Origin of the sequence: Bacillus sp. K2I17 (assembly GCF_002209985.1) — a bacterium.
Lineage (GTDB): Bacteria > Bacillota > Bacilli > Bacillales > Bacillaceae_G > Bacillus_A > Bacillus_A wiedmannii.
In genome coordinates this window covers 1-91,486 of record NZ_NJGF01000020.1, presented here as the reverse complement: position 1 = coordinate 91,486, position 91,486 = coordinate 1, and the positions used below count along the sequence as shown (strand labels likewise).

General features: G+C 35.8%; 89 protein-coding genes, 5 tRNA genes, 2 pseudogenes and 3 riboswitches. Of the genes and pseudogenes, 29 read left to right on the top strand and 67 right to left on the bottom strand.

Going from position 1 to position 91,486, the window contains the following annotated elements; genetic code table 11:
* The 4 genes from CER22_RS33145 to CER22_RS20900 all read right to left on the bottom strand — a co-directional run bounded on the left by CER22_RS33145 (nucleotide 1) and on the right by CER22_RS20900 (nucleotide 815).
* A tRNA-Glu gene (locus CER22_RS33145) sits at nucleotides 1-57 on the bottom strand.
* A 16-nt stretch (nucleotides 58-73) separates the two neighbouring features.
* Nucleotides 74-164 (bottom strand) — tRNA-Ser (locus CER22_RS20910).
* A gap of 3 nt (nucleotides 165-167) precedes the next feature.
* Nucleotides 168-242 (bottom strand) — tRNA-Asn (locus CER22_RS20905).
* Between the two features lie 114 nt (nucleotides 243-356).
* Nucleotides 357-815, bottom strand: coding sequence for a SprT family protein (locus CER22_RS20900; protein WP_000344252.1), 459 nt, complete (start codon nucleotides 813-815; stop codon nucleotides 357-359).
* Between the two features lie 195 nt (nucleotides 816-1,010).
* On the opposite strand from CER22_RS20900, the gene cmpA reads away from it, so the two are divergent.
* Nucleotides 1,011-1,127, top strand: coding sequence for a cortex morphogenetic protein CmpA (gene cmpA, locus CER22_RS20895; protein ID WP_001143642.1), 117 nt, complete (start codon nucleotides 1,011-1,013; stop codon nucleotides 1,125-1,127).
* A 57-nt stretch (nucleotides 1,128-1,184) separates the two neighbouring features.
* Here the strand turns inward: cmpA and CER22_RS20890 are convergent, their stop codons facing one another.
* The 6 genes from CER22_RS20890 to acpS all read right to left on the bottom strand — a co-directional run bounded on the left by CER22_RS20890 (nucleotide 1,185) and on the right by acpS (nucleotide 7,128).
* The gene (locus CER22_RS20890; RefSeq protein WP_141542686.1) at nucleotides 1,185-3,353 is read right to left on the bottom strand and encodes a Tex family protein; all 2,169 of its coding nucleotides are present in this window, start codon (nucleotides 3,351-3,353) and stop codon (nucleotides 1,185-1,187) included.
* A gap of 68 nt (nucleotides 3,354-3,421) precedes the next feature.
* Nucleotides 3,422-3,772: a type II toxin-antitoxin system endoribonuclease NdoA gene (gene ndoA, locus CER22_RS20885; RefSeq protein ID WP_000635963.1), complete on the bottom strand. Its 351-nt coding sequence runs from the start codon at nucleotides 3,770-3,772 to the stop codon at nucleotides 3,422-3,424.
* 4 nt (nucleotides 3,773-3,776) lie between these two features.
* Nucleotides 3,777-4,064, bottom strand: coding sequence for an antitoxin EndoAI (locus CER22_RS20880; RefSeq protein WP_000004570.1), 288 nt, complete (start codon nucleotides 4,062-4,064; stop codon nucleotides 3,777-3,779).
* A gap of 309 nt (nucleotides 4,065-4,373) precedes the next feature.
* The gene (alr, locus tag CER22_RS20875; protein ID WP_088061745.1) at nucleotides 4,374-5,543 is read right to left on the bottom strand and encodes an alanine racemase; all 1,170 of its coding nucleotides are present in this window, start codon (nucleotides 5,541-5,543) and stop codon (nucleotides 4,374-4,376) included.
* Nucleotides 5,544-5,661: 118 nt separating this feature from the next.
* Nucleotides 5,662-6,612 (bottom strand): LolA family protein, encoded by a 951-nt coding sequence (locus CER22_RS20870; protein WP_142293521.1) that lies wholly within the window; start codon nucleotides 6,610-6,612, stop codon nucleotides 5,662-5,664.
* 156 nt (nucleotides 6,613-6,768) lie between these two features.
* Nucleotides 6,769-7,128, bottom strand: a complete 360-nt coding sequence (gene acpS, locus CER22_RS20865; RefSeq protein WP_000635044.1) for a holo-ACP synthase — start codon at nucleotides 7,126-7,128, stop codon at nucleotides 6,769-6,771.
* A 92-nt stretch (nucleotides 7,129-7,220) separates the two neighbouring features.
* On the opposite strand from acpS, the gene CER22_RS20860 reads away from it, so the two are divergent.
* Nucleotides 7,221-7,793 (top strand): rhomboid family intramembrane serine protease, encoded by a 573-nt coding sequence (locus CER22_RS20860; RefSeq protein ID WP_088061743.1) that lies wholly within the window; start codon nucleotides 7,221-7,223, stop codon nucleotides 7,791-7,793.
* Here CER22_RS20860 and uvsE read toward each other — a convergent pair.
* From uvsE to CER22_RS20800, 12 genes are all read right to left on the bottom strand, one after another.
* Nucleotides 7,786-8,748: a UV DNA damage repair endonuclease UvsE gene (gene uvsE, locus CER22_RS20855; RefSeq protein WP_048542883.1), complete on the bottom strand. Its 963-nt coding sequence runs from the start codon at nucleotides 8,746-8,748 to the stop codon at nucleotides 7,786-7,788. The genes CER22_RS20860 and uvsE overlap by 8 nt on opposite strands.
* Before the next feature lie 92 nt (nucleotides 8,749-8,840).
* The gene (locus CER22_RS20850; protein ID WP_000206596.1) at nucleotides 8,841-10,427 is read right to left on the bottom strand and encodes a DEAD/DEAH box helicase; all 1,587 of its coding nucleotides are present in this window, start codon (nucleotides 10,425-10,427) and stop codon (nucleotides 8,841-8,843) included.
* Between the two features lie 305 nt (nucleotides 10,428-10,732).
* A complete protein-coding gene (gene murF / locus CER22_RS20845; RefSeq protein ID WP_088121136.1) occupies nucleotides 10,733-12,109 on the bottom strand; it encodes a UDP-N-acetylmuramoyl-tripeptide--D-alanyl-D-alanine ligase in 1,377 nt (458 codons plus the stop codon).
* A 60-nt stretch (nucleotides 12,110-12,169) separates the two neighbouring features.
* Nucleotides 12,170-13,255 carry a D-alanine--D-alanine ligase gene (locus tag CER22_RS20840; RefSeq protein ID WP_000161438.1) on the bottom strand — a complete coding sequence of 362 codons (1,086 nt, stop codon included), beginning with the start codon at nucleotides 13,253-13,255 and terminating at the stop codon, nucleotides 12,170-12,172.
* Between the two features lie 369 nt (nucleotides 13,256-13,624).
* Entirely contained in the window at nucleotides 13,625-14,896 is a 1,272-nt protein-coding gene (locus CER22_RS20835; protein WP_060486419.1) for an MDR family MFS transporter, read from the bottom strand.
* Between the two features lie 108 nt (nucleotides 14,897-15,004).
* The gene (locus CER22_RS20830) at nucleotides 15,005-16,420 is read right to left on the bottom strand and encodes an amino acid permease (RefSeq protein ID WP_000809356.1); all 1,416 of its coding nucleotides are present in this window, start codon (nucleotides 16,418-16,420) and stop codon (nucleotides 15,005-15,007) included.
* A gap of 230 nt (nucleotides 16,421-16,650) precedes the next feature.
* Complete coding sequence (locus tag CER22_RS20825) at nucleotides 16,651-17,823, bottom strand: homogentisate 1,2-dioxygenase (protein ID WP_048542891.1); 1,173 nt, start codon at nucleotides 17,821-17,823, stop codon at nucleotides 16,651-16,653.
* Nucleotides 17,789-18,745: a fumarylacetoacetate hydrolase family protein gene (locus tag CER22_RS20820; protein ID WP_088609488.1), complete on the bottom strand. Its 957-nt coding sequence runs from the start codon at nucleotides 18,743-18,745 to the stop codon at nucleotides 17,789-17,791. Before CER22_RS20820 ends, CER22_RS20825 begins: the two co-directional genes overlap by 35 nt.
* Before the next feature lie 66 nt (nucleotides 18,746-18,811).
* Nucleotides 18,812-19,930 carry a 4-hydroxyphenylpyruvate dioxygenase gene (gene hppD, locus CER22_RS20815; RefSeq protein WP_088609487.1) on the bottom strand — a complete coding sequence of 373 codons (1,119 nt, stop codon included), beginning with the start codon at nucleotides 19,928-19,930 and terminating at the stop codon, nucleotides 18,812-18,814.
* A gap of 310 nt (nucleotides 19,931-20,240) precedes the next feature.
* Complete coding sequence (locus tag CER22_RS20810; protein WP_001083700.1) at nucleotides 20,241-20,351, bottom strand: DUF3948 family protein; 111 nt, start codon at nucleotides 20,349-20,351, stop codon at nucleotides 20,241-20,243.
* Between the two features lie 42 nt (nucleotides 20,352-20,393).
* The gene (locus CER22_RS20805) at nucleotides 20,394-20,501 is read right to left on the bottom strand and encodes a DUF3948 family protein (protein ID WP_000664237.1); all 108 of its coding nucleotides are present in this window, start codon (nucleotides 20,499-20,501) and stop codon (nucleotides 20,394-20,396) included.
* A gap of 41 nt (nucleotides 20,502-20,542) precedes the next feature.
* Nucleotides 20,543-20,650, bottom strand: coding sequence for a DUF3948 family protein (locus CER22_RS20800; RefSeq protein WP_000664237.1), 108 nt, complete (start codon nucleotides 20,648-20,650; stop codon nucleotides 20,543-20,545).
* A gap of 451 nt (nucleotides 20,651-21,101) precedes the next feature.
* On the opposite strand from CER22_RS20800, the gene CER22_RS20795 reads away from it, so the two are divergent.
* Nucleotides 21,102-21,974, top strand: a complete 873-nt coding sequence (locus tag CER22_RS20795) for a Cof-type HAD-IIB family hydrolase (protein WP_088121132.1) — start codon at nucleotides 21,102-21,104, stop codon at nucleotides 21,972-21,974.
* Between the two features lie 37 nt (nucleotides 21,975-22,011).
* On the opposite strand, the gene CER22_RS20790 is transcribed toward CER22_RS20795, so the two are convergent.
* From CER22_RS20790 to CER22_RS20765, 6 genes are all read right to left on the bottom strand, one after another.
* Nucleotides 22,012-22,977 carry an ABC transporter ATP-binding protein gene (locus tag CER22_RS20790; protein ID WP_001294493.1) on the bottom strand — a complete coding sequence of 322 codons (966 nt, stop codon included), beginning with the start codon at nucleotides 22,975-22,977 and terminating at the stop codon, nucleotides 22,012-22,014.
* Nucleotides 22,974-23,954, bottom strand: coding sequence for an ABC transporter ATP-binding protein (locus CER22_RS20785; protein WP_000030797.1), 981 nt, complete (start codon nucleotides 23,952-23,954; stop codon nucleotides 22,974-22,976). The genes CER22_RS20790 and CER22_RS20785 overlap by 4 nt, the downstream gene beginning before the upstream one ends.
* A 10-nt stretch (nucleotides 23,955-23,964) precedes the next feature.
* A complete protein-coding gene (opp4C, locus tag CER22_RS20780; protein ID WP_000447957.1) occupies nucleotides 23,965-24,888 on the bottom strand; it encodes an oligopeptide ABC transporter permease in 924 nt (307 codons plus the stop codon).
* Between the two features lie 12 nt (nucleotides 24,889-24,900).
* The gene (locus CER22_RS20775; RefSeq protein ID WP_000860732.1) at nucleotides 24,901-25,857 is read right to left on the bottom strand and encodes an ABC transporter permease; all 957 of its coding nucleotides are present in this window, start codon (nucleotides 25,855-25,857) and stop codon (nucleotides 24,901-24,903) included.
* 108 nt (nucleotides 25,858-25,965) lie between these two features.
* Nucleotides 25,966-27,693, bottom strand: a complete 1,728-nt coding sequence (locus CER22_RS20770) for an ABC transporter substrate-binding protein (protein WP_141542687.1) — start codon at nucleotides 27,691-27,693, stop codon at nucleotides 25,966-25,968.
* A 232-nt stretch (nucleotides 27,694-27,925) separates the two neighbouring features.
* Complete coding sequence (locus CER22_RS20765) at nucleotides 27,926-29,626, bottom strand: ABC transporter substrate-binding protein (protein ID WP_088609486.1); 1,701 nt, start codon at nucleotides 29,624-29,626, stop codon at nucleotides 27,926-27,928.
* Between the two features lie 237 nt (nucleotides 29,627-29,863).
* On the opposite strand from CER22_RS20765, the gene CER22_RS20760 reads away from it, so the two are divergent.
* Nucleotides 29,864-30,061, top strand: a complete 198-nt coding sequence (locus CER22_RS20760; protein WP_141542688.1) for a hypothetical protein — start codon at nucleotides 29,864-29,866, stop codon at nucleotides 30,059-30,061.
* Between the two features lie 242 nt (nucleotides 30,062-30,303).
* Here the strand turns inward: CER22_RS20760 and abc-f are convergent, their stop codons facing one another.
* Nucleotides 30,304-32,184, bottom strand: a complete 1,881-nt coding sequence (abc-f, locus tag CER22_RS20755; protein WP_088609484.1) for a ribosomal protection-like ABC-F family protein — start codon at nucleotides 32,182-32,184, stop codon at nucleotides 30,304-30,306.
* 124 nt (nucleotides 32,185-32,308) lie between these two features.
* Nucleotides 32,309-32,443 carry an RAxF-45 family protein gene (locus CER22_RS33140; RefSeq protein WP_046956655.1) on the bottom strand — a complete coding sequence of 45 codons (135 nt, stop codon included), beginning with the start codon at nucleotides 32,441-32,443 and terminating at the stop codon, nucleotides 32,309-32,311.
* Nucleotides 32,444-32,864: 421 nt separating this feature from the next.
* Here CER22_RS33140 and CER22_RS32625 point away from each other — a divergent pair, with 421 nt between their 5' ends.
* Both CER22_RS32625 and CER22_RS20740 read left to right on the top strand, forming a co-directional pair.
* On the top strand, nucleotides 32,865-32,993 hold the full coding sequence (locus CER22_RS32625; protein ID WP_141555521.1) for a spore coat protein B: 129 nt from the start codon (nucleotides 32,865-32,867) through the stop codon (nucleotides 32,991-32,993).
* A gap of 134 nt (nucleotides 32,994-33,127) precedes the next feature.
* Nucleotides 33,128-33,922 carry a DUF4931 domain-containing protein gene (locus CER22_RS20740; protein WP_048542911.1) on the top strand — a complete coding sequence of 265 codons (795 nt, stop codon included), beginning with the start codon at nucleotides 33,128-33,130 and terminating at the stop codon, nucleotides 33,920-33,922.
* Between the two features lie 11 nt (nucleotides 33,923-33,933).
* On the opposite strand, the gene CER22_RS20735 is transcribed toward CER22_RS20740, so the two are convergent.
* The gene (locus tag CER22_RS20735) at nucleotides 33,934-34,467 is read right to left on the bottom strand and encodes a transglycosylase SLT domain-containing protein (RefSeq protein ID WP_088609490.1); all 534 of its coding nucleotides are present in this window, start codon (nucleotides 34,465-34,467) and stop codon (nucleotides 33,934-33,936) included.
* 250 nt (nucleotides 34,468-34,717) lie between these two features.
* Here CER22_RS20735 and CER22_RS20730 point away from each other — a divergent pair, with 250 nt between their 5' ends.
* Nucleotides 34,718-36,367, top strand: a complete 1,650-nt coding sequence (locus CER22_RS20730; RefSeq protein WP_088609483.1) for a DUF2334 domain-containing protein — start codon at nucleotides 34,718-34,720, stop codon at nucleotides 36,365-36,367.
* A 113-nt stretch (nucleotides 36,368-36,480) separates the two neighbouring features.
* Here CER22_RS20730 and CER22_RS20725 read toward each other — a convergent pair whose 3' ends face one another.
* From CER22_RS20725 to CER22_RS20700, 5 genes are all read right to left on the bottom strand, one after another.
* Nucleotides 36,481-37,245 carry a TatD family hydrolase gene (locus CER22_RS20725; RefSeq protein WP_088609482.1) on the bottom strand — a complete coding sequence of 255 codons (765 nt, stop codon included), beginning with the start codon at nucleotides 37,243-37,245 and terminating at the stop codon, nucleotides 36,481-36,483.
* Nucleotides 37,246-37,989: 744 nt separating this feature from the next.
* Entirely contained in the window at nucleotides 37,990-38,346 is a 357-nt protein-coding gene (locus CER22_RS20715; RefSeq protein ID WP_048563001.1) for a YxeA family protein, read from the bottom strand.
* Between the two features lie 138 nt (nucleotides 38,347-38,484).
* Entirely contained in the window at nucleotides 38,485-39,321 is an 837-nt protein-coding gene (locus tag CER22_RS20710; protein WP_000248044.1) for a YitT family protein, read from the bottom strand.
* Nucleotides 39,322-39,438: 117 nt separating this feature from the next.
* A complete protein-coding gene (locus CER22_RS20705; RefSeq protein ID WP_060486406.1) occupies nucleotides 39,439-39,768 on the bottom strand; it encodes a PH domain-containing protein in 330 nt (109 codons plus the stop codon).
* A gap of 147 nt (nucleotides 39,769-39,915) precedes the next feature.
* The gene (locus CER22_RS20700) at nucleotides 39,916-40,893 is read right to left on the bottom strand and encodes a LacI family DNA-binding transcriptional regulator (RefSeq protein ID WP_087984956.1); all 978 of its coding nucleotides are present in this window, start codon (nucleotides 40,891-40,893) and stop codon (nucleotides 39,916-39,918) included.
* Nucleotides 40,894-41,198: 305 nt separating this feature from the next.
* Between CER22_RS20700 and CER22_RS20690 the strand changes: the two genes are divergently transcribed.
* Nucleotides 41,199-41,294 (top strand): DUF3948 family protein, encoded by a 96-nt coding sequence (locus CER22_RS20690; RefSeq protein ID WP_001060007.1) that lies wholly within the window; start codon nucleotides 41,199-41,201, stop codon nucleotides 41,292-41,294.
* Between the two features lie 73 nt (nucleotides 41,295-41,367).
* Here CER22_RS20690 and CER22_RS20685 read toward each other — a convergent pair whose 3' ends face one another.
* The gene (locus CER22_RS20685; RefSeq protein WP_088609481.1) at nucleotides 41,368-41,973 is read right to left on the bottom strand and encodes a lysophospholipid acyltransferase family protein; all 606 of its coding nucleotides are present in this window, start codon (nucleotides 41,971-41,973) and stop codon (nucleotides 41,368-41,370) included.
* Between the two features lie 336 nt (nucleotides 41,974-42,309).
* On the opposite strand from CER22_RS20685, the gene CER22_RS20680 reads away from it, so the two are divergent.
* Nucleotides 42,310-42,405 (top strand): DUF3948 family protein, encoded by a 96-nt coding sequence (locus CER22_RS20680; protein WP_001060007.1) that lies wholly within the window; start codon nucleotides 42,310-42,312, stop codon nucleotides 42,403-42,405.
* A gap of 60 nt (nucleotides 42,406-42,465) precedes the next feature.
* On the opposite strand, the gene CER22_RS20675 is transcribed toward CER22_RS20680, so the two are convergent.
* The gene (locus CER22_RS20675; protein WP_000894064.1) at nucleotides 42,466-42,606 is read right to left on the bottom strand and encodes a YrzO family protein; all 141 of its coding nucleotides are present in this window, start codon (nucleotides 42,604-42,606) and stop codon (nucleotides 42,466-42,468) included.
* Nucleotides 42,607-42,627: 21 nt separating this feature from the next.
* Nucleotides 42,628-43,596, bottom strand: coding sequence for a DMT family transporter (locus CER22_RS20670; RefSeq protein ID WP_048542927.1), 969 nt, complete (start codon nucleotides 43,594-43,596; stop codon nucleotides 42,628-42,630).
* 127 nt (nucleotides 43,597-43,723) lie between these two features.
* Between CER22_RS20670 and CER22_RS20665 the strand changes: the two genes are divergently transcribed.
* Nucleotides 43,724-44,590, top strand: a complete 867-nt coding sequence (locus CER22_RS20665) for a LysR family transcriptional regulator (RefSeq protein WP_048542928.1) — start codon at nucleotides 43,724-43,726, stop codon at nucleotides 44,588-44,590.
* Between the two features lie 255 nt (nucleotides 44,591-44,845).
* Nucleotides 44,846-44,947: a DUF3948 family protein gene (locus tag CER22_RS20655; protein WP_001060018.1), complete on the top strand. Its 102-nt coding sequence runs from the start codon at nucleotides 44,846-44,848 to the stop codon at nucleotides 44,945-44,947.
* A gap of 218 nt (nucleotides 44,948-45,165) precedes the next feature.
* On the opposite strand, the gene CER22_RS20650 is transcribed toward CER22_RS20655, so the two are convergent.
* Entirely contained in the window at nucleotides 45,166-46,113 is a 948-nt protein-coding gene (locus CER22_RS20650) for a helix-turn-helix transcriptional regulator (protein ID WP_088609480.1), read from the bottom strand.
* A gap of 143 nt (nucleotides 46,114-46,256) precedes the next feature.
* Between CER22_RS20650 and modA the strand changes: the two genes are divergently transcribed.
* The 3 genes from modA (at nucleotide 46,257) to CER22_RS20635 (ending at nucleotide 48,895) form a co-directional block, all read left to right on the top strand.
* Nucleotides 46,257-47,063, top strand: a complete 807-nt coding sequence (modA, locus tag CER22_RS20645; RefSeq protein WP_088609479.1) for a molybdate ABC transporter substrate-binding protein — start codon at nucleotides 46,257-46,259, stop codon at nucleotides 47,061-47,063.
* Nucleotides 47,064-47,068: 5 nt separating this feature from the next.
* A complete protein-coding gene (gene modB, locus CER22_RS20640) occupies nucleotides 47,069-47,743 on the top strand; it encodes a molybdate ABC transporter permease subunit (protein WP_088609478.1) in 675 nt (224 codons plus the stop codon).
* 300 nt (nucleotides 47,744-48,043) lie between these two features.
* On the top strand, nucleotides 48,044-48,895 hold the full coding sequence (locus CER22_RS20635; protein ID WP_000353549.1) for a GRP family sugar transporter: 852 nt from the start codon (nucleotides 48,044-48,046) through the stop codon (nucleotides 48,893-48,895).
* Between the two features lie 67 nt (nucleotides 48,896-48,962).
* On the opposite strand, the gene pnuC is transcribed toward CER22_RS20635, so the two are convergent.
* Complete coding sequence (gene pnuC, locus CER22_RS20630) at nucleotides 48,963-49,613, bottom strand: nicotinamide riboside transporter PnuC (RefSeq protein WP_088609477.1); 651 nt, start codon at nucleotides 49,611-49,613, stop codon at nucleotides 48,963-48,965.
* A gap of 187 nt (nucleotides 49,614-49,800) precedes the next feature.
* Here pnuC and proC point away from each other — a divergent pair, with 187 nt between their 5' ends.
* The 4 genes from proC to CER22_RS20610 all read left to right on the top strand — a co-directional run bounded on the left by proC (nucleotide 49,801) and on the right by CER22_RS20610 (nucleotide 55,519).
* On the top strand, nucleotides 49,801-50,604 hold the full coding sequence (gene proC / locus CER22_RS20625) for a pyrroline-5-carboxylate reductase (protein ID WP_088609476.1): 804 nt from the start codon (nucleotides 49,801-49,803) through the stop codon (nucleotides 50,602-50,604).
* Nucleotide 50,605: 1 nt separating this feature from the next.
* Nucleotides 50,606-51,439 (top strand): aldo/keto reductase, encoded by an 834-nt coding sequence (locus CER22_RS20620; protein WP_088609475.1) that lies wholly within the window; start codon nucleotides 50,606-50,608, stop codon nucleotides 51,437-51,439.
* 153 nt (nucleotides 51,440-51,592) lie between these two features.
* Nucleotides 51,593-51,697, top strand: a riboswitch (SAM riboswitch).
* Between the two features lie 132 nt (nucleotides 51,698-51,829).
* On the top strand, nucleotides 51,830-53,470 hold the full coding sequence (locus CER22_RS20615; RefSeq protein WP_088609474.1) for a peptide ABC transporter substrate-binding protein: 1,641 nt from the start codon (nucleotides 51,830-51,832) through the stop codon (nucleotides 53,468-53,470).
* A 408-nt stretch (nucleotides 53,471-53,878) separates the two neighbouring features.
* Nucleotides 53,879-55,519: a peptide ABC transporter substrate-binding protein gene (locus CER22_RS20610; RefSeq protein WP_088609473.1), complete on the top strand. Its 1,641-nt coding sequence runs from the start codon at nucleotides 53,879-53,881 to the stop codon at nucleotides 55,517-55,519.
* A gap of 42 nt (nucleotides 55,520-55,561) precedes the next feature.
* On the opposite strand, the pseudogene CER22_RS20605 reads toward CER22_RS20610, so the two are convergent.
* The 3 genes and pseudogenes from CER22_RS20605 to CER22_RS20595 form a co-directional block, all read right to left on the bottom strand.
* Nucleotides 55,562-55,910, bottom strand: a pseudogene (locus CER22_RS20605) (hypothetical protein).
* Nucleotides 55,907-56,098: a hypothetical protein gene (locus CER22_RS20600; protein WP_088609472.1), complete on the bottom strand. Its 192-nt coding sequence runs from the start codon at nucleotides 56,096-56,098 to the stop codon at nucleotides 55,907-55,909. Before CER22_RS20600 ends, CER22_RS20605 begins: the two are co-directional and overlap by 4 nt.
* Nucleotides 56,099-56,109: 11 nt before the next feature.
* Nucleotides 56,110-57,009 carry a helix-turn-helix transcriptional regulator gene (locus tag CER22_RS20595; protein WP_088609471.1) on the bottom strand — a complete coding sequence of 300 codons (900 nt, stop codon included), beginning with the start codon at nucleotides 57,007-57,009 and terminating at the stop codon, nucleotides 56,110-56,112.
* 172 nt (nucleotides 57,010-57,181) lie between these two features.
* Here CER22_RS20595 and CER22_RS20590 point away from each other — a divergent pair, with 172 nt between their 5' ends.
* Entirely contained in the window at nucleotides 57,182-57,649 is a 468-nt protein-coding gene (locus CER22_RS20590; protein ID WP_088061704.1) for a YusW family protein, read from the top strand.
* 16 nt (nucleotides 57,650-57,665) lie between these two features.
* Here the strand turns inward: CER22_RS20590 and CER22_RS20585 are convergent, their stop codons facing one another.
* From CER22_RS20585 to CER22_RS20565, 5 genes are read right to left on the bottom strand one after another with little or no spacing between them, the layout of a single operon-like run.
* A complete protein-coding gene (locus tag CER22_RS20585; protein ID WP_070169278.1) occupies nucleotides 57,666-59,276 on the bottom strand; it encodes a peptide ABC transporter substrate-binding protein in 1,611 nt (536 codons plus the stop codon).
* Between the two features lie 13 nt (nucleotides 59,277-59,289).
* Nucleotides 59,290-60,063 (bottom strand): ABC transporter ATP-binding protein, encoded by a 774-nt coding sequence (locus CER22_RS20580; RefSeq protein ID WP_060486393.1) that lies wholly within the window; start codon nucleotides 60,061-60,063, stop codon nucleotides 59,290-59,292.
* Entirely contained in the window at nucleotides 60,060-61,070 is a 1,011-nt protein-coding gene (locus CER22_RS20575) for an ABC transporter ATP-binding protein (RefSeq protein WP_088609470.1), read from the bottom strand. Before CER22_RS20575 ends, CER22_RS20580 begins: the two co-directional genes overlap by 4 nt.
* Nucleotides 61,027-62,031 carry an ABC transporter permease gene (locus tag CER22_RS20570; protein ID WP_088061701.1) on the bottom strand — a complete coding sequence of 335 codons (1,005 nt, stop codon included), beginning with the start codon at nucleotides 62,029-62,031 and terminating at the stop codon, nucleotides 61,027-61,029. Before CER22_RS20570 ends, CER22_RS20575 begins: the two co-directional genes overlap by 44 nt.
* Nucleotides 62,032-62,047: 16 nt before the next feature.
* Nucleotides 62,048-62,965, bottom strand: coding sequence for an ABC transporter permease (locus tag CER22_RS20565; RefSeq protein WP_088609469.1), 918 nt, complete (start codon nucleotides 62,963-62,965; stop codon nucleotides 62,048-62,050).
* 134 nt (nucleotides 62,966-63,099) lie between these two features.
* Nucleotides 63,100-63,205: riboswitch (SAM riboswitch) on the bottom strand.
* 397 nt (nucleotides 63,206-63,602) lie between these two features.
* Between CER22_RS20565 and CER22_RS32620 the strand changes: the two are divergent.
* Nucleotides 63,603-63,741: pseudogene (locus CER22_RS32620) on the top strand (DUF3951 domain-containing protein).
* 18 nt (nucleotides 63,742-63,759) lie between these two features.
* Here CER22_RS32620 and CER22_RS20555 read toward each other — a convergent pair.
* Complete coding sequence (locus CER22_RS20555) at nucleotides 63,760-64,263, bottom strand: hypothetical protein (protein WP_088609468.1); 504 nt, start codon at nucleotides 64,261-64,263, stop codon at nucleotides 63,760-63,762.
* 274 nt (nucleotides 64,264-64,537) lie between these two features.
* Between CER22_RS20555 and CER22_RS20550 the strand changes: the two genes are divergently transcribed.
* Entirely contained in the window at nucleotides 64,538-64,984 is a 447-nt protein-coding gene (locus CER22_RS20550; RefSeq protein WP_000282867.1) for a hypothetical protein, read from the top strand.
* A gap of 33 nt (nucleotides 64,985-65,017) precedes the next feature.
* On the opposite strand, the gene CER22_RS20545 is transcribed toward CER22_RS20550, so the two are convergent.
* The 5 genes from CER22_RS20545 to CER22_RS20525 all read right to left on the bottom strand — a co-directional run bounded on the left by CER22_RS20545 (nucleotide 65,018) and on the right by CER22_RS20525 (nucleotide 71,035).
* Nucleotides 65,018-66,268: a multidrug effflux MFS transporter gene (locus CER22_RS20545; RefSeq protein WP_080377454.1), complete on the bottom strand. Its 1,251-nt coding sequence runs from the start codon at nucleotides 66,266-66,268 to the stop codon at nucleotides 65,018-65,020.
* Between the two features lie 126 nt (nucleotides 66,269-66,394).
* Nucleotides 66,395-68,113 (bottom strand): DUF3981 domain-containing protein, encoded by a 1,719-nt coding sequence (locus tag CER22_RS20540; protein WP_070169275.1) that lies wholly within the window; start codon nucleotides 68,111-68,113, stop codon nucleotides 66,395-66,397.
* A gap of 78 nt (nucleotides 68,114-68,191) precedes the next feature.
* Nucleotides 68,192-68,725 carry an MFS transporter gene (locus CER22_RS20535; RefSeq protein WP_048567287.1) on the bottom strand — a complete coding sequence of 178 codons (534 nt, stop codon included), beginning with the start codon at nucleotides 68,723-68,725 and terminating at the stop codon, nucleotides 68,192-68,194.
* The gene (locus CER22_RS20530; RefSeq protein ID WP_097891797.1) at nucleotides 68,722-70,158 is read right to left on the bottom strand and encodes an FAD-binding oxidoreductase; all 1,437 of its coding nucleotides are present in this window, start codon (nucleotides 70,156-70,158) and stop codon (nucleotides 68,722-68,724) included. Before CER22_RS20530 ends, CER22_RS20535 begins: the two co-directional genes overlap by 4 nt.
* Before the next feature lie 112 nt (nucleotides 70,159-70,270).
* Nucleotides 70,271-71,035: a hypothetical protein gene (locus CER22_RS20525; RefSeq protein ID WP_000720089.1), complete on the bottom strand. Its 765-nt coding sequence runs from the start codon at nucleotides 71,033-71,035 to the stop codon at nucleotides 70,271-70,273.
* A gap of 145 nt (nucleotides 71,036-71,180) precedes the next feature.
* Here CER22_RS20525 and CER22_RS20520 point away from each other — a divergent pair, with 145 nt between their 5' ends.
* The 4 genes from CER22_RS20520 (at nucleotide 71,181) to CER22_RS20505 (ending at nucleotide 74,878) form a co-directional block, all read left to right on the top strand.
* Nucleotides 71,181-72,089 (top strand): NAD(P)-dependent alcohol dehydrogenase, encoded by a 909-nt coding sequence (locus CER22_RS20520; protein ID WP_088609467.1) that lies wholly within the window; start codon nucleotides 71,181-71,183, stop codon nucleotides 72,087-72,089.
* Nucleotides 72,090-72,169: 80 nt separating this feature from the next.
* A riboswitch (SAM riboswitch) is annotated at nucleotides 72,170-72,284 on the top strand.
* Between the two features lie 85 nt (nucleotides 72,285-72,369).
* Nucleotides 72,370-73,182 (top strand): MetQ/NlpA family ABC transporter substrate-binding protein, encoded by an 813-nt coding sequence (locus tag CER22_RS20515; protein ID WP_088609466.1) that lies wholly within the window; start codon nucleotides 72,370-72,372, stop codon nucleotides 73,180-73,182.
* A gap of 12 nt (nucleotides 73,183-73,194) precedes the next feature.
* The gene (locus tag CER22_RS20510; protein WP_088121107.1) at nucleotides 73,195-74,235 is read left to right on the top strand and encodes a methionine ABC transporter ATP-binding protein; all 1,041 of its coding nucleotides are present in this window, start codon (nucleotides 73,195-73,197) and stop codon (nucleotides 74,233-74,235) included.
* Nucleotides 74,210-74,878, top strand: a complete 669-nt coding sequence (locus tag CER22_RS20505; RefSeq protein WP_088061690.1) for a methionine ABC transporter permease — start codon at nucleotides 74,210-74,212, stop codon at nucleotides 74,876-74,878. Before CER22_RS20510 ends, CER22_RS20505 begins: the two co-directional genes overlap by 26 nt.
* Before the next feature lie 37 nt (nucleotides 74,879-74,915).
* On the opposite strand, the gene CER22_RS20500 is transcribed toward CER22_RS20505, so the two are convergent.
* Entirely contained in the window at nucleotides 74,916-75,692 is a 777-nt protein-coding gene (locus tag CER22_RS20500; RefSeq protein WP_088609465.1) for an SDR family oxidoreductase, read from the bottom strand.
* A 432-nt stretch (nucleotides 75,693-76,124) separates the two neighbouring features.
* Between CER22_RS20500 and CER22_RS20495 the strand changes: the two genes are divergently transcribed.
* The 4 genes from CER22_RS20495 (at nucleotide 76,125) to CER22_RS20480 (ending at nucleotide 79,721) form a co-directional block, all read left to right on the top strand.
* Nucleotides 76,125-77,426: a DUF5068 domain-containing protein gene (locus CER22_RS20495; protein ID WP_088609464.1), complete on the top strand. Its 1,302-nt coding sequence runs from the start codon at nucleotides 76,125-76,127 to the stop codon at nucleotides 77,424-77,426.
* A gap of 140 nt (nucleotides 77,427-77,566) precedes the next feature.
* A complete protein-coding gene (locus CER22_RS20490; protein WP_088061685.1) occupies nucleotides 77,567-78,058 on the top strand; it encodes an RNA polymerase sigma factor in 492 nt (163 codons plus the stop codon).
* On the top strand, nucleotides 78,058-78,969 hold the full coding sequence (locus CER22_RS20485) for a sigma factor regulator N-terminal domain-containing protein (RefSeq protein ID WP_088061683.1): 912 nt from the start codon (nucleotides 78,058-78,060) through the stop codon (nucleotides 78,967-78,969). The genes CER22_RS20490 and CER22_RS20485 overlap by 1 nt, the downstream gene beginning before the upstream one ends.
* A 245-nt stretch (nucleotides 78,970-79,214) precedes the next feature.
* Entirely contained in the window at nucleotides 79,215-79,721 is a 507-nt protein-coding gene (locus CER22_RS20480; protein ID WP_088609463.1) for a DoxX family membrane protein, read from the top strand.
* A 73-nt stretch (nucleotides 79,722-79,794) separates the two neighbouring features.
* Here CER22_RS20480 and CER22_RS20475 read toward each other — a convergent pair whose 3' ends face one another.
* The 11 genes from CER22_RS20475 to CER22_RS20425 form a co-directional block, all read right to left on the bottom strand.
* Nucleotides 79,795-80,361 carry a DUF4256 domain-containing protein gene (locus tag CER22_RS20475; protein WP_088061681.1) on the bottom strand — a complete coding sequence of 189 codons (567 nt, stop codon included), beginning with the start codon at nucleotides 80,359-80,361 and terminating at the stop codon, nucleotides 79,795-79,797.
* A gap of 117 nt (nucleotides 80,362-80,478) precedes the next feature.
* A complete protein-coding gene (locus CER22_RS20470; RefSeq protein ID WP_088609462.1) occupies nucleotides 80,479-82,443 on the bottom strand; it encodes a S9 family peptidase in 1,965 nt (654 codons plus the stop codon).
* A 269-nt stretch (nucleotides 82,444-82,712) separates the two neighbouring features.
* Nucleotides 82,713-84,515 (bottom strand): glutamine--fructose-6-phosphate transaminase (isomerizing), encoded by a 1,803-nt coding sequence (glmS, locus tag CER22_RS20465; RefSeq protein WP_088061678.1) that lies wholly within the window; start codon nucleotides 84,513-84,515, stop codon nucleotides 82,713-82,715.
* Between the two features lie 12 nt (nucleotides 84,516-84,527).
* Nucleotides 84,528-84,713 carry a hypothetical protein gene (locus CER22_RS20460; RefSeq protein ID WP_033659100.1) on the bottom strand — a complete coding sequence of 62 codons (186 nt, stop codon included), beginning with the start codon at nucleotides 84,711-84,713 and terminating at the stop codon, nucleotides 84,528-84,530.
* A 286-nt stretch (nucleotides 84,714-84,999) separates the two neighbouring features.
* Nucleotides 85,000-86,346, bottom strand: a complete 1,347-nt coding sequence (glmM, locus tag CER22_RS20455; RefSeq protein WP_088609461.1) for a phosphoglucosamine mutase — start codon at nucleotides 86,344-86,346, stop codon at nucleotides 85,000-85,002.
* Entirely contained in the window at nucleotides 86,339-87,838 is a 1,500-nt protein-coding gene (locus CER22_RS20450; RefSeq protein ID WP_088061674.1) for a CdaR family protein, read from the bottom strand. Before CER22_RS20450 ends, glmM begins: the two co-directional genes overlap by 8 nt.
* The gene (gene cdaA, locus CER22_RS20445; RefSeq protein ID WP_088061673.1) at nucleotides 87,831-88,652 is read right to left on the bottom strand and encodes a diadenylate cyclase CdaA; all 822 of its coding nucleotides are present in this window, start codon (nucleotides 88,650-88,652) and stop codon (nucleotides 87,831-87,833) included. Before cdaA ends, CER22_RS20450 begins: the two co-directional genes overlap by 8 nt.
* Nucleotides 88,653-88,901: 249 nt before the next feature.
* Complete coding sequence (rocF, locus tag CER22_RS20440; RefSeq protein WP_088609460.1) at nucleotides 88,902-89,795, bottom strand: arginase; 894 nt, start codon at nucleotides 89,793-89,795, stop codon at nucleotides 88,902-88,904.
* 209 nt (nucleotides 89,796-90,004) lie between these two features.
* Nucleotides 90,005-91,150, bottom strand: a complete 1,146-nt coding sequence (locus tag CER22_RS20435) for a glycerate kinase (RefSeq protein ID WP_142293519.1) — start codon at nucleotides 91,148-91,150, stop codon at nucleotides 90,005-90,007.
* A 114-nt stretch (nucleotides 91,151-91,264) separates the two neighbouring features.
* Nucleotides 91,265-91,337 (bottom strand) — tRNA-Ala (locus tag CER22_RS20430).
* A gap of 10 nt (nucleotides 91,338-91,347) precedes the next feature.
* A tRNA-Gly gene (locus tag CER22_RS20425) sits at nucleotides 91,348-91,419 on the bottom strand.
* Between the last annotated feature and the right edge of the window lie 67 nt (nucleotides 91,420-91,486).

Here is a 91,486-nt window from a genome sequence, read left to right as displayed (position 1 = left end):
TACGGGATTCGAACCCGTGTTACCGCCGTGAAAGGGCGGTGTCTTAACCACTTGACCAACGGGCCAGTATGTATGGCAGAGAAGAAGGGATTCGAACCCTCGCACCGCGTTAGCGATCTACTCCCTTAGCAGGGGAGCCCCTTGAGCCACTTGGGTACTTCTCTGTATGGCTCCGCAGGTAGGACTCGAACCTACGACCGATCGGTTAACAGCCGATAGCTCTACCACTGAGCTACTGCGGAATAATAAAGACAATTTGTATCTTATAAAATTTCTTATCGTAAGTCAAGATGTTTTTTCTCAACATCTTGTACAAACGTGACATGTTTATAATATACTGGATTGCGTTTTCACTGTCAAGATGTTTTCTTTATCAGGTTCAGTTTCCCTTTACACTTTCCGCAGACATATCTTTTTGTATTTATTTGACGTCTTCTTACATATTGAAGCAAACAGCCCATACATTCATACGTATAAACCTTTTTTTCCTTCTCTTCATTAATTATTCGTTTACAGAAGCGTGGCGCATCAACTTCTTTTAACAATTCACGAAAATCTCTATCCCGGTGCTTATAGCCCCTTCCTGTAATATGTAAGTGATAATGACAAAGCTCATGTTTAATGATTCCGACTAACTCTTCTTTCCCATACATTTCGTAATATCGATAATTCAGTTCAATGTTGTGTGTATTCAATAGATAACGTCCACCAGTTGTACGCAACCTACTATTGAACATAGCTCTATGTAAAAATGGCATTCCGAAGTATTGTAGTGATACTTCTTCCACCAGACGCTGTATTTCTTGCTCATCCACTCTCATTCCTCCTAAACTAAAAAATATTTTTACACTTTTCTCCTCCCTTATACATATATTAAATAGTACATATACCCATCCTCATTCAAGAAGCGTGGTTTCTAAAAATATAGCATGAATAGAAATCCACTCACCAACCTCTCATCAATAGTACCTTACATTTTTGAGAGTAGGATTAAACAAGGAGGGATTCCTATGCCTACGTGGCTAAAAAAACAAATGCAACGCGCATATTTTGAAAAAAACCGGTATCAAATTAAATTACTAAATGAATGCTGGTTTTATTATAGCAAAATACATCAAAGCTCATAATCCATTACACGTTTTATCCCATAAAAAAAGAGCAGTTTCATCTGCTCTCTTCTCTTACTATTCAATCGGCAACATGGATAGTGCAACGCGACCTTTTTTCGTATCAATATCATCTACCCATACCTTGACGATTTGTCCGACAGATACAATATCTAACGGATGCTTCACATACTGTTTGCTTAGTTTAGAAATATGTACTAAACCATCTTGTTTTACACCTACATCAACAAAAGCACCAAAATCAACAACGTTACGAACTGTTCCTTCCAGTTCCATACCACGTTTTAAATCTTCTAATTTCAAAATCCCTTTTTTCAGAAGCGGTTTAGGCAACTCATCCCTCATGTCTCGCTCTGGACTAATGAGCGCATCTATAATATCAACTAATGTTGGCTCCCCAACTCCCGTTTCTTGCGATAACTTAGAAATCTCCACTTCTTCTAAGCTCTTTTGTAATTGCAATTGCCCTACGTCATCTTTTGATAACCCTAGACTCTTCAATAACAATTCAACATTTTTATATTGTTCTGGATGAATACCCGTTCGATCTAACGGATTTGCCCCTTCTAATATACGTAAGAAACCTATGCATTGTTCATATGTCTTCGCACCTAGACGCGGTATTTTCTTTAAGTCTGTTCGTTTTGTAAATTTCCCTTCTTCTTCACGCTTTGCCACAATATTTTTCGCAACAGTTTTCGATAAACCCGAAACATATTGCAATAACGCAACTGAAGCTGTATTTACATTCACACCGACTTGGTTAACTGCCGTCTCTACTACAAATGTTAATGATTCATTCAACCTCTTTTGAGATACATCATGTTGGTATTGTCCAACCCCAACTGATTTAGGATCAATCTTCACAAGTTCAGCAAGTGGATCTTGCAGACGTCTCCCAATAGAAACAGCACTTCTTTCTTCAACCTGTAAATTCGGAAATTCCTCACGAGCTAAATCGGAGGCCGAATACACACTCGCACCAGCTTCGTTCACAATAATATAGAAGACTTCTTGTTTCACATTTTGTAATACATCAACTATAAATTCTTCCGATTCTCTAGAAGCTGTACCATTCCCAATCGCAATCATTTCAACTTGATATTTATCTATAATAGAAAGAACTTTCATTTTTGCATCTTCATATTTACGAACAGGTGGATGCGGATAAATAACATCAATATATAGAACCTTCCCAGTATCATCTACAACAGCTAATTTACAACCCGTTCTATATGCAGGATCTAAAGCTAACACAACCTTTCCTTTCATTGGAGGTTGTAATAACAAATTACGTAAGTTCTCAGAAAAAATATGTATCGCTTGTTCCTCAGCTGTTTCTGTTAATTCTTTTCGAATCTCTCTTTCAATGGAGGATTGAATTAATCGTTTATAACCATCCTCAATTGCTAACTTTACATAATGCGCACTTTTAGAATCGTTATCACGAATTACTCTCTTATATAAGAAAGTTACTATCTCATCTACTGGTGGAACAACAGAAACTCTCAATATATCTTCTTTCTCACCGCGATTCATCGCTAATACACGATGCGGTACTACTTTCTGCAACGGTTCTTCATAACTGTAATACATTTCATATATATTCTTTTCATCTTTCTCTTCATCTTTTACGGACGAAGACATAACACCTTTTCTAAAAGTAACATTCCGAATCCAACTACGATAAGCTGCTTCATCTGAAACGATTTCTGCAATAATGTCTTGGGCACCTTGTAATGCTTCTTCTGCAGATTGCACTTCTTTCTCTGCGTTAATAAACTCCACTGCCTTCTGATTTGGATCTTCTTTCTTATATAACAATAACCATTCAGCTAACGGCTCTAGTCCTTTTTCTTTTGCAATCGTTGCTTTCGTTCTTCTTTTCTCTTTATATGGACGATATAAATCTTCTACTTCTTGCAACTTTACAGCTTTAACAATTTGCTGACGTAACTCTCCTGTCAGTTTCCCCTTCTCATCAATAAGACGAAGAACCTCTTCTTTCCTATCTTCAAGCTGCATCATATATTGCCATCTCTCTAAAATTGTACGAATTTGCACTTCATCTAAAGAGCCTGTCCATTCTTTTCGGTAACGAGCAATAAATGGAACTGTGTTACCTTCTTCTGTTAATTGAATAACATGACGAACTTGCTTTTCGGTAAAGCCTAATTCCTTCACTAACATTTTCATTAACGCTTGTCGATTATCTACCATTTCCATATACAACCGTAACCTCCTCTATAATAAAAAAAAGTTGCCCTGTAAAGAGAGCAACTTAAACTGCCGATTTAAAAATCTATTAGTCCTAAACTAATTTGTAGCGCTTCATCTACACGAATCATCATCACTTCATCTAAGTGAGTGATTTTGTCCGTTAAGCGCTGCTTATCGATTGTTCGAATCTGCTCAAGTAAAATAACAGAATCTCTCTCAAAACCGTACTTTTTCGCATCAATTTCCACATGAGTGGGTAATTTAGCTTTTTGAATCTGTGCAGTAATAGCCGCTACAATCACCGTTGGACTAAAACGATTTCCGATGTCATTTTGAATGACAAGAACCGGACGAACGCCTCCTTGCTCAGAACCAACAACTGGGGAAAGGTCTGCAAAATACACGTCGCCGCGTTTTACAATCAAAATATTACCCCCCGCTAACTAAGCGTTCTACTGTATGAGCTGCTTCATACTCTGCTAAGAAAGCTTCCGATGCAATACCAAGATTAATTTTTCCCATTTCAATGTACCCACGTCGCATTGATTCATGTTGGTAGCGTTTCTTCGTCTTATGTTGACGCAATAACAGTTGTGTTGCCTGGCAAATTAGTTCATGGCGATTCTTATTCTCTTGTTTTCCAATTCCGTCCAATTCCGTTACCATTTGCTTTGGCAACCGAACCACGATTTCAGTAGTTACACTTGATTCGGACACAAAAATACACCTCCACCGTCAACTACACACCCAAATATATATATGACACCTATTGTAATAATACCATTGTATGGAGCCTGTTGCAAAGACTTCCTTATTCCTTGCTTATGTTTTCCAATTCACAAACAAAAAATTCATATTCTTTTATTTTTATCTTATTACAAACAAGACACGAAAGAGTTTCCCAGCAAAATTTACGTTAAATTATGTTAAAAGTAATGATAAGTAAAAAGCTTCTCATCAAAAATGAGCTTATTCTTAACCAATGAACAGTCCTCTCAAATGACAAGAAGCAAACCATACTACCTTCTATATATTGTTCAAATAATTGATTACTTCTACAACCTTGCCGTGCCGTATGAATATTCTCGGCACTCGGAAGCTTATCGTTGCAATAATTTCATAATTAATAGTCCCAGAATATTCAGCAACCTCAGTAGCACTAATATACTCATCACCTTGTTTTCCAATGAGTGTAACTTTCGTACCAAGCGGCACTTCACAAGGAAGGTGTATCATGAATTGATCCATTGTTACTCGACCTACAATCGGTACCCTTTTACCATTTATAAGCACTTCGAACCCTTGTAATCTTCTAAGCCATCCATCTGCATATCCAATCGCAACAGTTGCAATCCATTCTTCCGTTTTCGTTCGGTAAGTGACGTTATAACTAATCCCATCCCCTTTAATCACCTGTTTAATATGAGCAACTTTCGTATGCAGTGATAGCGCTGGTTCTAATTTAAACGGTAAAAAAGGGCGTATTTCTACAGACGGAGATAACCCATACATCGCAATGCCAATTCGTACTGCATTAAATGTAATCCCTTGAAAACGTAGCGTTGCAGCACTATTAGCTGTATGGACAAACTTAGGATCCACTCCGAACTCTTTCAACCAACTTAACTGCTGCAAAAATGTGTTATATTGCTTATCAAAGTAAGAAGTCTCCACCTCATCCGCTGTTGCAAAATGTGTATAAACTCCTTCTAATTCTAAAAATGGCGCACCTTCTAAACTCTTTAAAAATGCTTTTAATTCTTTTCGTTCGCGTATTCCAATTCTCCCCATACCACTATCGAAATTAATATGGTATTTCATTGTAGATGAACCATCCCAAAGTTTGATCGCTTCATCCACCCATTCTTTTTGAAAAACAGTTAACGCTACATCATTTTCAGCAGCTACATTGACATCACGAGGCGGGGAAGGACCTAACACTAAAATCGGCACAGTAATACCAGCCCTTCGAAGCACTAGAGCTTCATCTAAAAAGGCAACCGCTAACCTTGTCGCCCCTGCTTCTAATGCCGTTTTAGCTACCGGTACATAATCGTGTCCATATGCATTCGCCTTGACTACAGCAAAAATCTCTACATCACTTGGAATGAAATCTTTAATGTGTGTAATATTGTTATAGATCGCATCTAAATCCACTTCCACCCAAGTGTCACGGTAAAATGGTGCTTCTTCCATAAATACACTTCCTTATACACGATATGCGAAGCTTATTCTTTTATATGCTTCTTTTATGAAATCCACCCTTCAAACTAAGAAAAGACGTGGTGCACATATATCACCACGTCTAAGAAGTTTACTTCACTTGCTTCTCTGTAACTGAACGAGCAACCATTAATAGCTCCTTCGGCTCTAAACCTTTAGACACGAGCATATATTCTACTCCGTTATGCGACCACGTTAAAGAATCTTTCGTCAATGCCCCAATTGTAAAGTCAAGATCAACCAATTCTCCGCTCACACTTATCGCTGACGAAGCCTCTGCAACTTTTGCCTTTTCTTGTATCAAAGTAAAGGATTTCTTACTTCCAGTGTATGTGAGTATCGCACGCTTGCCACTGTCTGTCTTCAACTCTTTTTCATCTTTCAAAACCATACCTTGCGGCGTATCACGCGGATACAAAATAGCAAATGGTTTGTCTTCTTTCGCTGTTGTTTGAACATCTACTTGCGCTCTAGACATATTTTGTTTCGTATCAAATGCACCTTTATCAAATTTCGCATCAAATTTCACTTTTGAGAAATCTACTTTCACAAGAACATTTTGATCATTATCCATTAACTTCACCGAAACTGGTGTTAAATCACTTTTCTTCAATGTAATCTCTTGTTTCGGCAACATGTTTTGATGTTGATAGTTTGTTTTTGTTTTAAAAATATAATACTTATCTGTTTTTTCAAAAGTAAGGTTTTTCTTATCCTGCAAAATATCTCTCACAAGGGATTCATATAAATAAGCCTGGCTACTATTTTGCGGCCAATCACTTTGGAAACGGAAACTCTTATTAAGTGCTGGCGTTAATACAAATACCCCTTCTTCATTTCTTAAAATAATTTGGCTTTGATCTTTTTTCGCATTCTGCAAATTCACACGATAAAAAGAAGGTTCCTTATGCCATATTTCTACCTTGTACTCCTGAGGCTCATTCCCTGTTTTAATAGATAATTTTGCTTCAGCTTGATAACTTTTCATCCCTTTTACTTTCGCCTCTAAATCTCTCACAACATCATCTTGTTTCTTTTCCATACAACCCGCCAACACAAAAACGGTTAATAAACCGACAAGAACTAAAAACAGACGCCTTTTCATCACTTCAGCCCCTTTGCCCCTATAAATGAATGGAAGATGTACCTTCCTTATCGCTACATCAAATATATGAGACAAAGATATAAAATATGCAGACTAGCGTGACGAGCTTTCTAAAACAACTTGAGCAACAGCAAATTCCTTACTATGACTAATTGATAAATGAACAATATGCTCTGTACTTGTAACGAGAATCGGCTTACCTCTATCATCATTCCTTACTTCAATATCTAAAAAACTTACTTCTTTTCCAATACCAGTTCCTACCGCTTTTGAATACGCCTCTTTCGCTGCAAATCTTCCAGCTACAAACTCTGTAAGGCGACTTCCCTTCAGCTCCTTAGCAACATTACGTTCACTTTCAGTTAAAATACGCTCCATAAATTTAAGTTTTCCATCTAGCATTTTTTCTATTCGATTCAATTCAATAATATCGATTCCAATCCCTACAATCATTTCAAAATCCCCTTCTTCTATTTAGCTTTCTTTTTTCATATTGTAAGAATAACAGAGAATCTTTCTGATGCAAAAGGAGTGATACTCACAACATGCTAATACCTTCTGCCCGCATTTCCTTACAACCAATCGTCATCGCTTTACTTCTCATACAATTAGTCATGATTATGTTAGGCGACTTTCTTCTCTTTCCCATGGCATCCTACAATGAATATATCGCTAAAGGAGAATGGTGGCGTCTCATAACTTCCTTACTTGTACATGTAGACTTACAACATTTCCTTTCTAATAGTATTTGTTTATTTGTGCTTGGCTCTTCTATTGAAAAACAACTAGGGCACTTTTCTTTCATCATTATTTTTTTCCTTTCTGGAACTCTTGGAAATATTTCTTCTTATCTCATTATGCCTCTTGAATATATTCATGCCGGGGCATCTGGTGGTATTTTCGGATTGCTAGGTGCACAATTATTTCTATTGTATAGTCGATATCGTTCTTCCAATCCAAGAGACATTGCTATTTTTTCAATCATGATATGTATATTACTACTATTCACTTTCTTCAATCCCTCCGCTAACCCTATAAGCCATTTAACAGGATTGATTATTGGTGGTATTTGCACTCCTTTATTAACAAAAAAATTCGATGGTGCAGAGCTTATTTAATATAAAAGCTCGCACCATCGACAATTTCTACATCTGTTTGTTTACTTAAATCTCTCATTAGTTGAAATAAAGACTCATCCTTCTTCTTCGCTTCAATCATACAATCAATTTGCGGAACACTTCCCTTTATCTTTTTTAAAAAAGATAAAAAAGTATCTACATCAATAAAGTCCGCATGCGCTCTCGGGTCTTTTCCCTCTCTAGGACTAGAAATGTGCATTTTCACTGGTAACAAAGACGATTCCCACGTATGTACAACACGCGCCCAATCTTCATGCCAATCTTCTCGATCATTATTCATCATATGGTGATGCAAATCAAACACGACTGGAATATCTAATTTTTCACCTAAATACAATGTTTCTTCTAAAGAAAAGGTCGTATCATCATTTTCTAATATGACCATCTCTTGGATACTTCTTGGAACACTTGACCAATTTTCTATAAAGCGTTCTAATGCGAGTTCCTTATCTTTATAACCTCCACCCACATGTAATACGCATCGTTGCTTATGTTCAATCCCCATACCTTTTAATAATTTTTTATGCATCTGCAATGTCTTTACAGATTGTTTAAAAATATTCTCTTCAGGTGAATTCAGCACAACGAAATGATCTGGATGAAAATCAATACGCATATTCATTCGAATAGCGTAATCACCTAGTACTTTTAAATTTTCTTTTAAGGGGCGAATATAGTTCCACTCTAACAACTCCTCATGATTCGCTAAAGGAACAAGCTTGGAACTAAGCCGAAAGAAAGATATATCATGCCCTTTATTATGCTTTAATAACCGTAAACAATTTTCTAAATTCGAATTAGCAATTCTTTCGAGTTTACGAATTGCAGCCTCTCGATCACCAATTCGTTGAAACTGCGCATATGTCATCGTTTGAGATGGAGATGCATTCTTTAAATGTACACTCATCGCAACATATCCAAGTCTTACAAGCATGTAGCACCTCTTTTCTACACAAGTTATTATGTAGTATGTACAATTACAGAAATAAAAAAAGAGAATGCCAGCAAAGGGCATTCTCTTTTTTATTAAGCTTGTGGACGGCTATGATGTTTTCTTTCGCCACGTCCATTTGAAGATCCAGGGCGACCTTGACCTTCACCTTTACGACCACGGCTACCACCATCACGATTGCGATCACGGTTACGGCCATCGCCACCACGGCTACCACCATCACGATTGCGATCACGGTTACGACCATCGCCACCGCCGCGTCCGTCACGACTACGATTACGGTTACCATCACGGTATCCGCCTCCGTTACCGCCGCGTTTTTTAGAACCGCCACCTCTTGAAACAACTGGTGGTTCTGACGTTAAAGCGATTGGAGTTGTATCTGGCTCTTTTGTCATCATTTTTAAAGCAGCAGCTACTACTGTTACAGAATCATTCTCTTCTAACATTTCTTCTGCAATACGCTTGTAGTATGATAAATTATCATTTTCAATTGTGCTTTGAAGTTTTTCAGCGATTAAACGTTGTTGACCTTCTAATGCCTCGTCAAGTGTCGGTGCTTCCATACGATCAACTTTACGTTTTGTAGTGCGCTCGATATTTTTTAATTGTCCTGATTCACGTGGTGTTACAAATAACATTGCAATACCTTTTTTACCTGCACGGCCAGTACGACCGATACGGTGAACGTATGATTCTGGATCTTGTGGGATATCGAAGTTATATACATGTGTTACGCCTGAAATATCAAGACCACGTGCAGCAACGTCTGTTGCAACAAGAACTTCAATAGCACCTTCTTTAAATTTACGTAATACAGACATACGCTTCGCTTGTGTTAAGTCACCGTGAATACCTTCTGCTGCATAACCACGTAAGTTTAATGCTTCTGATAATTCATCAACACGACGCTTTGTACGACCGAATACGATTGCAAGCTCTGGAGATTGAATATCTAATAAGCGTGTTAACACGTCAAACTTTTTCTTTTCTTGCACTTCTAAATAGAACTGCTGAATGTTTGGCATTGTTACTTCTTTTGCTTTTACTTTAATGTGTTGAGGCTCAGTCATGAAACGCTCAGCAATACGACGGATTGGATCTGGCATTGTCGCTGAGAATAATAATGTTTGATGTGTATCTGGCACATCTGTTAAAATCGCTTCAATATCTTCAATGAAGCCCATGTTTAACATTTCATCCGCTTCGTCAAGAACAACTGTCTCTACGTTTTGTAAGCGAAGTGTTTTACGGTTAATATGATCTAAAATACGACCCGGCGTACCAACAATAATGTGTGGGTGTTTTTTTAGAGCACGAATTTGGCGGTTAATATCTTGACCACCATAGATTGGTAAAATACGAACGCGTTTATGTTTACCAATTTTGTACAGCTCTTCTCCAACTTGAATTGCTAATTCACGCGTTGGCGCGATAACAATACCTTGAACTGCTTCTTTATTTGTATCCACTTTATCTAATAGTGGTAATCCGAATGCTGCTGTTTTCCCTGTACCTGTTTGCGCTTGCCCAATAATATCCTTACCTTGCAATGCATGTGGAATTGTTTCAGCTTGAATCGGCGTAGCCTCTTCAAAGCCCATACTTTCAACAGATTGTAGTAAAGACTCACTTAATCCTAATTCTCGAAATGTTGTCAATGTTACTTCTCCTTTTCTATCCTATACTTATCATTTAAAAAAAGGCGTTTTCCGAATTTGCGGAAAAGCCCTTTTCCTGAATGCTCACGTATATAAACGGGCGTATATTCTTCGCGAAAATACTTCTAAACGTTATTACACTTTATCAATTATAAGTTTTGTATGTGCAAAAAGCAAACCCAACTGTTACCTTATTTTCATATTCAGAGTTTTTTTCTTCACTTTTATTTTTTTATATTTACTGTAAGCGCTTATTATAAGTTTCTTCTATTTTCGCATCTATCATCCCTATTTATATACACCAATTATTTCAACATCGTAATTACTTCTTCCAATTTCATGCCGCGAGATGCTTTTATTAATACAACATCTTTCACATCAACTACTGCTTGTAACTCTTTTACTAGCTCCTCTTTATTATCATACGCTTTTACACGCTCAATAGGGAAATTAATTTTCGCTCCTTCAGCAATTTGAGCCCCTAATTTACCATATGTGAACACATATGAGATTTTTGCTGGATCGATTAATTTACCTACCTCATAATGGAATTGTACTTCTTGATCACCAAGTTCTAGCATATCACCAAGTACAACAATTTTTTTAGCAAATCCATCTAAACCATTCATTAGGTGGAACGCTGCTTCCATAGCCGTTGGACTTGCATTATAAGCATCATTGATAATTGTTAAACCACTATTTGTTTTTACAATTTCCATACGCATGCCTGTCATTTGAAGTGTTACTAAACCTTCTTTCATCTCTTCCCACGTTACACCAAAATATTTCGCAATTGCCATTGAAGCAAGCGTATTGTACACATTGTGTTTTCCTAATACTGGTAAGTAGAATGAAATATTTTCTTCTCTATTCATTTTAAAATGTGTCCCAGTTGCCTGTAATGTTACAGTCGTTGGATAGTAATCATTTGCTCTAGCATCACCAAACGTAACTGTTTCAGCTATTAAATTCATTTCAGGAACACGATTTGTTAATAATGGCTCATCTCCGTTATATACGAATACTCCACCTTCTTGTAATCCTGTCACAATTTCTAATTTCGCTTCAGCAATTGCTTCACGAGAGCCTAAGTCCATTAAATGTGCCTCACCGATGTTCGTAATGATAGCTGCATTTGGACGTGCTAACTTAGATAAGAATTCAATTTCCCCTCGGCTGGACATACCCATCTCTAATACAGCTACTTCTGTATTTTCTTCTAAGTTTAAAATAGTAAGAGGTAACCCAATATGGTTATTAAAGTTTCCTTCTGTTTTTTGAACTTTGAATTTAGTCGCAAGAAGACTTGTTACAATATCTTTTGTAGATGTTTTACCGTTACTCCCTGTCACACCAATAACTTTCACATCCAATTGATTGCGATAGTTTTTCGCTAACATTTGTAATGCTGATAACGTGTCTTCCACAAAAATAACGGGAAGATTCTCAGGTGGATTTGCTACATCTTTCATCCATAATGTCGCCACAGCTCCATTTTCAACGGCTTTATCTACAAAAGCATGTCCATCGAAACGTTCACCTTGAATCGGAACATATAAGTTTCCATTTTCAATTTTTCTCGTATCAATAGAGACTCCTTGTATAGTAATTCCCTCATATTGCTCTGCTAATCCCGTACCATTTACCATCTGTTCTACTTGTTTTAACGTTCGATTTATCATGAGAACACTCCTTACATAGAGGAAGCACTATTCCTGCGAATAGTGCTTCCTCCTTTTTTGTTAGATTGTATATTTAATTTTTTGTTTTTCTTCGTGACGCTCAATCGCTAAACGAATTAGCTCTTCAATTAATTCCGGATACGGTAATCCAGTATGTTGCCATAGTAGAGGGAACATACTAAACGGCGTAAACCCTGGCATCGTATTCACTTCGTTAATATATACTTCTCCGTCTTTCGTTAAGAAGAAATCAGCTCTTGTTAAGCCAGCACTATCTAACGATTGGAATGCAATAATTGCATCTCGCTTAATGACATTAGACTCTTCTTCTGTCATTTCAGCCGGAATAATTAATGCTGTATCGCCATCGATATATTTCGACTTATAATCATAGAAGTCCTTTTTCGGTACGATTTCACCTACAACTGAACATTTCGGTTCATCATTACCTAATACACCAACTTCTACTTCACGTCCAACAATATTTTCTTCTACAATAATTTTGCGATCAAATTGGAATGCCTCTTCAAATGCATTCTCAAGCTCTTCACGATTTTTACACTTATTAATACCAACACTTGAACCAAGGTTTGCTGGTTTTACGAAGCAAGGATATCCTAAAACTTCTTCTACTTTTTCGTATGCTGTTTCACAATCTTTTTCCCATGCACTACGAATAAACGATGCATACTTCGCTTGTTTCAATCCAGCTTCTGCAAAGATGTTTTTCATAACAACTTTATCCATACCAGCAGCAGATGCTAGAACACCATTTCCTACATAAGGAATGTTCATTAATTCTAATAATCCTTGAACCGTTCCATCTTCACCATTTGGTCCATGTAATAATGGGAAAATAACGTCGATAGCATTTTCCTCAGAAGCTGCAGATGGAATGATTTCTGTGCTTAATGATAACGGAGAAATCGCATTTTCTGCACCGCTCATTTTTAGAACTTCAACATCTGTTACTTCACCTTCAATACGCTCACCGCGCACCCATTGACCTTGTTCTGTAATATAAATTGGATGAATCTCGAATTTATCTTGATTTAATGCTTTAATAGCAGCAAGAGCCGTTTGTAGCGAAACTTGATGCTCAGCTGATTTTCCACCATATAATAAACCTAATTTAATTTTTGTCACTGAAATCACCCTAACCAATTGTTTTCATTTTTCTATTTTAGCACTTTTTATAAAAATAGGTAGTTCCTATTTGAAATAAAATGTAACTTCCACAAATAATTAAATGACACCACTTATTGGTTTTCTATACTTTTTCTACTTAACTTTCTTCATAAATATACAAAATTAAATTCTAAAATACAGTGAAACTTTAATTAACGAGGGGCCATCCCCACTAATTATCAGCCCGCACCAATCGGACAGTTATCTCCCGCCGAATTTTGAGGTGGAAGTCTTACTGCCCATAAATAGCGGGATAAAATTGTAATCCAATCTAGTTATGTACCTAAAATATGTAGAAATCCCCTTTTTGTGTATGTCATCTACTCATTAAGAAGACTGTTTGGTCAGTGTGCCTTTTTGCCTTTGCTCAACGAGACGATCTAAAGAAACATATACAATACCTGCAACTACACATCCTACAGCTAAAATTGTAAATAGAAAGTGGCCAAGTAATCGATCCAATAAAAAACCGCCAAGAAGTGGACCGAATGCGCCTCCTGTAATCCACTGCAAACTGGCAGCTCCCATATAAGTCCCTCTCAAGTGCTCAGGGGCCAAATTCGCTACAAACGTCATCTGTACAGGCGACATAATCATCTCACCTAACGTATATATGGCATAAACGAACAGCAACGTTATTAAAATAATCGTAGCATTTGCATCAAATTCCCCAAACCACTTCGGTAACCATCCTATAAAGAACAAACCAACACCGAACAAACATGCACCATATAACATCGTCTTTCCGACAGGTTTATCTGTGGCCCATTTTGAAATTTGAAATTGGAACAACACAACTAATAGTCCATTTAAAGCCATTAAATATGGATATGGATTGTTAGTTCCAAAAATGCCTTTCATTTCATTATCAAAGTGCAGCGGCAACATGCCCTCTGTTTGAGAAAATCCCATCGAAATAATGATACCTGCTAACAAATAAATCATTAGTGCCTTATCTCTCATTACAATTTTCCAAACCGCCTCTGATTCCTTTTCTTTATTTTCTTCTTTATTCGCACTCTTTGGCATTGTCTCTTGAATAAGAATGAATACAAGTAATGCATAAAATAACATCGTAGACGAGGCAATAATAAACACAAGGTTCTTCGACAACATAACTACTGAAGCACCCATTATCGGGCCAATTGCAGCACCTATATTGTGCCCCATTCGTAATAAACCATATGCTTCTGTTCTTTTTTCAGGTGCTGTTACATCCGCAACCATTGCTGATGCAGCGGGATGGAATAATGAATTACTGAGCCCTAAAAAAATAGATAAAATAGCATAAGGAATAAATCCTTCTATAAATAAAAAACCTAGCATGAACAAAGCATTACTCACCATTGAAAAAATCATTATTGGCTTTCTTCCATATATATCAGCAATCCTCCCACCGAGAAGAGAACCGAAACTTGCGGCAATCGGAGAAAGTGCCATAATAACCCCTACTTCCAATAACGAATCCACCTTATCTTTTAAATATAGGGCAAAAAAAGGCATCAACATCATCATTGCAATTCCATTTAACGTTTCGCCAATAAACCGAATCCATATGTTTCGGTCCATCTCCCTTAACTCACGCCACGTATTTTTCATACATTCCCCCCTCAGTTCCCCAACAATTATATTATATACACAATCAGAAAAATGTAAATTTTCAGAATAAAAAATCCATCCTAACAGAATTAGAATGGATTTTTCAACTTATAAATTCGCTGCATCTTCTTCGTCTTTACTATTATTTAAAGCACTATGTTTTCGGCTATATAAGAAGTAAACTGCAATACCGATAACCATCCATACCCCAAAACTAATCCAAGCAGTTCCGGATAACTGAAGCATTAAATATAAACAAAAAATCACCGTTAATGCTGGTAAAAATGGTACAAGTGGTGCCTTAAATGCTCTTGGTAAATCCGGATGAGTTCTTCTCATTACAATAACAGCAACAGCTACAAGTGCAAAGGCTGATAAAGTCCCCATATTTACAAGATGCGCTAACACATTTAAATCTATTAATCCTGAAATAAGTGCTGCAATAATTCCTGTTGTCCATGTATTTAAAAATGGTGTTTTAAATTTTGGATGGACTTTAGCAAGGCGCTTCGGCAATAATCCATCTCTACTCATTGCATACGAAACACGTACTTGCCCATACATCATAACTAACATTACTGTTGTGATTCCTGTAATTGCTCCTACTGAAATTACTCCCGCTAAACTATCTTGTCCAATAAATTGAAGTGCAAAAGCAACTGGATCTGATATATTTAACTGTCCGTATGGAACAATTCCTGTCAAAATAAGTGAAACAACAATATAAAGAACCGTACAAATTAATAAAGATGCAATAATGCCAATTGGTAAATCACGTTGTGGACGTTTCACTTCTTCTGCTGCCGTTGAAACTGCATCAAACCCTATGAATGCAAAAAACACTGTAGCAGCTCCAGCCATTACACCATCTAAGCCAAACGGCATAAAAGGTGTCCAATTTTCAGGTTTTACATAATTAAAACCAGCAAAGATAAATATGAGAACAACCGCTAATTTAATAAACACCATAATGTTATTTATTCGTGCACTTTCACGAACACCTCTAGATAAAAGAACTGTCATTACTAAAATAATTAGAACCGCAGGCAAATCAATTATTCCACCCTTTCCTGTACCAGGGGCCGAGGAGAGAATGGTAGGAATATGGATCCCAAACCCCTTTAATAAAGATTGAAAATAAGCGGACCAACCGTTTGCTACAGCAGATGTAGCGAGTAAATACTCAAGCATTAAGTCCCATCCAATTAAAAATGCGAATACCTCTCCCATCGTCGCATATGTGTACGTATACACACTGCCTGAGACAGGAACTGAAGAAGCGAATTCAGCATAACAAAATGCAGCAAAGGCACAGGCTAACGCGGCTATCGCAAATGATAATATAATAGCTGGCCCAGAATGTTTTGCTGCTACCACGCCCGTTAGAACAAAAATACCTGTTCCAACAATTGCCCCGATTCCAAGCATAGTTAAATCCAATGCACCCAATGTTCTTGCTAACGTCTTTTGCTTACTCTCTTGCATTAGCTTTGCAATAGGCTTCTTTTGAAAAATTTGCTTCATAGCATGCTCCTCCAAGTTTTAAATTTTCTGAAAATTTTTAATTCGCTTTTTTATTTTACTCATTGCACTTTCCCCAGTCAATACTTTTGTCGAAATAAGTAGAAATCTTTCGGAACATACAATATCCTTATCGTTGTTTCTATATATCTTTCCGTATTTTTTTTGGTATTATTATACATGTCGATTCCACAAAAGAGGCATGCTCACTTATTGAGCATGCCTCTTTTTACCTATTTCACAGTATGTGAACCTTCTTCAATCCAGCTATACATATATTTTTCATCTTCTGTTTCATGTGCTTGCTTTACAATACGAAGCGGACGGAACGTGTCTATCATAACAGCTAGTTCAAGTGTTTCTTTCTTCCCTATACTTCCCTCTGTTTTCCCAGGATGCGGCCCATGAGGAATTCCGCTCGGATGAAGTGTAATAGAACCTTCTTCCACACCTTTCCGGCTCATAAAGTTTCCTTCTACATAGTACAGTACTTCATCACTATTCACGTTACTATGATAATATGGTGCCGGAATAGATTCTGGATGATAGTCGTATAAACGTGGTACGAAAGAACAAATAACGAAATTGTGACCTTCGAACGTTTGATGTACTGGAGGTGGCTGATGAATACGACCTGTGATTGGTTCAAAGTCCTCTACATTAAAGACCCACGGATATAAATAGCCATCCCAACCAACAACATCTAACGGATGGTGCCCTAAAACATGTTTATGCATATAGCCTCGCGACTTTGTCATTACGACAAACTCACCTTTTTGATCATACGTCTCTAATTTTTCAGGACCACGAATATCTCTCTCACAAAACGGACTATGCTCTAACAATTGTCCATATTCATTCCGATAACGACGCGGCGTTGTGATTTGACTATTTGCCTCTACAACAAGAAACTTAGTCTCTCCCTCATCTGGAATAACACGATAAATCGTTCCAATTGGGATTGTTACATAATCACCTTTTCGATAGTGAATCGTTCCAAACATCGTTTCAATTTTCCCTGTTCCGTAATGAACAAATAACATTTCATCACCATCACCATTACGGTAGAAATAGTCCATTTTTTCTGTTGGAGCCACTACTCCAATTAATAAATCCTCATTCCCAAGCATAAAATTCCTTCCGCTTACTGCATCGCCAGTTTTTTTATTTTCTTTCGTGCGAAAATGACGATGAGCAAGAGCTACATCTTCTTCATACTGCAACTGACAAGAATGAGATAATGCCGCATGACCTACTTCCGTTGGCATATAATGATGGTACAAAATAGATTGCGTACCAGAAAAACCTTTTGTTCCCATTACCTGTTCGCGATAAAGCGACCCATCTTTTTTACGGAATTGTACATGTCGTTTATGAGGTAGCTCCCCCATGTGACGATAAAACATGCCCATCACCTGCTTCCATTTCTTTTTTGACCGTATTACGTAACGTACCTAAACCAGTAATCGTAAGTTCTACAACATCCCCATCTTGCAGCCACCCTTCCGTACCCAGTTCTAAAACACAACCTGTTCCTACTGTCCCAGAACCAATCACATCGCCTGGATATAACGTAACGTCTTCCGAAGCACGTTCAATCATTTCAGCAAATGTATAGTAAATATCTTGGAAGTTCCCCTTTGATAATAGCTTTCCATTTACATGAGCAGTCATCTCTAACTCATAACGGTCACCGTTACGATAAACATCCAATTCCTCTTTCGTAACAAGGTGCGCTCCTAATGAAGTTGCAAAATCTTTTCCTTTTGCTGGACCAAGTCCTACCTTCATTTCTGTTGCTTGTAAGTCCCTTGCACTCCAGTCGTTCATAATACAATAACCAAAAATGTATTCCTCTGCTTGCTCACGAGAAATATTTCTTCCTTCTTTCCCAATTACGCAAGCGATCTCTAACTCATAATCAAGCTTTTTAGATTTCTTCGGACCAATTACAAAATCATCTGGACCAATTACAGCACGATGGTTCGTAAAATAAAAAACCGGGATATCGTACCATTCAGGTACAACCTCTAGCCCTCTCCGGCCGCGGGCCGTTTTTACATGCTGTTCAAACGCGTAAAAATCCCGAATACTACTCGGATTAGGAATTGCCGCCGCTAATTGCACTTCCTCTAAGGAATATATACCCTTTTCCGGATTCTCCATATTACGCAATACTTCTACATACTCATCCGCTTTCTCTAAAAAGGCGAACATAGAAGAAGGTAATTTTCCATCACTAGCAAGATTCATATCAATTACTTTGTCACCTTCAAGCCATCCAGCTCGCATTTCTTTCGAAGGAAGACGAAATGTAACAAATTTCATCATGATTCCTCCCTATGAAAATGAAATTTCCACCAGCAAAGAGACTTTTGCTGGTGGATACAAATCTTATAAGTTTCCGCGACGTTCCTGTTCTCTTTCAATTGATTCAAATAATGCTTTAAAGTTCCCTTCTCCAAATCCGCGAGAACCTTTACGTTGAATAATTTCAATAAATAAAGTTGGACGATCTACAATTGGTTTCGTAAAGATTTGTAGTAAGTATCCTTCCTCATCGCGATCTACTAAAATCTTTAATTCTTTTAACCTATCAATTTCTTCATCAATTTTCCCAACTCGCGCACTTAACTCATCATAATAAGTATCAGGTGTATCTAAAAACTCCACGCCATTTTCACGAAGTGCTTCCACTGTTTTAACGATATCGCTTGTTAATAAAGCAAGATGTTGTACACCTGCTCCATTATAGAATTCTAGATATTCTTGAATTTGCGATTTTCTCTTTCCATCTGCTGGCTCGTTAATAGGGAACTTAATACGACTTCCATTTGTCATAACTTTCGACATTAATGCTGAATACTCTGTACTAATATCGTCATCATCAAAATGAATCATTTGTTTAAAGCCCATAACATTCTCATAATAGCTAACCCATTCTTCCATTTTCTCAACATTACCAACTACGTGATCTACAGCAATTAAACCTGACTCTTCAAATGGAATATTAAACTCCACTTGTTGGATTCCTGGCATAAATGTTCCTTTATAATTTTTACGCTCTACAAGCGTGTGAATTGTATCACCATACGTACCAATAACTGCTTTTTTCAGTGTACCGTGCTCGTCTGTTAATTCCACAGGTGGAGCAATTGCAACTGCACCACGTTTCACAGCTTCCGAATATGCTTTGTCAACATCGTCAACAAGTAAAGCAACATCTTTTACACCATCACCATGTGTCTTTACAAATTCTGCGATACGATTATCGCTACTTAAAGCTCCAGACACAACAAAACGCATATTTTTTTGCACAAGAACATAAGATACCTTTTCACGGTTACCAGTTTCTAATCCAGAGTAAGCCACAATTTTGAACCCGAATGCTCTCGCGAGGTAATAACTTGATTGCTTTGCATTTCCTACGTAAAATTCCAAATGATCTACATCACGTACCGGAAAAAAGTCCTCCATTTGTGCAGCTAGCGTATCCATAGATTTTTGTTTCATAAAATCCTCATCCCCCTGTAAATAGATTAAATGGTTCATACTTAAAACCAACCGAAAACGCTTCCAACATCAATTAATAGAAATTAGTTAGCAAGCTAACAAATTCTGACCTTTAAAATTTTCTATCTTTTCTGTCAAATTCCTCTTTTTTTCTTACATATAAAATTCGACTTTTTTCTCTTTACATGACGGAGGGAATATTCATACTTGAAGGTATATAGGAGAGGAAAACAAAAAAGACCCCAACATATTAACTACTTACTAATATGCTAGAGTCTTTATTTTTTTTGAATGATTGTATTTATATGTCTCATACTAATACATTTGCAAGGAATAAAATAAATGATGTTAATACTACCGCTCCACCTAATGATCCTAATAAATCTGTTTTTGTTACTTGTAACACTTGTTCACTGTTCATATTCCTCATTCTCCTTTCATTTTGTATGATTTAAAACTTCTATTATACTAATACACTTGATAGAAATACGATTAATGCCGTTAATACTACTGCTCCACTTGCTGATCCTACGAAGTCACCTTTTGTTACTTGTAATACTTGCTCTTTCATTTTGCATTCTCCTCTCTTTTTCTTTTATTACAAAACTTCTATTATACTAATACGCTTGATAGAAATACGATTAATGCTGTTAATACTACTGCTCCACTTGCTGATCCTACGAAGTCACCTTTTGTTACTTGTAATACTTGCTCTTTCATTTTATGTATCCTCCTTTTTAATAAGTTATCTATATGTAATTTCTAAGAAATGTTTATTTCATAGTTTTTATGTTAGCGTTACATTAAAGTTGTTAACGTAACGTTTGTAACATTAATGTAACATAACTATTGTTACGTTGCAATATAATTACGTAAATTTTATTACACTTTTTTTACGTTTTTTTATAAACACCCTTAAAAACCCTGTTTTAATGCACTTTCTACTAAGTTGACGTTTGTAATGTTATTGTAATATTACAGTCATATAACGAAACACCCTCATACCCACCTCTATTTTTGTTGCAAATTAAAGTGCATATTCAAAGTAATAAGATGGCGCCTATCAACTTTTTACTGACGGTTCACGCAAGATAAAATACGATCTTTCCAAGATAAGTTTATATGTTTCCTCTATATAACTATGTATAATAAAAGCAAAGAGGTGGTCATTTTGAAATTAATCGCATTAGATATGGATGGTACGCTACTATCATCTAATCTTGAAATCTCCAAGGAGAACTTACGAGCTATCCAAACTGCAAAAGAGGCTGGTCATATAGTCATGATTTGTTCTGGTCGTGCAAAAGAGGATGCTTTAAAATTATTGGAAGAATATAAACTATCTCTTCCAGTTGGAGCGAGCAATGGGGCAATTGTTTATGTGGATGGAAAAGTAATTAACTCGCGTTGTTTACAAAACGATAAAGTATACAAGCTTGCAAAATTACTAGAATCTGAAGGTTTTCCTTATAAGCTATATACGAATAAAGGAGTTTATTCTCCATATACATGGCAAGATCAAGTCATGCAAGCGTTCGAAGAAAACAAGCATGCACTAGATGTTACACTTGAAGAACTTGAAAGAATTACAGAAAAACAAAAGAAATCAAACTTAATTACTGATTTCCAAAAAATCGAAGATGTTGTAAATAATCCAGAATTAGAAATATCTAAATTCTTCATTTTGACATTTAATGCAGCGCATCGTGCACAGCTATTAAGCATGTTACAAGAAGACACTGATATTTCAGTTACGGCATCAGCTCCTACTAATGTAGAAATTATGGATAAGCACGGTCATAAAGGGAACGGTCTACAAGAAATGGCTGCTTATTTCAATATACCAATTGAAGATACTATTGCGATCGGGGACAACTTTAATGATGTGCCAATGTTACAAGTAGCTGGCTTATCAGTTGCAATGGGAAATGCTGAAGAAGATGTAAAAAAACTATGTGATGTCGTAACATTAACAAATAATGAGCATGGTGTTGCTCACGCAATCGAGAAATTTGTATTGAAACAAACTTCATCTAGTAAATAAAAAAAGGACTCTTTCAATTTGAAAGGGTCCTTTTCTTTTATACATGATGACAAGCAACAAAATGCTCTTCACCAACATTACGGAATTCTGGTACCGTTTGTTTACAAATATCTGTTGCAAACGGGCAACGTGTATGAAAGCGACAACCCGAAGGTGGATTTGCTGGACTTGGAATATCACCCTCTAGTATAATCCGCTCTCGCTTCACTGTTGGATCTGGTATTGGCACAGCTGATAACAATGCTTTTGTATACGGATGCAGTGGGTTCGTAAATAACTCATCACGCGGCGCTGTTTCCACAATCGTTCCTAAATACATAATTCCAATTTTCGTACATAAGTGCTCTACTACGCTTAAATCATGTGAAATGAACAAATAAGATAGTCCCTTTTTCTCCTGTAACTCACTAAATAAATTAATGATCTGTGCTTGAATAGATACATCTAGTGCTGCCACAGGTTCGTCAGCTACTATAAATTCCGGATTTAATACCATAGCTCTTGCGATAACGATACGCTGACGTTGTCCACCAGAAAACTCATGAGGATACCGGTCAATATGATATGGGGCTAAGCCACATAACTCTAATACTTCTGTCACTTTTTCACGAACATTTTCTTTCGTCGCTAGTCCGTGAGCCAACATCGGCTCGCCAAGTGCTTCTCCAATTCTCATTCTCGGATTTAATGAGCTAAATGGATCTTGAAACACAAGCTGCATATTAGGACGATGTTTTCTCAATTCCTCTTTTGATAGAGAATGAACATCGTGTCCTTTAAACTTCACTTCTCCCTCCGTTTTTTGAACAAGACGTAAAATTGTTTTTCCTATCGTCGTTTTTCCGCTTCCTGATTCACCAACGAGACCGAACACTTCGCCTTTATTAATAGTAAAACTTACTCCATCAACTGCTTTCACATGTCCAATCGTTCTACTAAATATGCCGCCTTTAATTGGGAAATATGTTTTTAAGTTTTTTACTTCTAATAATGGTTCACTCATTGTCCCGCACGCTCCTCGTATAACCAGCAAGCTACTTTATGATTCTCATCATGTACATTCAGATTTGGCGCTTCTTCTTTACATATTTCCATACAATGCTCACAACGACCGCTAAAGTAGCAAAATTCATCCAAACCAACTAAATTAGGAACCTGCCCTGGAATAGAATATAATTTATCTATTCGTTTTCCCATCACTGGTTTTGATTTCAACAACCCTTTCGTATACGGGTGTTTCGGATTTTGGAATATTTCTAGTACTGGTGCCTCTTCAATAACTTTCCCGCCATACATAACGACAACGTAATCAGCCATCTCAGCTACAACACCTAAATCATGTGTAATTAATAAAATGGATGTTTTAAATTCTTCTTTTACTTGTCTTAATAAGTCTAATATTTGAGCTTGAATCGTAACATCAAGAGCCGTTGTCGGTTCATCCGCAATTAATAACTTCGGATTACAACTAAGTGCAACAGCAATCATAATACGTTGTAACATGCCACCACTCAGTTCGTGCGGATAAGAATGGACGATTTCATCCGCACGAGCTATACCAACTTTACGAATTAACTCAATTGCCTTCTTATACGCTTCATTTTTGCTAAGTAATTCATGCTCTCTTAACGTCTCTACAATTTGTTCACCTACAGTGAAGACAGGATTTAGCGATGTCATCGGTTCTTGGAAAATCATCGCAATATCATTTCCTCGTAAACTACGAAGCTCTTTCTCTTTCATTCCTAAAAGACTTTTTCCTTCATATAAGATATCTCCACCTACTACACTGCCTGATTCAGCAATAAGTCCCATAATAGATAAAGCTGTTACACTTTTCCCGCAACCCGATTCGCCTACAACACAAACCGTTTCACCTTCTCGAACTGTAAAACTAACATGATTCACAGCCTTTACTGTTCCTTCTTCTGTCTGAAAGTGTGTTTGTAAGTCTTTCAGCTCTACTACCGCTTTACTCATACCTTCTCACCTACCGTCTCATCTTTGGATCTAACGCATCACGAAGTGCATCACCAAGTAAGTTAATTGATACAACTGTTATAAAGATTGCAAAACCAGGCGGAATCCATAACCACGGACGCTTTTGGAAATCAATTAATGAGTTAGCTGCGCTAATCATATTCCCCCATGATGGTGTAGGTGGGACGACGCCGAGACCTAAGTAGCTTAGTGCGGATTCACTCAAAATTGAACCTGCAACGCCCAAAGTTGCTACAACAATAAGCAACGGAAAGACGTTAGGAATTAAATGATGAATAATTTTCCGAGAATCCTTTAATCCTAATACATCTGCTGCTTGCATAAAGGCTTGCTCCCGCAATGTTAAAATTTGTCCTCTCACAAGCCGGGCAAGTCCTGGCCATCCTACTAAACTTAAAATAATCATTACAACATATAAACGGTATTCCGATGGTAATTTCCATTCTGATAAAATTGCTCCCATTATAATAAGTAGCGGTAATCCCGGAATGGACATTAACACATCCGCAACACGCATAATTAAATGATCTACAACCCCTCGATAAAAACCAGCAATTGCTCCTAATAAAGCTCCTAGTATAACGGATAATAGCATCGACGCTAAACCAATTGTTAATGAAATACGCCCTGCTTGCATAAGTCTAGTTAAAATATCCCGTCCCAATTGGTCTGTTCCAAGCCAATGTGACAGGCTGGGTGGTTTATTAATTTGTGTTACTTGTACTTTCCCATCAGCATACGGCGAAAAGATTGGACCGATAAAACTAAATAAAAACATAAATATTAAAACGTATAAGCCACACAGTGCCATCTTATTTTTCTTAATTTTTTTATAAGCTTGACGCCATGGTGATGATTCATTTCTCTTTTTTCGTTCTTTCTTTTTCTCTATTATTGGTGTAATAGTCTCCATATCTTTCCCCCCTTACTTCAATCGAATTCTTGGATCAACAAACGCATATACAATATCAGCTAAGAAATTAGCCATAATTGTTAAACAAGAAAGAAACATTGTAAAGGCCATTAATACCGTATAATCACGGAAGTTTAATGCTTCTAATTGAATACTCCCAATCCCTGGCCAATTAAAAATCTGTTCAATAATAATCGCTCCTGAAAATAAACCAGGTAATTCAAAAGCAAGTAATGTAATTGCTGGCAAAATTGCATTTTTCAATGCATGTTTATAAATAACGGTTCTTTCTTTTAAACCTTTTGCACGAGCAGTACGAATATAATCTTGCCTAACAACATCCAACATGCTAGTTCTAAAATATCGTGTTAATGATCCTACACCAAGAAGCGTTAAAATAAATACAGGTAGAATCATATGACGTAATACTTCTAATATGTATGCTATTCCTGTTGAGTTACTTCCAATATCAATCATGCCACCAATAGGTAATAACTTTAAATCAACTGCTAATAATTTAATTAAAAATAATCCGATAAAGAATGATGGAAATGACATTGCTGCAAAGACACCGATTGTTACCAATCTATCAAACCAAGAGTGCTGCTTTGTTGCAGAAATAACCCCAATAATAAGAGCAATAATCCAAGTGAAAAATAAAGCTGCAACAGCAACGATAAATGTATTCCAAATAAATTTATTAAGTAATGAAGTTACAGGTTCTTGATACTGTAGAGAAAATCCAAAATCACCATGCAAAGCATTCACTAACCATTGAAAATATCTTTCAATAATTGGTTTGTTTAAGCCATACAATTCCCTTAACTCTTGAGCTCTCTCTGGTGTTAACTTAGGATTTGAATCAATATAATCCCCCGGCAAAAGTGCAAATAAGAAAAAAATAATAATAGATGTACCAAACAATGTAGGGATCATTTGAAGGAACCTACGAACGATATATGTTTTCACCTTTTGTCTCCCCAATCCTATTTACTTAAAAATAGAAGAACATTTTTTCAAAACAGCTACTATCCCATCGCTGTATGAAAAAACGCCTTCTATTATTTAGGTCAACCCTTATTGTTCAATAGATAACACTGGTAAGTTGGAACTAATGCTATCGTACTTTTCTGGATCAATTCCTTTTATACGTGCATTATGAGCATAAAGTAGTTTACGATAGTTTAATAAAATAACTGGTGGATCATCACTTAACTCTTTATACAGTTCTTTATAAATTGCTTTACGTTTTTCAATATCTGTCGTCCCTATACCTTTTACAATCAAGTCATCTACTTTCGGGTTGTTATAACCCGTATCACTTTTTGGATTAGTTGATAAGTAATCACTTACAACTTCACTTGGATCACTAATTCCTGGTGTTGAAACTGCCGCTAAATCGTAGTCACCTTTTCCTACTTTTGAAAGCATCGTATTAAAGTCCATCAACTCTGGATTTAATTCAACACCGATTTCTTTGTAACTTTCTTTTGCAATTGGAATAAAGATATCATTTGTTTTACCTGTATTTGATGCGTAGTATGTTAATTTTAGTTTTTGACCATCTTTTTCACGAACCCCGTCAGAACCTACTTTCCAACCAGCCTCATCCAATAATTTTTTAGCCTTTTCTACGTCGTGTGGATATTTATTAATACCTTCTTCTGTATATGCCCATGAAACTGGCGCAATTGGTACGTTAGCAACAGATCCATATCCTTGTAAAGCTGTATCCACATACTTCTTACGGTCTAATCCATAAGTAAGTGCTTGACGTACCTTCTTATCTTTCAAATACGATTTCTTATTATTTACATAGATATAAGCAATATCACTTGATGACTCAAGATTAATATTTGCAAACTCTAATCCTTTTAATTGGTCTATATTCTCAGGATTTGCTCTAAATCCACTATAGTCCAGTTCACCTGTTTGGAATAATTGGAATCCAGTATCACCTGATGTGATTTTGTAAATAAAGTTTTTGATTTTTGGTTTACCTGCATAATAATTTTCATTAGCAACAAAGCGTACTTCTTGACCTGGAACATATTTTTCAAATTTATATGGACCCGCTGCAATTGGTTGCCCATATAATGCTTTTAAATAGTCTAAACTTGTATTTTGTTTATAATCTTTTCCATAATAAGCTTTTGATAGCACTGGGCCACCTAAATTAGTTAGCGCCTGTGAATTAACTTTTTCAGTTGTAATTTTAATTGTCTGTGGATCAACAACTTGAATTCCTTCAATAGAAGTTGCTTTTCCTTCTTTATATTCTTTTCCACCTTTAACAGCATACTGAGCAATATCCATTCCACCTTCATACGCTTTATCATGAAGTAGTGTTAATGTAAATGCTACGTCCTCCGCCGTTAAAGGCGAACCATCACTAAATTTTAGATTTTTACGTAAATGGAATGTATATGTTAACTGGTCAGCAGAAATATCCCATTTTTCTGCAAGATCCGGAATAGGTTTACTTTGTTTGTCTGTTGCTACTAGTGACGCAAAAATAACAGACGTTACATTTCCATCCCAACCATTCTCTTGGAAATATGGAAGGAAAACTCCCCCTGGTTTAGAAATGGCTGTAATAAAAGTATCTTTTCGCTGATTTGCTTTCTCTGGACTTTTCTTTTTATCTGTAGCTGGAATTGATTCAATCTTAGCGTCTTTTAAATCCTGCTTTTTTACCGGTTCTGTAGAAGCCGTATCTTCCTGTCCCCCACAAGCAGATAACACAAGCGAACTACTCAATAATACTGAAAACACACCAGCCCATTTTTTTGTCTTTTTCTTCATTGTCCCCACCCTAACTTTTTTAATAATTAAACCTTATGAATTGCTTGCCTTATGTATGCCTCCCACAGCAATATTTTATAGTCAATCGGAAAAGTCGGTTTTAATCGTAAAAAATAGATGTTTTTGAGGGGTAACAATCCTATTCCGACCTTTCCGGTAGACTTTATGGTTATTAGCTTATATCGTCAGTTATATTTTGTCAATTCTTTCTAAATAAATATTTTGAAAATTTTTATTCTATCTTTAATTTAGGTAAACTTAATAAAATACCGTTATAGTTATCTTCTTGTAATCCTTGAATTCGTGCATTATGTGCAGACACCACTTTGCTATTATTCAAGAAGATTACAGGCGGGTCTTCGCTTAATTCTTGATATAACTTTTTATAAATTTCTTTTCGCTTTTCAATATCCAACGTTTCTAATGCTTGCTTAGCTAATTCATCTACTTTCGGATTATAATATCCATCATAATTTCGTTTACTTGTTGAAACAAACTCTTCAATCGTTCCGCTCGGATCATCAATCATTGGCGTAGATACCATCGCTAAATCATAATCACCTTTTATCACTTTTGAAATCATCGTATTAAAGTCCATATATTCTGGGTTAAACTCTACACCCAACTTTTTATAATCTTCTTTCATCACAGGAATCATTACATCATTTATTTTACTTGCTGATGAGGCAAAATAACTTACTTTCAATTTTTGTCCATCTTTTTCACGAATTCCATCCGAACCCGCTTTCCATCCAGCCTCATCCAGTAATTTCTTCGCCTTCTCTAAATTATACTCATATTTATTAATGCCCTCTTCTGTATACGCCCATGAAACTGGCGTAATCGGTACATTAACGAGTGACGCATATCCTTGGAAATACGTATCAATAACCTTTTGACGCTCTAATCCGTAAATAAATGCTTGGCGGACACGTTTATCTTTAAAATATGGCTTCTTATAATTCATTTTAATGTAGCCATAAGAGCTTCCTGTATACACATTAATATTAGCAAAACCTAAATCTTTTAATTGCTCAATGGTCTCCACGTTTGTCGTAAAACCATCATAATCTACTTCTCCTGCTTGAAATTGTTGTAACTTCGTATCACCCTTTGTAATTTTATAAATAAAGTGCTCAATCTTCGGTTTTCCTTCAAAATAATTTTCATTTGCTACAAATCGAACCTCTTGACCAGAAATATATTTATCCAATTTATAAGCTCCTGCTCCCACCGGCTTTCCATATAACTCTTTTAAGTACTCCAAGTGTCCTTGTTTATACTCTCTCCCATAATAAGCTTTAGATATAACTTCTCCACCGATTAATGATAATGTTTGAGCATTTACCTTTTCAGTCGTAATCGTAATTGTTTTCGGATCAATGATTTGAATTCCTTCAATAGAGGTTGCCTTTCCTTCTTTATAAGCTTGCCCACCTTTTATTGCTGTTTGGCTTATATCAGTCGCACCACTATAAGTTGGATCATGTAATAACGTTAATGTAAATGCTACATCATCTACAGTTAACGGTGAACCATCACTAAACTTTAAATCATCTTTCAAATGGAATGTATATGTAAGCTGATCCTCCGAAATCTCCCACTTTTTCGCTAATATTGGAATTGGCTTTCCTTTCTTATCCAGCCCAACAAGGGGCGCGAAGATAGCTTGCGTTATGTTACCATCCCATCCATTCTCCATAAAGTGCGGAAGGAATATCCCTCCCGGACTCGGCATTCCAACTACAAAAGTATCTTTTCTTTCATTTACTTTTGTAGGACTTTTTGCTTTGTCACTCGCCTTAATAAATTCATCTTTTACTTTTGGTACGTTCCCGGCTTCATTTGTACTTGCTTCCTCATGACCACATCCGGCTAGTAATACTGACACACTAAGAAATGTAGCAAGTGCTCCTTTAAAAACATTTTTCATTGCACTCTCACCTTTACCTTCCTAATTTTTAAAGATGTAGGAACATAGGCCTCCTTTCTGTAACTATCTTTATTTTTCCTATAAAAATAGTATGAATTAATTTCAAGATTATTCCTTTCCTTTAAACATGTCAATCACTCTCTTTTATTTCTTATTAAAAAATTAAAAATTCACTTCTATTCGTTCCATATGAAACATAGACTACTAATAACCAATTACCAAAAAGGGGGCGAAAATATGGACAACCTATTCCAATACGTCCTGCACTACGTATTATTAACAATTATGGTAGTCGGGGCGCTATTACTATTCCCATTCTTCCCAAAGTTCGTCCTCTTTTTAGCTTTTTTTATTATGCTCGGGATCGCTATTATCATTTCAACAAGGGAAGATACGACACAAAAAGAAAACAGAGTTCAGCGTGTAAAGCTGTAACTCTGTTTTTTTATTTTCAATCCTGATTCGCTGTTACACATACTTATGTCTCGGGAAATAAGTAACCAATCAAAAAAAACTAATATCATCTATGTTTTACAATCTATGCAAATTACGGAACAAAGATGTATCAAATTTACTGTTTCACGTGAAACACAATTTTTATTTTTCTCTTAAAGTAAAATATCAGTATAAAAAAGCGAATCCCTTCAGCTTTGCTGAAGGGATTCGCTTTCTACTTTTTACTCCACAATATTCTCTAACTCATTATATAACTCCGCTCGTAACAACTCTTTCTTCGTTTTTTCTTCATACAATTGTTCAAGCATTTCAACATCAACTACATGTTCCATCTTACACTCAAGCATATATATATCTTCTTCTACATGCATTAACTCCGTTTCAATATCCTCAACATTCCTAACTTCTTTCTTTTTTACAGGAGCTGTTTCCATACTTTTTCTTCCTTGGCGTTGCTGCTTTATTACTTGTTTCTCGAGCTTTTCTTCCCACTTTTGACGAGCCCATGCGTAGTTCCCTGCAAACTCAAATAATTTATGCTCATCAATCCAATACGTCTTTTCAAATAACTTATTTAAAAAATAACGATCATGTGAAACAGCTAAAATCGTCCCATTATATTGCTCAAGAGCTTCCTCTAAAACTTCCCTTGATTCAATGTCGAGATGGTTTGTCGGCTCATCTAAAATTAAAAAATTGATATCTTGATACATAAGTTGCGCAAGTCTTAATCTCATTTTTTCTCCACCGCTCAGTTGCGTTACTTTCTTAAACACCGCTGGACCATAAAATAAAAACTTAGCTAATATATGTCTCGCTTCTCCCTCTGTTACAGCTACATATTCTCTGAAAGCCTCTAATACATTACTCTTCATATTTCCGTACGCATGCTGTGATAAATAACCGATTTTCACACTACTACCAATTCGAATTTCTCCAGCGTCTGGTTTTATTTCTTCTAATAATAACTTTAGTAGCGTTGTCTTTCCTGTACCATTACGGCCAACGATCGCCGCACGCTCTTGAAAACGAACATGTAAATTCGCTTCGTTAAATAAAGGATGGCCAGCAAAACCTTTACTCACTTCTTTCATTAAAACAACGTCTTTCCCACTTCTCTCTTGCCCTTCAAACTGAAGTCCCATTTGTTTTCGTTCTAAAATAGGTTTCTTTAGTTTCTCTATACGTTCCAGTGCACGTTCCATACTTCTCGCTCTCTTATGCAATCCTTCATTCGGAGGATTCGCCTGATTTGCCCATTCACGTAGTCGCTTAATTGCTTCTTTCATTTTCTTTATTTTCTTTTGCTGTTCTTGATAAGCCTGAAACTCCTGAAGCAACCGTTCTTCCTTTTCGTCAACAAACTGAGAATAGTTCGTATGATACACGTGAATCTCTCCATCTTCTAAATCAAAAATCTTCGTTACAACTTCATCAAGGAAATAGCGATCATGTGAAATGACCATAACTGTTCCATTGTATTCTTTTAAAAATTGCTCTAGCCACTCTACGGCAAATAAGTCTAAATGATTGGTTGGTTCATCTAATAGAAGTAAATCTGGTTTCTGCAATAGCATGTATGCAAGACTTACCTTTGTTTGTTCCCCACCACTTAACTCCAAAAATGATCGTGGAAATAGTTCTGTCACCTGTAGACCATTTGCTACCTTCATCATATTCGCTTCTATTTCATAACCACCGAGAAACGCAAACTTTTCTTGGATTACTCCGTATCTCTCCATTAATTTTTGTAAAGCAGATGGTTCCCGTTCTTCCGCCATATTTTTTTCTAAAGCACGCATTTCTCTTTCCAATTCCTTTTCTGTTTTAAAAGCGGAACTCAATACATCATATACAGTCATACCCTCATCAAATTTCGGAATTTGTGCCACATGACCAATACGTGTACCTTTCTTCATATGAATGGCTCCTGCATCCAAACTTTCCATTCCAGTTAGAAGCTGAAAGATTGTTGTCTTCCCACTACCGTTACGACCAACTAATCCAACACGTTCACCATTCTTTATTTCAAGCGATATATTTTCAAATATGATGTTTCCACCAAAAGATTTCATTACATTATTCACACTACAAATTGTCATTTTCCGTACTCCTTTCAATATAAAAAACCATGGGAAAGAAACATTCCCCATGGTTTTCGACATAGAAAAAGGAAGCCAAATAGCTCCCTTTTCACACTTTTATTAAAAATGGGTGAAGAGATTTCTATCGTTCAATAGCTACTATGCAATTATTAAAAAAGGACAGACGTATCCCGTTAACAACTACATCATGAAAAATCGCACGACAAAAATAGATATAATCTAAAAATTTGGCACGTGCAGCTAAAGAACGTTTCATCTCATTCACCTCTTTCGTACGGAATTTAATACTTACTTCTTTATTATACTTTCCCATTTCATGTTTGAATAGTCATTTTTCTGAAAATAATGAAGATAGACTAAACATTTCAATAAGTGACATCAAATCTTACAAAACTGTTATGTTCACGTAATGGAAAGCGATAGTACGAAAAGATGCCTCCCTATACAATAAAGATGTACACAAGAGAGCCAAACAAAAGGAGGAAACGATCATGATGAAAGAAATCGTAAAAGCAATCTTTGAGGTATTAGTGAACGGACAAGCAGTTGTAAAAGAACTAAATGAACTATAAAAAGGAGTGAAGGAATATGATGAACATGGTAAAAATGATTTTACATGCTCTAGTTGATGCAAAAGCAGTTAGCCAAGAATTAAACCAACAATAAAAAAGGGGTAAATGAATATGAAGAAAGCCATTATTGTAATTGCAAGTACAGCAATTGCCTTATACACAATAAAAAATAGAAAAAAGAAACCTAATAAAAATGATTTATATTATCCATACACATTATTAAAGAAAAAATAAAAGACAAGGTACCCTATTGTAATGAGGATATCTTGTCTTTTATTTTTCCTATTCCTTTTAAAGGATTTCCTTCTCCTTTTCCCGAATGTATTAAGCGGGATTTTTACACATATTTTAAAGGGGCATATATACAAATGGATACACAACAACTATACTTTTTAAACGATATTGGCAAACAAAAACCAGAAAGCATTCGGAATAGAAGCGCTGCATGTCCTTTTTGTGACAGAGAAAATTTAACGGATATTTTAGCAACTGAGGGCTCAATTATTTGGCTGAAAAACAAATTCCCTACATTAAAAGATACATTTCAAACGGTGCTAATCGAAACCGATAATTGTAAAGACCACATTGCAACATATACAGAAGAACATATGAGATCGCTAATTCGTTTCTCCATTAAACATTGGTTAGACTTACAGAAGAATGAAGAATTCACATCTGTGATTTTATACAAAAATCACGGTCCATTCTCAGGCGGGAGTTTGCATCATGCACACATGCAGATTATCGGAATGAAATATGTAGACTATCTCGGTAACGTAGAACAGGACAACTTCCGAGGAGTCATTGTACAAAAAAACGAACGCATTGAACTCAATATTTCAGATCGTCCTATTATCGGTTTTACTGAATTTAATATCATTATTGCAGATATTGGATACATAGATGAACTGGCAAATTATATTCAGCAAACTGTACGTTACATACTGACAGATTTCCATAAAGGATGTAGTAGTTATAACTTATTCTTCTATTACTTAAACGGAAAAATCATTTGTAAAGTTGTTCCTAGGTTCGTCGTTTCACCATTATATGTAGGATATAAAATACCGCAAGTTTCTACAAAACTAAAAGACGTGAAAATACAACTCGCGCAGTACTTCACGAGCGAAAAAGATGCAATTATTCATAAAAAAACAGAGTAGGTATAGAAAACCTACTCTTTGATTACACCTTTATTTCGATAGTACACATCTTCTAATCCAATGTTATACTTCATGTTATTATCCGTCCACTCTGGCCCTAAATTTCCTGGCCATCCAGATGTATTTGCTACATATTTTAGTAATGCAAAATCAGTCAAACCTTTTTGCACCCCGCGCTTATATCCTTTCATTAAATGCGGCATTGCAATTTGCGCATTTGTGTGCGGATCTTTCAACTCTTCATCAGTTAAATGATCTGGTGCAAGCCCACCGCCACGGTGCAATTGAAACAGTCCGAATGAAGTTCCGTTATCTCCAATACTTCTTGGATTTAACCGGCTTTCATGTTCAGCAATTGTAAGAGGTATCCATTCTGGAAGATTGACTTTCTTTGCTTCCTCTATAATAATTTGTTTCATTTGTTTTGCTTCTTCTGAGTCAACATAGCTTGTCTCATTCACTAACTTGCCCATTCCTTCAGACTTTCCTTGGAAATATAAGTACACCCCAAGAACAACTAAAAATCCTACAAAGAATTTCTTCACTACCACTACCTCTTTCTCCGCTGAAATTTGTCCCCTTTCAGCCTTCCTCCCTTTACAATTACCCACATTCTATCATTCTCTTACCCTTTTATCATAGCAAATAACTATATATATTATCATCATGCTTTAGACCGATTTTGTGAAAAAACAGCTGGTAAATACGTGCAAAAATGTAACTTTCATAGACTACAACGTATTTTTTGTATATAATTTTAAATTGAACTCTACATATAGAATAGGAGCAGACCAAATGAAAAAGTGCATCATACTCTTGTTCAGCATTTTACTACTTATCCCTATCCACACCTCTGCACAAACATCATCAAAACCAAAAGTACTTGTTTTATACAGTACACAAGACGATAAAATTACAAATAATATTCAAATCCTTAATACTCAATTAGGACATTTTACAAACGATATAACTACGAAAAGTTTAAAAAAGGCTAATGAAATTACTAATTCATCTTCTTATACACATATTGTTTATATCGGTGAACAAAAAGAAGAGTTTCCTATTGAAACAAAGCAACTTCTAGAAAATTTCTCAGGCCCAATATTAGTTTTAGGACAAAATGTTGAACAATTATCTCATCGCTTTTCTTTCATTACCCTAAAGGCTGATGATATACGAGTTAATAAAATCGAATATCCAAGCCATAAGCTTAAAAACACTTTAGAAGAGGAACGATTGATTCAATCTTTTGATACAAATGGAACTGTTCTTGCTAACGCTGTAAGTTCAAATAGCAAGAACCCACTAATCGTTCAGCATGAAACATCTTATTACGTCGCAACGCCACACCTCTTTGACTGGATGTCTCATTACGTTGGTGAAATGTTATTTTCTTACTTTGGACAAAAGCCAACGACAAATAAAGTAGAGGCTTATTTGCGTCTTGAGGACGTTCATCCGGCCGCAGATATAAATCAATTAAAAGAAATTGCTGAATTACTAAAAGAGAAAAAGATTCCTTACATGATCACTGTTATTCCTGTATATAAAGATCCTGATACAGGTAAAACACTGCATTTAAAAGATAAACCCGAACTAGTCGATCTTTTACGCTCTATGCAAGATGATGGTGCAGCAATTATTATGCATGGTTATACGCATCAATTTTATGATAGTGAAACTGGGGAAGGTTTTGAATTTTGGGACGTAAAAACAGATCAACCAATTCGTCAGCCGAAGCATGAAAAACCAAAAACAAAAGATGACTTCCCTAATATCGAAGCATATAATGCATATGTAAAAAAAGGGGAAGAGTTTGAAGAAAAGTATACGACTGATCATATTGAAAATGGTATTCAAGAACTTGTAAATGCCAAACTATATCCTGTCGCATTTGAAGCACCTCATTACACGATGTCTCAAAAAGGATATGAAATATTATCAAGGTACTTTTCAACTTATGTAGGACAACTACAGTTAAGTGATACAACTTGGAAATCCATGCACTCTCCAGCATACAGAAGTACCCCATCATTTTTACACGGGATGAAATTAATGCCTGAAACAGTTGGCTTTATTGAAGAAGATAAGCCACAAGCTATTGCGAAAATGAAAGCAAATGCTGTATCTGTTGCTAAATTATCCGATGGAGTTATTGGTGCCTTCTATCATCCTTACTTAGGTGTGAAACCATTAAAAGAAGTACTAAAGGATCTAGAAAGCATCCCAAATATAGAATGGATTGATTTACAAAAAGAAACAAATGAAGTGAAAATGAAAGATATTCATATCACTACTAATAAAGATGGCATTCACGTTGAAAAGCCAACAAGCGCAAGTGACGTAATGGATTATATAAAACAATATGGATTCTTCCTTATACTTGGTTTCTTCGTCATTGTCTTTCTATTGTTATTAAGACGTGGGAAAAAATTAGAATCTTAATACAAAACCACCAAGCATTTTGCTTGGTGGTTTTTTTAACTTAAACTAAAACGTGGCATGTTATTAATAACCCATTGATTATTTTCATAATAAAAAGGATAAGAGTAACGCTCCTATCCTTTCAAATAAAATTGAATCGTATTTTCATATATCGTTTTCGCAACCTTATTAACAGATACGTTTTTTATAACACTAATTTCCTTTAATACCTCTCGAATCATTCTCGGATGCGTCATAACATCCTCGTGAAATTCCCACGGTCCATCTGTTTCTACCATCATATATTCAAGTGGATAATACGAAACAATTTTTCTAATTTTGTCCTTATGTAAAACATCTGGTGTGATAGAAATATAATAACCGTTCCTCATCATCCGTTTCATTGTTGTTTCACTTCCTTTAAACCAATGAAAGTGTGCACATGAAACTTTATATTTCTCTAGTAAATCACATACAATATCAGCATCTTCATACACTGCATGCAATATAATGGGTAAATCATATTTACTAGCTAGTTCAACAAATCGTTGTAACACTGATATATATGATTTGATAGTAATACGCTCATCTTCTTTTCTTAAATAATACGGTAAGCCTACTTCACCAATCGCAACTATGTCTTCTACATGCTCTTCAATTAATTTATAAATTTGCTCACATTCTTCTTTATGAATCGGTTGCTCCGGATGAAAACCTATTGCTGGATGTACAAAAGGATATCGCTTTGCTAAAGATAAAGTTTCTTTACATGATTGATAATTCATAGATACCGCGATAAGCCCCTGTATCTCTTTACTATGTTCCACATCTTTAAGTAATCTACTTTTTTCTTCATCCTTATATTGGTCAACATGTATATGACTATCAATCCATTTCATCTTTATTCCCCCATAAAAAAAACAAGAAAGGATCTCCCTTCTTGTTTTATCATCTATATTATTTAACAATTAAGTTTGTTATGATATCAAATAATCCAATACATACTACGGCAACAGTAAAGTAGCTACAGAAATCTTTAATTGGAAACTTCACTACTTCTTCTTTACGCATCCCAGTTTTCTCCCTTCTTACTATATCCCTAATTATTTTATCTATTTGTATCTATTATGCAAAAAATATGACAAATTTACTATCGAATTAACTTACGTAAACCTTACAATGTTGTAAGGTTTATAAAAAGAGCCTCATCTAAATACAGATGAGGGCTATTAAAAAGTAGTTGGTTTTTCATTCTTCATTAATATTACAAACAGAAAGTAATACAGTGAGACTTTCTAATTACACTATATGAAATTCACTATCTTTTAACCATCGAATTACATTACAGAAGACTTACATGTTTGTAAGCTATGTGTAATGTAATTCGATAGTTTCTCTTACCTATATCTCGTACACTAAAGTTAGAAAGCAAGCCAAATAAGAAGAACACTCACATAACCAAATTACATTGCTAGTAGCTACTCTTCTTATACCTTTCACTCATGCTACTACAATGTACCCCCTTCCCCTTTATATAACAAAAAGAGCCCTAGTCCATATGGACTAGGGCTCTTTCATGAACCCCAAAATACCCCTACCTAGTATTTTTATTTTCGACAAAAAATAGGTGGGGGTATAATCTGCTATCTCATCGTTAAAAGTTTACTCTTCGCATTAATAGGAATATTTACAGCTTCAATTTCTTCAATCGCCTCTCCGTAGCGTCCTTTTGCATACACCTTTAACGCTTCATCTCTCTTTAACATATGCTTAACAGTCTTCTTTATTTTTTGTTCTCTTCCACGTTCGTCAAATGCAATAAATTCATATTCATACCACTCATCACCAATATGCTGGCCAATTGTATTCACGACCGTATAGTATTCTTTCGTCTTATAAAGTGGATTATATTTATCGATAACTGGTCCAAGTTTCGTAGGCAGTAACATTACTACTATCACTATCATCGCTATTATAGTAGTGATCATTTTTTTCTTCATAATCAATCTTCCTCCTCTGCAGGATATATATACATCCATTTTAAAAAGAAGGAATAAAATCTACTATTGAATCTCATTACATTACACTTACATTATTGTAAGAATTAAAAAAGGTGAACGAATTTACTCGTTCACCTTTTAGCTCGCTTTAAAGCCACCGCCAAGTACATCGCGTACATCATGAATAACAACGAAAGCATCTTCATCTACTCGACTAATAACCTGCTTTAACTTAACAAGCTCTTGTTTATTTATAACAACATATAACACTTCTTTATTTTTACCAGTATATCCGCCGCGTCCTTCTAATACAGTGACACCGCGTGTCATGTTTTTCGTAATAGTTTCACGGATTAAATCCGGTTGATTTGAAATGATTGTAACAGCTGTTTTTGTATCCATTCCTTCTACAATGAAATCAATCACTTTCGCTCCGATGAATACTGCAACAAGTGTGTACATTGCTTTTTCTTGCCCTATTATAAATACAGAACCAGCAATTACCACAATATCAATAATAAGTACGCCTTTACCAACGCTCCACCCTAAATATTGATTGGCTAACCGAGCTAAAATTGCCGATCCTCCTGATGTACCTCCAGCTTTGAACATACAGCCTAATCCGACACCGACAAATAAGCCAGCGAATAGAGCTGCTAATAACGTATCACTATTTACATGATACTCAATATGTTCCGTAACATATAAAAACAAGGATGTTTCTACAATCCCTAAAATTGTATAAACCATCGTTTTCTTATCAAAAAATTTATAACCAATAGCTAGTAAAATTGCATTTATAGCAAAGTTTACAATCCCCGGTGACCAATCAAATAAATAGTACGTAACAACCGTTAAACCAATAATTCCACCCTCTGATAAACGGTTTGGAATTGCAAAGTAATTAATACCAATTGCGAATAATAATGAACCAATTGTAATTAGTGTTATTTCCTTTATACGTTGATTAACCATAGTTCATACCTCCCCCCATTTGACATTGTATCACTATCTCCTAGAGGTTTAGAAGTTGTTTTTATTGCGCATTTTTACTCTTACAGATCGGGATATTATGTTTAAACAAAGGGGTGATTAATTATTCATATTCGCTCTAACTGTACGGACAAATCGCTCCACATTCCCCTTCTGAATATACTTAGCTCGAATGGTTTCATGATTACAAGTACATTCGAAATGCGGACGAAAATCTATGCTATCTATATGCAAATATGAATAATCTTTAAATGTTGCAGGATAGTATGGAAATTTCCCATAAAAGAGAAGACGTCTAGTAGTAGCAGCAAAAATCCCTTGTTGATACGATAGCGTAAAATTATCCTTCTCAAATATCCCTACGACAAAAGCCAAAATCTTTTCATCATCCTCTATATGCTTTTTCATACTCAATAAAAGTTCATTCATGCATATCCCTCCAAATACTATTCTTGAAAAGAATCCATGGATTATTACAGACCGGTGTAACTCCTTTATAAAGTATGAAACGCGTTTCCTGTCAAAGATATTTCAAAAAAATAATCCGTTATGCAATTTACACATAACGGATTAAAACTAAACAGTAGAGCGTTCCACAAGTTCGTATGGAATTTCCACCTTTTCTTGTTTAGAACTCTCACCACTTATTTGCCTATAAAACATTTCAAAAGCCTTTTTACCTATCTCCTTTAAATTTTGATCAATGGTTGTAAGTTGTAACACTTGCGAAATAGGTTGATTATCAAAGCCAATAATCGCTAAATCCTCAGGAACTTGAATACCTAATTTTTCAGCTTCTGTCATAACCCCAATCGCAACTTCATCTCCTGCTACTATTAATGCTTCGGGAAGATGCTGCATCCCCTTTAATTTATGAGCCACTTTCACACCATCTTCTAATGTAAAACATTCTGTAAAAATCCATTCTTCATTCACTTCTTCATCTATAGATTGCAATTGCTGTTTATAAACATCAAAACGCTTTTGACTACTCGGACCTAATTTCCTCCCCGTACAATAACCAATTTTTTTATAACTTTTCTCAATCAAATAATCCATTCCTAATTGAAAAGCTGCCGAATGATTCGTATATACACTTGAGATATTTGAAATATCATTATCTTCACAAGCAACGATTGTCCCATAGGAAGCATACGGCTCTATCGTTTCCCAATCATTCGCACGAGAACAAATAATAAGGCCATCCAATTGTTTTGTTTTTAACATATGTAAACTTTTCATTTCTTCTTTTTTATTATAATTCGTTTGGCAAAGTAGCACTCTGTAATTATGAGCTAACGCCACCTCCATCATCCCGCCCACCATCGCATCAAAACATGGATGATTAATATACGGTAAAATTACACCAACAATATTCGTTTTCCCTTTTGATAAATGAACGGCATTTGCGTTTTGTGAGTAATTCAACTTCTCAACTATCTCCATAACCGCTTTCCTTTTTTCTTCACTTACATATGGGTGATCATTCAACACTCTCGAAACAGTTGTAACTGAAACTCCCGCCATCTTTGCAATATCTTTAATATTGGCCATACACTCACCTCTACTTTTAACTTAATGAATTCCACGAACATATGTCAAACTTTCTCATCATTACACCTTCATTCGTTTTTCTTACAAAAGTGTAATTTTCCTGTAAGCTAATTCGATAGTTACTCTCCTCAATATTTCATACAATTAAGTCAGAAACAGGACAACAACTATTCGAAAGGGAGCGGATTCATATGATGAACAAAATGAAATCAAACAATTTTTTAAATACAATGGGCATGGTATTTTCCGCTCTAATCGATGCTAAAGCTGTTGCTTCTACATTAAACAAGTAAGGAGAATGCATCATGAATAACATCACTTTTAACAAATTAGATTTTTTAGGACTAGCTAGTGGCTCTCTTCTTCTTACTGCTTTTATTTACGCCGCTACGCTTGTATAACTTTTGTGTCCCCTTTCCCCTTTATTATAAATAGTAATAGAAAAGACGACCGTCTATGCCCGGTCGTCTTTTCTTACTTTTGATTTGATTGCAAAGTTCCCTTTAGCTCATCAAACTTCTCATTTAATTGATCTGTCATCATTTTCATAGCTGTCTTTCGATCTATTTGTTCTTCAGCATCAATTTGAATTGGGTCGCCAAAAATTAATTGTGCCTTTTTCCCTTTTATTAATTCTTTTACACTTGATGGACCAACATAAGCTGCCGGTACTAACGGGACATTAGAACGCAATGCAATCGTAACAGCCCCAGCTTTTAATGAAACGTCTTCTGTTGATCGTGTTCCACTTGGGAAAATCCCTACTACTTTCCCTTCTTTTAATAGGCGTGACGGAATTTTGAGTGTACTCGGTCCTGGATTCGCACGATCTACAGGGAATGCATTCACATTTTTAAAGAACCAATTTTTGAACTTCCCTTCAAATAACTCTTTTTTTGCCATGTAATGAATTTGGGTCGGGTACATCCCTGTAGCTAACATTAATACATCCATAAAACTTGTATGTGTACATGCAACAACATATGGGCCACCTTCTGGTAACTTTTCTCTTCCTTGCACTTCTACTTTCCCAGCTGTTTTAAATATATATTTCAACAAAAATGTAATTGGTTTATACATTTGTTTCGTTCCTTTCTGAATATCCGAATTATAATCATTTTCTTATAACGATTATAACACTAAGTTTTAGGAGTTGGTAATAATTTTAAGTATTAATTGTTACATTTCAATTCTTACAAAAGTGTAATTTTCTTGTAAGCTAATTCGATAGTTACTTCCCCAAATATTTCATACAATTAAGCCAGAAAGAAACAACAACTATTCGAAAAGGAGCGGATTCATATGATGAACAAAATGAAATCAAACAATTTTTCAGATACAGTGGGCATGGTATTTTCCACTCTAATCGATGCAAAATCTGTTGCTTCTACATTAAACAAGTAAGGAGAATGCATCATGAATAACATCACTTTTAACAAATTAGATTTTTTAGGATTAGCTAGTGGCTCTCTTCTTCTTACTGCTTTTATTTACGCTGCTACGCTTGTATAACTTTGTGTCCCCTTTCCCCTTTATATAGAAAAAGACGACCGTCTATGCCCGGTCGTCTTTTTACATTTTTCTTTCTTTCAATTCTTTTAAAAGCTGTATCAGCTCAGCTTGTTGTTTTATCTTTTTACGACCATTTCGGTTAATTGCTGCAAGCTCGCAGGCAACTCCGACGGCGAAGAAAAACAATAAACTTTCTAACATGTGAAATCCTCCAATTGCCTATTAAACAGCTTGACGTAATTGCTCTTCTTGTAAACTTCGCTTGTTTATATTTTCTTCTTTTCTCTGACAAACGTTATTGCGAATAAGTGCTGCAATAACAAGTAAAGTCCCTATAATATCAAACATTGTTATTCGATATCCTTGCATCATCATAATAACCAAAGTCGTGATTGGTACAAAATTAATAAATAAAATCCCATTAATGGACGATAAAATTTTCACACCATAGTTCCAAGCAAGTAAAGCTACGATACCTGGTAATGTCATCATAAACAATAAATCATATTTCACGATAGAAATCGTTCCCATACTCGGAACCGATACGTATCCAAACGATGTAATGATTACAGTTATAATCCCTGTGACAGTCGTACCGAATACACACGTCAACGTAGAATAACGTAATGTTGACCAATCGCTACACGTTTGACCACCCATCGTATAAATAACCCAACCTACAACCCCAACAAATATAAAGGCCAGCGAAAACATGTTATCTTTCAATGTTAAAAAGAAACTCATATCACCTTTCGTAATAACGAATACAGCCCCTACAAAAGCGATAATCATGCTCGTTATCATATACTTTTTCGGTTTTACATGCTTATATCCCCATAGAATACAAATAGAAATCATCGGCATCAGTGCTTCCATAATGGAGGCTACCATCACACCTGATTTTCCCATTAACATTTGACCTAAAAATATAAGTACATTATATACAGTAAACGCCATCGTTCCGAAAAAGACGAGTAACTTTCCTCTTCCCTCTAAACGAAATGCCTGTTTTCCTTCTTTCATTAACAACAATACAATCAGTACGATCGCCACTGCTCCATAGCGAATAAGCGAAAAATAAAATGGATCTATGTATTCTAGCGCATGATCAGCAACCGGAAACATTGCTCCCCACGACATACTTGCAATTAAACATGCTAAAGCCCCTATTATCATTTGACCTTTTTTCACCACAATCCCCCACTTCTTTCTATTTGCACAAAGAGAATTGTAAAAGAAAAAATATATCACGTAAAATGATTCAAAATGATGTTAACTATCATTTATAATGATAGTTAACATCAAGGAGGATCACATTATGGAATTAAGAGATTTACAAATCTTCCAGAACGTTGCCGACAAAGGTAGTGTAAGCGGCGCAGCAAAGGAATTAAATTACGTACAATCAAATGTAACTGCACGTATTAAACAACTAGAGAACGAACTAAAAACACCGCTCTTTTATCGTCATAAACGAGGCATGACTTTAACAGCTGAAGGAAGAAAAATGCTCGTTTATGTTAATAAAATTTTGCAAGATGTTGACGAGCTAAAACAAGTATTTTTAGATAGTGAAACTCCCTCTGGCATATTAAAAATCGGTACAGTCGAAACAGTAAGTACATTACCTACCATTTTATCTTCTTACTATAAACGCTATCCGAATGTCGATTTATCATTACAAGCGGGTCTAACAGAAGCATTGATTAGAGAAGTACTTGATCATCAATTAGATGGTGCCTTTATATCAGGGCCTATTAAACACCCACTAATTGAACAATACGATGTTAGTACAGAAAAATTAATGCTTGTAACACAAAATAAAGCTTTTCATATAGAAGAATTTACAACAACGCCCCTACTCGTTTTTAACCAAGGATGTGGATATCGTTCCAAACTAGAACGATGGCTTAAAGATGAAGGTTTGCTCCCAAAAAGAATTATGGAATTTAATATATTAGAAACGATATTAAACAGTGTTGCACTCGGCCTTGGAATTACACTCGTACCACAGTCTGCTGTCCACCATCTTTCTAAAGCTGGTAAAGTACATTGTCATGCAATCCCTGAAAAATATGGTAGTATTTCAACGGTTTTCATACGCCGTAAAGATAGTTATATGACGAATTCAATGCGTAGCTTTTTAAAAACAATTGAAGAGCATCATCATATCAATATGCTTTAAAAGACATTCTTACATGAATGTCTTTTTTTCTTACAAAAATGTAAGTCTCCCGTAAGCTAATTCGATAGTTGCAGGCGATCATATTTCCTATAATTAAGACATAAAGCAGGGCAACAACAATTCGAAAAGGAGCGGATACGCATGATGAACAAAATGAAATCAAACAAATTTTTAAATACAATGGGCATGGTGCTATCCGCACTTGTCGATGCAAAAGCTGTTGCAACTACATTAAATAAATAAGGAGAGATTATAATGAACAACATTACATTTAACAAATCAGACTTTATCGGACTTGCAAGTGGAGCGACTCTTCTTACAGCCTTCATTTACACACTTGCTCAAGGTCTTGTTTAATACTTTGTTTCCCCAAACCCCTTTATATATAGAAAAGGCTGCTCGTCTTATAGACAAGCAGCTTTTTAGTTTGTCCCGCTTTAATGGGCAGTAAGACCCCCACCTCAAAATTCAGCGAAAGCAAAGAATTTAGGTGGGGGTGGGGCTGCCCATTAAAGTCCGATTGGTGAGGGCTGATAATCAGTGGTGGATGAAGAAACCCCCCACTGATTAAAGTTTCACTTTATTTCATATATAACTTGACCTGTTTTCGTCATATCGTATCCGCCAATCGCTTTTAATTCATTATGAAATTCTTCCGATTGCAGAATATCTTTCACGACTTCGATCAGCTCTTCATTTTCTTTATTCTTCAAAATCACTAAATCATACTGTTCTTTCATGATTGGAATAAAGTCTACATTTACAATCTGTGAAAACTTTTCTGAACCTACTCCTACGTCAGCTTTTCCATTTGCGACTTGCGTGGCAACACCAAGATGATTCGACTCTTCCCATTCATATCCACTAATACGCTCTTTATTTAATTTTTGAATGCGCAATTGTTCATCCACTAACACCCTAATGCCAGAACCTTTTTCTCGATTTACAAATCGTATAGATGATTGAGATAAATCAGCCCATGTTTTTATATTTTTCGGATTTCCCTTTTGCACATAAAACCCAACGTTTCTTGCTAATAAATTAATCATCGTACATGGTTGTCCCACTAAAATACGTTTTACATACGGAACATTATATGTACCTGTTTCTCCATCAAACAAATGCAAGCTAACGATATTTCCTTCTCCTTGATACATTTTTACTAAACTCGTTAAACTACCTTGATATGCCCTTAATATGTTTGAACTTGGCAGGCGATTTTCTATACGTTTTGCCAACATATCTAACGTTATTTCTTGTCCGCTAATAATACATGTATCCAAGCCCCTACTATCTTCGCTCTTTACAGGAGTACCTTGTATTTTCCCTGTTTTCATTCGCTTTATATATTGTTCTAAATCTGTTGCATCAATGCGCATCTGTCTACCAATTCTATAAGAAGGAAGTTCTCCTTTTTTAATTAGATCGTATACAGTTAATTTTGATACCTTTAATCGCTTCGCTACTTCTTCCGTTGTGTAGGAATGATGATCCATAGACGATTCCTCACTTTCTTCCTTCATTGTAACAAAGAAAAGAATATTTCTCCTATATTAAAAAACAACTATATCGTTCAAATTATATTCAATTATAACTAATCATATCTAGTTATAATTAGATATAATTAGTTATAATTGAATATATCAAAACGAAAGGGGATTTTTTTATGAACAAGTTTACATTACGATCCATCGGAGCACTTATACTTTCTTTTCTTCTTATATTTAGTGCCGCATGTACAAGCGGCGAAAAGAAAGAGAAATCAACTGCTAAAGAAGGAAAAGCAGTAGAACTTACTATATCAGCTGCTGCAAGCTTACAAGATGCACTAAAAGAAATTGAAACAAAATATAAAGAAAAAGAACCTAATATTAAACTTTCTTTTAACTTCGGTGCTTCTGGTGCACTTCAACAACAAATTGAACAAGGCGCGCCTGCTGATTTATTCTTCTCAGCAGCCGAAGATAAATTCCAAACTCTTGTAAAAAAAGGATTCATTAATGAAAAAGAAGGGAAAAATCTTCTTGGAAATGAACTTGTTCTAGTTATCCCAAAAGATAGTTCTCTTACGAAAATTCAAGATTTAAAAGATGAAAAAATTAAGAAAATCGCACTTGGTACACCTGAATCTGTACCCGCGGGAAAATACGCAAAGGCTTCTCTCATGCATGAAAATCTTTGGAATGACATTCAAAATAAAATCGTATTTACAAAAGATGTTCGCCAAGTGTTAACATATGTAGAAACAGGTAATGTCGATGCTGGTATTGTATACAAAACAGATGCTCTTATTTCAAAAAAAGTAAAGATTGGTGAGACAGCAGCAGCTACTTCGCATGAGCCAATCCACTATCCTTTAGGTGTTATAAAGGAATCTAAGCATAAGAAAGAGGCGACTTCATTTTATGAGTATTTGCAGTCAAAAGATGCACAATCTATCTTTAAGAAATATGGATTTACAGTCCTATCATAATTGCCATGAGCTTTGATGCCCTTTTGTCACCGATTTTTCTATCTTTACGAGTAGCTGCATGCGCCACCATTATCGTTACAATTTTAGGGACGATTATCGGGCGAGTGCTAGCACGCTCCTCATGGAGATATAAAATAATATTAGAAACTATTTTCTTATTACCAATGGTACTTCCACCAACTGTAATCGGCTTTTTTCTCATTATCATTTTTGGAAATAATAGTCCCATTGGAACATGGATAGAATCAATATTTCAGCAGTCCATTATGTTCACATCTACTGCTGCGATCATCGCTTCTACAGTTGTTGCATTTCCACTCATGTATCAATCAGCAAAAACGGGATTTTCTATTGCAAATATACAAATTGAAGAAAGTGCTCGCGACCTTGGTGCAAGTGAATATCAAGTTTTTCTGCACGTTACACTTCCGCTTGCATTTCCCGCCTTACTAAGCGGAATGATTTTGAGCTTTGTTCGTGCGCTCGGTGAGTTCGGTGCTACACTCATGTTTGCTGGGAACATTCCTGGTAAAACTCAAACAATCCCAACTGCAATTTATATGGCGATTGATGCAAGTAATATGCAACTCGCTTGGACACTAGTAGTTATCACTATTAGTATGTCACTCCTATTTCTGCTATGTATTCAGCTTATTAATAAAAGAATTACCAACTCTTAAAGCAGCTTTTATCGAAGCTGCTTCTTTATTTCTTAGGAAATAAAATATACCATCGGGAAATAACTGAATTTTACCTTTTATTAAAATATACATTTTATTTGAATTCACTTTCTAAAATAGGCAATTTCCTGTTATTATATGGAGGTGTTTCAAAAAATGAAGAAATGAAAACGCATTTATATCGTGAATTCTTCATCCTGTTTTAGCGATCGGTAATCTTCTACTCTAGTAGTGGGGCATTACCGATCGTTAGAACGATATGTAATTATATTGGTATAGAAAACCGAAGGGAGTCTTGTAATGGACATTTTATTAGCGCTTCTTCCTGCAATTGCATGGGGAAACATCTTATTAGTAAGCGTAAAAATGGGCGGTGGTGCATATAGCCAAACGGTAGGTATGACAATCGGTGCTCTATTCTTCGCAACAATTATGTATGTATTTACTCAACCAGCTTTAACAATGACAGTCTTGATTGTTGGTTTTATTTCAGGTTTATTCTGGGCTTTAGGACAAGTAAACCAATTAAAAACAGTTGAAAAACTAGGTGTTTCAACTACTGTAACGATTTCTACTGGTATGCAACTTGTTGCAACTTCTATCTTTGGGGTTATCGCTTTCCGTGAGTGGACTACTACAACAACGATTGTTCTGGGAACGATTGCAATCCTATTAATCGTAGTTGGTGTTGTATTCACATCACTAGATGACAAAGAAAATGCACAGCCACCAGGACAATTGAAAAAAGGACTTCTTACTTTAATTGTTTCTACTTTCGGTTACCTTGTATATGTAATTATTATTCGTTGGTATAATATCGATGGTTGGTCTGCTATTTTACCACAAGCAGTTGGTATGTTTGTCGGTGCGGTTGTATTGACATCTAAACATAAACCATTTAACAAATATGCAATCCGTAATGCTTTATCTGGTTTACTATGGGGAACTGGAAACTTATTCTTACTTCTTTCATTACCACGTGTCGGAGTAGCAACAAGCTTCCCATTATCTCAAACTGGAATCGTTATCTCAACATTCGGTGCGATTGTCTTCTTAGGTGAAAAGAAAACAAAACGTCAATTGATCTTTATTGCACTAGGTAGTGTTTTAATTATCGGCGGCGCTGTATTATTAGGTATGACAAAAGCATAAACTTATAATCTATTAATAAACCCCTGAAGCATATATGCTTCAGGGGTTTTTCTCTTTCAATTGTTTTCTAAATATAATTATTTACATCCCCCTGTCTTTTATAGTTATTCTTCCACTCTAGTAAACCAGCTACACATATAAAGAGATTAATAACAGCTAATATTAACATGACGTATAAACCTGTGGAAATATAAATCACAATGCTAACCACGTTATACAAAATCCATAAATACCAGTTTTCTAAAATTTTTCGACTTAGCATAAATTGAGCTACTAATCCTAGTACAGCATTTAAAGCATCTAAATATGGACTAGTTGATTCTAAATAACGGATTTGATAATAGCCCCAACCAATCCAAGCAACTAACATAAAGATTATATACAGAGTCCACCCTTTTACCCCTAAACGAACTGTTGCTTTTACCTCTTCTCCCCCACTACGTGCAATCCAATAATACCAACCATATACATTAAATATAAATTGAAAGGCTGCCAATACTGCCATTGCATATAAACCTTGCGTAATGAAAATATACAGAAATACCGCAACCGTAATCATGCCAAACAAAAAGTTAGATACCTTTTCCCTCGCTAATAACCAAACATTAATAATCCCCATAACCGATGCGAAAATTTCAATATAACTCGATTGAATATAAAATCCAACCAATACGCAAATAATACTAGAAATAAATAAAAAAAGCGGACTTCTGACCATGATCATCTCTCCCCAGATGTATAATAAATTCCCTATCACCAGTATAAGTAATAGCTCTTTCCTTTACCATGAATTTCCTCCTTCTCGTTATCCATTCCATCTACGGTAAGTCTTTTCTTTTTACAAAATTCTCTTAAAGATGGTATCGTTTTTTATAACATATCTCCACTAGAAAGGAATAAAGGATATGCTAACTAAACATCGAATTCTATTTATTGGTGCTGGTCGTATGGCAGAAGCTATATTTTCCGGATTACTTAAAACAAGCAAAGAATACATCGAAAAAATTATCGTTTCTAACCGCAGCAACGTAGAAAAGCTAGAACAATTACAAGGACGATATAATGTGTCTATCACAACAGATTGGAAGCAGCATGTTACATCTGTTGATACGATTGTTTTAGCAATGCCGCCTTCTGCACATGAAGAATTATTAGCGGAGCTATCTCCGTTACTATCGAATCAACTTGTCGTAACGGTAGCTGCTGGCATTGGTCCATCTTATTTAGAAGCTAGACTCCCTAAGGACACGCCTGTTGCTTGGATTATGCCAAATACAGCTGCTGAAATTGGGAAGTCAATCTCCTTATATACAACAGGACAATCAGTAAACGAGATGCATCAAGAAACCTTGCAACTGCTTTTAAGAGGCATTGGTACTTCGCAACTTTGCACTGAGGAAGAAGTTCATCAGCTTACTGCAGTTACTGGAAGTGCACCAGCTTTCCTTTATTACTTTGCTGAAAGCTTGATTGAAGCAACAAAAAGTTATGGCGTCGATGAAGCAACCGCAAAACACCTTGTCATTCAAATGATTTCTGGATCTGCTTCTATGCTTGAACAAACGCAAGATCCGGCTAACCTCCGCGAACAAGTAACAACGCCAGGTGGTTCCACAGCTGAAGGTCTCAAAGCTTTATATGAATATAATTTTTCAGAGGCGGTTCAAAAAGCAGTAGAAGCAACAAACAAAAAAGCTAGGGGGAAATAATATGAGTTTAACAAGTTTAAAAGACTATACTACATTACATAACGGTGTAAAAATGCCTTGGTTCGGTTTAGGTGTTTTTAAAGTAGAAGATGGTTCAGAAGTAATTGAGTCTGTAAAATCAGCAATTAAAAATGGCTACCGCAGCATCGATACTGCAGCAATCTATCAAAACGAAGAAGGCGTTGGACAAGCAATCCGTGAAGCAGGTGTTTCACGTGAAGAATTATTTATTACATCAAAAGTATGGAATAGCGATCAAGGATATGAAACAACACTTCAAGCATTTGAAACTACATTAGAAAAATTAGGTCTAGAATATTTAGATTTATATTTAGTACATTGGCCTGTAAAAGGGAAATATACTGAATCATGGAAAGCGTTAGAAAAACTTTATAAAGATGGCCGTGTTCGTGCTATCGGTGTGAGTAATTTCCACATTCACCACTTACAAGACGTATTTGAAATCGCTGAAATTAAGCCAATGGTCAATCAAGTGGAATACCACCCACGTTTAGCACAAGAAGAATTACACGCTTTCTGTAAAGAACATAACATCCAGCTTGAAGCTTGGTCACCATTAATGCAGGGACAACTACTGGATAACTCCACATTACAAGACATTGCGACAAAATATAATAAATCAACTGCACAAATTATTTTACGCTGGGATTTACAAAATGAAGTTGTAACAATCCCTAAATCTATTAAAGAACATCGCATTATTGAAAATGCAAATATATTCGATTTTGAATTAAGTGCTGATGACATGAAAGCAATTCAAGCTCTAAATGAAGATCGTCGCGTTGGTCCAGATCCAGATAACTTTAACTTCTAGTAGAAAAACCACTGCCATATGCAGTGGTTTTTCTCGTTAAATAAAACTGAAAATTTAAACTATATTTCAATTAGTTGACACTTCATCATCCAAGGTGTAAGATTTTGAATTATCAAAGAAACACAAAAATTAATAAAATTTATTCGTTTACTCATTGTATCAAGAGAGGTGGAGGGACTGGCCCTTTGAAACCTCGGCAACAGGTTCATTTTGAATACTGTGCCACTTCCTGCAAGCATTGTGCTTGAAAGATAGAATGAGGGACTTCGTTTATATACGGGTGCATAACTTGTACGTAAAAATCCCTCTTTCTCAATATGAAAAGAGGGATTTTTTATTTTTCATTTCCCTCATCATCATCCAAACTTAATTATTTAGGAGGAAAATCAAATGAAAAAGAAGTTTGTACCCGGTATTGCATCAGTTGTAGGAGTAAGTATTTTATTAACTGGTTGCGGTAGTTATAAAAACGAAGCAAGCGGAGCAAATGCAAAAGACGAGGCGCCTAGTAAACAGGTTTTAAACTTATCTTCACCTACTGAAATACGAACAATGGATACAGCCCGTGCTACAGATACTGATTCTGGTCAAGTAATGAGAAACGTATTTGAAGGTTTGTATAATCTTGGTGAAGGTAACAAACCTGTCCCTGGCGTTGCGAAATCTCATGAAGTAAGTGGCGATAAAACGAAATACACATTCCACCTGCGAGATTCAAAATGGTCAAACGGCACTCCTGTCACAGCGAAAGATTTTGTCTTCGCTTGGCAAAGAGCTGTTGATCCAGCAACAGCCTCTGAATATGCATTTCTATTCTTTGATATTAAAAATGCAACAAAAATTAACAACAAAGAACTTCCAGCCGATCAACTTGGTGTAAAAGCAATTGATGACCATACGTTTGAGGTAGAATTAGAACGTCCTGTTCCGTACTTTATAAGCCTAACAGCATTCCCAACATTTCTACCAATTAACGAGGAATTCTTTAAAGCACAAGGTGATAAGTATGCGTTAGAAGACAATACAATTTTGTACAACGGAGCTTTTACACTAAGCGATTGGAAGCATGAGCAAAGCTTTAAATTTAAGAAAAACCCTACCTATTGGGATAAAGATACTGTCAAACTGGAAGAAATCAATTTTAACGTCGTAAAAGAAAAATCTACAGAAGTAAATTTATTCGAGTCAAAACAATTAGATCGTATCAAACTAACATCTGACTTCGTTGATAAATATAAAAAGGATGCTAACTTTAAAGAACGGCCAAACGTAGGGGTACAGTTTCTACGTATGAATCAACAAAACAAAGTACTTCAAAACGTTTCTGCACGCCAAGCAATCGATCAAACAATTGATCGAAAATCCTTTGTAAATACGTTATTAAATGACGGCTCCACACCAACCTCTAGTCTCGTGCCGAAAAACTTTGCAAAAGGACCTGACGGAACAGACTTCCGTGCTGCAAACGGCGATTTAACAAAGGTTGATACAAAATCTGCTCAAGAATTATGGAAAAAGGCAAAACAAGAACTTGGGTCTGAAAAAATAACATTAGAACTATTAATAAGTGACGGTGACCTTGAAAAGAAAACTGGTGAGTTCTTAAAAGGACAATTAGAAAAGAATTTAGATGGCTTAACAGTAAATATAAAGCCGCAACCACGTAAACAACAAGTTTCACTTTTATTAAAAGGTGACTACGAAATTGGAATTGACGGCTGGAGCCCTGACTTTGCAGATCCAATTACATTCCTTGAGCTATTTACAACGAATAACCCTTACAACTTAGATCATTACTCTAATAAGGAGTTCGATGAAACAATAGCAAAAGTGAAAACAACTTTAGCCGGTGATGAAAAAGCTCGCTGGGAAGCATTACTAGCATCCGAGAAAATATTATTTAAAGACTCTGTTATCGCTCCTCTTTACCAAAAAGGCGAATCTTATTTAGAACGTTCTTATGTGAAAGGAATTGTGCAAGTAGACTTTGCAGGTCAATTAAACTTCAAATGGGCCAAAATTGAAAAATAAAGCGAAACTTTAATCAGTGGGGTTTTCTTCATCCCCCACTGATTATTAGCCCACACCAATTGTTTTTTTAGCAAAACATATTAAAAGCAGATTCCCTAATGCGAGGAAATCTGCTTTTTTAATATATTATTCTAAGAAATTAACAATCTATTTTTATTATTGACATATAGTTCTTTCCAGTGTTAATATTCTAAATAATCAAAGAAACAAAATATTTCACCATCAAAATATAACGTCTACTACGTTGAAACATATAACGATAGATTATAGCTCAACATGTATATACATATAGAACACCTGATTACCTACATGCACATATCTATAATAGGTTTTCTCTTCTTCTATAGCTACACTTCAAAACGTGGACATTACGACGTTACGAACAACACATTTAGGGAGGAACGAACAATGAAGAAAAAAGTTGTACCTGTTGTTGCATCTGTTTTAGGGGCAAGTCTATTACTAACTGCTTGCGGAGGAAATAAAGATCATGCAAGCGGAGCGAAAGCAAATGATAAAGCACCTGATAAACAGGCAATTAACTTATCATTCGCTTCAGAAATTCCAACAATGGATGTTGCAAAAGCAACGGATGGGGAATCCATGAGCGTAATGCGCAATGTTTTTGAAGGTTTATATGCAATGGGAGAAGATAACAAACCAATTCCTGGTGTTGCTGAGTCGGTTGACCTTAGTCCCGATAAAACAAAATATACATTCCACCTGCGTGATTCAAAATGGTCAAACGGTACTCCAGTTACAGCAAAGGACTTTGTCTTCGCTTGGCAACGTACCGTAAATCCTGATACAGCAGCTGAATATGCATTCTTATTCTTCGATATACAGAATGCGAAACAAATAAGCCAAAAACAATTGCCAATTGATCAACTAGGTGTCAAAGCTCTTGATGATAAAACGTTAGAAGTACAACTAGACCGTCCTGTTCCCTACTTCTTAAGCTTAACGACATTCTCAACATTCTTACCAATTAATGAAGATTACTTAAAATCTCAGGGCGATAAATATGGTTTAGAAACAAATCATTTAATTTACAACGGTGCTTTCATATTAGATAACTGGAAACACGAGCAAAGCTTCCAATTGAAGAAGAACCCTAACTATTGGGATGCTAAAACTGTAAAATTAGAAGAAATCAACTTCAATGTCGTTAAAGATAAATCTACAGAAGTTAACTTATATGATTCAGGACAAATTGATCGCGTTGCTTTAACTGCGGAGTTTGTTGATAAATATAAGAGCGATCCAAACTTCAAAGACCGCGCTGAAGTTGGCATTCAATTTTTACGACTAAATCAAAAAAATGAAACATTAAAAAATCAACATGCACGCCTTGCTATTAACGGAGCAATGAATAAAAAAGCATACGTAGAAACAATTTTAAATAACGGTGCTATTCCAGCTGAAGGAATGGTTCCTGCGAAATTCGCAAAGAGTCCAGAAGGTAACGACTTCCGTAAAGAAAACGGAAACCTAGTCAAAGATGATGTGAAAACAGCGAAAGAAAACTGGAAAAAAGCGAAACAAGAACTTGGTACTGACAAAGTAACAATCGAACTATTAACAAGTGATAATGCTTTAGCTAAAAAAACTGGTGAATATTTAAAAGGTGAACTAGAAAAGAACCTAGATGGATTAACAGTGACATTAAAACCACAACCACGTAAACAACAGCTGAAACTACTATTAAGTGGTGACTATGAAATCGGTATTGATGGCTGGGGCCCTGACTTCGCTGATCCAATTACATTCTTAGATTTATTTACAACAGATAGTGCTTATAACTTCGATAAATACTCTAACAAAGAGTACGATGCACTCATTCATAAAGTGAAAACAGATTTAGCTAGCGATGAAAAGGCTCGCTTTGAAGCAATGAAGCAAGCTGAAAAAATCCTATTACAAGACGGTGCTGTCGCTCCTTTATACCAACAAGGTCGTTCTTACCTACAACGCGGATTTATTAAAGGGCTTGTAACAACTGACTTCGGTGGTGAATTTAACTACAAGTGGACAGAAGTTACAAAATAATAAAATAAAAAAGGTATCCAATCGCAGGATACCTTTTTTATTTTATACTTCTTTAACTACATAGCTTCTTCTCTTTACTATTCCTTTTATAGATACAGTAATTACTGCTACCAATTGTGTAACTAATATAATGACTAATAATGAAATAATATTTTTCTCTAAACTTACTCCCCCCAAATATTATTGTATAATAGCCATTCGCTGCATATGTTGCGGGAAATAATTCACCGATTGTTTGATATGTTTTAGAAAGCATCTCATGTGGTACAATTACACCCGAACTTACAAGTTGTAATGATAGTGAAATTATATTAAAGATCATACCTGCATTTCCGAAAACAGTTATGAACATTTGTGTTAATGAAAGAAAGGCGAAGAAGACTATTGTCAATAATCCTCTTCCCCTTCTTTTTGCATCGAACTAAAACTCATTATAAATATAAACATAAACATCAAATATGTTCTCCACGTCAAAGAAGGTATATGTCCCGACCACAGATAGCTAATGAAATAGTTAATTCCCATAATACAAGACGATACTACTAAACTAATACTTATTAGTTTTGCATATTTGAACATATCTTTTCTCCTTACTTTTCTATCTCTTCAAATTGCAGATTTATTGGCTCTTCTAGTAGTGTTTCATAAAAATTTTCAGCCAAATCTGTTGAAGGAATTTTTTCATCCACTTCATCAAATTGAATACTATCTAGCCACACACAACCTTCCCCTGATAATAAGACACCAAATGCTATACCAAGTGCTTCTTCTTTTATATCTAATACAACCGAGTACGATTGCCAGTTATTCGTATTTTTAATTGGGCGATTTTGCATGTTATCCATAGCGAGTGGTTCTGTATCTTTTCCGTCTACTCTCATCCACAATCCTGCCCAATCTCTTACGTTCTCACTCTTAACAAATGCTGTTAAACGTAATCTTTTACCTACATATTTATCTGCTCGGAACATTTGCATTAATGTTGAAAATCCTCCGTGCGTAACATTCTCTTTTGCTTTTATGTATGCAGATACTTTTCCTTGATGTGCAACTTCATAATCTAAGCCCATCTCATACTCAGCAGGATGACTTCCACTTAAGATCCATCCTTTCGGTATACCTTTTTGCATTGAAATACCCTCTCTTTCTATATAAAATGACTGGAAGTACTTTCGATATTTCTTTGGTGGCAATTGAAACATTCTTTTAAAAGCTCTCGTAAATGCCTCTTGTGAGGAAAAGCCGTATTGTACTGCAATATCAATAACAGCCCTCTCCGTTGACACTAAGGCTTGCGCAGCATAAGTTAACCTTCTCTTTCGAATATAATCCGTTACACTCATCCCAACATATCTTTGAAAGATGCGATGAAAATGGTACATCGATACTGCACTGTGAGACGCCACTCTTTCTGTTGTAAGCTCCTCATGTAAATGATCCTCTATATATTCAATTGCTTGTTTTATCATCTCTTTATATTCTTCATGCATGTTAGTACCCCCTCACAACTTCAATTTACCATATACATACAAATCATTTTTGATTTAAATTGCGGATTATCCCTTGTGGCTATAGGGTAATAATTTATTTTCACCTCATACATAATTACATGATTTTGGGAAAAACTTGTATAGAACGAATTTACATAAGGAGGAATTTTTAATGAGAATTTTACTATCAGTTTTATTAGCTCTTATGCTAGTACCTGCATTAACAGGATGTAAAGCTCCTGTTAAAGAAGACACAACTTCTAATAAAAAGACTACAGAAGAGGCAAAGAATGAAGCTCCTGCTGATTTAAAACTAAACTTCAATGAATTCGATTTAAAGGCAGACTACCAAGATACAAAGAAAGACTACGAAGCTGACTATAAAAATGTAGCAGCAGATAAAAAAATGGAAGCAAAAATTGAAGATCATAAAGCAGATGTAAAATTAACAGGAGACGAGGCTATCACAAAATTAAGCCCACTTCTACAAGAATTAAAATTTAATAAAGATACTCCCGACCAAGAAGTAATCGATCAAGTAGTAAATGTGTTCAAACTTGATAAAGACTACCAAAAGTTTGATTTAGAAGTTGTCTTCTCTGATGGAACGAAAAAAGAATATAAAAGAGAAATAAAATAAAGAAGTAGGCGGTTGCCTACTTCTTTATTTTTGCATATCTTAAATCTGGTTTAGATCCAACATAATATTGAAGTCCAGATACTGATCCTTTTTGTAAGTAAGAATCAGAAGGGAATATAATTGGAATTAACGGTGAATCTGTAAACATAATATCTTCTGCTTTATGCAATAAATCAAAACGCTTATCTTCATTTTGTTCAACTTCTGCTTCTTTGATTAAAGCGTCAAATTCTTTATTATGCCATTTTGCATAGTTGTTTGGACCATCACCTGCATATAAATCTAGTTTAGTAATTGGGTCTAATAAAGAACCGCCCCATCCCATATAAGCTAATTGGAAATCACTTTGCTTATATGTATCGATGTAACTCTTCCACTCTTTATTTTCTAATTTAATATCTACACCAAGATTTTTCTTAAACATTTCCTGCATTGCTTCTGCTACTTTTTTATGCTGTGTATCCGTTGTGAATTTTAATGTTACTTCAGGTAATGTAGACCAACCTTGTTCTTTCATACCCTCTTCTAATAATTTTTTCGCTTCTGTTGTATCAAATTTTACGTAATCACCTTTTTCTTTACGGAAATCACGACCACTTTGTGTTTTTGCTCCTTCTGGAACGAATGCATATGCTTCTTGCGCATTGTTTTTATACAGTTTTTCAACGATAAACTTACGATCAACTGCTAATGAGAATGCTTTACGTACTTTCGCATTTGTGAATGGCTCTTTTTCTACGTTAAACGAATAAATATAAGATGAGAATCCCGCAACACGCTTATATTCTTTATTTCCTTTTTCTTTCTCAATCATTTCTTGTGGTAAACCACTTAGTAAATCTAATTCTTTTGATTTGTACAATTGGTACGCTGTTTTAGAATCTGGAATAATACGAAACTCAATTTCTTTTAATGTTACCTTTTTATCATAGTATTCTTTATTTTTTTGTACTGTAATTGCTTGGTTATGCTTCCATTCTTTTAACGTGAATGGTCCATTTGTAATTAACTCTTTTGGATCTGTTTTTAATTTGTTGTTATCATCAATTGATTTTTTAGATAATGGAATAAATAATGAACTCGCTAATTTTTGTTTAATAGAAGCAACTGGGTGCTCAAGTGTTACCTTCAATGTTTGAGGATCAACAACTTGAATACCAACTTGGCTTTCTTCACCTTTTCCAGTATTATACGCCTCTGCACCTTTAATAAAGTACATTTCTGTCCCATTCATAGAACCCGTTTTCGGATTTAATAATCGCTTCCATGCAAATTCAAAATCATTTGCTGTAATAGGAGAACCATCTGACCATTTAATATCTTTCTTTAAATGGATTGTATATTCAGTTCCATCTGCATTTACTTCTTCTTTCTCTGCTAATTCATTTTGATATTTCCCATCACTATCTTGCGTATATAAGCTTGAGAATAAATGTCCAATTACATAACCTGATGTGCTATCTGTTGCAATAGCGGAATCGAGTGTATATGGATCGCTACCAATATTCGTTACTAATCGATCTCCTTCTCCCTTACCAGCACTCGCCTTTTGCGCCTCTTTTTTACCGCAAGCGACAGAAGTAATTGCTAATACGGTCATAATGACAAATAATAAAAACTTCTTCATCCTACATTCTCCTTTAACCCGAAATTTTTGGTGTTGATGCTAATAATGTTTTTGTATAAGAATGTTGTGGATTACGGAATACTTCATCCGTATTTCCAAATTCAACAAGTTCTCCTTTATATAAGACAGCCACTTTTTCACATAAGTAGTGAACCATCGGCAAATCATGCGCGATAAATAAATATGTATAGCCTTGTTCCTTTTGAATCTTTTGCAACAAGTGCACAATTTGGATTTGAAGTGAAACATCTAACGCTGAAATTGGTTCATCCAGGATTAATACTTCTGGCTCACATAATAACGCCCTTGCAATAGCAATCCGTTGACGTTGTCCTCCGCTAAATTCGTGTGGGTATCGATCAGTATATCGTCTATCTAATCCAACACGTTCTAGCGCATCACCTGCTACCTCATCTTTCAATCCTTTATCACCTAAACCGAATGAAATATATCCTTCTGTTACGCTATCGCGTACTTTCCAGCGCGGATTTAATGCAGCTGTTGAATCTTGAAAAATGAATTGTACTTTCTGCAAGAAATCTCGCTTATGAGCTGATTTCAACTTGTGAACAACTTGACCGTTATAATCAATTTGACCAGACGTTGGGCTCTCAATCCCAGCTATGAGCTTACCAAGTGTTGTCTTTCCTGAACCACTTTCTCCAATAATGCCAAGCGTTGTTCCTTTCGGGATAGAAAGTGATATATCTTTTAGCGCTATGATTTCTTTCTTTTTACTTCCATACGTTTTCGTTACTTGCTTTACAGTAATTAAATCTGTCGTCATGAGGCATTCACCTTCTCTTTTGATTTCGCTTGGTCATGCTCTAGAACATGTTGCCAACAATGTGAACTGTGTTCCCCAGAATATGCTGTTCTATCAGGGAAACGATGAACACATTCTTGTATTGCTACTGGGCATCTATTTACAAATGGGCACCCAAAGCTATTTAACGTTTCAATTGATGGTGTTGTTCCCTCAATGGCCCTAAGTACCTTTTCGGAATCATCCATATTCGGAATAGCTTGCAATAAACTTTTCGTATATGGGTGCTTAGGTGAACCTATCACTTCTTTTATCGTCCCTTTTTCAACAACACGTCCCCCGTACATCACAACTACTCGGTCAGCTACTTCACGTACAAGCGCCAAATCATGTGTAATTAATAAAATACTCGTATTTTGTTTTTCTTTGCGCTCTTTTAATAACCCCATAATTTGCTTTTGAATCGTTACATCTAATGCAGTTGTAGGCTCATCTGCAATAACGAGCTTTGGGTGACACGCAAACGCAATTGCTAAACAAATACGTTGCCTCATGCCTCCGCTTAATTGATGTGGGTACTGTTCAAAACGTTTCTCTGCTTCATGTATCCCTAAATCATTTAATAAGTTAATCGCAATTTCTTTTGCTTCTCTTTTCGATTTTTTCTCATGTTGCAAAATCACTTCTGTAATTTGCCTTCCTACTTTCATCGTCGGATTTAAAGAGGACAGAGGGTCTTGAAAGATAAATGAAATATCTTTCCCTCGAATTTGATTCCATTCTGATTCTTGTAAATTCGTCAACCTTTGAGATTGGAAAGAGATGCTTCCGTCATCAATGTGAATAGATTCTTGATTTAATCCGACAATAGATTGTGCTGTAACACTTTTTCCTGAACCACTTTCTCCTACAAGTGCAACGATTTCACCTTCATTAATAGAAAAGGAAACATGCTTCACAATTGCTTGCTTACTACTCTCTTTTTCAACGACCAATGTTACGTTTTCTAAAGATAAGAGCTGTCCCATGTTTTTTCTCCTTTCGATTCCGTTTTACAATCTTCGGATCAATTGCATCTTGCAAACCATCACCAATTGCATTAAATGCAAACATAATGAGTGCAATCATGATTGCTGGGAAGAATAATTGCCACCATTCTCCGCTTAGTAATGTCCCGAGTGCATCGTTCGTCATCGTTCCCCAGCTCGCTGCTGGTGATTGTACTCCGAGTCCGATAAAGCTTAAAAATGATTCTGAGAAAATAGCTGCTGGAATTGTAAATGATAAATTTACGATAATAATGCCTGTTAAATTCGGAATGATGTGTCCGTATATAATCTTCATATGCGATGTACCTAATCGCTCTGCTGCAATAACAAATTCTCTTTGCTTTAAAGATAATACTTGTGCCCTAACGAGACGTGCCATGCCAATCCATCCTGTTAATGCAAGGGCAATAATAATTGTAAAAAGCCCTGGTTTCATAACGATTAATAATAAAATAACAATTAATAAATATGGGATACCGTATAACACTTCAATCCCTCGTACAATCCACTCATCAATTAACGTTCCAAGGCGACTACGTCCTCTCACATATCCACTAAAGCCCCCGATTAGTACACCTATTCCTATATCAAGAGCCGCTGCCACTAATCCAACTGTTAGTGAAATTTTCCCTCCAGCCCAGGTGCGCGCCCATATGTCCCTTCCTAAATCATCTGTTCCGAACCAATGCTCACTACTAGGTGGGAGGTTTGTTGCTTCTTTTACTTGTTCACTCGCAGTAAATGCCGTTAAACTTTCGCCAACCAGTGAGAAAATAATAATTAGTAATAACGTCACTGCCCCTAAAACTGCTATAGGGTTTGATATAAACTTGCGAAACACTTCCTTCTTTCGACTAATCGTTTGCTGATCTTTATTTATCGTTAATTCTTTTTTCTCCTCATTCGTTAATAACTGTTTATTGATTTCATAAGCTCCCATTTAAATGCCCCCCTCCTTACGTAATAGAACGAATACGCGGATCCACAATACGGTGAATAATATCTGTAATGAAAATACAAGAAATTAATAATGCACTATAGAAAATCGTTGTTCCCATAATGACCGGATAATCCCGGTTAAAAATGCTATCTACAAAATATTTTCCTAGACCAGGAATGGAAAATATTTTTTCAATAACGAAAGTTCCTGTTAAAAGTCCAGCCATTAACGGTCCAACAAATGTAAGTACCGGAACAATCGCATTTCGAAGAGCATGTCTTATAATGATTTTCTTAATTGGTATGCCTTTCGCTCTCGCTAGCTTAATATAATCACTCTGCAAAACTTCAATCATATTAGAGCGAACAAATCTTGTAATAACCGCGATTGGTCCTAACGCTAATGCGAAGGATGGCAATACCGTATGTTCGAATGTGCCCCAAGACGCTACTGGTAAAAGTTCAAATTGTATAGCAAATACTTGTATAAATAGTGGTGCTAAAATAAAACTTGGAATAGAAATACCGAAAATCGCAAGTAAGCTCACACTATAATCAATTACTTTCCCATGATATAGAGCTGCAAATGTACCTGCTGCAATTCCGACTAATAATGAAATAACAAGTGCTTGTAAACCAATAATCGCTGATGGACCAAATCCTGTCGTTATAATTTCTGATACACCTTGACCTGTGGATTGAACAGATTCACCAAAATCAAAATGAACTACGCCATCTAAATAAGCAACATATTGATTCCATAACGGTTCATCAAGGTGATACTTCGCTCTCATGTTTTGTATCACTTCTTCAGGAAAGATTTTCGCATCTGATGAAAATGGATCCCCTGGAATGATATGCATAATCAAAAATGTTACTGTTGTAATGACCCATAGCGTGAACACCATAACCGATAGTTTTTTAATAACATACACTTCAATAACCCCCTAAACAAATGTATTTACTTTGTTTTATTGACATATTTGTTCCTATTACTTTTCCGCTTCTTAAAACACAAAAAGCCTTGATCTTAAAAAATAAGATCAAGGCTTAATAAACGAAGGCCCATCACTTATCTTTCAAGACTTGCTTGCTGGAATTAGCACGGTGTTCCTGTTACAGAACCCGCTGCTGAGGTGTCATAGGGCCAGTCCCTCTACCTCTCTGGATAAGTAAATTGCTATATTATTATTTGGTTCAAATTGTATATTTTGAATTATAATTCTGAAAAAATGAAAAGTCAATCAAATTGGATATATTTAGAAAAATCAGTTTTCGCTCCTTTTATCGAAATTACAGTTTTCTCTTATAATAAAAAGAAATAATATTAAAGAAGTTATAAGATGGATCCCTTGCTTCTTGCTACTATAGGATTACCATTAACAATCGTTATACTTGTCATCATCGGGGTCTATAAAGTGAAACTTTAATCAGTGGGGGGCATCCCCCACTGATTATTAGTTGAACCAATCGGGCTTTTAGGGGCAGTGGATCCCCTACCTAACTTCTTTGCTTTCACTGAATTTTGAGGTGGGGGTCTTACTGCCCGGCAAATAGCGGGATAAACTCTTTATTAAAAAGAAACGTATCACTTCTTTTTATACTCCATTCGATAGATAATATTACCAGACAAACAATCTCTGAATTTCACGAAAAACAAAATGTATTAGTATCCGGGGATGAAGACGGAGATGGTAAGAAGAAAAAATAACCTTGCGCGTACGCAAGGTTATTTTTTCGTTTCTGCTTGAAAACGTTTATAGTATGTTGATGCTGTTGCAAAGTTAATTTCTATATCACGAATCAATGATGAGTCTTCTTCTTTAGCTAACTTCTGTAATTTTTTCATTGCTTGTTCCGATTCATTCAAGAAACCAGCGTATAACTCATGTTCTTGCTCTTTCGATTTTGGAACACGAATTTCTTTACGTATATTATCAATATCTTCTAACATGCTAGTCGTTACCTTTTGCACATCTTCTTTATATGTAGCATTCGTTATTTCCTTACCGCCCTTTTCTTTTGCCACTTCAAATAACTGTAGTGCTTTATTAATTTCTTTATTCATTTTCATATCGTATTTTTCATGTACTGCACGGTATTCTTTCATCTCTTCTGTTTGCTCAGTAGATTGCTCTACCTTTTCTTTCGGTTCTTTCGTATCTTTATTTCCATTACATCCTGCTAGAAGGATCATACTTCCCATTACAGCAATACCCAAAACCTTCTTCATCTCTTCTTCTCCTTTTATCTACAGCTACTACTCATTATAGTTTCTTTTATCTCCACTTGTTATTATACCGAGAACATCCTACTTTTTACACTTAAGACGCTACCTTAATATACATGCCTACATTTTTGTCACAGTATCGTCACTTTATGCAAATAACTTTTGCACTGCTTTACTACATCACCTTACAAAACTGTAAGCACACATAAAGAACAAACCATGCTAGACTTACATATGCATAACGCAAACATATGTAAGTTTTTAAGGAGAATCATCTATGTACAACACAATGCCTTTTATGGGAGAAGATATTCGTGTCCTTATTCGTGAAAAATCACTTCATATCGAAAATACAGAGAGCCTTCGCCGCGTATTAAAAAAGAAACATGCTCCATTTAAGTTAGCCCAATATTTAAAACAACAACATACAAATCAATTTCATACCGTGCTAAATATATCAGATAAATCATTAACAATCGAAATCATCGGTCATGTCTACATTGGAAACTTCGCAGATATCTTAAAAGAAATCCCACGTATACCGAAAATTGCTCCTATTATCGTTAAAAAAGCGTATAAAATTACCGACCATACCGATATTATCGACTGCGGGGAAAAAGAAGTCGATAGTAATCGCTGGGTGTGGGATAAACTTGCTGTTTTATATGATACGATCATGAATAATATGTATGAGGTATTTCAAAGAAATGAAAAAAAGAACTGATTCAAATATTCCCTTTGAATCAGTTCTTTTTTGTTAAGCCTCTAAATTTTGTCTTTGTTGTAGTTCAAACTGCTTTTCACTTCTTCTGGCCATAAATAGATAACATAATACAGCACCAATTTCACAAAGAGCTATTACAACCCCCATCGGTAATGCGGTGTTGCTTCCACCAATACCTACTAACGGTGCAACAAGTGCTCCTGAAATAAATTGTAATAAACCTAATAAAGCCGACGCTGTTCCTGCAGCTTGTTTCTGATTTCTCATCGCTAATGAGAACCCAGTTGTTGATACAACCCCGACACTTGATACGACAAGGAATAACGAGCATAAAACACCAATTAAACCTATTCCTAGTAAGATTGTCAGTAGTAAAGATAAACCACCAACGGCTGCAATAATAATACCGGAAACGAATAACGTTTTCTCATTCACTTTCCCTGCTAAACGGCCCGTAACCTGACTAGCAATAATAATACCGATACCGTTAATCGCAAAGAATAAGCTAAATTGCTGTGGTGATGCTCCGTATATGTTCTGCAACACAAATGGTGAGCCCGAAATGTAAGCAAACATTGCCGCCGTTACTAGCCCTTGTGATAATGCATATCCCATAAACAAACGATCTTTTAACAGTTTTCCATACGTCGCCAATGTCCCTGACAAACCACCTGTTTCTCTTTCTTCAGGAGGTAATGTTTCACGTAATACGAAAGTAGCTGATATTAACATGAATACACTAATTGCTCCGAGAACGATGAAGACACCGCGCCATGTTGTGAACTGTAGTAATTGTCCCCCTATAATCGGTGCCAAAATAGGCGCTGCTCCGTTTACTAACATGAGCAGTGAGAAAAACTTCGTCATTTCAGAACCTGAATACATGTCACGTACCATTGCACGTGATATAACAATCCCGGCCGATCCTGAAGCCCCTTGTAAGAAGCGCAATAACACTAAACTCCAAATAGATGGTGCAATAGCACAAAGTAAAGAAGAAGCAACATAAATAATAAGAGCGATAATAAGAGGTTTGCGCCTTCCGTAAATGTCACTAATTGAACCAACAAATAATTGTCCTACTGAAAGCCCAAGCAAACATGCTGTCAATGTAAGCTGTGCAAGAGATGCGCCTGTTTGTAAATCATCTGTTAATTTTGGTAAAGAAGGCAAATACATATCAATAGATAATGGCCCAATCGCCGTAAGTGTCCCTAATACAAGAATCATCCATAACCTATTTGTCTTGACAGGTTTATATATTTCGTGATTAACTCCATTCACTTTTCCGTTCACCCTTTCCGATAAATACTAAATCGTAACAATTATAGTTACAACATAAACATACGTCAAGTATAGTTCATTTTCCTGTTTCATACCGTAAAAAAAAGCGATAGAATTTCTATCGCTTTACTTTTTCAAATTGCTATTTGTAAATTTAGATACGGAAGACATCGCCTCTCCTGTATCTAAATATGTGATTTGAATTGGATCTCCCACTTCTGTAAACATAGCATATGGGAATTTCTTCACCGGTATCATAAATACTTTTTGTTCATTCTCTAACAGTACATACACAATTGTATTTTCACCTGATTTTTCTTTATATACACGTTGTACAACGCCTTCTTTTTGTGCTTCTTTACCATTTGAAGTCGGTCTAAATGAATCCCCACTTCCACTCAGCGCATTTTTATAATTCTCAAGCGCTTCTTTTTGCGTCGAACCTGTTGCAAATATTTTCGCATTAGAAGCATAGATAACTGTATGAGCACGTACTAATCCCCCGTCATCAATAACAGGTACAATCCAAGAAGGTTTACCATACACGTTATAAATAACCGGCATCGTTCCATGCCATTTCTCTCTCTTAAAGGAATTATCCACTACTTCCGAAGCAGCTGAACCATCCATAATCCCCTTCACTTCTTTTCCGTTATAGTAATACAACTTACCTGTACGCGCATCGATAAGCGAGTAACCTAACGCAGAATCTACTCCCTCTTTTGGAGAGGTGAAATCAGTAAAGTAATATAACGTTCCATCCTTACCGAAAATTGGTGTAACTCCTTCTTTCGTTCCCCACTCAGTCGGAATCTTCATATCCGTTTGCGAGAATTTCGTATTCCAAAATCCGTGAATATATTTACCGAAGTATGTATTTAATGTAGATGCGGTCTCGTGATTTAATACACCATCAACAAATTTAGGCGCTTTTCCTTTATCATATCTTTTCACTTCACCTGTTTGTGCATCTACTACTACAACGCCCTCTACCTCAAATCCAGATCTTCCTGAAATAAATTCACCATACGTCATTGTATAATACGGTTTCCCTTTATCATCCACTTCAAATTTAGGTTTCCCTTTAAAGATTAGATTTGGTTCTGCTTGCCTTACAACACGCTCTAAATTATTCCCGAAGAACATGCTCGGCACATATTTCATTTTATAACCAAGATGCAGTTTCGCTTCCGCATCAGGATTCGTACCTGACATCGTTACGTACCCTGGAATTGTCTCAGCTTTACGTGCTTTAAAAAAGCCTGAAACTTCAATCGGTGCTACATATAAAGCCTCACCATTTACCATTTGTGGCGTTAATTCCCCTAGCTCAAAATAAGCTACTTTCGGAATATCCCCAAATACTTTTTTCATTTTATTCTCCGCTGTCTTTGGCGGCACTGTAAACGGTTGATCATTTTCAGTAAACGGCTCTGAAATATCTTTCTCGATCTTCACAACAGAATCATATTTTTTTTGCGTGATTACTATATCGTGTAAATAACCAAAATAGCCGTAACTTGCGAGTAAAACAAACATTAGAAGTCCCTTTAACGTACCTTCTAATTTCCCTATTTGATTTTGTGAAAATAAAACAAGCCCAATTAAAACTGCTACTGCAACGGCATAATGAGTAAGAATCGAATCTGCTCGATCATCGATTAGCCAAAGATATTCATAGATTGCAATACCTATCCAAAATAATACAGGAATAACTAAAATGGATGATTTCTTACCCTTTACAACCTTCTCATCCCCTTTCTTATCCACTGCTCGAAGTTTACTACCGCTTCTTGTCCATGGAATCAAAAACAAAGTGAGAATAGCTAAAATTAAAAATTTCATCAAAGGCAATGTCCCCTTTTCTTTTATTTTCCCTTTTAGTATAACAAATAAAGGGTATTCAGGTAAAAATGGGGATGATTATATTTTTTTACTACTTAATACAATCCCACTCACTACATATAAGATAGATGCAATATAAAAAATGGTGCCAATCGTAAAGAAATCTACTAAATATCCCGTTGCAATAATTGCTATTGCTCCTCCAATCGATGTCCACACATGATATTTTCCAATCTCATAACCAGCATTTTCTTGCACAACCTTTCGTGCTAACGACGTCTTCTCGGTATTACGCTGCACAGCACCTAAAACTCCCATTACAATTTGAAGAATATACACATGCCAGACTTCCGTGGCAATCGGGAAACAAAGCATTAATATTGCCATGGACCAAGCATATATAATTAATAATTTTTGATCGCCTACTCGATCAGACATCTTTCCTACTAATGGATATACAAGTGCTGAAGTTAAAGCAAATAAGCCATACGCCCAGCCAAACTGCGAGAAGCTATTCCCAACATTCCGAAGCAATAGAATGTAAAAAGGAAATACCATACTTCCCGCCATCATAATTATGCTTTGTGACGCTACAAATCTTCTATATGTCATTTCGTATACTCCCTATAAAATAAATTCACAAATCTCTCTTTTGGATCCGCTTCTTTTTTCTTCTGAAGAAATTCTTCTATACGAGGATATGCCCTCTTTAACTGCTCCTTCGTTGGATACGAATAGTACGGTAAATAATAACTACCATTATGTTTTAAAGTAACATCAATCATTTTCTGAATGACATCTTCTGTTTTCTTTATTTCACCCTCTGAGCGTCCTTGGTTAATTAAAAGAACTAGCGCAAACATATCATCTTTCGCATAGGATAAAACTGCATTTTCATTCTTTTCCACATAACGAATCGTAATATTGAGCAAATTAAACTCTTCTTCATTTAATACGTTACGTAAATCATCTATGTATTCCGTGAAGAAATCTATAGGCACAAAGTATTCTTGTAACACTTCTGTTCTATTCGGATTTTCATATTCCATAAAGGCACTATCTGACCTCATAACATTATTTCGCGTCTCATACGCTCCATCTGTACGCTCAAAATAACTTCTTTGTATATCCCAAAATGTATTCTTTCCCCAATCGCTATAACGGGATAATCCGAGTAAAAATTTCGGTGCAGCTATAATAGTTTCCTCTTTTAATTCACTGTACTCTTCCCTCATATTTTGATTTTTCGCCAATGTATAATCTGTCACATACATCTCTTTTAAAAATGAATTGGGGGCAACAGAAATACGGGCTAAGTGCATACGAACATTTTCATCTCTTTTCACTTTATCTTTGAAATAAGATGTGTATTCTTTATAATCTATCATTCTCGTATGCATTTCATATAATTCATCATCAGTTAACTTTAATGTCACATCTAAAATGACACCAAATAACCCGTAACCACCTATGACATATGGAAATAGCTCTGCATTTTCTTCTCTACTTACATTACGTACCGTACCATCTGCCATTAACAATCTGAATGACTCTACTGTATCAATCAATGCTTCATGACGAATATCACGCCCATGTACATTCACACTTAATGAACCACCAACAGTAAAAATATTTTGAGATTGCATTACTTGAACCGCAAGACCATATGGATTGATTTTCTTTTGAATGTCATTCCATGTGACACCGCTTTGCACCCTAATCCTCTTCTCCTCCGGATCAAATTCTAATATTTTATTATACCCCTTCATATCAAGCATCGTGCCGTTCGGATAATACGTCTGTCCTCCTTGGCTATGTTGCATACCTGCAATGGAAATTTTCTCTCCGGAAGTATTTGCATCTTTCACTACCTGTTTTAATGAACGTTCATCCTCAGCATTTTCAACACGTTTAATTTTCGTCGGAAGCAACTTTCCTACATCGCTCATAATAGGGTGCTTTAGTTGCTCTTTATATGTATTTACAGATGTTGCAAGCAACACTGTATAAGCCACAATGACCACCGCTATCTTTCTTTTTTTCAAATGACACTCTCCTCTTCTACAGTTTTCCCTCTTCATATTGTACCTATTTTCCTATGAAGAAAGTATACAAAAAAGAGGGCACCTTATTTTAGGTCCCCCCTCATCAAAACTATTACTTTGCTGCCGGCAATTGTATCGGGTCAAACTTTTCGTAAGACGTATATTTTGCGTTCGTAATAATGTGTGCTTTATCCTTGCCGTTACTACTCATAATCATGTCTATCTTTGCTGATTCATATTTAAAATCTTTTGTAATGATATATTCTGCATCTACTTCTTCTATCTTCGCATTTTGTGCTTGTAACATTTTCTTCTGTGTTTCATCCATGCTAGTTAACATACTTTCTGTTTCTTGCCCTTTTAATGTAAATTTCAGTTTATATTTATCTCCGCTTTTCTCCATCTTCATTTTATCTAAAACTACTGCTGGTACTTCTAACTTATCTATAATATCTTGAGTCGCTTTCATTCCACCAGCGTTTAATTGCTCCTCTGGTACGGTTATAACTTCTCCTGTATTAGGGTTTTTTACCTCACCAGCAACTTTACCATCCACAGTATACACTACAACATCTGTACCGGAAATATTCATTTCAGAACGAGAATTCTTTGTCTTTGGCTCTAATTGCATCTTAGCCTTTAATATATCCATCTCTGTTCCCTCAGCTTTTACCCCTACACCATATGTCATCGTTACATGCTCTTCATTTTTAAAAGCTTCGTTCGTTTTCTTGAAAACATCCTTCGCTGCTAATTCTTTTTCTTTTTGAACTGATTCTTTTTTCGGTTCATCCGTCTTTGCTGTTTTCTCATTACTACACCCTACCCCTAGACTGATTGCAAGTACTAAACTTGAAACAAAAATAATTTTTTTCATAATGTCGCCCCCTTTCCCAAAATAATATCACCTCTTTTCCTATGAAATCTATATAATTTTTAATCTATATTCGCTATATAGCGACATGTTTAATGAAGGTTTTAAATATGATGTAAATAACAACAACTCATTTCAGGAGGTCATTATGAAGGCGATCATTTGCACACAGTATGGACCACCTAACGTTCTTCAGCTTCAAAATATAGAGAAACCTACACCTAAAAAGAACGAAGTATTAATTAAAATTCACGCAACAAGTGTATCGACTGGAGATTGTAGAATACGCAGTTTTAATAGTCCCCTCTTATTTTGGATTCCTATGCGGATCATATTAGGTTTCAGAAAACCGAGAAATCCTATACTCGGCGTAGAGTTATCCGGTGAAATCGAAGAAATAGGAACAGATGTAACTCAATTTAAAGAGGGAGATCCTATCTTTGCATTAACTGGCCTTCATGCTGGTGCTTATGCTGAATATACATGTGTACATGAAAGTGGATTAATAACATTAAAACCTACCAATGTGACGTATGAAGAAGCGGCAGTTATTCCTTTTGGTGGAACTTCAGCATTGCATTTCCTGAGAAAGGGCCGTATAAAAAAAGGGCAACAAGTGCTCATATATGGTGCCTCCGGATCAGTAGGAACAGCTGCTGTACAACTTGCTAAATATTTCGGTACGACCGTTACGGCTGTTTGTAGTAATTCAAATTTTGAACTCGTTCAATCTTTAGGATCTGATAAAGTAATTGATTATACGAAAGAAGATTTTACTAAGCCGGGCGAGCGCTACGATATTATATTTGATGCAGTTGGGAAGTATAAAAAATCCCTTTGTACAAATACATTAACATCCAATGGAAAATATGTATCTGTTAATGGAATGATGGCCAAGGTAAGTAAAGAGGATATGATTCTATTAAAAAAACTAGTCGAAACGGAAAAACTAAAGCCCGTTATTGATAGAATTTACCGATTAGAAGAAATTGCTGAAGCTCATATGCATGTGGAAAAGGGACATAAAAAAGGGAATGTTTCCATTACCTTAAAATAAAATATATTCAGAAAATAACATTGACAATTCTATTTGTAAGATTTACTATTAGTACCATATTAAAAAACTACATACACATACTCTTATCAAGAGTGGCGGAGGGACTGGCCCGATGATGCCCGGCAACCGAGCTTATGACGTATAAGCTAAGGTGCTAATTCCTGCAAAACGAGTTTTCGTTTTGGAAGATAAGAGAGGAACCTATTTTGTCTATTCGGCACCTCTCTTATTTTTGAGAGGTGCTTTTTATTTTGGAACGTATATGAAGGGGGAACTATAGATGAAAAAAGTATTATTGAGCATTGTAAGTGGAGCGGTATTATTGTTAGGTGCATGTGGTGCTAATTCTGATAAAGAGGTAAAAGCATTAGATGAGAAAAAGATTACTGTCGGTGTAACGGGTGGACCGCATGAACAAATTTTTGAAAAGGTAAAAGAAGTGGCAGCGAAAGACGGTCTCGAAATTGATGTAAAAGTATTTAATGATTATGTAGCACCGAACGTATCTTTAGATGAAAAAAGCCTCGATGTAAATAGCTATCAAACGAAATCTTATTTAGACGTATTTAAAGCTGAACGCAATATGAAATTAACTGAAGTATTTTCAACAGTAACATTCCCTATGGGCGTATATTCTAAAGACATAAAAGATGTAAAAGACTTAAAAGAGGGCGACGCAATCGCTGTACCAAATGATCCAACGAATGAACTTCGAGCTTTAAAACTATTTGAAAAAGCAGGCGTTTTAAAAGTGGATCCAAAGGCTACAGAAAAAGCGACTGCGAAAGATGTAATTGAAAACCCAAAGAAATTAAAAATTATTGAATTAGAGGCATCTCAATTACCGACACAACTAAGTGAAGTGAAAGCAGCTGCAATTAATACAAACTTTGCATTAGGTGCAAAATTAAGCCCTGCGAAAGATTCTATTTTCCGTGAAGGAAAAGATTCACCATATGTAAACTGGGTCGTTGTTCGTACTGAAAATAAAGATGATGCTGTTGTAAATAAATTAAAGAAAGCTTATCAATCTAAAGAAGTAAAAGAATTTATCGAGAAAAAATTTGATGCTTCAGTTTTACCATCTTGGTAGGAGCTGACGATAATGATTGAATTAAAAAATGTATCCAAAGTATTTACAACAAAAAAAGGGAATGTAGAAGCTCTTAAACCTACTTCCCTTCAAGTAAAAAAGGGCGAAGTATTTGGAATCATTGGATATAGTGGCGCTGGTAAAAGTACATTAATTCGATGTGTAAATTTATTAGAAAAACCAACGACAGGAAATATCATTGTAAACGGCCAAGACTTAACAACTTTATCAGCAAAAGAACTAGCAAAATCGAGACAAAAAATCGGAATGATTTTTCAAGGATTCAACTTACTTAAAACTGTGACAGTTTATGAAAATATCGCATTACCGTTACGTCTATCTGGTCTTCCCAAAAATGAAATTGAAAAAAGGGTAGAAAAGTATTTACGTATTGTCGATCTTTTTAACCGAAAAGATGCATATCCGAGCGAACTTTCTGGCGGCCAGAAGCAACGTGTTGCCATTGCACGTGCACTATCACATGAACCGGAAGTGTTATTAAGCGACGAAGCAACGAGTGCTTTGGATCCAGAAACAACTGAATCTATTCTCGACCTATTATTAAAGATTAATGAAGAAATCGGGATCACAATTTTATTAATTACACATGAAATGAATGTTATCCAGCGTATATGTGACCGAGTTGCTGTTATGGAACATGGAGCAGTAGTTGAAAGCGGGACTGTGAAGGATATATTCACAAACCCACAGCATGCAACAACGAAAAAATTCGTAAATAGTGCATTTGCAGCGAAGATTCCTGAAGACGTACAGAAAGAGCTACAAAGAACCGGTGAAATCGTAACACTTTCATTTATAGGGAACTCTTCTGGCGAACCAGCGTTAGCTATCGCTACAAAGCGCTTTCAAGTGTATCCGAATATTTTATCCGGTAATATTACACAGCTAAAACATGAAGCATATGGGAAACTGATTATTCATATGCAAGGTGAAAAAACTGAAATAGACCGTGCTTTATCATTTTTACAAGAGCAAGGGATCATCGTAGAAGGAGGTAGAATAGATTATGGGAAACAAGTCCTTTTTGGATGAATGGGGTAAAGTCATATGGGAAGCAACCATTCAAACATTTCAAATGACATCTATTTCACTATTCATCTCTATCCTTATTGCACTACCACTTGGCGTCACGCTTGTTTTAACGAGACCTGGTGGACAGCACGAAAATAAAATCATTTATCCAATTCTTAATACAATTATTAACGTTATTCGCTCTCTTCCATTTATCATTCTACTATTCTTTATTTTACCTTTTACAAAGTTTCTAATGGGAACATCCATTGGTGTGCAAGGTGTCATCGTACCACTTGTCGTATTCACGGCCCCTTATATTGCACGATTAATGGAGACAGCTTTATTAGAAGTGGATCGTGGTGTTATTGAAGCTTATCAAGCGATGGGCGTTTCTACTATAAAAATCATTTGGCACGTTATGGTGAAAGAAGCTCGTCCCTCCCTTGTACTTGGGTTAACAATCGCAACAATCGGCTTAATTGGCGCAACAGCAATGGCTGGACTTGTAGGTGCTGGTGGTCTTGGTGATTTAGCATATCGATTCGGGCACTTACGCTACGAACCTGAAGTAATGTATGCAACAGTCTTTATTTTAATTATCCTCGTTCAAGGGTTGCAGTCTTTAGGAAATGGTGTTGCACGAAGATTGAAGAAAGATTAAAAAAGAAGGTATCTCACTAGGGTGAGATACCTTCTTTTTACCTTTTAAATCCACCTTCAGAATGAATAACTTGTCCAGTAATCCATTCTGCTTCTTCACTTACTAAAAACTTAATGAGTCTTGCCGCGTCCCTCGGCTCACCAATTCTACCAAAAGGAAACATCGGCTTTAATCCTTGCTTTATCTCTTCAGTCATCCAGCCTGTACTAGTTGGACCTGGATTAATTGCATTCACTGTTATACCTAGGTGGGCGACTTCAGCTGACAACGAACTCGTAAGGGCATCAATAGCTCCCTTCGTTGTTGCATACGCTAGCTCTCCAACCATAGGCCCTTGAAATTGTCCCGACGTCATATTCACAATTCTACCACCAGATTTCTTATCAAATCCTCGGGCAAATTGACTACTTAACAATGTAGTTGCACGAACATTTACTATGTAGTGCTTATCTAATTCTTCAGCAGTCAAATTAGAGAAGTCATTATTTGTAGAATACGCTGCATTATTAATTAATATATGAGGGTAGCCTAGTTGTTCAGTAACTTTATTTATAAGCTCTTTCGGTGCATCATTCTGAGTTAAATCTAACTCCATACTCGATACTTTCACACCGTTTTTTAGTAACTCTTCTTTTAATTGTGTTTGTTCACTTTGATCAACGCCCCAAGGCATTTCTTTATCGTACGCTGTCCAATACGTAAAAAATATATCATATCCTGCTCCAGCTAATTCTTTACAAATCGCTGCGCCTATACCATCTAGACGACTTACACCTGTAACAACTGCTATTTTATTTTTTAATTGATTCATCATATACTCCTCCAATTTAAAGGACGCATACTTTATATAAGAGATATGAATTTCCCTACACATTATCCTTACAAAAGGGATGTACAAGCCAAATATGCAGTCCTTGAATGATTTACAGATAACTAAATAAACCCTCACTTATGAGAGAAAAATTTATCTATCTATTTTCTAATCATTACAAGCTCATCCACATATTAAGTCCTTGTCCCCTTTCCATATATCTCTATTTCTATCATACCAATATGATGTAATATTTCAAATGATAAAAAAATAAAAATCGATATTCCATGGCGATCTTCCACTAATTTTAATATATTACAATAACTAAATAATTAAAATAATTAGAAAAACACTGGTAAATACTGGCTACATTTTTTATAATAAAATGTGGGGCTAATGTGAGAGTCTAGTTTTACACAAATAGGGGGAAGAAACATGTCAAAAAAATTACTTTCTTTATTTTCTACAGTAATCGTAGCAGCGTTTGTAATAACCGGCTGTGGTCAAAGCGATACGACAAATAAAGAACAAAAAGAAAATACAACAAAAGAAAGCAAAACAGAAAAAACGGATACAACGAAAGAAAATAAACCTGAAGAAAAAAAATCCGAAGATAAAAAAACTGAAGATAAAAAGCCTGAAAATACAGCTACTAGCTCAAGCGATTACTCTAAGCTGATTTCCTATATGGAAAAAGAAACAGGTGGTAAAACAAAAGTTCTTTTTGAAAATAAGGAACCACAAGTGTATAAAGCTGAAGATGTTTCAGTATCAATGAATGGTTACACATTAGTTGAATTAAATGGATTCCATACAAACTTCGACATTCCGTTTAATCGTCAAACAGAGGGCGGAGTTATTCTTGTGAACTACAGCGTAAAAAATAGTTCAGCTAAAGATATTTATTATATGCCAGCATTGGACATGTCATTTACTGGTGCGCAGAAAGCGTATAGTAACTATAAAGATTTAATTCCAAAAGAAGATCAGCTACCAACTAAGCTTGCTCCAACGAATGATTACTTAGTAAAAGCAGGGGAAACTATTTCTGGTTATATCGCGTATCCATTCGGAAAAGATGATCTAGCGAAAATCTCAAGTCTCTCAACAGTCTCAGTCACAGTCCCAACTGCACAAGCTAATAAAGGAAAATTTGATGCTCCAATCGGAAGTCCTGGAAGCTTTTCATTAAGTTTAAACAAACAAGGTGCTGAAAAGGTTGCAACAGATAACACTTTCTACCAAGATAAAGCTACAGCTAATAACATGGGCGATAAAAAAATGTTAAAAGAGAAATCAAGTATTAATAACAGCCAAGAATTAGGCGCTGTTAATGTTACATTAGACGGATACCAATTCACTCAATTCACACCAAATTCCGTCGAAGCTCCACGCTTTGCAAATTTTAAAAACGGTCTTGTTCTGTTAACAGTAAAATTCAAGCTTGATAACAAAGATGCTCAAGACGTTTCACTATCTCCTATAAGCTCTACATTAAGAGTGAATGATGGTACACAATATACGATTAATGAAGGTATGCTATTAAATTATGACTATAATGCTTCAGTCAAAACAGGAACATCCGGAGAGTTACTACAAGTATATATTTTAGATCAAGAGCAGTATGAAAAGATTTGGAAAGACAAAAGCTTTGAGATTGAGTTAGGACCTATGAGAAATAAAGAAGCTAAAGATATTTCACAAGGTAAAAAAGTTAAATTTACATTACCTAAATAAATTACTAAGTATATATTAGAAAAGGCATATAACATATGATTGTTATATGCCTTTTCTATTTGTATAAAGAACAAAATTTAAATTTAAGTGTATACATTTATCATTACCTATCCGTTGTATAAGTGTAGGGAGGAAAAGTGATGGGAAAAGAAAATATATTGACCTCCTATCTTATCAATTTAGGGGAGGAAGTGTTCAAACTACTATTAGCGAAAGGGGCTATAAAAGAAGATGCAGAAGACATCATCCAAAATACCTTCTATAAAGTATACACATTGCTAGATAATCTAACCGAGAGTAACATACGTCCATGGTTTTTCAGAGTCGCATTAAACGAATACATTGACTTGAAAAGGAAAAAAGAGCAACAAAACATTTATTTAACTGAAGAGATTTATTCAAAATTACAATATACAGACCGAGAATTAGACGCTGTTTTAAATAAAGATGAGATTTTCTATCTATTAAAAGATATAAAACTAGAATATAAAGAAGCTTTCTTTTTAAAGTACTACTACAACTTTTCATATGAGGAAATCGCCCTAATACTAGATATTCAAGTAAACAGTGTCAAACAAAAGTTACATCGTGCACGTAAAGCAGTTCACTCAAAAATAGGAGGAAAATCTTAATGGATACTTCTTTAAAAGATGCATTAAAAAAAGCTAAAAGGAAACATTTATTTAAAAGTATCATTACCTCTATGATCGTTGTAATCATACTTATCCCTATACTTTATAAAGTTGGCAATTACTTCGCAGCAAAAAGCTCTACGAAGCTTCACGAACGACTCTTTTTACATAACGCAATTGCAGAACCGAATGTACAAATTAACTCTCAAGTAACGAGTAATTCATCCATGTTTGGCGGCAATATTATATCAAATCGTTCTAAAAATATTAATGGTTACGTAGTCCCTTGGAATACATTAACAAGCTCCTATGGTTGGATCCGTATCAATATCGATTCCAATGAATTAACGCCTGGTTTTTATTGGTCCAATAAAGAGTTCTATGAGTACGATAAACAAACAAAGAAAAAATTTGCAACATTTTATAATCCCGCTATTAAGGAATATTTTGATGGTGTCCAAAATGAATTAGGGGAAGTTTCACAAATGAACAACTATGTTGCCGAAGTTGCTATCTCTTTCAACCAGCCCTACACACTACAAGAAATTAAAGAGAAGATTCCAGACAACTTAAACATTGTATGGTTATACATGACCTCACCAATTGGAGATGAAAGTAAAGGACCCGCTGGTATGCCAATTTACGGATTTAATCCAGACAAGTCCCCTGAAGAAGCGTACAAAGAGTTCGTTGATTCACTTAACCAATACGATGACGATGGACATGACGAAGATATCCAGAAGTTTTTAAAATCAAACAAGGACAAACCATTCGATCAAGTGAAAATCTTAGGGGTTATGCTAACAGGAAAAACAGAAAACTTTAAGGCATTAGAAAACCAAGACTTTATTCGCGGTGCTTCTGTAGGGGTTACTGCACAAGTTGTTCCTTATATAAAACCGGAGAAATAATAAGGAAAAGACAAGATAAACTAATAATAGCTAGTTAAAAGAACATACATGAATCTGTTTACTATGGGAGCTACATATTTTAGTGAAGAGCTCCCTTCATGAATTGTTCACCCTCCAAACAATTCATTTACAAATACTTTATGTACAAATAAAAAATCATAATTTTTGTTCACACTTTATCCATTGTGAATTTTTTCACAATGGATATATAATAAACATGTAAATAGAATATTGGAGGGATTTCAATGGTTATCAATTTTTTAAGAACTGATAAACGTGCTGCTTTCATATTATTATTTTTACGATTTTACATAGGTTATGCATGGCTCGCTGCTGGGATAGGAAAAGTTTTCGGACAATCTTTTGATGCAAGTGGTTTTCTAAAGGGTGCTATCGCTCAAGCGTCAGGTGACCACCCTGCCGTACAAAATTGGTGGGCAGATTTCCTTCAACACTTTGTTCTTCCAAACGCAGACCTATTTAGCTTTTTAGTTCAATGGGGAGAAATTTTAGTAGGTCTAGGTTTAATTTTAGGTGGATTAACAAAAACTGCTGCATTCTTTGGAATTATAATGAATCTTTCATTTTTACTAAGTGGAACTGTTAGTGTAAACCCAAATCTACTTATTTTAACTATGTTCATTTTAGTTGCAGGTCACAACGCTGGACGTATTGGATTAGATGGCTATGTTTTCCCTAAACTTTTCCGTAAAAACAACCATAAAACATATAAATTAAGTAAAACTGCGTAGTAACAGTTTATTTTTAAAATATAAATAAGAAAAAGAGCCTAAGTATAGGCTCTTTTTCTTATTTACTCCAAATTTAAACTCTTAACGAGCCACGAAATCCTCTAGCAGCATAATATGAATCTGCTCCATTGTGGTACACAAAAACGTGTCCAAATCGATAATCGCAAAATAGAGCACCACCGAGTTCTCGAATATCTGAAGGCGTTTGTACCCAGCTTGATGATTTCATATCGAAATCCCCAAGCTGTTGCAACTCTCGATATTGTTCTTCCGTTAATAATTCAATACCCATAGCAGTTGCCACATCAATAACGTTATTTTCTGGTTTATGTTTTTTTCTTGACTCTAACGCTTCAAGATCATAGCAAAGGCTTCTGCGCCCTTTAGGACTCTCCTTTGAACAATCACAGAAAGTATACTCGTCCTTCTCTTCATCATAAGCAACAATATCCGGCTCACCGCCAGTTACTTCCATTTCATAAATTGACCATAATTTTTCAGTATTAGTAGCCAGCTTCACTTCAACTTTATCCCATTCAAGACCTTCATGGCGGTTCATGTTTTTCTCAAAACGAGCTTGTAATACTTTTAATAGTTCTTCACGTTGTTCTACAGATAACTCATTTTTATTCTCTGTCATATTAGTCCTCCGAATTCCGTTCCCTATAATCATTTAAATCTTCTCAATAATGGTTTGCATACAGTTTACAACAATCTGATACAATTGCACAACGAAAAATCCCTGTGCGGATATCCATTATATAGTACGAAAATCTTTCATGCTTTCTCCAAGAATATAGTGTGAAAACCACATCAAGTTCTGCTTCATAATAGCCACATTCATTCCTGGCTGATTCGAACTATATGCCATTCCTTTAAATATAATTAACTCCGTATCAACTTCCATATCTCTTAACCCTTCATATAGCTCATATGCATTTGTAATTGGAATTCTTACATCCTTTTCCCCATGTTGAATTAAGGTAGGCGTACAGGCTGATTTAATATATGTCATTGGTGATGTTTTCTTATATACCTCTGGATCATTCCATGGAGTATTTCCTAAATACATGCTAATAAAGTAAGGGATATCTGTATTTACATAATGGGTACTCCAGTTCGTAATGCCGCCCCCAACTGAAATAGCTTTAAATCTACTGCTACATGTAGAACAGAAAGCTGATATATATCCTCCGTTACTCCATCCCATAACCCCTACTCTCTCTTTATCTACAATCCCTTTTTCAACTAGTGCATCCACTCCAGATATAACATCATCATAATCAGCAAGTCCTTGTTTTCTATAGTTTGCTTTTAAAAATTCATTACCATAACCAGAACTTCCTCTATAGTTTGGCTCTAAAACGATAAAGCCTTTTTCGATAAACTGTTCAATCGGATATTTCTCATTAAAACAGTCTGAAAATATCGGAAAGGACGCCCAATTCGGACCACCATGGATTACTACTAATAAGGGATATTTTTTATTTGCGTCAAACTCTACTGGGGTTGATAAAACTCCTTCTATTTCCAGTCCATCACTACTTTTCCATGAGATGATTTCTCTGTTACTTTTAAGCCTTCCTTCGAAAAAGCTATTTTCATTTGTTACTTTTTTATCATCCAAATAGATTTCAAAGGTTTCATTCGTTATAGCCTTATTATAGGTTATATGATTGCCATCCCTTGTTATAGAGGCATCCATTATAAAGCCATCTACTTTTTCGCTTAACATTTCCACAGTGCCATCCTCACATAGCAATCCAATACGATAATTCGTTTTATCCTGCCATCTAATTAAAATCCCTTTAGCTGTCCACTGTAATGGCATAACCGTACTATCAAAATTTGTTAAAGGTTGAATTACCTCTCCAGTATTCATATCATATATCTCTAATGTATTATCTTGTATATGATTTCTATAGTAATCCTTCTCTCTTATGCTTGCTGCGTAACATATTTTATCTTCCTCAGGAGAAAAGCAGACGCTCGCTCCTAACAACTTATCTATATTCATCTTTTGTAGTTCCCCAGCTCTAACATCTAATATATATATATCACCATTCATATAATCGTTTAAGCTTGGTGTAGCCATACATACAACCTTTTTCCCATCATTTGAAATATCAAAGTTATGTATATAAAAATCCTTACCATTCGTTAGTTGATAAATACCGCTAACTTTCCGTTCCTGTTTATCATTTTGTATCACTTTTTCTATTTCAACGTAGTATAAACAATTATTCCGATGTTCCTTACCTACATGGTGAAAATCTCCATATAGTCCCTTACGTTTCTTTATTTCCTCACATTCTTTTGACTGTGCAATATAATAAAAACCTTTACCAGTAGGCTCCCATTTGAATGTATTAACTCCTTCCTTCTCATCCGTAATTTGAATCTCACTACCACCTTCTATTGATTTAACAAAGATCTGATTTGTATTAGCCCCCTCACCGCTTGGGCTAAGGTATGCAATGCTCTTGGAATCTGGAGACCATAATGGATGTATACTATCTATATCCCCATTTGTTAGTGGATAACTCTGCCCTTTATCTGCTTCATATATCCATACATGATTTCTATACGTATTGTCTTCCCAGTTAGCGCTCTTCTTAACAAATGCTACGTTTTCGCCATCATCACTTATGTTTGCACTTGATAAGACCGGTAATGAAATAATCTCTTCTATACTTAAATATGTTTTTGCTTTCACTTTCATATAATAAGCCCCCTTGTAATGTCCATGAATCTATTGTCTCTTCTTGTCGTAATAAAGGAAATTGTTCACGAATACTTAAAATGATAACGGAAAATTCAGATAAATAAAAGTGAATCTGATAAAGTTAAAATTTAATCTATAGGGTTCTATCCACTTACCAATTTTAGATGTTCTTTTTCAGCACAAAAATACCCCTTTAGATAAAATATCTAAAGGGGTACAAATTCGTAAATTTATTTTAAAGCTATATTTATTAACCTACCAATCTCCTACTCAACAGTAACAGACTTAGCTAAGTTACGTGGCTTATCAACGTCACACTCGCGGTGAAGTGCTGCATAGTATGAAATAAGTTGGAATGGAATAACTGCTACTAGCGGTGCTAATGCTTCGTGTACAGCTGGTAATACGAAGCTGTCACCTTCCATTTCTAAGCCTTTCATTGAGATGATACATGGGTTTGCTCCGCGTGCTACTACTTCTTTCACGTTACCACGAATTCCAAGGTTTACGTGCTCTTGTGTAGCAAGTGCGATAACTGGTGTACCATTTTCAATTAAGGCGATTGTACCGTGTTTTAATTCTCCTCCAGCAAATCCTTCTGCTTGGATGTAAGAGATTTCTTTTAGCTTTAACGCACCTTCTAATCCTACGTAGAAGTCTACGCTACGTCCGATGAAGAAACAGTTACGAGTTGTTGCTAAAAATTGTTTTGCTAATGCGTCCATTTCTTCTTTTTGATCACAAAGTTGTACCATTGCATTCGCTACAAGTCCTAATTCGTGTGTTAAATCAAAATCAAGAACTTCGCCTTTCGCTTTAGCAATGTCCGCAGCTAAAATTGAAAGTACCGCAAGCTGAGCTGTGTAAGCTTTCGTTGATGCAACTGCGATTTCTGGTCCCGCGTATAACGGAAGTGTATAATCAGCTTCACGAGAAAGTGTAGAACCAGGTACGTTTGTAATCGTTAATGCTTTATGACCCATTTCATTCGTTTGTACAAGTACTGCACGGCTATCAGCTGTTTCACCACTTTGTGAAATGTAAATGAAGAATGGTCTCTCTGTTAATAATGGCATATTATAAGAGAATTCACTTGCTACATGCACTTCAACTGGCATTTTTGCAAACTTCTCGATAAATTGTTTTCCAACAAGACCTGCATGATAACTTGTTCCACATGCAATGATGTAAATACGATCGCTGTCTAAAATTGCGTTACGGATATCTTCATTCAGTTCAATCTCGCCATTTTCATCTTGGTACTTTTGAATTATATTACGGATTACAAGTGGTTGCTCATCGATTTCTTTCAGCATGAAATGAGGGTATGTTCCTTTTTCAATATCACTTGCGTCTAATTCCGCTGTAAACGGTGCACGTTCAATCGTTTCACCTTGTAAGTTTTTAATTGTAATACTTTCTTTCGTTACGATTACGATTTCTTTATCCATTAACTCAATAAATTGATCTGTAACTTGTAACATCGCCATAGCGTCGCTCGCCACAACATTAAAGTTGTCACCAACACCTACTAATAGCGGGCTTTTGTTTTTAGCAACATAAATCATGTTTGGATTTTCAGCATCAAGTAATCCGATTGCATAAGAGCCATGTAAAAGAGATAGCGTATTACGGAACGCTTCTTCTACACTTAGTCCTGTGCTCACTTGTTGTTCCATAAGCTGTACGATAATCTCTGTATCAGTTTCACTTACGAACGTTACATCTTGTAAATATTCTTTTTTCACTAATTCATAGTTTTCAATTACACCGTTATGAACTAGTGTAAAGCGTTTTGATGTACTTTGATGCGGATGCGCGTTTACTTTGCTTGGAACACCATGTGTAGCCCAGCGTGTGTGACCGATTCCCACGCTTGCTGCTACGTTCTCATCTACGATTTCGCGAAGTTTTGCAATACGACCTTTTTCTTTGTATACAACAACACCGTTACCTGTTTGTACTGCAATACCTGCTGAATCATATCCACGATATTCTAGCTTTTCTAAACCTTTTAATAAAATTTCCTTTGCATCTTGCTCTCCAATAAATCCTACGATTCCACACATGTTTAGTCGCCGTTACAAATGCTTACATTGCTCTGCGAACATGTAACGACATAGTCCGATACCATTTTTATTTATACTAAAAAACGGATTACATATTGCTAGCCCTGTAAGCTTGTAACGGCTTTCACCTTCCTCTCGATTGGGTTTAAGTCCGTATATACTTATACAGCTAGTTTTCATCCGTTCCTTTTCTCTCATCACACTTTCACCTTTGTCCACTAAGTCACCTTAATGATTTAAGTAAAAGCTTGCGGTTGTGATGAACAACCGGGAGTCATCCGCCGAAATCTCGATAAACTCCACCTCGTCAACTACACTACTTGTAGTTCTGGCGCTTCTATAATTTACAATATTTCCTTTGAGAAAAAGAACAAGACCATCTTATAACAAACATGGATAAACCGTCAATGAAATTTTTTTCATCGTCTATAAAACATATGAAAAAGGAGCACTTTTTGTGCTCCTTTTCAATAAATTTATCGAATTATTCAGCGCCAACTTCAGCTTTCACAACTTCTACAATGCGATGTACATATGCGTCACACACTTCTTGTGTTGGTGCTTCTGCCATTACACGAATAAGTGGCTCTGTTCCAGATGGACGAACAAGAATGCGGCCATCACCGTTCATTTCTTCCTCTACAACACGAATAACTTCTTTAATTTTTTCATTTTCTAATGCTAGTTTTTTATCTGTTACACGAACGTTTACTAGTAATTGTGGGAATTTTGTCATCTCACCTGCAAGCTCAGATAATGGTTTTTTCGTCATTTTCATGATGTTTACCAGTTGAAGTGCACTTAACATTCCATCACCAGTTGTAATGTAATCAAGTAAGATAATATGACCCGATTGTTCTCCACCTAAGTTGTAACCACCACGCTTCATCTCTTCCATTACGTAACGGTCACCAACTGCTGTTTTATCACTTGTGATATTGTTAGCTTCAAGTGCTTTGTAGAAACCTAAATTACTCATAACAGTTGAAACGACTGTATTATGCTTTAGTTGACCAGTTTCTTTCATGTACTTCGCACAAATAAACATAATTTGATCGCCATCAACGATGTTTCCTTTTTCATCTACAGCGATTAAACGGTCACCATCACCATCAAAGGCAAGACCGATATCAGCGCCTTTATCTTTTACTAATTTAGCTAATACTTCTGGATGCGTAGAACCTACTCCATCGTTAATGTTCATGCCGTTTGGTGAAGTTCCCATTGTTGAAATATCAGCCTCTAAATCCGCGAATAAGTATGGAGCTAAAGAAGACGTAGCACCATGCGCACAATCTAAAGCGATATGTAAACCAGAGAAATCTTCCTCTACAGTTTGTTTAATATATTGTAAATATTTTTGTCCGCCTTCAAAATAATCACTCACTTGTCCAAGATTTGTACCTGTTGGACGTGGTAGTTCATCAACTTCTTTGTCTAATAAAGCTTCGATTTCTGCTTCTTGCTCATCTGTTAATTTGAAACCGTCTGAACCGAAGAATTTGATTCCGTTATCCTGTACTGGATTATGAGATGCAGAAATCATAACACCTGCTTGTGCATCTAACGCTTTTGTTAAATAAGCAACACCTGGTGTAGAAATAACGCCAAGGCGCATTACTTCTGCTCCAGTTGATAATAGACCTGCTACTAAAGCTCCTTCTAACATATGTCCTGATATACGTGTATCACGGCCGATAATTACTTTTGGACGATCTGTATCTTTTGTTAATACATACCCACCAAAACGTCCAATTTTGAACGCTAATTCAGGTGTTAACTCCTGGTTCGCAACCCCGCGTACTCCATCTGTACCAAAATATTTACCCATTATGATTCGCTCCTTTTTCTGGCTCTTTTTGATTATCTACTGTTGGCTCTTGACTAGTTTCTTTTGTTGGCTCTTGACTAGTTTCTTTTTCTTTTTCTTTATCTTTATTTTGTTCCTGTTCCGTGTCAGGCTTAGGTTCAGGTTCAGGATTTTTTGGTTTTTCAGTTTGATTATCTTGGTTATTATTTGAATCTGGTTTTTCACCGTTACCCTGTACTTCTTTGTCTGGATTTTCTTTCTTCACAATTGTGACTTTAGCACTTTTTTGCTTTGGCTCTATTGAAATATTACCAGGACCGCTCACTTGAATAGAAACATCCTTCGTCCCCGGAGATACATTTTGCAGATTAATGGCTGCTGTTATTTGAGCAGCTGTTATTTTATCTACTATACTTGTTTCTCCTGAAATATCAACGCTTATCTTCCCATCTTGCGGCGAAAGTAGCTGCGCCGTAACATCTTTAGAAAGTCCATTTTTTTGAATTGATATACCATCAATCGTTCTTGTTTTCGTTTGTTTTGTTTTTTGCACTCCTACCGAAACCTTCACTTGATTCGGTTTTGCACTTGTTACACCCTTTGGCAATAAAACAGAGGTATCGAATGTTGTAGACTCTGTCAATTGACTAAGATCTACTTCGACCCCCTCTATCGATTGTATATTATCCAAGATATCTTTTGGACCTGCTATCGTTACTTCTCTCGGCTCAATGCTAATATTTGTAACGGCCAATCCTTCTGGTAAACTCCCCTTTTTCGTATACGTTACAGGAACAGTTTTTTCAGTATTATTGGCCGTAGCTTGCGTCGCCACATTCAATGTTACACTAATTTTAGATGGACTCGTTCTTACATTTAAACGTTTTCCTTCTCTATTGTATAATGTAACTTCGGCTGTTTTTGTAACAGTTTTATTAACACCTTTTAAATCAATATACGCCTTAGCAGATGAAATACTTTCAATTTCTTCTTTCGTCCCAACTACCTCAACAGTATCAGGTTTAATGTTTGATTTTTCGAGAGTAGAACCCGCTGGCATTTGATCCTCATTTGATAATTTTAAGTCTACATGGACGTATTTTCTCGCTTTTTCATGTAGGGTAATTTTAATCGTTGATGGCTGAACTGTTCCTTTCACATCATCTGGAAGCCCGTTCGTTTTCAAAGAAACTTCATAAGTTCCTTTTTCGCTATCTCTCAAATCAACTGGTATATCAAATTGTTTTTTCGCTTTTGCTGTAGCAACTGCTGCTTTTGGGCCCTCTAACTTCACCTTAACGCCCTCTGACGGAATACCACTTACAATATATTTCTCTTCATCATACTTAAGGTTAATGGCATAATTAGTTAAGGTTTCTTTCGCATCATTTCCGAAAGGTATTATCCCCGATGTCGTATTTTTTTCAGTTAAAGTCGCTGACATAAAAAGCATACACGCCAATAGTAATGAGATCCCTTTTAGAAACCAATGATTCTCCATTAACTTATCCATGACGCTTTCTCCTCCAATTCCATAAAGACGAAGAAGTCGTTTTTTCGTTCGCACTAAATTCAGCTAACAACATATCTTTCAGTTGTTCTGTCTTCAAATCACGATGCAACTTACCATTTTTCGTTAAAGAAATTTGGCCAGTTTCTTCCGACACAACTACTGTAATACTATCAGTAACTTCACTAACTCCCATTGCAGCGCGATGCCTAGTTCCTAGTTCCTTAGAGATAAAAGGACTCTCCGATAACGGAAGATAACATGCTGCTGCTTTAATGGTACTTCCTTGCATAATGACCGCTCCATCGTGAAGAGGTGTATTAGGAATGAAAATATTAATAAGTAATTCCGATGATACGTATGCATTTAGCGGAATACCCGTTTCCACATAATCACCCATACCGGTCTCTTTTGACAAAGTAATTAATGCACCAATTCTACGTTTCCCCATATATTCCGTCGCTTTCGCTATCGCTGTTGCAACGATTTCAGGTTCATCATCCTCATGAGTTCCAACACGCGAAAATAAACTCCCGCGTCCTAGCTGCTCAAGTGCTCTTCGCAATTCTGGCTGGAAAATAATAATAACGGCTAAAAATCCCCACGTTAATACTTGCTCAGTTAGCCAATAAAGCGTATGCAATTCAAGGAAAATACTGATCATCCGAACGACAATAATAACTGTAATCCCTTTTAAAAGTTGAACAGCTTTCGTCCCTCGGATTATGAGAATTAGCTTATATATAATAAACCATACAACGGCAATATCTAATACCGTACTAAGATATTTCAAAATGGTCGTATCTTCAAAAGGCATGCTAACCCTTCCTCCTACTTACGAGCAATTCTATCCATATATTGAAATATTGTTTTATGCTCTATCTGTATGTATTTCCAACAACTAGTTAATTATACCATACATGAAACAAACGACAATTACAAACAACCCCCCTTTCGTCTAAATTGGTAAGATGTCAAACATTATTATCGTACAGTATAATATAAATCATTATTATACTCTTATTTTCAAATAAAAAAAGCAACTTCTCAGTTGCTTTTCTTACATTTATTTTAGTTTTTCACCGAATAAAGAACCCATTAAAGCAACTGCTGTTGTTGCCGTTCTATTTCGCTCATCTAAAATGGTATTTACTTCAACAAACTCAGCAGATGTAACAATATCAGCTTCCGCTAACATTTCCATCGCTAAGTGGCTTTCACGATAAGATAGACCACCAATTACAGGCGTTCCAACTCCTGGTGCATCATGAGGATCAAGGCCATCTAAATCTAATGATAAATGCACACCATCAGTATGAGATAAATACGCGATTGTTTCTTCCATAACAGCAGTCATACCCATACGATCAATCTCGTGCATTGAGAATACTTTAATACCTTCATTGCGAATAAAGTCTTTTTCTCCTTCATCTAATGCACGTGCACCGATAATGACAACATTCTCTTTTTTCACCTTTGGATACGCCCCGTATAAATCTACAAGCGTTTGATGTCCATACCCTAAACTTGCTGCAAGTGACATGCCATGAATATTTCCAGATGGTGAAGTTTCTTCTGTATTTAAGTCACCATGTGCATCATACCAAATAACACCTAAATTTTTATAATGTTTCGCAACACCAGCTAATGTACCAATTGCGATACTATGGTCACCACCTAATACAAGTGGAAAACGTCCCTCTTCTATAATATGATCCACCTTACTTGCTAATTCGTTACATACAGTTGCAACTTGTGTAAGGTTTCTTAAGTTTGTATTTACATCTACTTCTTTTTCTCTCTCTATACATATATCTCCTATATCTTTAACGTCATATCCAATTTCTTCAATTCTTTCAATTACGCCTGCATAACGGATTGCACTCGGCCCCATATCTACCCCGCGACGCATCTGTCCTAAATCCATTGGAACTCCAATAACTGAGATTTCTTTTTTCATAGATAGTATCCCCCTTTTATGCCTTCACTAAATATTTTAAATCTTTTATATAGTCTGACTCAACTCGACATTTTTCTGTATGGATATACAAATTATTCACTTATATTCGCTTTAAAAACCAAATTTCAAGACTATTCTATGTATAAAGTTAACTTAATGAAACAACTACCATCATTATTATTAAATAATAATAAAAAACACTCCTACATTTAGAAGTGTTTTTCTGATGCTATTTTCCATACTGCGGCAATATTCTTTGCTGTCATTTCGATATTCTCTTCCGCTACTTTATATGCCTCTTCTAATGTCATAGGACTCGCTGTAATACTAAATACTGCATCGATTCCTTTTTCATGAACAGCTAGATAATTCGGAGATACAGATCCTCCAATAGCAATGACAGGAATACGAAAATGCTTTGCACGCTCCGCAACACCTACAGGGGCCTTTCCATATGCTGTTTGTTCATCTATTCTCCCTTCGCCAGTTATAATTAAATCTGCACCTTCTATATGCTTATCAAAATTTGTATAGTCTAATACAATTTCAATTCCTCTCCGCAAGTTTCCCTTTAACACTGCAATAACAGCTGCTCCCATTCCTCCTGCGGCTCCTGCGCCAGGTATTTTAGATACGTCGCAAGATAAGTATTGTTTAAGGATATTCGCATAATGCTTTAAATTCTCATCCAGCTCTTTCATCATCTCTGCATTCGCACCCTTTTGCCTCCCAAATACGAAAGATGCTCCCCTTATTCCAACTAACGGATTATCTACATCACATGCTGCTTCTATCTTTATGTGCATTAAGCGTGAATCCATACATGAAAAATCAATAGCGACAATCGAATGTAATGTTCCTCCAGATGGCTCTATTACTTCCCCTTCCCCATTTATAAACCTGACTCCTAAAGCTGACAACATACCTGCTCCGCCATCATTTGTAGCACTTCCTCCAAGTCCTAAAATAATGTGCTCAGCTCCTTCGTCTAGCGCATGTAGTATAAGTTCTCCTGTTCCTTTAGTCGTTGTAATAAGTGGGTTTCGCTTTTTAACTGGAACATGTTGTAATCCTGATGCTGCTGCCATTTCAATAAACGCTGTCTTTTTATCTTTAGACATACCGTAAAAGGCTTGCACATGTTCTCTAAGCGGTCCTGTCACATGAAGGGGTATCATTCTTCCATCTGTAGCATCCACAAGTGAATCAACCGTTCCTTCCCCTCCATCTCCAATTGGTATTTTTACGTACTCTGCTTTAGGGAAAATTGCTCCAAATCCTCTTTCAATAGCTTCACATACTTTTATCGCTTTTAAGCTTTCTTTATATGAATCAGATGCAATAACAACTTTCACAATTATCCCCATCCTTTATTTTCGTGTTTTCTCCATTTTAAATGACAAATATGAAAGTTGTCTTTTTAAACACAAAAAAAGCTTACATCATATGATGTAAGCTTCTCTATTAGATGGAGCCTAGCGGGATCGAACCGCTGACCTCCTGCGTGCAAGGCAGGCGCTCTCCCAGCTGAGCTAAGGCCCCTTAGTAATGAAGCGGAAGACGGGATTCGAACCCGCGACCCCAACCTTGGCAAGGTTGTATTCTACCACTGAACTACTTCCGCGAAAATGGTGAGCCATGAAGGATTCGAACCTTCGACCCTCTGATTAAAAGTCAGATGCTCTACCAAC

Bases quoted from the DNA above. Each gene is read 5' to 3' on its own strand.
- cmpA (WP_001143642.1), top strand. From the start codon at position 1,011: ATGCCTACGTGGCTAAAAAAACAAATGCAACGCGCATATTTTGAAAAA.
- CER22_RS20890 (WP_141542686.1), bottom strand. From the start codon at position 3,353: ATGGAAATGGTAGATAATCGACAAGCGTTAATGAAAATGTTAGTGAAG.
- alr (WP_088061745.1), bottom strand. From the start codon at position 5,543: ATGGAAGAAGCACCATTTTACCGTGACACTTGGGTGGAAGTGGATTTA.
- CER22_RS20870 (WP_142293521.1), bottom strand. From the start codon at position 6,612: ATGGAAAAGAAACAAGATGATGTTGTGAGAGATTTAGAGGCGAAAGTA.
- acpS (WP_000635044.1), bottom strand. From the start codon at position 7,128: ATGATTGTAGGGATTGGAATCGATATTATTGAATTGAATCGAATAGAA.
- CER22_RS20860 (WP_088061743.1), top strand. From the start codon at position 7,221: ATGCTAATACCTTCTGCCCGCATTTCCTTACAACCAATCGTCATCGCT.
- uvsE (WP_048542883.1), bottom strand. From the start codon at position 8,748: ATGCTTGTAAGACTTGGATATGTTGCGATGAGTGTACATTTAAAGAAT.
- murF (WP_088121136.1), bottom strand. From the start codon at position 12,109: ATGATAAATCGAACGTTAAAACAAGTAGAACAGATGGTAAATGGTACG.
- CER22_RS20835 (WP_060486419.1), bottom strand. From the start codon at position 14,896: ATGAAAAATACGTGGCGTGAGTTAAGGGAGATGGACCGAAACATATGG.
- CER22_RS20830 (WP_000809356.1), bottom strand. From the start codon at position 16,420: ATGAAGCAAATTTTTCAAAAGAAGCCTATTGCAAAGCTAATGCAAGAG.
- CER22_RS20825 (WP_048542891.1), bottom strand. From the start codon at position 17,823: ATGTTTTATCGTCACATGGGGGAGCTACCTCATAAACGACATGTACAA.
- CER22_RS20820 (WP_088609488.1), bottom strand. From the start codon at position 18,745: ATGAAATTTGTTACATTTCGTCTTCCTTCGAAAGAAATGCGAGCTGGA.
- hppD (WP_088609487.1), bottom strand. From the start codon at position 19,930: ATGAAACAAAAATCTATGGATACGCTAGCTGCACAAATGGAGGACTTT.
- CER22_RS20810 (WP_001083700.1), bottom strand. From the start codon at position 20,351: ATGAACAGTGAACAAGTGTTACAAGTAACAAAAACAGATTTATTAGGA.
- CER22_RS20805 (WP_000664237.1), bottom strand. From the start codon at position 20,501: ATGAAAGAGCAAGTATTACAAGTAACAAAAGGTGACTTCGTAGGATCA.
- CER22_RS20800 (WP_000664237.1), bottom strand. From the start codon at position 20,650: ATGAAAGAGCAAGTATTACAAGTAACAAAAGGTGACTTCGTAGGATCA.
- CER22_RS20790 (WP_001294493.1), bottom strand. From the start codon at position 22,977: ATGAGTGAACCATTATTAGAAGTAAAAAACTTAAAAACATATTTCCCA.
- CER22_RS20785 (WP_000030797.1), bottom strand. From the start codon at position 23,954: ATGAGTAAAGCGGTAGTAGAGCTGAAAGACTTACAAACACACTTTCAG.
- opp4C (WP_000447957.1), bottom strand. From the start codon at position 24,888: ATGGAGACTATTACACCAATAATAGAGAAAAAGAAAGAACGAAAAAAG.
- CER22_RS20770 (WP_141542687.1), bottom strand. From the start codon at position 27,693: ATGAAGAAAAAGACAAAAAAATGGGCTGGTGTGTTTTCAGTATTATTG.
- CER22_RS20765 (WP_088609486.1), bottom strand. From the start codon at position 29,626: ATGAAAAATGTTTTTAAAGGAGCACTTGCTACATTTCTTAGTGTGTCA.
- CER22_RS20760 (WP_141542688.1), top strand. From the start codon at position 29,864: ATGGACAACCTATTCCAATACGTCCTGCACTACGTATTATTAACAATT.
- abc-f (WP_088609484.1), bottom strand. From the start codon at position 32,184: ATGACAATTTGTAGTGTGAATAATGTAATGAAATCTTTTGGTGGAAAC.
- CER22_RS33140 (WP_046956655.1), bottom strand. From the start codon at position 32,443: ATGAAACGTTCTTTAGCTGCACGTGCCAAATTTTTAGATTATATCTAT.
- CER22_RS32625 (WP_141555521.1), top strand. From the start codon at position 32,865: ATGAATATGAAGAAAGCCATTATTGTAATTGCAAGTACAGCAATTGCC.
- CER22_RS20740 (WP_048542911.1), top strand. From the start codon at position 33,128: ATGGATACACAACAACTATACTTTTTAAACGATATTGGCAAACAAAAA.
- CER22_RS20730 (WP_088609483.1), top strand. From the start codon at position 34,718: ATGAAAAAGTGCATCATACTCTTGTTCAGCATTTTACTACTTATCCCT.
- CER22_RS20725 (WP_088609482.1), bottom strand. From the start codon at position 37,245: ATGAAATGGATTGATAGTCATATACATGTTGACCAATATAAGGATGAA.
- CER22_RS20715 (WP_048563001.1), bottom strand. From the start codon at position 38,346: ATGAAGAAAAAAATGATCACTACTATAATAGCGATGATAGTGATAGTA.
- CER22_RS20710 (WP_000248044.1), bottom strand. From the start codon at position 39,321: ATGGTTAATCAACGTATAAAGGAAATAACACTAATTACAATTGGTTCA.
- CER22_RS20705 (WP_060486406.1), bottom strand. From the start codon at position 39,768: ATGAATGAACTTTTATTGAGTATGAAAAAGCATATAGAGGATGATGAA.
- CER22_RS20700 (WP_087984956.1), bottom strand. From the start codon at position 40,893: ATGGCCAATATTAAAGATATTGCAAAGATGGCGGGAGTTTCAGTTACA.
- CER22_RS20690 (WP_001060007.1), top strand. From the start codon at position 41,199: ATGAATAACATCACTTTTAACAAATTAGATTTTTTAGGACTAGCTAGT.
- CER22_RS20685 (WP_088609481.1), bottom strand. From the start codon at position 41,973: ATGTATAAACCAATTACATTTTTGTTGAAATATATATTTAAAACAGCT.
- CER22_RS20680 (WP_001060007.1), top strand. From the start codon at position 42,310: ATGAATAACATCACTTTTAACAAATTAGATTTTTTAGGATTAGCTAGT.
- CER22_RS20675 (WP_000894064.1), bottom strand. From the start codon at position 42,606: ATGTTAGAAAGTTTATTGTTTTTCTTCGCCGTCGGAGTTGCCTGCGAG.
- CER22_RS20665 (WP_048542928.1), top strand. From the start codon at position 43,724: ATGGAATTAAGAGATTTACAAATCTTCCAGAACGTTGCCGACAAAGGT.
- CER22_RS20655 (WP_001060018.1), top strand. From the start codon at position 44,846: ATGAACAACATTACATTTAACAAATCAGACTTTATCGGACTTGCAAGT.
- CER22_RS20650 (WP_088609480.1), bottom strand. From the start codon at position 46,113: ATGAAGGAAGAAAGTGAGGAATCGTCTATGGATCATCATTCCTACACA.
- modA (WP_088609479.1), top strand. From the start codon at position 46,257: ATGAACAAGTTTACATTACGATCCATCGGAGCACTTATACTTTCTTTT.
- modB (WP_088609478.1), top strand. From the start codon at position 47,069: ATGAGCTTTGATGCCCTTTTGTCACCGATTTTTCTATCTTTACGAGTA.
- CER22_RS20635 (WP_000353549.1), top strand. From the start codon at position 48,044: ATGGACATTTTATTAGCGCTTCTTCCTGCAATTGCATGGGGAAACATC.
- pnuC (WP_088609477.1), bottom strand. From the start codon at position 49,613: ATGGTCAGAAGTCCGCTTTTTTTATTTATTTCTAGTATTATTTGCGTA.
- proC (WP_088609476.1), top strand. From the start codon at position 49,801: ATGCTAACTAAACATCGAATTCTATTTATTGGTGCTGGTCGTATGGCA.
- CER22_RS20620 (WP_088609475.1), top strand. From the start codon at position 50,606: ATGAGTTTAACAAGTTTAAAAGACTATACTACATTACATAACGGTGTA.
- CER22_RS20615 (WP_088609474.1), top strand. From the start codon at position 51,830: ATGAAAAAGAAGTTTGTACCCGGTATTGCATCAGTTGTAGGAGTAAGT.
- CER22_RS20610 (WP_088609473.1), top strand. From the start codon at position 53,879: ATGAAGAAAAAAGTTGTACCTGTTGTTGCATCTGTTTTAGGGGCAAGT.
- CER22_RS20600 (WP_088609472.1), bottom strand. From the start codon at position 56,098: ATGTTCAAATATGCAAAACTAATAAGTATTAGTTTAGTAGTATCGTCT.
- CER22_RS20595 (WP_088609471.1), bottom strand. From the start codon at position 57,009: ATGCATGAAGAATATAAAGAGATGATAAAACAAGCAATTGAATATATA.
- CER22_RS20590 (WP_088061704.1), top strand. From the start codon at position 57,182: ATGAGAATTTTACTATCAGTTTTATTAGCTCTTATGCTAGTACCTGCA.
- CER22_RS20585 (WP_070169278.1), bottom strand. From the start codon at position 59,276: ATGAAGAAGTTTTTATTATTTGTCATTATGACCGTATTAGCAATTACT.
- CER22_RS20580 (WP_060486393.1), bottom strand. From the start codon at position 60,063: ATGACGACAGATTTAATTACTGTAAAGCAAGTAACGAAAACGTATGGA.
- CER22_RS20575 (WP_088609470.1), bottom strand. From the start codon at position 61,070: ATGGGACAGCTCTTATCTTTAGAAAACGTAACATTGGTCGTTGAAAAA.
- CER22_RS20570 (WP_088061701.1), bottom strand. From the start codon at position 62,031: ATGGGAGCTTATGAAATCAATAAACAGTTATTAACGAATGAGGAGAAA.
- CER22_RS20555 (WP_088609468.1), bottom strand. From the start codon at position 64,263: ATGAAGAAGGTTTTGGGTATTGCTGTAATGGGAAGTATGATCCTTCTA.
- CER22_RS20550 (WP_000282867.1), top strand. From the start codon at position 64,538: ATGTACAACACAATGCCTTTTATGGGAGAAGATATTCGTGTCCTTATT.
- CER22_RS20540 (WP_070169275.1), bottom strand. From the start codon at position 68,113: ATGAAATTTTTAATTTTAGCTATTCTCACTTTGTTTTTGATTCCATGG.
- CER22_RS20535 (WP_048567287.1), bottom strand. From the start codon at position 68,725: ATGACATATAGAAGATTTGTAGCGTCACAAAGCATAATTATGATGGCG.
- CER22_RS20525 (WP_000720089.1), bottom strand. From the start codon at position 71,035: ATGAAAAAAATTATTTTTGTTTCAAGTTTAGTACTTGCAATCAGTCTA.
- CER22_RS20520 (WP_088609467.1), top strand. From the start codon at position 71,181: ATGAAGGCGATCATTTGCACACAGTATGGACCACCTAACGTTCTTCAG.
- CER22_RS20515 (WP_088609466.1), top strand. From the start codon at position 72,370: ATGAAAAAAGTATTATTGAGCATTGTAAGTGGAGCGGTATTATTGTTA.
- CER22_RS20510 (WP_088121107.1), top strand. From the start codon at position 73,195: ATGATTGAATTAAAAAATGTATCCAAAGTATTTACAACAAAAAAAGGG.
- CER22_RS20505 (WP_088061690.1), top strand. From the start codon at position 74,210: ATGGGAAACAAGTCCTTTTTGGATGAATGGGGTAAAGTCATATGGGAA.
- CER22_RS20500 (WP_088609465.1), bottom strand. From the start codon at position 75,692: ATGATGAATCAATTAAAAAATAAAATAGCAGTTGTTACAGGTGTAAGT.
- CER22_RS20495 (WP_088609464.1), top strand. From the start codon at position 76,125: ATGTCAAAAAAATTACTTTCTTTATTTTCTACAGTAATCGTAGCAGCG.
- CER22_RS20490 (WP_088061685.1), top strand. From the start codon at position 77,567: ATGGGAAAAGAAAATATATTGACCTCCTATCTTATCAATTTAGGGGAG.
- CER22_RS20485 (WP_088061683.1), top strand. From the start codon at position 78,058: ATGGATACTTCTTTAAAAGATGCATTAAAAAAAGCTAAAAGGAAACAT.
- CER22_RS20480 (WP_088609463.1), top strand. From the start codon at position 79,215: ATGGTTATCAATTTTTTAAGAACTGATAAACGTGCTGCTTTCATATTA.
- CER22_RS20475 (WP_088061681.1), bottom strand. From the start codon at position 80,361: ATGACAGAGAATAAAAATGAGTTATCTGTAGAACAACGTGAAGAACTA.
- CER22_RS20470 (WP_088609462.1), bottom strand. From the start codon at position 82,443: ATGAAAGTGAAAGCAAAAACATATTTAAGTATAGAAGAGATTATTTCA.
- glmS (WP_088061678.1), bottom strand. From the start codon at position 84,515: ATGTGTGGAATCGTAGGATTTATTGGAGAGCAAGATGCAAAGGAAATT.
- CER22_RS20460 (WP_033659100.1), bottom strand. From the start codon at position 84,713: ATGAGAGAAAAGGAACGGATGAAAACTAGCTGTATAAGTATATACGGA.
- glmM (WP_088609461.1), bottom strand. From the start codon at position 86,346: ATGGGTAAATATTTTGGTACAGATGGAGTACGCGGGGTTGCGAACCAG.
- CER22_RS20450 (WP_088061674.1), bottom strand. From the start codon at position 87,838: ATGGATAAGTTAATGGAGAATCATTGGTTTCTAAAAGGGATCTCATTA.
- cdaA (WP_088061673.1), bottom strand. From the start codon at position 88,652: ATGCCTTTTGAAGATACGACCATTTTGAAATATCTTAGTACGGTATTA.
- rocF (WP_088609460.1), bottom strand. From the start codon at position 89,795: ATGAAAAAAGAAATCTCAGTTATTGGAGTTCCAATGGATTTAGGACAG.